This window comes from Caballeronia sp. SBC1 (assembly GCF_011493005.1).
GTDB lineage: Bacteria > Pseudomonadota > Gammaproteobacteria > Burkholderiales > Burkholderiaceae > Caballeronia.
In genome coordinates this window covers 57,672-173,014 of record NZ_CP049157.1, presented here as the reverse complement: position 1 = coordinate 173,014, position 115,343 = coordinate 57,672, and the positions used below count along the sequence as shown (strand labels likewise).

99 protein-coding genes, 1 pseudogene and 1 other annotated feature (2 of these 101 cut by a window edge) are annotated in these 115,343 nt (G+C 59.9%); of the genes and pseudogenes, 50 read left to right on the top strand and 50 right to left on the bottom strand.

Translation table 11 applies throughout. From position 1 onward, the window contains the following. Positions 1-748 carry the 3' portion of an FAD-binding oxidoreductase gene (locus tag SBC1_RS18685; protein ID WP_243830306.1) on the top strand. Its footprint begins 455 nt before the window's first position, so only the last 748 of its 1,203 coding nucleotides appear in the window; its start codon lies off the left edge, out of view; it ends in the stop codon at positions 746-748. Then, positions 745-1,164, top strand: coding sequence for a helix-turn-helix domain-containing protein (locus tag SBC1_RS18680; RefSeq protein ID WP_165099659.1), 420 nt, complete (start codon positions 745-747; stop codon positions 1,162-1,164). The genes SBC1_RS18685 and SBC1_RS18680 overlap by 4 nt, the downstream gene beginning before the upstream one ends. A gap of 240 nt (positions 1,165-1,404) precedes the next feature. Here SBC1_RS18680 and proX (SBC1_RS18675) read toward each other — a convergent pair whose 3' ends face one another. The 5 genes from proX (SBC1_RS18675) to SBC1_RS18655 all read right to left on the bottom strand — a co-directional run bounded on the left by proX (SBC1_RS18675) (position 1,405) and on the right by SBC1_RS18655 (position 5,394). Further along, the gene (proX, locus tag SBC1_RS18675) at positions 1,405-2,433 is read right to left on the bottom strand and encodes a glycine betaine/L-proline ABC transporter substrate-binding protein ProX (RefSeq protein WP_165099663.1); all 1,029 of its coding nucleotides are present in this window, start codon (positions 2,431-2,433) and stop codon (positions 1,405-1,407) included. Positions 2,434-2,895: 462 nt separating this feature from the next. Beyond that, positions 2,896-3,366 carry an Lrp/AsnC family transcriptional regulator gene (locus SBC1_RS18670; protein ID WP_165099667.1) on the bottom strand — a complete coding sequence of 157 codons (471 nt, stop codon included), beginning with the start codon at positions 3,364-3,366 and terminating at the stop codon, positions 2,896-2,898. Between the two features lie 2 nt (positions 3,367-3,368). Further along, a complete protein-coding gene (locus tag SBC1_RS18665; RefSeq protein ID WP_165099670.1) occupies positions 3,369-3,527 on the bottom strand; it encodes a hypothetical protein in 159 nt (52 codons plus the stop codon). Between the two features lie 22 nt (positions 3,528-3,549). Then, positions 3,550-4,494 carry a glyoxylate/hydroxypyruvate reductase A gene (locus tag SBC1_RS18660; protein WP_165099673.1) on the bottom strand — a complete coding sequence of 315 codons (945 nt, stop codon included), beginning with the start codon at positions 4,492-4,494 and terminating at the stop codon, positions 3,550-3,552. A gap of 309 nt (positions 4,495-4,803) precedes the next feature. Then, on the bottom strand, positions 4,804-5,394 hold the full coding sequence (locus SBC1_RS18655) for an amino acid synthesis family protein (RefSeq protein ID WP_165099677.1): 591 nt from the start codon (positions 5,392-5,394) through the stop codon (positions 4,804-4,806). 158 nt (positions 5,395-5,552) lie between these two features. Here SBC1_RS18655 and SBC1_RS18650 point away from each other — a divergent pair, with 158 nt between their 5' ends. The 9 genes from SBC1_RS18650 (at position 5,553) to proX (SBC1_RS18610) (ending at position 15,624) form a co-directional block, all read left to right on the top strand. Beyond that, entirely contained in the window at positions 5,553-7,382 is a 1,830-nt protein-coding gene (locus tag SBC1_RS18650; RefSeq protein ID WP_165099681.1) for a helix-turn-helix domain-containing protein, read from the top strand. A 92-nt stretch (positions 7,383-7,474) separates the two neighbouring features. Further along, positions 7,475-8,467 carry a flavin reductase gene (locus tag SBC1_RS18645; protein WP_165099691.1) on the top strand — a complete coding sequence of 331 codons (993 nt, stop codon included), beginning with the start codon at positions 7,475-7,477 and terminating at the stop codon, positions 8,465-8,467. A gap of 16 nt (positions 8,468-8,483) precedes the next feature. Continuing rightward, a complete protein-coding gene (locus SBC1_RS18640) occupies positions 8,484-9,995 on the top strand; it encodes an aldehyde dehydrogenase (RefSeq protein ID WP_165101541.1) in 1,512 nt (503 codons plus the stop codon). 41 nt (positions 9,996-10,036) lie between these two features. Next, positions 10,037-11,137: an LLM class flavin-dependent oxidoreductase gene (locus SBC1_RS18635; protein WP_165099697.1), complete on the top strand. Its 1,101-nt coding sequence runs from the start codon at positions 10,037-10,039 to the stop codon at positions 11,135-11,137. Positions 11,138-11,140: 3 nt separating this feature from the next. After that, positions 11,141-11,998 carry an alpha/beta fold hydrolase gene (locus SBC1_RS18630; RefSeq protein ID WP_165099699.1) on the top strand — a complete coding sequence of 286 codons (858 nt, stop codon included), beginning with the start codon at positions 11,141-11,143 and terminating at the stop codon, positions 11,996-11,998. Beyond that, the gene (locus SBC1_RS18625; RefSeq protein WP_165099705.1) at positions 11,995-12,351 is read left to right on the top strand and encodes an NIPSNAP family protein; all 357 of its coding nucleotides are present in this window, start codon (positions 11,995-11,997) and stop codon (positions 12,349-12,351) included. The genes SBC1_RS18630 and SBC1_RS18625 overlap by 4 nt, the downstream gene beginning before the upstream one ends. Continuing rightward, positions 12,348-13,532: a glycine betaine/L-proline ABC transporter ATP-binding protein gene (locus tag SBC1_RS18620; protein WP_165099709.1), complete on the top strand. Its 1,185-nt coding sequence runs from the start codon at positions 12,348-12,350 to the stop codon at positions 13,530-13,532. The genes SBC1_RS18625 and SBC1_RS18620 overlap by 4 nt, the downstream gene beginning before the upstream one ends. Next, on the top strand, positions 13,522-14,472 hold the full coding sequence (locus tag SBC1_RS18615; RefSeq protein ID WP_165099712.1) for a proline/glycine betaine ABC transporter permease: 951 nt from the start codon (positions 13,522-13,524) through the stop codon (positions 14,470-14,472). Before SBC1_RS18620 ends, SBC1_RS18615 begins: the two co-directional genes overlap by 11 nt. A 105-nt stretch (positions 14,473-14,577) precedes the next feature. Next, on the top strand, positions 14,578-15,624 hold the full coding sequence (gene proX, locus SBC1_RS18610; RefSeq protein ID WP_165099722.1) for a glycine betaine/L-proline ABC transporter substrate-binding protein ProX: 1,047 nt from the start codon (positions 14,578-14,580) through the stop codon (positions 15,622-15,624). Between the two features lie 141 nt (positions 15,625-15,765). Here the strand turns inward: proX (SBC1_RS18610) and SBC1_RS18605 are convergent, their stop codons facing one another. Beyond that, positions 15,766-17,352: an inorganic phosphate transporter gene (locus SBC1_RS18605; protein WP_165099727.1), complete on the bottom strand. Its 1,587-nt coding sequence runs from the start codon at positions 17,350-17,352 to the stop codon at positions 15,766-15,768. 335 nt (positions 17,353-17,687) lie between these two features. Between SBC1_RS18605 and SBC1_RS18600 the strand changes: the two genes are divergently transcribed. Together SBC1_RS18600 and SBC1_RS18595 are read left to right on the top strand one after the other, a co-directional pair. Continuing rightward, positions 17,688-18,203, top strand: a complete 516-nt coding sequence (locus tag SBC1_RS18600; protein ID WP_371826759.1) for a TetR/AcrR family transcriptional regulator — start codon at positions 17,688-17,690, stop codon at positions 18,201-18,203. Between the two features lie 325 nt (positions 18,204-18,528). Then, entirely contained in the window at positions 18,529-18,930 is a 402-nt protein-coding gene (locus tag SBC1_RS18595; protein ID WP_165099739.1) for a VOC family protein, read from the top strand. Between the two features lie 352 nt (positions 18,931-19,282). On the opposite strand, the gene SBC1_RS18590 is transcribed toward SBC1_RS18595, so the two are convergent. Both SBC1_RS18590 and SBC1_RS18585 read right to left on the bottom strand, forming a co-directional pair. Continuing rightward, positions 19,283-20,326: a rod shape-determining protein gene (locus tag SBC1_RS18590; protein ID WP_165099746.1), complete on the bottom strand. Its 1,044-nt coding sequence runs from the start codon at positions 20,324-20,326 to the stop codon at positions 19,283-19,285. 241 nt (positions 20,327-20,567) lie between these two features. Next, positions 20,568-21,371: a hypothetical protein gene (locus SBC1_RS18585; protein WP_165099751.1), complete on the bottom strand. Its 804-nt coding sequence runs from the start codon at positions 21,369-21,371 to the stop codon at positions 20,568-20,570. 466 nt (positions 21,372-21,837) lie between these two features. Here SBC1_RS18585 and SBC1_RS18580 point away from each other — a divergent pair, with 466 nt between their 5' ends. Continuing rightward, positions 21,838-23,397, top strand: coding sequence for an FAD-dependent monooxygenase (locus tag SBC1_RS18580; RefSeq protein ID WP_165099756.1), 1,560 nt, complete (start codon positions 21,838-21,840; stop codon positions 23,395-23,397). A 221-nt stretch (positions 23,398-23,618) separates the two neighbouring features. Here the strand turns inward: SBC1_RS18580 and SBC1_RS18575 are convergent, their stop codons facing one another. From SBC1_RS18575 to SBC1_RS18550, 6 genes are all read right to left on the bottom strand, one after another. Continuing rightward, positions 23,619-24,479 (bottom strand): class I SAM-dependent methyltransferase, encoded by an 861-nt coding sequence (locus tag SBC1_RS18575; protein ID WP_165099763.1) that lies wholly within the window; start codon positions 24,477-24,479, stop codon positions 23,619-23,621. Between the two features lie 94 nt (positions 24,480-24,573). After that, complete coding sequence (locus SBC1_RS18570) at positions 24,574-24,969, bottom strand: polyketide cyclase (RefSeq protein ID WP_165099784.1); 396 nt, start codon at positions 24,967-24,969, stop codon at positions 24,574-24,576. 55 nt (positions 24,970-25,024) lie between these two features. Beyond that, positions 25,025-25,534 carry a DUF1697 domain-containing protein gene (locus tag SBC1_RS18565; protein ID WP_165099789.1) on the bottom strand — a complete coding sequence of 170 codons (510 nt, stop codon included), beginning with the start codon at positions 25,532-25,534 and terminating at the stop codon, positions 25,025-25,027. An 86-nt stretch (positions 25,535-25,620) separates the two neighbouring features. Continuing rightward, positions 25,621-26,016, bottom strand: a complete 396-nt coding sequence (locus SBC1_RS18560) for a GFA family protein (RefSeq protein ID WP_165099793.1) — start codon at positions 26,014-26,016, stop codon at positions 25,621-25,623. Positions 26,017-26,122: 106 nt separating this feature from the next. Continuing rightward, positions 26,123-27,319, bottom strand: a complete 1,197-nt coding sequence (locus tag SBC1_RS18555) for a YbfB/YjiJ family MFS transporter (RefSeq protein WP_206366081.1) — start codon at positions 27,317-27,319, stop codon at positions 26,123-26,125. Then, positions 27,316-28,224 carry a LysR family transcriptional regulator gene (locus SBC1_RS18550; protein WP_165099797.1) on the bottom strand — a complete coding sequence of 303 codons (909 nt, stop codon included), beginning with the start codon at positions 28,222-28,224 and terminating at the stop codon, positions 27,316-27,318. Before SBC1_RS18550 ends, SBC1_RS18555 begins: the two co-directional genes overlap by 4 nt. 146 nt (positions 28,225-28,370) lie before the next feature. Here SBC1_RS18550 and SBC1_RS18545 point away from each other — a divergent pair, with 146 nt between their 5' ends. Further along, on the top strand, positions 28,371-29,636 hold the full coding sequence (locus SBC1_RS18545; RefSeq protein ID WP_165099802.1) for an MFS transporter: 1,266 nt from the start codon (positions 28,371-28,373) through the stop codon (positions 29,634-29,636). Between the two features lie 58 nt (positions 29,637-29,694). Here the strand turns inward: SBC1_RS18545 and SBC1_RS18540 are convergent, their stop codons facing one another. Both SBC1_RS18540 and gcvA read right to left on the bottom strand, forming a co-directional pair. After that, on the bottom strand, positions 29,695-30,351 hold the full coding sequence (locus SBC1_RS18540; RefSeq protein WP_165099805.1) for a LysE family translocator: 657 nt from the start codon (positions 30,349-30,351) through the stop codon (positions 29,695-29,697). Between the two features lie 136 nt (positions 30,352-30,487). Beyond that, complete coding sequence (gene gcvA / locus SBC1_RS18535) at positions 30,488-31,420, bottom strand: transcriptional regulator GcvA (RefSeq protein ID WP_165099808.1); 933 nt, start codon at positions 31,418-31,420, stop codon at positions 30,488-30,490. Positions 31,421-31,593: 173 nt separating this feature from the next. Here gcvA and SBC1_RS18530 point away from each other — a divergent pair, with 173 nt between their 5' ends. From SBC1_RS18530 to SBC1_RS18515, 4 genes and pseudogenes are all read left to right on the top strand, one after another. Then, entirely contained in the window at positions 31,594-32,367 is a 774-nt protein-coding gene (locus tag SBC1_RS18530) for an SDR family NAD(P)-dependent oxidoreductase (RefSeq protein WP_165099866.1), read from the top strand. Positions 32,368-32,497: 130 nt separating this feature from the next. Next, positions 32,498-33,165: pseudogene (locus SBC1_RS18525) on the top strand (O-methyltransferase). Positions 33,166-34,309: 1,144 nt separating this feature from the next. Beyond that, positions 34,310-35,188: a formylglycine-generating enzyme family protein gene (locus SBC1_RS18520; RefSeq protein WP_165099869.1), complete on the top strand. Its 879-nt coding sequence runs from the start codon at positions 34,310-34,312 to the stop codon at positions 35,186-35,188. A gap of 883 nt (positions 35,189-36,071) precedes the next feature. Continuing rightward, entirely contained in the window at positions 36,072-38,105 is a 2,034-nt protein-coding gene (locus tag SBC1_RS18515; RefSeq protein WP_165099876.1) for a hypothetical protein, read from the top strand. Here SBC1_RS18515 and SBC1_RS18510 read toward each other — a convergent pair. Both SBC1_RS18510 and SBC1_RS18505 read right to left on the bottom strand, forming a co-directional pair. Then, positions 38,097-39,328, bottom strand: a protein-coding gene (locus SBC1_RS18510) for an IS3 family transposase (RefSeq protein ID WP_370469656.1) whose coding sequence is annotated in 2 segments (ribosomal slippage) — positions 38,097-39,037 and positions 39,037-39,328 — 1,233 coding nt in all. Because the reading frame shifts where the segments join, the coding sequence is not laid out codon by codon here. The two genes, SBC1_RS18515 and SBC1_RS18510, sit on opposite strands and share 9 nt — an antisense overlap. Then, positions 38,934-39,050, bottom strand: a sequence feature (AL1L pseudoknot). (Overlaps the previous gene by 117 nt.) A gap of 23 nt (positions 39,329-39,351) precedes the next feature. Further along, a complete protein-coding gene (locus tag SBC1_RS18505) occupies positions 39,352-40,575 on the bottom strand; it encodes an IS110 family transposase (RefSeq protein WP_165086648.1) in 1,224 nt (407 codons plus the stop codon). 331 nt (positions 40,576-40,906) lie between these two features. Between SBC1_RS18505 and SBC1_RS18500 the strand changes: the two genes are divergently transcribed. The 8 genes from SBC1_RS18500 (at position 40,907) to SBC1_RS39945 (ending at position 50,178) form a co-directional block, all read left to right on the top strand. Continuing rightward, the gene (locus SBC1_RS18500) at positions 40,907-43,369 is read left to right on the top strand and encodes a matrixin family metalloprotease (protein WP_165099903.1); all 2,463 of its coding nucleotides are present in this window, start codon (positions 40,907-40,909) and stop codon (positions 43,367-43,369) included. A 128-nt stretch (positions 43,370-43,497) separates the two neighbouring features. Continuing rightward, positions 43,498-44,313, top strand: a complete 816-nt coding sequence (locus tag SBC1_RS18495) for a sulfotransferase (protein WP_165099907.1) — start codon at positions 43,498-43,500, stop codon at positions 44,311-44,313. 9 nt (positions 44,314-44,322) lie between these two features. Beyond that, positions 44,323-44,871 carry an adenylyl-sulfate kinase gene (gene cysC, locus SBC1_RS18490; RefSeq protein WP_165099913.1) on the top strand — a complete coding sequence of 183 codons (549 nt, stop codon included), beginning with the start codon at positions 44,323-44,325 and terminating at the stop codon, positions 44,869-44,871. Beyond that, positions 44,861-46,987, top strand: coding sequence for a type I secretion system permease/ATPase (locus tag SBC1_RS18485; protein WP_165099918.1), 2,127 nt, complete (start codon positions 44,861-44,863; stop codon positions 46,985-46,987). The genes cysC and SBC1_RS18485 overlap by 11 nt, the downstream gene beginning before the upstream one ends. A 64-nt stretch (positions 46,988-47,051) precedes the next feature. Beyond that, positions 47,052-48,419 carry an HlyD family type I secretion periplasmic adaptor subunit gene (locus tag SBC1_RS18480; protein WP_241202162.1) on the top strand — a complete coding sequence of 456 codons (1,368 nt, stop codon included), beginning with the start codon at positions 47,052-47,054 and terminating at the stop codon, positions 48,417-48,419. Then, complete coding sequence (locus SBC1_RS18475; protein WP_165099924.1) at positions 48,409-49,842, top strand: TolC family protein; 1,434 nt, start codon at positions 48,409-48,411, stop codon at positions 49,840-49,842. Before SBC1_RS18480 ends, SBC1_RS18475 begins: the two co-directional genes overlap by 11 nt. Before the next feature lie 68 nt (positions 49,843-49,910). Then, on the top strand, positions 49,911-50,087 hold the full coding sequence (locus SBC1_RS39950) for a hypothetical protein (protein ID WP_241202292.1): 177 nt from the start codon (positions 49,911-49,913) through the stop codon (positions 50,085-50,087). After that, positions 50,029-50,178 carry a BrnA antitoxin family protein gene (locus tag SBC1_RS39945; protein WP_241202163.1) on the top strand — a complete coding sequence of 50 codons (150 nt, stop codon included), beginning with the start codon at positions 50,029-50,031 and terminating at the stop codon, positions 50,176-50,178. The genes SBC1_RS39950 and SBC1_RS39945 overlap by 59 nt, the downstream gene beginning before the upstream one ends. Before the next feature lie 233 nt (positions 50,179-50,411). Here SBC1_RS39945 and SBC1_RS18465 read toward each other — a convergent pair whose 3' ends face one another. After that, entirely contained in the window at positions 50,412-51,260 is an 849-nt protein-coding gene (locus SBC1_RS18465; protein WP_241202164.1) for an IclR family transcriptional regulator, read from the bottom strand. Between the two features lie 140 nt (positions 51,261-51,400). Between SBC1_RS18465 and SBC1_RS18460 the strand changes: the two genes are divergently transcribed. The 3 genes from SBC1_RS18460 (at position 51,401) to SBC1_RS18450 (ending at position 56,331) form a co-directional block, all read left to right on the top strand. After that, positions 51,401-52,630 carry an acyl-CoA dehydrogenase family protein gene (locus SBC1_RS18460; protein ID WP_165099927.1) on the top strand — a complete coding sequence of 410 codons (1,230 nt, stop codon included), beginning with the start codon at positions 51,401-51,403 and terminating at the stop codon, positions 52,628-52,630. An 8-nt stretch (positions 52,631-52,638) separates the two neighbouring features. Continuing rightward, positions 52,639-54,852, top strand: a complete 2,214-nt coding sequence (locus tag SBC1_RS18455; RefSeq protein WP_165099930.1) for an acetate--CoA ligase family protein — start codon at positions 52,639-52,641, stop codon at positions 54,850-54,852. Positions 54,853-54,942: 90 nt separating this feature from the next. Continuing rightward, on the top strand, positions 54,943-56,331 hold the full coding sequence (locus tag SBC1_RS18450; RefSeq protein ID WP_165099933.1) for an MFS transporter: 1,389 nt from the start codon (positions 54,943-54,945) through the stop codon (positions 56,329-56,331). A 40-nt stretch (positions 56,332-56,371) separates the two neighbouring features. On the opposite strand, the gene SBC1_RS18445 is transcribed toward SBC1_RS18450, so the two are convergent. From SBC1_RS18445 to SBC1_RS18425, 5 genes are all read right to left on the bottom strand, one after another. Continuing rightward, positions 56,372-57,898: an efflux transporter outer membrane subunit gene (locus tag SBC1_RS18445; protein ID WP_165099938.1), complete on the bottom strand. Its 1,527-nt coding sequence runs from the start codon at positions 57,896-57,898 to the stop codon at positions 56,372-56,374. Beyond that, complete coding sequence (locus SBC1_RS18440; protein WP_165099943.1) at positions 57,895-61,242, bottom strand: efflux RND transporter permease subunit; 3,348 nt, start codon at positions 61,240-61,242, stop codon at positions 57,895-57,897. Before SBC1_RS18440 ends, SBC1_RS18445 begins: the two co-directional genes overlap by 4 nt. After that, a complete protein-coding gene (locus tag SBC1_RS18435; RefSeq protein ID WP_241202165.1) occupies positions 61,239-64,379 on the bottom strand; it encodes an efflux RND transporter permease subunit in 3,141 nt (1,046 codons plus the stop codon). Before SBC1_RS18435 ends, SBC1_RS18440 begins: the two co-directional genes overlap by 4 nt. 18 nt (positions 64,380-64,397) lie before the next feature. Further along, positions 64,398-65,681 carry an efflux RND transporter periplasmic adaptor subunit gene (locus SBC1_RS18430; RefSeq protein ID WP_165101562.1) on the bottom strand — a complete coding sequence of 428 codons (1,284 nt, stop codon included), beginning with the start codon at positions 65,679-65,681 and terminating at the stop codon, positions 64,398-64,400. A gap of 680 nt (positions 65,682-66,361) precedes the next feature. Next, positions 66,362-67,384, bottom strand: coding sequence for a LacI family DNA-binding transcriptional regulator (locus tag SBC1_RS18425; protein WP_165099951.1), 1,023 nt, complete (start codon positions 67,382-67,384; stop codon positions 66,362-66,364). 201 nt (positions 67,385-67,585) lie between these two features. Between SBC1_RS18425 and SBC1_RS18420 the strand changes: the two genes are divergently transcribed. From SBC1_RS18420 to SBC1_RS18400, 5 genes are all read left to right on the top strand, one after another. Continuing rightward, positions 67,586-68,725 (top strand): ABC transporter ATP-binding protein, encoded by a 1,140-nt coding sequence (locus SBC1_RS18420; protein WP_165099954.1) that lies wholly within the window; start codon positions 67,586-67,588, stop codon positions 68,723-68,725. A 100-nt stretch (positions 68,726-68,825) separates the two neighbouring features. Beyond that, the gene (locus tag SBC1_RS18415; protein WP_165099957.1) at positions 68,826-70,079 is read left to right on the top strand and encodes an ABC transporter substrate-binding protein; all 1,254 of its coding nucleotides are present in this window, start codon (positions 68,826-68,828) and stop codon (positions 70,077-70,079) included. A gap of 72 nt (positions 70,080-70,151) precedes the next feature. After that, positions 70,152-71,057: a carbohydrate ABC transporter permease gene (locus SBC1_RS18410; protein WP_165099960.1), complete on the top strand. Its 906-nt coding sequence runs from the start codon at positions 70,152-70,154 to the stop codon at positions 71,055-71,057. Positions 71,058-71,076: 19 nt separating this feature from the next. Continuing rightward, entirely contained in the window at positions 71,077-71,928 is an 852-nt protein-coding gene (locus tag SBC1_RS18405) for a carbohydrate ABC transporter permease (protein WP_165099963.1), read from the top strand. A 37-nt stretch (positions 71,929-71,965) separates the two neighbouring features. Beyond that, complete coding sequence (locus SBC1_RS18400; RefSeq protein ID WP_165099966.1) at positions 71,966-73,939, top strand: beta-galactosidase; 1,974 nt, start codon at positions 71,966-71,968, stop codon at positions 73,937-73,939. Between the two features lie 61 nt (positions 73,940-74,000). Here SBC1_RS18400 and SBC1_RS18395 read toward each other — a convergent pair whose 3' ends face one another. The 4 genes from SBC1_RS18395 to SBC1_RS18380 all read right to left on the bottom strand — a co-directional run bounded on the left by SBC1_RS18395 (position 74,001) and on the right by SBC1_RS18380 (position 76,695). Continuing rightward, positions 74,001-74,513 (bottom strand): nuclear transport factor 2 family protein, encoded by a 513-nt coding sequence (locus SBC1_RS18395; protein ID WP_165099969.1) that lies wholly within the window; start codon positions 74,511-74,513, stop codon positions 74,001-74,003. Between the two features lie 104 nt (positions 74,514-74,617). Then, positions 74,618-75,079, bottom strand: coding sequence for a MarR family winged helix-turn-helix transcriptional regulator (locus SBC1_RS18390; RefSeq protein WP_165099972.1), 462 nt, complete (start codon positions 75,077-75,079; stop codon positions 74,618-74,620). A gap of 210 nt (positions 75,080-75,289) precedes the next feature. Continuing rightward, positions 75,290-76,294, bottom strand: a complete 1,005-nt coding sequence (locus tag SBC1_RS18385; RefSeq protein WP_165099975.1) for an aldo/keto reductase — start codon at positions 76,292-76,294, stop codon at positions 75,290-75,292. Positions 76,295-76,356: 62 nt separating this feature from the next. Next, positions 76,357-76,695, bottom strand: a complete 339-nt coding sequence (locus SBC1_RS18380) for a carboxymuconolactone decarboxylase family protein (RefSeq protein WP_165099979.1) — start codon at positions 76,693-76,695, stop codon at positions 76,357-76,359. A 242-nt stretch (positions 76,696-76,937) separates the two neighbouring features. Here SBC1_RS18380 and SBC1_RS18375 point away from each other — a divergent pair, with 242 nt between their 5' ends. From SBC1_RS18375 to SBC1_RS18360, 4 genes are all read left to right on the top strand, one after another. Next, positions 76,938-77,360 carry a helix-turn-helix transcriptional regulator gene (locus SBC1_RS18375; RefSeq protein WP_165099982.1) on the top strand — a complete coding sequence of 141 codons (423 nt, stop codon included), beginning with the start codon at positions 76,938-76,940 and terminating at the stop codon, positions 77,358-77,360. A 5-nt stretch (positions 77,361-77,365) separates the two neighbouring features. Beyond that, on the top strand, positions 77,366-77,701 hold the full coding sequence (locus SBC1_RS18370; RefSeq protein WP_370469644.1) for an SRPBCC domain-containing protein: 336 nt from the start codon (positions 77,366-77,368) through the stop codon (positions 77,699-77,701). Between the two features lie 21 nt (positions 77,702-77,722). Continuing rightward, positions 77,723-78,514, top strand: coding sequence for a thioredoxin family protein (locus SBC1_RS18365; RefSeq protein ID WP_165099994.1), 792 nt, complete (start codon positions 77,723-77,725; stop codon positions 78,512-78,514). Positions 78,515-78,604: 90 nt separating this feature from the next. After that, complete coding sequence (locus SBC1_RS18360; RefSeq protein ID WP_165100006.1) at positions 78,605-79,615, top strand: LysR family transcriptional regulator; 1,011 nt, start codon at positions 78,605-78,607, stop codon at positions 79,613-79,615. 23 nt (positions 79,616-79,638) lie between these two features. Here the strand turns inward: SBC1_RS18360 and SBC1_RS40615 are convergent, their stop codons facing one another. Then, positions 79,639-80,400, bottom strand: a complete 762-nt coding sequence (locus tag SBC1_RS40615; RefSeq protein ID WP_207958445.1) for a hypothetical protein — start codon at positions 80,398-80,400, stop codon at positions 79,639-79,641. Between the two features lie 203 nt (positions 80,401-80,603). Between SBC1_RS40615 and SBC1_RS18350 the strand changes: the two genes are divergently transcribed. Continuing rightward, positions 80,604-81,005 (top strand): GFA family protein, encoded by a 402-nt coding sequence (locus SBC1_RS18350; protein WP_165101565.1) that lies wholly within the window; start codon positions 80,604-80,606, stop codon positions 81,003-81,005. A gap of 127 nt (positions 81,006-81,132) precedes the next feature. Here the strand turns inward: SBC1_RS18350 and arsB are convergent, their stop codons facing one another. From arsB to SBC1_RS18325, 5 genes are all read right to left on the bottom strand, one after another. Continuing rightward, positions 81,133-82,218, bottom strand: a complete 1,086-nt coding sequence (gene arsB / locus SBC1_RS18345; RefSeq protein WP_165100009.1) for an ACR3 family arsenite efflux transporter — start codon at positions 82,216-82,218, stop codon at positions 81,133-81,135. Continuing rightward, positions 82,205-82,726, bottom strand: coding sequence for an arsenate reductase ArsC (locus tag SBC1_RS18340; protein WP_165100013.1), 522 nt, complete (start codon positions 82,724-82,726; stop codon positions 82,205-82,207). The genes arsB and SBC1_RS18340 overlap by 14 nt, the downstream gene beginning before the upstream one ends. Continuing rightward, positions 82,723-83,178: an ArsI/CadI family heavy metal resistance metalloenzyme gene (locus SBC1_RS18335; RefSeq protein WP_165100017.1), complete on the bottom strand. Its 456-nt coding sequence runs from the start codon at positions 83,176-83,178 to the stop codon at positions 82,723-82,725. Before SBC1_RS18335 ends, SBC1_RS18340 begins: the two co-directional genes overlap by 4 nt. Continuing rightward, positions 83,175-83,507: a helix-turn-helix transcriptional regulator gene (locus SBC1_RS18330; protein ID WP_165100022.1), complete on the bottom strand. Its 333-nt coding sequence runs from the start codon at positions 83,505-83,507 to the stop codon at positions 83,175-83,177. The genes SBC1_RS18335 and SBC1_RS18330 overlap by 4 nt, the downstream gene beginning before the upstream one ends. 271 nt (positions 83,508-83,778) lie before the next feature. Beyond that, the gene (locus SBC1_RS18325) at positions 83,779-84,909 is read right to left on the bottom strand and encodes an MBL fold metallo-hydrolase (RefSeq protein ID WP_165100027.1); all 1,131 of its coding nucleotides are present in this window, start codon (positions 84,907-84,909) and stop codon (positions 83,779-83,781) included. Between the two features lie 376 nt (positions 84,910-85,285). On the opposite strand from SBC1_RS18325, the gene SBC1_RS18320 reads away from it, so the two are divergent. After that, positions 85,286-86,656, top strand: coding sequence for an MFS transporter (locus SBC1_RS18320; protein WP_165100030.1), 1,371 nt, complete (start codon positions 85,286-85,288; stop codon positions 86,654-86,656). Positions 86,657-86,712: 56 nt separating this feature from the next. Here SBC1_RS18320 and SBC1_RS18315 read toward each other — a convergent pair whose 3' ends face one another. From SBC1_RS18315 to SBC1_RS18295, 5 genes are all read right to left on the bottom strand, one after another. Continuing rightward, positions 86,713-87,513 (bottom strand): PhzF family phenazine biosynthesis protein, encoded by an 801-nt coding sequence (locus SBC1_RS18315; RefSeq protein ID WP_165100034.1) that lies wholly within the window; start codon positions 87,511-87,513, stop codon positions 86,713-86,715. A 270-nt stretch (positions 87,514-87,783) separates the two neighbouring features. Next, the gene (locus SBC1_RS18310; protein WP_243830305.1) at positions 87,784-88,479 is read right to left on the bottom strand and encodes a DUF2894 domain-containing protein; all 696 of its coding nucleotides are present in this window, start codon (positions 88,477-88,479) and stop codon (positions 87,784-87,786) included. Next, positions 88,472-89,119 (bottom strand): OmpA family protein, encoded by a 648-nt coding sequence (locus SBC1_RS18305; protein ID WP_165100037.1) that lies wholly within the window; start codon positions 89,117-89,119, stop codon positions 88,472-88,474. Before SBC1_RS18305 ends, SBC1_RS18310 begins: the two co-directional genes overlap by 8 nt. Further along, positions 89,116-91,470 carry a DUF802 domain-containing protein gene (locus SBC1_RS18300; protein WP_165100041.1) on the bottom strand — a complete coding sequence of 785 codons (2,355 nt, stop codon included), beginning with the start codon at positions 91,468-91,470 and terminating at the stop codon, positions 89,116-89,118. The genes SBC1_RS18305 and SBC1_RS18300 overlap by 4 nt, the downstream gene beginning before the upstream one ends. 10 nt (positions 91,471-91,480) lie before the next feature. Continuing rightward, positions 91,481-92,248: a DUF3348 domain-containing protein gene (locus tag SBC1_RS18295; protein WP_165100046.1), complete on the bottom strand. Its 768-nt coding sequence runs from the start codon at positions 92,246-92,248 to the stop codon at positions 91,481-91,483. Between the two features lie 254 nt (positions 92,249-92,502). Here SBC1_RS18295 and SBC1_RS18290 point away from each other — a divergent pair, with 254 nt between their 5' ends. Then, on the top strand, positions 92,503-92,811 hold the full coding sequence (locus tag SBC1_RS18290; protein WP_165100049.1) for a putative quinol monooxygenase: 309 nt from the start codon (positions 92,503-92,505) through the stop codon (positions 92,809-92,811). 116 nt (positions 92,812-92,927) lie between these two features. Here the strand turns inward: SBC1_RS18290 and SBC1_RS18285 are convergent, their stop codons facing one another. The 6 genes from SBC1_RS18285 to SBC1_RS18260 form a co-directional block, all read right to left on the bottom strand. Then, the gene (locus tag SBC1_RS18285) at positions 92,928-94,055 is read right to left on the bottom strand and encodes a zinc-dependent alcohol dehydrogenase family protein (RefSeq protein WP_165100052.1); all 1,128 of its coding nucleotides are present in this window, start codon (positions 94,053-94,055) and stop codon (positions 92,928-92,930) included. After that, entirely contained in the window at positions 94,052-95,716 is a 1,665-nt protein-coding gene (locus tag SBC1_RS18280) for an acetolactate synthase large subunit (RefSeq protein WP_165100055.1), read from the bottom strand. Before SBC1_RS18280 ends, SBC1_RS18285 begins: the two co-directional genes overlap by 4 nt. A 102-nt stretch (positions 95,717-95,818) precedes the next feature. Continuing rightward, the gene (locus SBC1_RS18275) at positions 95,819-97,795 is read right to left on the bottom strand and encodes an acyl CoA:acetate/3-ketoacid CoA transferase (protein ID WP_165100058.1); all 1,977 of its coding nucleotides are present in this window, start codon (positions 97,793-97,795) and stop codon (positions 95,819-95,821) included. Positions 97,796-97,963: 168 nt separating this feature from the next. Next, positions 97,964-98,737 carry a class I SAM-dependent methyltransferase gene (locus SBC1_RS18270; protein ID WP_165100062.1) on the bottom strand — a complete coding sequence of 258 codons (774 nt, stop codon included), beginning with the start codon at positions 98,735-98,737 and terminating at the stop codon, positions 97,964-97,966. Between the two features lie 122 nt (positions 98,738-98,859). Continuing rightward, the gene (locus tag SBC1_RS18265; RefSeq protein WP_241202167.1) at positions 98,860-99,351 is read right to left on the bottom strand and encodes a polyhydroxyalkanoate granule-associated phasin; all 492 of its coding nucleotides are present in this window, start codon (positions 99,349-99,351) and stop codon (positions 98,860-98,862) included. Between the two features lie 337 nt (positions 99,352-99,688). Next, a complete protein-coding gene (locus SBC1_RS18260) occupies positions 99,689-100,639 on the bottom strand; it encodes a LysR family transcriptional regulator (RefSeq protein ID WP_165100066.1) in 951 nt (316 codons plus the stop codon). Between the two features lie 109 nt (positions 100,640-100,748). On the opposite strand from SBC1_RS18260, the gene SBC1_RS18255 reads away from it, so the two are divergent. The 6 genes from SBC1_RS18255 (at position 100,749) to SBC1_RS18230 (ending at position 107,876) form a co-directional block, all read left to right on the top strand. Beyond that, positions 100,749-102,191, top strand: coding sequence for an aldehyde dehydrogenase family protein (locus SBC1_RS18255; protein WP_165101576.1), 1,443 nt, complete (start codon positions 100,749-100,751; stop codon positions 102,189-102,191). A gap of 23 nt (positions 102,192-102,214) precedes the next feature. Next, the gene (locus SBC1_RS18250) at positions 102,215-103,255 is read left to right on the top strand and encodes a dipeptidase (protein ID WP_165101579.1); all 1,041 of its coding nucleotides are present in this window, start codon (positions 102,215-102,217) and stop codon (positions 103,253-103,255) included. Between the two features lie 108 nt (positions 103,256-103,363). Continuing rightward, positions 103,364-104,920, top strand: a complete 1,557-nt coding sequence (locus tag SBC1_RS18245) for a BCCT family transporter (protein WP_165100069.1) — start codon at positions 103,364-103,366, stop codon at positions 104,918-104,920. After that, on the top strand, positions 104,920-106,689 hold the full coding sequence (locus tag SBC1_RS18240) for a hypothetical protein (protein WP_165100072.1): 1,770 nt from the start codon (positions 104,920-104,922) through the stop codon (positions 106,687-106,689). Before SBC1_RS18245 ends, SBC1_RS18240 begins: the two co-directional genes overlap by 1 nt. Position 106,690: 1 nt before the next feature. Beyond that, the gene (locus SBC1_RS18235; protein WP_165988967.1) at positions 106,691-107,431 is read left to right on the top strand and encodes a DUF3726 domain-containing protein; all 741 of its coding nucleotides are present in this window, start codon (positions 106,691-106,693) and stop codon (positions 107,429-107,431) included. After that, on the top strand, positions 107,421-107,876 hold the full coding sequence (locus tag SBC1_RS18230) for a RidA family protein (RefSeq protein WP_165100078.1): 456 nt from the start codon (positions 107,421-107,423) through the stop codon (positions 107,874-107,876). Before SBC1_RS18235 ends, SBC1_RS18230 begins: the two co-directional genes overlap by 11 nt. Positions 107,877-108,047: 171 nt before the next feature. Here the strand turns inward: SBC1_RS18230 and SBC1_RS18225 are convergent, their stop codons facing one another. From SBC1_RS18225 to SBC1_RS18205, 5 genes are all read right to left on the bottom strand, one after another. Beyond that, positions 108,048-109,601 (bottom strand): TolC family protein, encoded by a 1,554-nt coding sequence (locus tag SBC1_RS18225; RefSeq protein ID WP_165100081.1) that lies wholly within the window; start codon positions 109,599-109,601, stop codon positions 108,048-108,050. Beyond that, on the bottom strand, positions 109,588-111,867 hold the full coding sequence (locus SBC1_RS18220; RefSeq protein ID WP_165988964.1) for an FUSC family protein: 2,280 nt from the start codon (positions 111,865-111,867) through the stop codon (positions 109,588-109,590). The genes SBC1_RS18225 and SBC1_RS18220 overlap by 14 nt, the downstream gene beginning before the upstream one ends. Then, on the bottom strand, positions 111,848-112,909 hold the full coding sequence (gene mdtN / locus SBC1_RS18215) for a multidrug transporter subunit MdtN (RefSeq protein WP_165100088.1): 1,062 nt from the start codon (positions 112,907-112,909) through the stop codon (positions 111,848-111,850). The genes SBC1_RS18220 and mdtN overlap by 20 nt, the downstream gene beginning before the upstream one ends. Then, the gene (locus SBC1_RS18210; protein ID WP_165100091.1) at positions 112,906-113,226 is read right to left on the bottom strand and encodes a hypothetical protein; all 321 of its coding nucleotides are present in this window, start codon (positions 113,224-113,226) and stop codon (positions 112,906-112,908) included. Before SBC1_RS18210 ends, mdtN begins: the two co-directional genes overlap by 4 nt. Before the next feature lie 313 nt (positions 113,227-113,539). After that, entirely contained in the window at positions 113,540-113,998 is a 459-nt protein-coding gene (locus tag SBC1_RS18205) for a hypothetical protein (RefSeq protein WP_241202168.1), read from the bottom strand. 462 nt (positions 113,999-114,460) lie between these two features. Between SBC1_RS18205 and SBC1_RS18200 the strand changes: the two genes are divergently transcribed. Beyond that, a complete protein-coding gene (locus SBC1_RS18200) occupies positions 114,461-114,787 on the top strand; it encodes a PadR family transcriptional regulator (protein WP_165100094.1) in 327 nt (108 codons plus the stop codon). After that, positions 114,784-115,343: the 5' portion of a GIN domain-containing protein gene (locus SBC1_RS40610; RefSeq protein WP_165100099.1), read on the top strand. 850 nt of this gene lie beyond the right edge of the window; 560 of the gene's 1,410 nt are visible here — the first part of the coding sequence; the start codon lies at positions 114,784-114,786; its stop codon lies off the right edge, out of view. The genes SBC1_RS18200 and SBC1_RS40610 overlap by 4 nt, the downstream gene beginning before the upstream one ends.

The window sequence follows — 115,343 nt, the reverse complement described above, 5'->3', positions numbered from 1 at the left end:
GCCGCTCGACGGCCATGCGAACCCGCGCCTCGCCGCGCCGGCCTTCGGCCGCGCGGCGGCGCGTCTTGGCGCGCAGGTGGTGGAGAACACGGAGATCGCGCATGTGGAGAAGGACGGCGATGGTTTTCGCGTCGAGACTGCGGCAGGCGTAGTGTATCGGGCCGCGCAGCTCGTCATTTGCGCGGGCGCGTGGGCCAGCCGGCTCACTGAGCAGTTTGGCGAGCCGGTGCCGCTGCGCGCAAGCGGACCGCAAATGTCCGTCACTGAACCCGTACCGTATGTCTTCAAGTCGTCGATAGGTGTGTTCACATCGATCAAGCAGGAGGGCATCTACTTCCGCCAGATTCCACGCGGCAACATCATCATAGGTGGCGGCCCGCCCGGTCCCGCCGATGCCCTCACGCGACGCGCCTCCGTGCTGCCGATCAACACCGTGCGTCAGATCGCGCAACTGCGCCGCCTGGTCCCCGCGATGGCTCCGCTGCACGTGATCCGCGTCTGGAGCGGTGTGGAGGGCTACCTGCCCGACGGGGAGCCGGTGATCGGTCGCAGCTCGACAACCGACGGTCTGTTTTATGCGTTCGGCTTCAGCGGCTCGGGGTTCCAGATTGGCCCCGGCGTGGGCGAGACGCTTGCCGAGCTGATCGATACTGGTAGTACACCAATTCCGCTTGATCCGTTTTCGGTCAGCCGGTTCGCGGCGTTCGCCTCTTCATCGCAAGCTCAACCCGTGACGGCGGTCTCATGAAACAAGCCATGCCGCTGACCGAAGCGCGGGCGTTCATTGAGGCGCACTTCGATGAACCCGTGACGCTTGCGCAACTTGCCGAGTTGTCGGCGCTTAGCGTGTCGCGATTCGCGACTGCGTTCCGGCAGCAATTTGGTTCTTCACCGTACCGGTATTTATGCGGGCTGCGGATTGAGCGTGCGCAAGCGTTGTTGCTGGCGGGCGTGCCGGGATCGGTGGTTGCGGCTGAAGTCGGGTTCTTCGACCAGAGCCATTTTGCACGGCATTTCAAACGCTTCTGCGGCATGACACCGAGCATGTATCTCAAGCGGTCGCGCGCCCGTTGTTCATTGCAGGGAAGCAGCGGGTTGTTACGTGGTGCGGGTACTGGAATTGAATCAGCGGACCAGCGAGCGCTTTGTGGGGAAACGGCTTGAATGAGCGGTTAAGTAAAATTACTCAAAGAATCGCAACGGCAGCCAAGTGGACTGCAAGCGCAAACCTCGCGCGAATCGATACCGCCTGAACGGTTCACACGAGCTTCGCGTCGTTCGACCGCGAAGCATGGACGTCTGCAATTGAAGGTCGCAAAAGCCGTTCGACAGAAAGATGCGGGAACGGCTCGGCCGCATCGCGACCACCGTCCTGCACGATGGCCGCCACTCCTTCAGCGCGCTTCAGTGCGCACTACGGGCCGTATCAAGCCAGCCGTCGAACTGCGTTTTGTTCGCGGCTAACCACTGATCCGCCAGTGTCGAAACGACCGTCGTAGCGCCGTTGCCCTTGCTGATTGCAAGTTCCCAGGCTGACCATGTCGCCGATGGAAAACGGATCTGCTCGACGAGTTTCTTGACGACCGGATTGGCCGCGATAAATTGCTTGTTCGCGACCGCACCGTAATTCCAGGATGCCATGGCCATGCGGCACGGATTGGCGCCGCCCGCACACCCTTCAACACCATTCACGAGCGCTGAGCCCCGGTTCGGCACGTTCGGCGGCAATGCGTCGGCGGGCGTTGGCAGCCACACGACGTCTTTGCCCGGAACCAGCACGTTGGTCGTCCATGACGGACTCCACGCGTAAAAGAACGCAGGCTTGCCTTCCTTGACGCGAGTCACGACGTCCGCCATCAGTGCCTCGTATTTGCCACTCACGGGATGCACTGTTTGACGGAGTCCGAATTTGTCCAACTGATAGTTGACGACGTCACCGCAACTCCAGCCGGGATCGCAACTGATCAGTTGTGCTTTGTTATCGTCCCCGAACAGCCCCGCGATCTTCGGGTCCTTCATCTGTTCGAGACTGGTGATGTTGTGCGCCAACGCGGTTTTCTTGTCGATCAGATAGCCATTGATACCACCGCCAATGATCTCACCGGCGCCGACCATTTCCGCCTGGCTCTGGACCACGCGGAAATCAGGCTCGCTCTGCGGAAAATTGACGTCGGTCTCCATGTCGACGTCGCCTTGCGCGACCGCCTGAAAGAACAGCACCGTTCCCATCGTGCTCAAATTTACCTCGTAGCCCAGCGACGTGAGCGCCTTCTTCACAATCTGCACCGCGACGTAATTCGCGCCCAGGCTGTCGGTCTGCGCATAGTGAATCGTCTTGCCCGCGCCTGGCAGCGCCTGCGGGGATGCGGCCATAGCAGGCATTGCCAGTGCTACGCACGCCGCGACTGTTGCCGCTCGCATCATTGCTTTCATGAACGTTGTCTCCCTATGTGATGTTGAGGTTTGGTGTACTACCGCTGCGGCGACTCATCGAAGTGATGATCGGTTTTGCCGTCGTGCAGATGCGATACAAGTTACTTGACGCCAAAAAATGCGTCTTCCGCCGAAAGGAAGGACGGTGGTGACAAGATGGCCTACCGTTCAATGGACGGTGCTGGCCCGACGGCTTCGTTGCGGGCAGTGGGGCAATGCGGTGAGGGCGCAGCAGGTGATAGCTACGGCTCCAATGCAGCGAAGCGATGGCTTGGTTGGCTCGGATGAGTTGGGGATCCGCGGAGTGACGTGCGATCTGCGGGACGCTCTATTGCGTTTCCAGAGCGCGCATTCGTTGGCTTCTTGGGAGGGTGGGGGACATCATCGGTGTGGTGAGGATAGGGATGCGCCCGATTGCGCCCGATGGTCATTCTTCTTCCCGACACCACCCCGAAGTGTTCTTCAATCCCACTCGGGCACGCTGTCAGGCATGCTCTTCACGACCTTGGTAACAATATAAGTAAAGTAGCGTTCGATGCCGATTTCACCTATCAGCAAGGAGTCGATGAAGCGCTGGTAGTGATAGATATCGCGTGACACCACATGCAGTACATAATCCACACCGCCGCCCGTTGCATAGCACTGCGTCACTTCCGGCGCGGCCTGCATGGCCTCCTCAAAGCGCCGCATGTCTCGCTCTGTATGCCGCGCCAGCGTGACTTCCACCACGATCCGGCTCGCGTTGACGCTTCCGACCCAGTCGAGTTCCGCACGATAACCCTTGATGACGCCGCTCTCCTCGAGCTTGCGCACGCGTTCCCATGTGGGTGAAATCGACAGGTTCACCTCTTCGGCAAGCTTTGATTTCGTGATGCGGCCATCGCGCGCGAGAACGCGCAGGATGGCGATGTCGTAGCGGTCGAGCTTGATCACCGTTAGACGGCCACCGGGCTATCGCGCTCGATCGCGTTATTCGCGCCGGGCGTCAAGGCGTGTTTCGATGACACGATCAGGCGTTCGCGTTCGTGGCCGCCATTGGGATCGAGATCGTGGCCGATGAGTGCCACGGCCGGCGCAACGGGTGATGCACGCATTACTACTCCTTCACGAACAACGTTAGTAACCGAGCATGAGGTCCACGCTGCCAGGCACAGCTCCGTCTTCCCGGTAAGCGTTAATGTTCGCCGCGATAACCGCTGCCGCGGTTTCGAAATCGGTGGGTGCGGAGATATGAGGAAGCACGCTTACCTGCGGATGTTGCCATAGGCGAGAATGGGATGGTAGCGGTTCTTCATCGAAGACATCGAGGACCGCATGTGACAGATGCCCGCTGTCGAGCGCATCGAGCAGATCGTCCGTCACAACAACGGGTCCTCGAGCGAAATTGATGAGACTCGCTCCCGGTTTCATAAGGGCAAGCAGGCCGGCATGCAGCAAGCCTCGCGTCTGGGCCGTCAGCGGCACGAGACAAACGACAATATCGCTCATGCGCAGCATGGTGATAAGCCCGTCGTCGTTTGAAAACGTCTGTACGCCGGGGATCTGTTTTGCCGACCGGCTCCAGCCGGCGACTTTGAAGCCTGCTTCTCTGAGGCGAGCGGCTGCCGCCGTCCCGAGCGAACCGAGCCCGAGTATTCCGGCGGTCAGGCTCGAAGGCTTGCGATACGCATGCTGGTGCCAGAGCCCCTGCCTCTGTTGGCGCTTGTAGGCCGGCATGTCGCGCTGCAAATAGTACGTCCACGCAAGCACCGCTTCCGCCATTGTCCTGGACATTTCGGGGTCGATCATGCGCACGATCGGTGGTCCGTCGGCCGGCAGTCGGGTAACGAGCTGCTCCACGCCTGCCCATAAGCTTTGCACCCAGACCAGATTGGGCAACGCGGTTACGTCGGCCGGATCGGGGTTCGCGACTATCGCGATCTGAACCCGCGCGCGCTGGTCTGCGCTCATCTGGCGAAACAGGAAGATTTTTTCAGCAGGCATGGCAGAAGCAAGCGCTGACAGATAGCTTGCTTCGTAATCGGAACGTATGTTGCTGATCAGAGCGATCGGGTCAGACATGAAAACTCCAACGGCATGCAGGTGAAGTTCGAATTCAGCGTGAAGAGCCCATGCAAAGCCGTCGCGTGCGAGAGCAGTAAGCGATCTCTTTACGCGACAATGTGGAGCATAGCTACGAGCTGACGAAGACGGCACTTGCCGCCTGAGTAGCGGCAAGTGCCCAGGCCGTTCGCTCCTGTGGTCCGGCGAAGCCTGACGCCGCAGCAACGCCAGGCACCTTTGCCGCAGCAAGCGGACTTGGTCCGGCTCAGTCAAGCGTCGGGTCGGATCAAGCCGGTCCAAGTCATGGCCGGCAGCACATCCTGCTGGTCAAGCGCCCGCTTTTTCAGCCTCCATCTCCGCCATGTCCTGAAAGCGATCGGCAATGCGCGGATGAGCGCGGCCGCCATCTGCCGCAGCGATCGCGATCAGGATTTCATCCGGGCCGGGAGCATCCGCTACCTGGAACGTCGCCGTGATGAAGTGCGACCGCTTGCCCGTTTCGGACTTATGGATCATTGGGACAGAGATGAGTGCGCCGGGACCGGAGCGTGTGTTCGTGAAGCTGAGAAATGCGGTGCCGTTGACCGCCTCGCGGAACATGTTGCCAAAGCGAAGCGTATGAATCAGTGCCGAGCCGTGCTCGATTTCACCGTTGACACCTACGGTAGCTGCCTTGCCATACGCCTCGACGCGATCGGCGGGCATGATGGCCACAAGCCGGCGTGTCAACTCGGCGCCCAGCACAGGGGCAATTCGCAGGATCTCCGGCCGGAGGTCTTCCACGAAGCCCCGACCTGCCCACGGGTTCCGAACAATTGCTGCAACGACCACCGTCGTAATGGGCCGCTCTGCTGCCCGGCCACCTTCAATAACGGTCTCTTCAATAAACGTCGCGATCTTGCGAATCCCAGTTTCCATTTGCGCACTCCATTGGTTAGCGTGGTTAGCGGTTCGTCGTCCTATACCGAATGCTAACGATGTGAATGGGGTGAGTCCTCCGCGCCTTCGGCGGATGAATCTTTTATTTTTTGCTACGTTATGTCGTATATTGAAATAAGACTTTTGGATGCTCTGATATGCCAGATCAACTGTCGCGAATCGTGTCGCTACGTGATGTCGCGAGCCAAATCAACTCAGACGGCGACCTTGATACATTGCTGCGGGATCTTATCCAGGCAGCATGCAGGCATGGCTCGTGGGACCTGGGCTCGATCATGACCGTGGACCTGGCGCACGGTTTCGCGATGGTCACCGCGCGTTACGAGACCAACGCCATGCTGCGCCGCCCGCTAGGAGATCGCTGGGAACTGGCGACCAGTCCTGCGCTTGTTGCCCTGCAGCGCTTCGAGCCTGTGTACATCCGCGACGCGCGTGAGTCCGTGGAATTCCCCGGATATCGGCTTGAAGCACATGAGCGCGGCTATTGCACCGTACTCATCTATCCCATGGCGAGCGTTGATGTAGAAGGGCGGCCCATGGTCATGTCCGTCACGTCGCGCAAAGTGGTGGACGTGTCCGCGGATGACCTCGCATTCATGGGGATCATTGTGCATCTGGGGGCAATTGCGATTGAACGCGCGCATCGCCATCGCGCGCAGATTGCTGCAGCCGAGCAATTGCGCCACGTGCTCGGCGCTCAGGGTTCGCTGTTGCAGGAAGTGCTGGCCGGTGGTTCCACAGAAACCCTCACCGCTATGCTCGGCGATCTTCTTAAGGCGCCTGTGCTCGTTCTGGATTTCTTCGCGAGCAGCCTGCTTGCATCCGCATCGCCGGTGCCGGGCGTTCATGACGATGCCGCATGGCGGCTCATGCTCGAGGGCGCGACCGGGCGTCAGATTCTCGGCGAAGTCCGCGACGCTGTCACCACCCGGCGCGCCGAGACAATCACGCTGCACCTCGGCGACAGGCTCTCGCTCGACGCCCGCATAGAATCGCTGATGGTCGACGACGAAGCGGTCGGCGCGCTGCTGACCTTCGACAAGTCCGACGCGAACGATCTTCAGAAACTCCTCATCGAAAGTGCGAAGTTTGCGCTGAGCGTGCAGTTGATGCGCAGCGTCATACGCTTTCGCTTCGAGACGCGAACGCTCACCGAATTGTTCTTCGAAATCGTCGAGCGGCGCTGGCGCGACGAGCAGGATATGCTGCGCCGCGCCCGCCGCCTCGGGCTATCACTCGCGTCCCCCATGCGCATGCTCGTGACCGATTTTCCGGATCGAACGAACGCGTCTGCGGATCTTTCTGTCGATGGTCATCGCGCGGTCGAACTGCTTGCTGCGCAGCAACATATTGCGGTCCACATCGTGACGGTCGGTGGGGCGCTGGTGTGTCTCGTGCCGCAGGAAGAGGGCATGGAGATGGACCGGGTCGCACGATTGGCGCAGCGCGTCTCCGAGACCTTGTTCCGTTCGTTTGGCAGTGAACCCATAGTGGTGGTTGGCGATACGTGCGAAGGGCTCGAATCGATCGCGAAAGAATGGGAACGCTGCTGGCGCATGATCCGGGTTGCCCGCACATTCGGCAGACGGGGCGCGATGACGGTTCCCGACTTCGGACCGTTGCCCATGCTGATCGGCGCAGCCGACTCCGCCGATGTGCGCAGCTTTATCGACGGCGCCATAGGCCGGGTAGTGGAACACGACAAGAAGCACAAGTCGGCTTACCTCGAAACCCTGGCTGCCTATGTCCGCTCGGGTTGTCGCAGTCAGCATTGCGCCGATGCGATGGACCTTCACGTGACGACCTTGCGGTATCGCCTGTCGCGCATCTCGGACCTGTTTGGCATCCAGGTCGAAACGCCGGAGCAGCGTTTCGCGATCGAACTTGCGTTGCAACTGCACAGCTTGGTCGAGAGCAGCATACCGTCCGCGAAGCACTCAAAGTCGATACCTCGAATGAGAGGTTAATTAGCCTCGAATGTCCTTCGGTCCAGCGGAAGAAATCGTTTTTTGCATGACTTAACTTAGACCTCAACGTAACGACGTTCGAGGTGAAGTACATGCAAGCCGAAGTTTCAGATAAACCCGTCGCCGTTGATCCGGTAGCCTTGCGCCGCGCGTTCGGCACCTTCGTGACGGGGGTGACGGTCATCACGACCCGCGACGCCGAAGGCCGCCCGCGCGGGATGACGGCAAACTCGTTCACGTCGGTGTCGCTCGATCCGCCGCTTCTCCTCGTATGCGTAGGAAAGGGCGCCTCGAGTTTTCCTGTCTTTCAGGACACCGATCACTTCGCTGTCAATCTGCTGCACGAAGCGCAGACCGACGTCTCCAATCTGTTCGCCTCCAAATCCGCCGATAAATTCGCGGCCGTCAGCCACGACGGCGTCCACACCGGCGCCCCGGTGCTGACGGAATGCCTGACGTGGTTCGACTGCACGGTCCATGACCGGGTGGATGCAGGGGACCACACGATTCTCATCGGCCGGGTCCAGGCCTTTGGAACCAGTCCCTCTGCGCCGCTAGGCTTTTGCCGCGGCCGCTACGCGCAGGTCAAGAATCCGTTGCCGCCTGGCTGGCTCTCATCGCACAACATGATTGTCGGCTATCTCATCGAGGCAGAAGGGTCGCTGCTGCTGGCAAGCGATGGCAAGAACGGCTGGACGTTACCCAACGCGCCACATCGGCTCGTCAATGGCCGGCTTCCTATTGCAGGAGGAGGCGATCTGGAATTGCTGCCCGACGACACATTCCTCTATTCCGTCTTCGACGCAGCCGGCAGCGACTCCGGTTACCTGATCTACCGCGCCCGGCTCGCGTTGCCGCGTGCGGCCTGCGAGATCCCCGGGAACTTCCGTTTCTTCCCGCTCGACCAGCTTCCGTACGACGACATTCCGACGATGGAAATTCGCGGAATGCTGCGGCGCTATGTGACCGAGAGCGCAGGAGGACGGTTCGGCATTTACATGGATTCACACGACGGCGGCCGTGTCGCGATGGTGAGCGCAGCACAGCCACACATGCACACGCAGATGCAGCATCCGCAACCTTGAATTTGGAAAGGACATGATGAAAACGACAGTCGAAAGTTTGCAAGGGTCGAGACAGAATCTATTCATCCATGGAGAGTTCACACCTCCACGCAGCGGCCAGTATGTATCGAGTTATGACCCCACGACGGGCGAGCCCTGGTATGAGTTTGCGCAGGCGAATGCCGAGGACGTGGACGCCGCCGTGCGTTCGGCGCAAGCGGCGCTGAAGAATCCGGCGTGGCGTCGGATCACGCAAACCGATCGCGGCAAACTGGTGCGCCGTCTCGCAGATCTCGTCCTCGCAAATGCGGACGAACTGGCGCTGATCGAATGCCGCGACAACGGCAAGCTCATCAAGGAAATGCGTGCCCAGATGCGGGCTATCCCTGACTCGTATCTGTACTTCGCCGGGATGGCCGACAAGCTTCAGGGCGACACGATTCCCGTCAACAAGCTCGACACGCTGAATTTCAATTTGCGTGAACCGATAGGCGTGGTGGGGATGATCATCCCGTGGAATTCGCCGCTGATGATGCTGACGGGTACGCTCGCGCCGTGTCTCGCGATAGGCAATACAGTAGTCGTAAAGCCTTCGGAACACGCGACGGCTTCGACGCTCGCGCTCGCTGAACTGGCGATCGAGGCGGGGTTTCCGCCGGGCGTGTTCAACGTGGTCACCGGCGACGGTATGACCACCGGCGATGCGCTCACGCGCCATCCTGGCATCGCCAAATTCGTCTTCACCGGCAGCACGGTGACCGGTCGCAAGATCGCCGGCAACGCGGCAGAAAATCTTGTCCCCTGCCAGATGGAACTGGGAGGCAAGTCGCCGCACGTTGTGTTCTCGGATGTCGATGTGGAGCGCGCGGTCAACGGCGTGGTGTCGGGCATCTTCGCGGCGGCCGGGCAAACCTGTGTGGCGGGTTCCCGCTGTTTCGTCGAAGCACCAGTCTATGAGCGCTTTGTTGAGGCGTTGGTCGAGCGTACGCGTCGTGTCAAGGTAGGGCATCCAATGGCCGACGACACGGATATCGGGCCGCTCGCCCTCGCCAGTCAACTCGATAAGGTAGTGGGTTACGTTGCGTCCGGTGTGAACGAGGGCGCGAAGATCGCGATAGGCGGGGGCCAGCCGAAGGACTCGGCGCTATCGCGTGGCTGGTACTTCGAGCCGACCGTGATGACGCAGGCTCGCAATGAGATGCGCTTCATGCAGGAGGAGATTTTCGGACCGGTTGTGGGCGTGGTTCCGTTCGACACGGAAGAGGAACTCATCGCGCTCGCGAACGATACCGAATACGGCTTGGCCGCGGGCATCTGGACCCAGAACATCGACCGCGCGCTGCGCTTTGCACGCGACATTGAAGCGGGCACGGTCTGGGTCAACACGTATCGCTCGGCGGCTTATATGTCCGCGAACGGCGGCACCAAGCGAAGCGGTTACGGGCGTCGTGGCGGCTTCGAAGTGATGCGTGAATTCTCGCGCCTGAAGAACGTCGTGATCGACTACTCGGGCGCCATGCAAGACCCGTTCGTTATTCGTTTGCGCTAAGCCACGCGCCTCGCCAAAAAAACCAAGCCAAGAGACCCATTATGAAATTTGCCATCTCAATCAGCATGGAGCGGTTTTCGCCGACGGATTCAATGTCGACCGCCATGTCCAATATGCTTGCGCTGGCGCGCATAGCCGATGAAGGCGGGTTCGAGACGCTCTGGACCGCCGAGCATCACACCATTGAATGCACCGTTTCGCCTAATCCGTTCGCTATCCTGACTTGGCTGTCTCAGCACACGCAGCGCATCAGACTCGGAACGGCGACGCTGGTTGCGCCGTACTGGTCCCCTATCCGGCTCGCAGGCGAAGCCGCCATGTGCGATCACCTGACCGGTGGACGCCTCGAATTCGGGATTGCGCGCGGTGCGTACCAGTACGAGTTCGATCGCATGGCCGGCGGCATTCCTCAGCAGGAGGGCGTAGGGTATATGAAGGAGCTCGTGCCGGCCGTGCAGAAGCTCTGGGCCGGCGATTATGCGCATGATGGCCACTACTGGAAATTTCCGCTTGCGACGTCCGTGCCCAAGCCATTGCAGCAGCCGCATCCGCCTATTTGGGTTGCCACGCGTGACCCCGGCAGTTTCGACTGGGCCGTGGGTATTGGTGCGAACATCTTGTCTACACCGTTGTCCGCGCCACCGGCTGAAGTCGTGGTGCTCGGCGAAAAATTCCGCAAGGCGGTGGCCGACCATCCCGAGCGTGCGCGCCCGCGCTTCATGATGCAGCGGCGCACCTGCGTATACGATCGCCCTGATGACTGGCAAACCGCTGTGCGACACAGCGTGGATTACGGCCGCACCTTCGAGAACCTGATGCAGAACATTGGCACCGTCACCGACGGTTTCCCTGAGCCCGTGCCTTACGAAACAGTGGCAAATCGCGCCAACTACGACCCCGTCAACATTCGCGACAACCTGATGTTCGGCACGCCGGACGAAGTGATCAGGAAGCTGCAGATTTACGAGGACCAGGGCGTCGATCAATACTGCCTGGGCCTCTCGTTCAATCTGCCGTTCGAGCTGCAGGTCAAGACGCTGCGCCTCTTTATCGATGAAGTGATGCCGCATTTTGCCGCCCGCGATGCTGAACTCAAACGGGATTCGCAGGGCGAGCCGAGCGCCGCGGCTGCGGGGTACTGAGCCATGGACGCCGCCAGGACTTCAACGACGCAAATGGTGGGTGACCGCACGTTCACCAGCCGTGGCGTGGTGCTGAATTATCGGCTTCAGGGGGAGGGTTCGCGCTCACTGGTCTGCATTCACGGCGTGGGTTCGAGCCTCGAAGCGTGGGAAGGCGTTGCCGCAAAACTTGGCGACATTTTCCGCATCCTGACGCTGGATCTGCGTGGTCATGGGCGCTCATCGCTGATCAAGGGGCGCTACGAGATCGATGATTTCGTCGGTGACGTGCTGGCGCTCGCTGACCATGTCGGCTTTGCGCAATTCGATCTCGCCGGTTTCTCGCTCGGTGGCCTGATTGCGCAGCGGCTGGCGCTCACGCACGCACAGCGCCTTCGGAAGCTCGTGTTGCTGGCCACGGTAGCTGGCCGTACGTCCGAGGAGCGTGAGCGGGTCGCAGCGCGGCTTGCTGCGCTGCAAGCCGGCGACCGGGGCTCGCACTACGATGCGTCGTTGTCGCGGTGGCTTACCGAAGGGTTTCAGGAGCGTAATCCGGAGCTGGTCGCGCGCATGCGCCAGCGCAACGCCGAGAACGATCCCGACTGCTACGCGTCCGCCTATCGCGTGCTGGCACAAACGGACTTCGGCGGTCTTATCGATCAGATCAGCGTACCGACCCTGATCGCGACCGGAGAGGAGGATCAGGGTTCCAATCCGCGCATGGCTAACTTCATGCACCAATGCATCCCCGGTTCGCAACTAGAGATCCTGCCCGCCCTGCGGCATTCGATCCTGATCGAAGCGCCGGATCTCGTCGCGACAATGATGCGTCGCTTTCTGGCGGGTGAAGATAAGCAGATGCGTGAGGAGACGGGCCGATGATTGTCGAAGAGCGGATCTATCGGATCAAGAACGGCCGCATGGGCCGTTATCTTCAACTTGTGCGCGAGGAAGGGTTGGCGATCCAGCAGCCCATCCTTGGTGGTCTCGTAGGGTATTTCACGACCGATATCGGCCCCTTGAGCCAGGTGACGCATTTGTGGGCTTACGCAGACCTTCAGGACCGGGCGCGCCGCCGTCAGCAACTGGCGGACGATCCAAGATGGCAGGCTTTCCTGCCCAAGCTGTCAGAGAACATCGAGCAGGCGGAAAACAGGATTCTCGTGCCCACGGACTTTTCACCGTTGCAGCATCTGTCCCGTTCCGCCGGCTCTCAAGAGGAGAAGAGGCTATGACCGAGCGCTTGAAGATCGAGCACTTGTACAAGGTGTTCACGGACAAGCCGGAGAGGGCGTTGGCAATGCTGAACGCCGGGAAAACCAAGTCGGAGGTGCAGGAGACGCTGGGCCAGGTCGTCGGTCTCGACGACGTTTCCCTGAGTGTGCCGTCGGGTGCGATGTACATGATCATGGGACTGTCGGGTTCGGGCAAGTCCACGCTGGCACGCTGCATTAATCGGCTCAACGAACCGAGCGCCGGGAAGATCCTGCTGGACGACGAGGACATCTGCACGCTCGACGAAGCCGGTTTGCGTGATGTGCGGCGCAATCGGATCTCCATGGTCTTTCAGCATTTCGCGTTGCTGCCGAACAGACGGGTTATCGAAAACGTCGAGTTCGGGTTGAAGCTGCGCGGCATGTCGGCCCCCGAGCGGCGCAAGCGCGCCGAGGAAGTGCTGAGCGTTGTCGGCCTCGCGCGCTGGGGATACCACATGCCGCATGAACTGAGCGGCGGGATGCGTCAACGCGTTGGCCTGGCGCGTGCGCTTGCCACCGATGCCGACATCCTCATCATGGACGAAGCGTTCAGCGCGCTGGACCCGCTGATCCGCACCGAGATGCAGGACGAGTTGTTGCGCCTGCAGCGCACGTTAAGCAAGACCATCCTGTTCATCACACATGACTTCCAGGAAGCGCTCAAGCTCGGCTCGCGCATTGCCATCATGTCGGAGGGACGGCTTGTGCGTGAAGGCACGCCGCAATCGATCGTGCTTGAACCGGGCAGTGATTACGTCGCTGCGTTCACCCGTGAAGTCGACCGCGGAAGACTGTTCGATGCAGGTTCGGTGATGACGTCGCTCGTGACCATCCTGCGCGGCCCGGCCGGGATCGTGCTGGGCGACGCTTCCGGCGAACCGGGACCGGGTTTCATGCTCGACGCCGATGAGCGCATCCTCGGCACCGTGACGGCGTCCGGGATCGAACTGGCACGCGGCGGCTCGATGCCCCGGCCGGACACCCGCTTCACCTGCGTACCCGCTCATACCAAGCTTGTCGACGTCGCCGGCAGTTATCGCGCCGGTGGAACGATCGGCGTCATAGACGACACCGGCCGGCTGATAGGCCGTCTGGAAGCCGGGCAGATTCTTGCCGGCATTGGCGCTCCGAGCGCCGCGGGAGTACGCCATGTTAATTAAAGCCGATGATCTTGCAGTGCTGCCGGTCGGCGATTGGATTCAGCACGGTGTGCAATGGATCGCGCTCAACCTGCGCCCGTTTTTTCTGCTCATCAAATGGCCCGTCGAACGGCTATTGCACTTCAACGACAGCGTGCTTCACGCGATCCCGTTCCCGCTCATGTTGTTGTTGATGTTCCTGCTCGCGTGGCGGTTGGCGAGCCTTGGGGTCGCTGCGTTCACCGTAGTGGGGCTGATCGTGATTGCGATGCTGGGCGTCTGGGCTCAAGCCATCACAACGCTCTCGCTGATCGCAACCGCAATTGTGTTCTGCGCGGTGATCGGCATTCCGATCGGCATTTGGTGTGCGCGCAGCGACCGCGTCTGGCGGATCGTCCGTCCGGTGCTGGACATCATGCAGACCACACCGACGTTTGTGTATCTCGTGCCGGTGGTGATGCTCTTTGGCGTGGGTACGGTACCGGGCGAGGTCGCGGTCGTCATCACGGCCATGCCGCCGCTCATCCGCTTCACTCACCTCGGGATTCGCATGGTCGACCATGAGATTGTTGAAGCGGGTCTCGCTTTCGGAGCAGACAAGCGTCAGCTTCTTTGGGAGGTGCAGTTGCCGCTGGCAATCCCGACCATCCTTGGCGGTCTCAACCAGACCGTGCTCACCGCCATGGTGATGTCCGTAGTGATCGCGATGATCGGTGCCGAGGGCCTTGGCCTGGTGGTGCTTCAAGGGCTGGGACGTCTCGATGTCGGCCAGGCGGCCATAGGCGGTATCGCTATTGTGCTCCTCGCAATGATGCTTGACCGGATCACCCAGAAGTTGGCCCAGTCGAAGGGCGGAACCCGCAGCGCGCTTCTGCCGGTGCTGGCGAGGTTTATCCGGGGTGGACGAATTCCACGGGGCACGGCGCCAGACACGGCCCGCGATGCGGAAAAAGCCCTGTAATGACGTATCGGAAATCGGGTGATATTAGTAAAACTAAGTAAACATACACAAAGCGCGTCTGGTTTGAAAACCAGACGATCGAACGATCACGAAAGAGGAGCATTGATGAGATCATTTGTCCGGGCAGTAAGCGCACTCGCAGCTGTCGCAGTTGTCGGCCTGACATCGGCGAGGGTGGTTGCAGCCACGCAGACCACGCCAACGCTGCCCGGCGATGGCAAGACGATTCACTACGCGCAAGGCGACAGCCTTGGCGGGAATTATGTCGCGGCACAGATCGTGATGAAAGCAATGAAGGCGCTCGGCTACGACGTGAAGCTGAGCACGATGAACACCACGCTGTTCTTCCAGGCTGCGGCGCAGGGGGACGAGGATCTGGCGACCGATGTAAATTTCCCGCAGCGCGAGCCAGGTTTTCAAGCTGTTGAGAAGCAGGCGCAAATAGTCGGCAGCGGCATGATTGTAGGCGGCGGCATCAATGGCTATGTCATCGACAGGAAGACTGCGCTTGCGTACAACATCACTAGTCTTGAGCAGTTGAAGGATCCCAAGATAGCGGGGCTGTTCGGCAGCGACGGGCGTGCGGAACTGATCAGTTGCGACCCGGGCTGGAGTTGCGGTGACGTAGTGGACTACCAACTCGATAAATTCGGGCTCAAGCAAACCGTCCATGCCGTGCGCGGCAAATACGAGGCGTTGATGGTAGATGCAGTTACGCGCGTGAAGGAAGGCAAGCCCGCGTTTTTCTACGCCTGGAGTCCGTCCTGGGCAACGAACGCACTGGTTCCGGGAAAGGACGTGGTATGGCTGCCTACGCCCGCGGATGCCTTGCCGCCCAATGTGCCCAACAAGGGAACGGCCCTTGTGAAAGGAGTGGAAGGCTGTGCTGGCGGTGCTGACCCCTGCCGCATGGCGATGTCGTCATGGAACTTCGATTCCGTGGCGAACAAGGAGTTCATCGCCGCCAATCCCGCAATCAAGTTGCTGATCGAACAGATCAAATTCCCTGTCGCAACGTGGTCGCAATGGGAGTATGCAATCAGTAAGAACGGTGGTTCGTCTACGCAGATCACGAAGCTCGCCGACGATTGGCTCGCGGGCAACAAACCGCAATTTGAACAGTGGGTTGCAACGGCGAGCAAGGCGCGATAACACGGTAGTGTCGATGCCGTCCGGTGCGTCGTTCGGTTCAGTTCAGCGCATGCACCATGGCACATACAGCAAAGACTCGACGGCCCAAGCCCGCGTGCGTCGCCACCGGGAATGAATGGAAACGTGCGCGGCCTATGTGCTTCAGGCGATCGCCCGAAAAATCCAATAGAGCGCCCCGGCCAACGCAATGGACGCCGGCAGCGTCAGCACCCAGGCCAGCACCAGGCTTCTCAGGGTGTTCCATTGGAGGCCCGATCCATTCGCTGCCATCGTGCCCGCGACGCCCGACGTCAGTATGTGCGTGGTCGATACCGGGAGTCCGTATAGATCCGCGGCTCCGATGGTCAGCATTGCGACCACCTCTGCCGATGCGCCCTGACCATAGGTCAAGTGCTGCTTGCCGATTTTTTCGCCGACCGTCACGACAATCCGCTTCCAGCCGACCATCGTGCCGAGTCCCAGTGCAATGGCAACCGCGACCTTGACCCATGTGGGGATGAATTTGGTCGCGTGATTAAGTTGCAGGTTGTAGGCATTGATAGTGGTCAGGTCGTCGGCCGTGAAGGCAGGCTGCTTTGACGCTTCCATCAGACGAATTGCTTCCGACACCACATACATGCTGTTGCGGACATTGTCGACCAGGCTTGGCGGAACGGTGCTGATCGACCCCGCTGTTGTGACCTGCTGGGCCACGGTGTCGGTCAGTTGTTTTATCGCCGGCAGCGTTGCCTGCGTCATCTGACGGGTCCGCACATATGTTTCGACATCCGCGCGAGGGTTCGCGGAAGTGGCGGAGCTCGGAGCGTACTTGCCGAACACGGCGGATGCCTGGTGTGCAGCGTTCACGAAAGTCTGCGTTTGCGCGGGAGTGACTGCTTTGTTCAGAGCATAAGCTGTCGGCACCGTGCCAATGAGGATCAGCATGATCAGGCCCATACCCTTCTGCCCATCGTTCGATCCATGGGCGAAGGAGACTCCTGTACAGGTCAGGATCAGCACGCCGCGAATCCAGAGCGGAGGTGGCTTGTTCCCGACTGGTTCCGCATAGAGCGCGGGGACGCGCACCACGGCCTTGAGTATCAGCAGAAGCAGCCCCGCGAGCAAAAAACCGACAATCGGCGAAAACAGCAGTGACTTTCCGACACCGACCGCCTGCGCCCAGTCGACCCCGCTGGTGCCGGAGGGACCGCGCATCAGCTGATTCATCAGGCCGACGCCTATGATCGAACCAATCAAGGTATGCGAACTGGAGGAGGGGAGTCCGAAATACCAGGTTGCCAGGTTCCAGACGATCGCCGCAATTAATAGCGCAAACACCATGGCGAAACCCGCGTGCCCGCCCACCTGCAAAATCAGTTCGACGGGGAGCAACTGCACAATCCCGAACGCTACCGCGCCGCTGGAAACCATGACGCCCGCAAAATTCCACGCGCCCGACCAAAGCACGGCGAGATTCGGTGTTAGCGAGTGAGTGTAGATAACGGTGGCCACGGCATTCGCTGTGTCGTGAAAACCATTGACGAACTCGAAGCCAAGCGCGATCAGCAGCGCGAACCCGAGCAGGACGTAAGGGAATGCAGAGCTTTGTTGAACCGGCTCGAGATCTATGACCAGATGAACGGCGACGTAAGCGACGCCAATGGCGATGATCAGCAGGAAGATTGCCAGACTCGCGCTACGAGCACGCTCGCTGACCGCACTTGTCTGAGGAAACATGAGATCTGGCATGATCATTTCCCGTGACTGCAGGACTGCTATCGTACAACTAGCCTTCAAATGGCTCAGTGAAGGATTTATTGCATTTATATTTCGGATACCTGTCTATTGTTTTTAAACATGCTGCTAACTAACCGGCCGTGTCCCTTGCTGATGGGGTAAACATTCATCCGTTCCGCTGTAGAATCCGAGCTAATACTCGCTTTCTAACAGGTCGGATCGTGACGACGAATAAGCGTCAATCATTAAAGCCGCGAAAGATTCCACAGCAATCCCGTGCCGAACAAACCGTTGCCACGATTCTGGAGGCAGCGGCCCGCGTGCTCGAAACGAAGGGGATGGACGGGATGAATACCAATCTCGTCGCGCAGCGCGCGGGCGTTGGCGTCGGCTCGCTGTATCAATACTTTCCCAACAAGGACGCGCTTATTGTTGCCCTTAGCAAGAGGGAAGGGGCCGTGTTCTTTGCAGAGGCTGCAGGCGCATTGAGCGAACCCACGGGTCAGGGGGCATTGAGGCACCTGATTACCGTCTCGGTCCACCAGCAACTGCGTCGTCCTGCGCTTGCACGCGCACTCGACTTCGAGGAAAACCGTCCCGCCATTGCCAATGAACTGGCGACATCGAAGGCTGCTTTCCGCGAGGTGATTCGGCAGATTCTGACCCGTGAGGACATTCCAGCGCAGCTAAACATGGAGACCGCGGCTGACGACCTTATCGTGGTCGTTCGCGCCATGGTGGACGCAGCGGGAGAGCGCGGTGAAACGGATCGACGAGATCTGGAAAGCCGTGTCAGCCGTGCCTTATTCGGATACTTGGGGATTGTGGATCGTCAACCCGGAAAGGCGCGAGCCCGCAAATAGGCGCCTTTCCGGGCTGCGGAAGAACGTCTTCAGGAGTCGTCGAGTCACCACCGCGTGCATCCTGGTTCCGAGATAGCGAGAGCTGTTCGGGCGGCTTTGGAAATGCGAGCAATCGTTCATACGTTGCTGTGGCACATGCCTAAAACCCCCGTCATTTCTGGGCTGTGGGCCAAGGCGGGTGCACGGTCTAATGCGAGTTTTAAAGTCGAGCAATTACTCGCAAAATAGACCCTGTGGAACATCGCACGATCGGCACAACCGCATAGCGGTCCGATCGGTGACCGTTCCCTCTACGGCGCATTTCAACCTTTCCGCGAGATCGATCATGAATCTTCATAAAGAAGCAAAGCTGAACCACCTGAGCTTTCCCACTACCAACGTAGCCGAAACGGCTGCATTTTTCGAGAAATACCTCGGCTGCGAGATCGTCGCCGCTGGAGAGAGCTGCCTGCTCAAACGGGATGGTTTTGACATCGTTCTGGACCACGTCACGGAGGAGGTGCCAGTTTGGCCCAAAAACTTCCACTTCGGCCTGGAGCTCGAGAGCCTGGATGATGTCCATACCCTGTATAAGGAATTTCTGGAGGGCGGCGTTCGCATGGAAACGGAGGTCTTTAACAACTCGCGTGGCTCGCGGTTCTTTTGCCGCTCGCCTGGTGGCGTCCTGATCGAGGTCAACACCCGCGCAGATATGCACAAACAGGATCAATGGCAAAAGCTGTTCTAAAAGGAGATGTGAATAGCATCCGAAACATATGCCTCCATCAAGTGGAGCTCAACACTCCGGCTTTGGCGTATCAATGCCGCCATAGGCGCTTTATCGACCATAGCCGACGATCGCGCGGTCAAGCTGAATAGTTTGTTCGGCACCAAAACGCGATGACTCTGATAATGGCGATCAAAAGATGTAGGAACTCAAAAAGATAAGGATTACATAACATGATCTGCAAGCCTCGCGAGCGACGAGATCAACGGTCAGATCGTCAAGGTGAACGGTGACGGGAACTGATCGACCGCTGGAGGCGCAATCGCTTGAAGATTCGCAAGCAGTAGTTGTAAGAGCGACTGCTCCTCCACCTTCATTCGTACGAGAAGACGCTGCCGAATTTGTCCATGCGTTCGAGCGCCATGCCCGAGCCACGCACGACGCACGTCAGGGGGGCTTCAGCGACGAGCACCGGCAAGCCGGTCTCTTCAGCCAGCAGGCGGTCGAGATCTCGCAGCAGTGCACCGCCGCCCGCGAGCATGATGCCGCGCTCGGCAATGTCGGCGCCAAGTTCCGGTGGCGTGTTTTCGAGCGCGATTTTGACTGCCGAGACTATCTGGTTCAGCGGATCGGAGAGGGCTTCGAGGATCTCATTGCTGGATACCGTGAAGCTACGCGGTATACCTTCGGACATGTTGCGGCCCCTCACTTCCATTTCCAGGACTTCCGAGCCGGGGAACGCGGAGCCTATCTGCTTCTTGATCGCTTCAGCGGTCTGCTCACCAATCAGCATGCCGTAGTTGCGGCGGATATAGTTGACGATCGCGTCATCGAATTTGTCGCCGCCAACGCGCACGGAACCCTTGTACACAATGCCGCCAAGTGCAATGACGCCGACTTCGGTGGTGCCACCGCCGATGTCGACCACCATGGAGCCGGTCGCCTCGGACACAGGCAGACCGGCACCGGTTGCGGCCGCCATGGGTTCTTCGATCAGGTAGACCTGCGAGGCTCCGGCGCTATGCGCGGCCTCCTTGATTGCACGTCGCTCGACCTGGGTGGATCCGCAGGGCACGCATACAACAATCCGCGGCGATGGTGCCAACATGCGGGGTTCGTGGGCCATCCGGATAAAGCGTTTGATCATTTGCTCGGTAATGCTGAAGTCGGCGATCACGCCGTCCTTCATCGGGCGGATGGCTTCAATGTTGCCGGGCACCTTGCCGAGCATTTGCTTGGCTTCCTTGCCCACGGCCAGAATGGTTTTTTTGGCATTCGGGCCGCCTTCCTGACGAATTGACACGACCGAGGGTTCGTCAAGGACGATACCCTTGCCACGCATGTAGATCAGCGTATTCGAGGTGCCGAGATCGATCGCCAGGTCGTTGGAAAAATAACTGCGCAGAAAACCGAACATTCAAAATCCTGTGTTGCTTGACGCCAAGCGCTTGGCTCCGCCACGTGCGACCAAGCTGCGGTCGGGAACGGACAGGGTAACAGTTTCGGGGGAACGGAGCCGCAGCGTAGCACGCACGGTATTGTCGACCACGACCTGCATGCCTGGAGATGGCGGGGCTGGCCGTAGATGAGATCCGGCCATCCAGCATAGCCGCGCTGCAACGGATCGGCCGTCTGTCAGCAATGGCTGGCTCCAGCGATCAGGGCTTCGCATCCTCTTGCCTGGAGCCCATGGCTGCGGCAAGGCGGCTTTGCGCCGCGACGAGCTGGTCATCCGTAGTTGCCACCAGCCACAGGCGTGCGTGCTGCGCGATCAGGCGGTTGTGGTCCTTCAATGGGCCCATCGCCGAGGCGGCCTTCCAGACCACCGGGCCGATCCGGCTTTTTCTGCCCGATACCGCGCCTACCAGCAGGCAGTAAGGTCCCAACGGAAGCGATACAAACGGAAGTCCCGGAGTGGCGCGCACGCGCCAGTCGATGAAGGGCGTCTCGCTGATCAGCAGCGGCGTGGGCAAGCCGTAAAGCACGCTGAAATCGTACAGCGCCAGTTGCTCCCGCATGCCGGTGTAAATACGCCGGATGTCTTCTACAACCGCCGCGCGGATCTCGTCGTCGAACATGGCCTCCTGCGCATAGCGGGCCAATGCCTCCCGAGCCTCCAGTTGATAGGCGCTAAACAGGCCGAGCTCCACGCAATCCTGCACCGCGCGCTGAACTTCCGCTACAGAACCGGCTTCCTCTGGCGTGCCTAATTGCGCCGCCCGCAAAAACCGGGCAAGACCCGCGTCCTGGATCGAAGGACCATCCGCGGATGGATCGTCTTTAGCGTCTTTATCAAGAGCTACATAGATATAGTTCTCGGCTGCGAAATGCGATTTCTTGCCTTCATCGAACTTGATTTCGCCATCGACGCAGTCGAGATAGCGGGTCCCAATCCGACCATGCTCCCAAATCCAATTTTTCAGGAGCGGACGTAGTGGATGTAGTCGGTCATGATCTGCCATTGAACCCTCCAAGTGCCTCAGTATAGTTCCAAGTAGACGATTGTCCTCTGGAGGGCTTGGCGATCGCTGAAACCTATGGATCGGCCGTTTCGAATCACGCCGGGTGACGTGTTGCTGGCTCAGAGGGGCCCCGCGCGATCGGCCGGCATCAATCCGTTTGAACCCGTTTGACCCTGTCAGCCTCCCCGCACTTCAAGTTCAGGTGTCAGGTTGATGGGGCGGTCTATGCCTGTTGGACCGTCGCTGCTTGTTGCGGCCTCATGATCAGAATGTTATAAAGCTGCGTCGGAAAAGGCAGACTTGGTTTGGTAAGCCCAAGTCCTTTCGGTAACGAAAGCTCTGGTCTTTGGCTTCGTGCATAAGATCCCCACGACGAACATGTGACGCCCCCAGGCGTCCGAACGTTCGTCCGTGTGGTTCTCATTCTGAAGAACGCTCCGGTCGGACATCGACATAGGAGTAGTTCATGCACAAGCATCATCAAGATATCTATGACGTTGTAATTGCCGGAGGCGGCCCCGTCGGCCTGTTTCTCGCCTGCGAGCTGCGCCTGTTGGACTTATCGGTCCTGGTGCTGGAGCAATCCGAAGACCCACACTCCCCCTTGAAGCGCCTTCCATTTGGAATGCGCGGTCTTTCAACGCCCACAATTGAAGCGCTCTACCGTCGTGGGTTGCTTGACGAGATAGTCGCGGCTCAGCGTGCGAATGATGCCGAAGACAAGGGTAAGAAGACCGCACACTGGATGCAACAGCCGCGCCGGCCAGCCGGCCATTTTGCGGGCATCCAGTTCTATCACGACGACATCGACACCTCGAAGTGGCCGTATCGCTTGCCAAGCCCGGCCGACACCAGCATGGCAGTCGCATTGGAGACGCTCGAAACAGTCCTGGGCCGCCGAGCGTGCGCGATGGGGGCCGACATTCGGCGTGGCTTCAGCGCTGACGAATTTCACGCGTCAGACGAAGATGTGACCGTTCTCGCTGGCGGGGAGACTTTTCGCGGACGCTGGCTCGTCGGTTGCGACGGTGGCCGAAGTGCGATTCGCAAGGCGGGCGGATTCGATTTCGTCGGCACCGATCCTGAGTTCACCGGCTATTCCGTCGAAGTCGAGATCGCCGACCCGGAAGCGCTCCGCGCCGGCCGGCACTATACGTCGAGCGGCATGTACACCTACGCGAAGCCCGGCACGATCGCGATGGTGGAATTCGACGGCGGCGCTTTTCACCGGATCCAGCCGATCACGCTGGAGCGTGTGCAGGCGGTCTTGCGCCGCGTGTCCGGCACAGAAATCACCCTGAAAAACCTTCGGCTCGCTACCACCTGGACAGATCGCGCCTACCAGGTGACAACGTATCGCAAAGGGCGTGTGCTGCTCGCGGGCGATGCCGCGCACATCCATTCTCCTTTGGGCGGTCAAGGACTCAACCTCGGGCTCGGAGACGCGATGAACCTAGGCTGGAAGCTGGCATCCACGATCCGTGGCGTCGCGCCGGCCGGTCTACTCGACAGCTATCAGCTGGAGCGACAACCCGTAGGAGCACGCGTTCTCGACTGGTCGCGCGCGCAAGTCGCACTCATGCGACCAACCCAAAGCACGCGCGCGCTCGAAGCCATCATGCGGGATCTAATCGAGACCCGCGATGGCGCGACGTATTTCGCTGAGCGCGTGTGGGGTATTTCGCTGCGCTACGATCTTGGCAGCAGTCATCCCTTGGCGGGCCGCAGCGTGCCTGATTTCGAACTGGTCGACGGAACGAAGGTTGGCAGCCTTCTGCGCGAAGGGAAAGGCCTCTTCCTGGACTTCGATACAGGCGCATCGCTTCAGGCGCTTGCGAGCCGTTGGCGAGGCCGGGTCAGCTATGTCGCAGGCGACGTCAGGGACCGGCTGGGTTTGCGCGCTGTACTGGTGCGTCCTGACGGGTTCGTCGCCTGGGCGAGTGAAGCCGCCCCTGACGACAAGGAGACTGCCCAGGCCTTATCGCGATGGTTCGGCGCACCTGAGGATGCGGGTGAATCCGCCTAATGCCTGGTTGATAACAACATAGGAAGGGCCGCTTTCCGGGCGAAAACGTCAATCAGTTGACGAACTGCGAGTGTTGGCGAGCGGTCGTAGGTGGCCGGCCTTTGCCTGTCAGCGATCGGCACAAGCTCGATCCTGAACCGCGCTTCGACCCGGGATGACTTCTATTGCAGCTTTCAAAATGAAACGCTCATGCGCGCGGTCATGCCAACACGTGCGGACTGCTACGTATTTGCTACCAGCAGCTCTTCCGCGTTATTTGGCGGACGCAGACCGTCTGTCCTGCCCGCGAAGTAGCGCCCGGAAAGATCGGTCGCCGAGACGTGCCGCGCTTCTCTAAAGCCAGCTTCGCGGGCAAGTGTCAGGATCTCCTGCGGCGTGAAAAAGCTGAGGAACGGTGTCCCGCTTGCTCGCGCTCCCTTCGCCGCCATCTCAAGCCCGGGACGTATCTCGGGGTCTGCCATCTCCAGCGGGAGCAGGAATGTCATCGCGAGCGTCGATCCTCGCGCGAGGGCCGCGACCTGGCGCAGCGTAGCCATGTTCGCCTCTTTGGTGAGATACATGCTGACGCCTGTGGAGACCACGATTGCCGGCTTGCTTTCATCGAAGCCGGCGGTCGCGAGCTTTTCCGCCCAAGCCTCTCCTGCCTCGAAATCGACTGGCACGAAGCGCAGCCACTCCGGGACGCCGAAGCCGAGCTCGATCAGACGTTGACGCTTCCACGCCTGAGGCCCTGGCTGATCAATCTCGAACACCCGGAGGCGGGATGCGACCTCTGGCCTGCGCTGTGCGAAGCTGTCGAGGCCGGCGCCGAGGATCACATACTGACCAAGCCCGTGGCCGGCCTGTTCCACGACCAGATCCTCAATGAAGCGGGCACGAGCCACTATTGAGGCGCGAAAGGGGCGAGTGAACTGCGGGTCCATGTCTCCGCGGCTGCGCCAGTCCTTGTCCGGGGCCAGCAGCTTCAGGCCGATTTCGTCTTCCAGCACGTGCGGCGGCAGGTCGGCCTCAAGATGCAGAGCGCGCCACAAGGCGACTCTCGCTGCTGTGCTGTCGGGCGCTGCATCTGGCTTGTCGTTCATGACTTTCCATCTCGTTGGTTCGTCTTCGTCTGAAGCCGCGAGCTGCACGTTACTGATCGGACCCTGACGCCGCCATTTAATCGGAAGCTGGCAATCAGGAAGAAAACTGCGCACAAAGCGCGGCCAGATCGCGTCGCACCCAGGCCGCGTCTGCTTCGAATTTTTCAGCCGACATACCCGGTTGCCGAAACAACGTGAACGCTACCTCGGCTCCGGCGCCATTTTGAAATACGCGCAGCGGCACGTAGATTTCCTCGCCGGTGCTCAGGCGAACGTAATGATCCATTACGCCAAACGGATTGTGCCCGGTGAATCGAATGGTCACGCTTCCTTCCGGGCCGTGCGCTTTCCAGTGATCGCCGCACTCTTCGAGCGTCGAATCGGCCAGTCCCGACGCCCAACTCTGGAACGCTTCAGGACGCCATATCGCGTTGTACAGGTCTTGCCAATCGCGATCGATAGAGACGCTTATGGTTATTGCTTCCAGCATTGATTCACTCCGCGAAACACGCCGGGATTCTGTAATCCAAGCCATGACAACCCATCTACGCTGCCGTCCATTCGACAAGCGTGGCCACGGTATTCATGTTGCGAGCGGTTCCAGTCCCGGCGACCGGGATTTTAAGTTTTGAACGGGCTATTCCGTCTTTGTAGTGCACGTAAATCTCGCGTGTCCCGAGTGCGATTTCTTCTGTTCGCTGACCACTCACACTATCCAGCACATCTGCGGGAGGCGGTGCGTCGAGAAAGATTGCGACGGTTTGATTCGGCGCCGCTGAGCTGAAGGGATTGTTGGCAAGAACTGCCGCTAGCTCAGCGCCCGAACGGATCAGAATCCCTACCGGCTTGCCGGCATAAGTCTCAAGACAACGCTCCAGCTTCGATTTCACGGATACTTCCGAAAGCTTGCTTTCGAACACAACGTTGCCGCTGGCAATATACGTGCGCACATTGGAAAAACCAACGGAGGCGCACATCGCGCGAAGTTCGGACATGGGGAGCTTGCCGGTGCCGCCAACGTTCACGGCCCGCAAGAGAGCGGCGTAAGTAGTCATCCAACTATTCTATTGCCATTTCATCTACATGGCTCTGTACCGTAAGCCGACTAAACCGGATGGTATCGGTCGGCGTCTCCCGCTTACTATGCGGTCGGCCATTCGGAATACCTTGGTATGTCGCTGTTTTCAGTCGTCCAGGGTTGGTCGTGTGAAGTCCAGATATGCATGGCGGGCGTTACGCCAGGATCTTCGTCGAGCGTGGGAATCCGCAGAATGATGTGAGCTTGTTCCGGCCGCTCAGCAATAAGTTGGGTGCCGCAGACGGAACAGAAATGACGGAGCTTGCCCGGAGAAGACTCGAAGCTGCGCAACAAACTTGCGCCCGACGTCCAGCGAAAGTCTTTCCGCAACACTCGCGCCGTTGTTGCGTACGCGCTGGCGTGAGCCTTCTGGCACGTTTGGCAATGGCAGTGCGAGATGGGCGACGAAAGTGCCGCCGCCTCATAGCGAATCGCTCCACACAAACAGCTTCCCTTCATGGTTACCTGTCCCAGTCAACGTTGCGGTATTGAAGCAGAACGAATCTCTTCGGAGACTCCAGGATTGGATTTTTGCAGACATCCGGCGAGCACACCAGTGCTAATGCTAGTGCTGGACAATCGCCGACCCCTGCCCAAACCTGCCCAGACGGATGCAAAGCAGCGCCGCCACACTCAGCGCGGCCGCAGCCGTCTCCAATGATCCCGAAAACGAATGATGCGGTGCGTACATCGCATTGGCGACGAGCGGTCCCACGATCTGCCCGATGCCAAAGCATGCGGTCATCACGGCGAGAATGCTCATGCGCATCGTGTGTGCTACCCGGCGGCCCGCGAGCATCGAAATTGTCGTGGTGCCCATGAATGTACCGCCAACGATCAATGCGCTGCCGAGGTACCCGGCCGGGTTGGGCGACACCACCGGCAAGATGACGCCGATCGCTTGCAGCGCGAGATTCAGGAACAGCGCGCGCCGCGTGCCAAGGCGCATATGGACCGCGTGCCAGATGAAGCACGACGGAACCGCGCCCAGGCCGAACAACGCCCAGATCTGGATAGGATTGATTGAACCCAGTGCGTTCCGGACGAAGAACGGCAGATAGGTCGCGGTGATGATGTAGCCGAAGCCCGCCAGCCCGTAGAGCACGATCAGCCGTCCCGCACCCAGCGCAGGGAAGGACTCGTGTCCGTGCACGGTTGCACGCGTGCCGGAGGCGTCAACCGGCCGTGCATCGAGACTCGGCAGCGCAATTGCGGCAAGGATCAATGCGCCTGCTGCCAATACCCACCAAAGCCCGGCGCTATGGAGGTTGAACGCACGTCCCGCGACCAGCATTTCCGACGACAGCACAATGCCCATGCCAACACCTGCATATAACAACGGGGCACCGCCCGCGTGGCCGCGATGTTGCAGCAGCCAGAGCGAAGCCGCCACCATGGTGACCGCGCTGACGGCGCCCGTGATGCCGCGCATCGCGATGATCAGACAGGGCGCATTCAACAGCGCCGTCACTCCGAGACACACCACGATGCCCGCGAGCGCAAGCATGCACAGCCTGCGCGAGTGTCGCGGATGCACTGCAGCAGTCAGCAGCGCTCCGGCCAGATAACCCGCATAGTTCGCCGATGCGGCGAGCGTGCCCTGGTGCACGGTCAGCACGGCATCGCTGACCATGACCGGGTAAATGCCCGTGAACGCAAAGCGTCCGAACCCGATGCCGACCGCCATGACGAGCGCGGCGATCAGCGCTGCCATGCCTTGGCTGGCTGTCGATGAAGCCTTTCGAATCGTGCTCGTGCTCATGATGATTTTCTCCTTGCTGCGTGATGCTTCGACACGAACGGTGTAAGTGCTTCGCGCAGTGCGTTCAACGCCGCGGTCTCGTATCCGTTTCGATGGATGAGCCAGGTATCTACCTTCGCCACAACATGGGTTCGGAAGTCGGGCGGTTCACGTAGCAACTCGAGCACGCTGCGCGGCACGAGGGACACGCAACCGCCTGCCGCAACGCACGCCAGCATGCTGTGATAGGACCCGACCTCCTGAATGTCGAGCGGTGACCTGTCCTGGCCAAACCACTCTTCGGCTAGCAGGCGGTAGCTGCAGCCTTCTGCAAACGCGGCAAGCGAACGCACGGTGATATCCGCGCCCTGACGAACGGCGGCATGTCCGGGCGGCAGCACGAGCAGAATTTCCTCGCGAAAGACTGGTTCGCCGTGAAGCCCGGCCGCTTCGAGATCGGATGCCGATGCCATCTCGCCACAGGGCGGGAGCGCAGCGAACGCGCAATCCAGCAGACCAGTGCGAACCTGTTCGATCATTTGTCGCGATGGCGCCGTCGAAATCCTGAGCTGGACGTCGGGGTACTGCACATGAAGGGCGGCAAGCGGTGCAGGAAGACGAGCCGCGGCCGTACTTTCCATGGTGCCGATTCTGAGCGTGCCCGAGGGCGCTTGCGGGCTCAGCACTTGTCGCGCTTCGTCAGCCAGCGCGAGCATTCGGTTCGCGTACCCGAGAAAACGTTCGCCTTCCGCGCTCAGCGTAAGACGATTGCCGTCGCGCCGAAACAGTGCCACCCCCAGTTCCTCCTCGAGTTGCTGGATTCGCGTGGTTACGTTCGACTGCACGCGGCCGAGCCGCTTGGCCGCCCGGGTCACGCTGAGTTCGGCGGCGACGACGCGAAAAATGTCGAGACTGGTGTGATCCATAAAAATCTCAATTAGAGAACGATGTAAACATCATATTCCCAAATTGAGATAATATGCAAGCGGTCTACTTCTTTGCGATGGTGACCCGGATTGATGTACTTGCTTCCGGCCGTCGCTCAATGTCGGATAGAACGCTCGAGGCACTCATGAATCCGCAAGCAACCAGTTCTCTCATGCCGATGGACGGACATGTCCAGAGGCTCAGCTATGCCGAACGCAACGCGCCATACTGGCGGCGCAATCTATTTGTCTGCGTATTCGGGTCTTTTACAACGCTGCTCAGTCTCAGCATGCTGCTGCCGTTCCTGCCGCTGTATGTGCAGCAGTTGGGCGTGAGTTCTCCGGCGGCGGTCGTGCAGTGGTCGGGTGTCGCATTCGGGGCAACGTTCTTCGGCACTGCGATTACCGCGCCACTCTGGGGACGCCTGGCGGACCGTTATGGCCGCAAGCCCATGCTGATCCGTGCGGCGGTTGGCATGGCGATCGTGATGTCGTTGATCGGACTCGCGCATAACCTGACGGAGCTGGTCGTATTGCGGCTGATCGCGGGGCTGATCGGCGGTTATGCCTCCGCTTCGATCGTCATGGTCGGCACGCAGGCGCCACGTGAGCGCGCAGGCTGGGCGCTGGGCGTGCTGTCGACGGGTGCGTTCGCGGGCAATCTCGTGGGGCCGCTGGTCGGCGGTTTCCTGCCGACATACGTCGGCATCCGCGGCACGTTCTTCGTGGGCGGCGCGATCATCGCCGTGGCTGCGTTGCTGACCATTGTGGTTGTGCGCGAAGACTTCGATCGTACGACCGACGTGAAGAAGCGTACCGACGCCGGCGCGGCCTTGCCTCCCACAATCAACCGGGCGGTGATCCTCGCGCTGCTGGTGACGGCAATGATGGTGTTGCTCGCCAACATGTCGATCGAGCCGATCATCACTGTTTATATCGGGCAACTCGGCGTGCCGGGCGACCATCTCGCGCGCACGGCCGGGATCGTGATGGCGGCATCGGCATTCGGCAGCATGTTGACGGCCGCGCGTTTTGGCGCGCTCGCTGATCGCATCGGAAGCTCGAAGGTCATCATCGGGTGTTTGATTGCTACCAGCTTGGTAATGGTCCCGCAGGCGTTCGTCACCGAATGGTGGCAGTTGGCCATTCTTCGCGGCTTGATGGGGATGACACTCGCAGGACTGCTTCCATCGATAGCCAAGGAGATCCGGCACGCAGTCGCCGATCACAATTCCGGCAAGACGCTCGGCTATCTGCAATCGGCGCAGTTCAGCGGGCAGGTTATAGGCCCGTTGATTGGCGGCCAGATCGGTGCGCACGTCGGCTTGCGCGCGGTGTTCTTCGTGACGGCTTCGTTGTTGCTTGTTTGCGCTGGATTGAATCGATGGGCGAGAACCCAGCCGGTGAGGTGAGGGGCGTCTTCCCCGACGGACGTTCGCGGTAACTGTACGAACCGCGCGGACCGCATCGTCAAGCTTGCCTTGCCGTTAAAAGCTTGATACCTAAGCCGAAGAAGACAAGGCCGCTGCAACGCTTGAGGGCTTCAATCCACCGGCTTGTGCCAAGCCCGTTATGAATCCGGCGCACTCCGAACGAGTAGACGGTGTGAACCAGCGCCACGGTGCAAGCCACTGTCAGATACATAACGATGAACTGCGCCGGCAGCGGCTGGTCGTGCGTGATGAACTGCGGCATGAACGCAGACAGGAAGATCAGCGTCTTGGGATTGCTTCCCGAAACCAATAACGCTTCCCGAAAAATTTTGCGCTTGTCGAGAGAGGGCGTGGGCAGTGCATTGACGGATGCGGTTGCCCCAAGTTTCCCGCTTTTGTTCACGCTTCTCTTCCCGCTCCTCAACTGCTTTACGCCCAGGAACATGAGATAAACCGCACCCAAGATCTTCATGGCGAGAAACAACGGCGGCATGGCTGCGAGCACCGCGCCCACACCCAATGCCACAAGCAGCACCACGACCAACTGAGCCAGCAGATTTCCGGCAATGGTCGCAGCCGTGCCGCGGCCGCCGAATCGAACCGTGTTGCGGATGACGAGCAGGACGTTGGGTCCGGGCGAAATAGTGGTGACCAGATACGCTATTGCGAAAAGAAACCAGGTATGAAAGGACATTCGCGGGCTCGCTGAAGCGCTTCGGGTGGGGACAACCGTAGACGAATAATGCCATCGATTAAAAGGTGGCATCAATGGGTGGACCGGAAGAACCAATAGACGGGAGCGTCGTCACGATCGTGCCCGGCAATAACGCTTATTTTTCGGTGCCTTGCTGCATGATCAGCGACTCCGACTGCAGCCAGTCGCGAAACGCTGACAGCCGCGGCAGCACCGCGCACTCAGGCCGATAGACCACGTAATACGCGAGCTGCGACGGACAGGTCGTGCGGCTGAAGAGCCGGACAAGGCGCCCGGCCGCCAGGTCGTCGTGCACCATGACACTCCGGCCAAGGGCAACGCCGTGTCCGTCGATGGCGGCTTGCACCACGGCAGCCGAGTTATTGATGCGAAGTCCGCGATTCGAAGCGACACCAGGGATACCAGCCATCTCCAGCCATGTGCGCCAGGTCGGGAAACCGGAACTGCTTTCCATCGAGAGATCGTGAATCAGTGTGCATCCCTTGAGTCCGGACAGGGTTCGAATTCCACCATTCTTGCGCCGGAATTCAGGTGAGCAGACGGGATAGATTTCTTCGTCAAACAGCTTCTCGGCAGTGAAACCGGGCCACGAGCCTGCGCCATATCGCACGCCAATGTCTATACCCTGAGCTGCGAAATCAAGCAACTTGAGGCTTGTGTCAAGACGCAGATCGGTCTCCGGATGGGCCTGCTGGAAGCGGTCGATTCGCGGAAGCAACCACTTCGCGGCGAACGCCGGGCTCGTTGTCACGGTCAGCACACCGTTTGTCGACGCTTCCTGCAGGCGCGCAAGTCCCAGGGTCAGCCGGTCGAAGCCCGCGCGGATATCCGGTAGCGCGCGCTGCGCGGTATCGGTCGGGACGAGGCGGATGGTGCCGCTGGCGCTGCGGTGAAAGAGTGGAACTCCCAACCACTCTTCAAGGCCGCGGACCAGTTGCCCTACAGCCGCCGACGTAACGTTCAGCTCCGTTGCCGCAGCCGAGAAACTCTGATGTCGTGCGCTCGCTTCGAATGCCCGAAGCGCGTTCAAGTGAACCGGATATTTCATGAGATACAAAGATTTTCTTTAACGTCCGGGAAGATTAACTGATTTGTCGGCACGACGCAGGGTTTCTAAACTAGCTCCATGCGTTGAGGACATACCGGTTCGTGGTGGAATGTCCGAAACACCGGGCGCGAGCATTTCGCGTAAAGAATCGTTGTTAAAAATAGGTGACGGTAATGAATAGTTTTTCTTTAAAGGTAGCAATAGTAACGGGTGGCGGTTCTGGAATTGGCAAAGAAGTGGCGAAGCAGCTCGTTGCGGCGGGCGCATCTGTTGTTATAGGCGGGCGCGACGTGTCGAAGCTTGAGCAGGCAGCGAAGGAGATTGATCCGAGCGGCATGAAGGTGCGTTACCACGCCGGAGACATTGCTCTGCCTGCAACGGCTGCCGCGCTGGTCGAACTGGCAACGCAGGCGTTTGGCGGTGTCGATATCCTGATCAATAACGCAGGCGTTTTTAGTCCCAAGCCGTTTCTGGAAGTGGATGAGAAGGAGTACGACTGGTTTATCGACACCATCCTGAAAGGCAAGTTCTTCATGGCCCAGGCTGCGGCACGTGCGATGAAGCTGCGCGGAGGCGGCGCGATCGTGCAGACCGGTTCGTTGTGGGCACTGCAGGCGATCGGCGCTACGCCGTCAGCCGCGTACTCCGCCGCGAATGCGGGCGTGCATGCACTGACCCGCAATCTCGCGATCGAACTCGCGCCCTTGAACATCCGGATCAATACGGTCGCACCTGCCGTTGTTGAGACCCCTGTCTACAACACGTTCATGACCGACGATCAAGTGAAGGAAACGCTGCCGTCGTTCAACGCGTTCCATCCGCTCGGCCGGAACGGCCAGCCCGCAGATGTCGCGTCGGCCATGCTCTTTCTTGCGTCCGCTGAGGCATCGTGGATTACCGGCACGGTGCTGCCGGTCGATGGCGGCGTAACCGCTGGCCGGATCTGAGGGGGAGGCGAAGGTGATGAAGGACTGGAATGGCTACCGTGAGACATGCGCCTTCATCACGCCCCTGCTTGCGCGCGACTGCATGGCGATGACATAGAATGATTTCGCCCAGTCAACTTCGGACGAAACCATGGATCCGCAGCAATGGGATTTACTCGATACCTATTTTGTTGTCAACTGGTGCCGGCGGACGAAGCACTGGAAGCGGCGTTGCGGTGTAGCGCCGAAGCGGGTTTGCCGTCAATCAACGTCGCGCGCAATCAAGGCAAATTTCTTCAGTTGCTGGCACGCATACGCGGAGCCCGGCGGATTCTTGAAATCGGAACACTCGGCGGATATAGCTCGATCTGGCTGGCACGCGGGCTTTCATCCGGTGGCACGCTGGTCACGCTGGAAGCCAACCCCGATTACGCGGCGGTGGCGACGAAGAACATTGCGTTCGCGGGGTTCTCGGAGACGGTGTCGGTGATGGTGGGTCCGGCGATGCAGACGCTGGCGCAACTGATCGATGAAAAGGCGGAACCGTTCGACATGGTGTTTATCGACGCCGATAAGAAAACGTACCCCGACTATCTGCAGTTGTCGCTTGAACTGTGTCGTCCCGGCGCCATCATCGTCGGTGACAACGTCATCAGAAAGGGCAGGATGACCGACTTTGCCAGCACGGACCCTGATGTGATCGGTTTGCGGAAGTACTTTGACTTGCTGGGCAAGCATCCGAAACTTGACTCTACGGCGGTGCAAACGGCCGGCTCGAAGGGATGGGACGGTTTCTCGATTTCCATCTTGTCGGCGTAGCGAGATTGAAAAGACGACGTTTGGCTGAAGGCCAGGCACCAAAACGGATCGCAGTTTTCCTCAAATCGGTAGGCGGATGGTCTTCTACGATCGGCGCTCAACTCCGAAGACGTGCTAACAAAACGGCTGTTGCAGTTTCCGCCAAACGAGCATTCGGCACTCCGGCGAAAAGATTTCCATGCAGGCGATCCGGAAACCTGCCTCTTGCCAGTCGCGCAGCCTCCGCCAGCAAGTCATCACGCCCGCACCGCTGCCACCTCCCTCGGCGGCATCCCACAGGGATGCGCGTGCGCACCACAAATCAAATGCTGACCAACACGACGCGACTGTCTAACCGATTGCGACCTATGTGCCTTGGCCGGCGCGCCTTCGGCGGGAGCGGTGGATAAGGGCCCGCGATTCGTCGTCGACTATCAGAATAGCGACGTCCTCCCTACGGGAGCAATAAGCAAAAGGAGGACAGAACACCGCGCGAGTTAACCGCCTTGTTTGCTGATTCGCTAATTGGGCGGCGTTCCTTGATAGGTAGGCTTAATTGCGGTATCGAACAAGGCATTCCAGAGGCTGGTCAGGCATCTGGTCGCGCAACCCTTCTTGTTGGCGTCCGCGCGTTGGGTTCCAAGCTCGCGGTTCGGCCGATGGTTACCGGATTAGCGGAACGTCATGTATCGATCAAAGTGCGTGCTATTCGCTCGCCCTGAATCCGATCATCTAGTGCAAGGCATCGATTGGCTAGGATTAGTCTTATTAAAATAAGAACAATCCGAGTAAATGAATTGATAATGAAAGATTGTAATCGGTCCGTTATTAAAAGTAACAACTTTTGACACCCAACATCCGTTATTAAGTTCATATTTAATACATTGATGGGTCCACGCAGGAAGAGGGAATCACAATGCCTGTAATTGCCGAATGTATCTAGGATTGTGATTGCGCACTGACGTGTTGGGTCGAGTTTCGCTTGGCAATGTTGCCGTATTTCTAATCGAATTATTGAAGCCAATTCTTGAGTTTGTCGTTCCTTGGCTTGCTCTGATTGATGTAAGCGGTGATAAAAATGTTTTTAAGAATTCGAATAAACTTAATTGTAAGCCTTTTGCTCGTAGTGGCTAATTTTACATCTACGTCGTTATATGCGAAGCCCGTGAGAGACGCATTTACGCACTTCCGTGATTGTGATGTCTGTTCGGAGATGGTTTTCTTACCAGCCGGTGAGTATCTAATGGGCGCTACGGAAGAAGAGTTCAAGGGCGAGGATCAATATAGATTTATGTACTTGGGAGAGACGCCGCGTCATAAGGTAAATATTAAATCTTTTGAAATCGCAAAATTCTCGGTAACGCGGAAACAGTTCGGGATGTTTGCCAGTGAAACAGGATTTGATGGAAAAGGGTGCAAAATATTCAATGGGCGGAAATGGATATTAGATAGCAATGCGAGCTGGAAAAATCCGGGGTTTAAACAGACAGATCAAGACCCTGCTGTTTGCATTTCATGGGACGACGCGCAGAAATTCATTGCGTGGATTGATTTAAAAATTTCGAACAATACAGGCGAACATTTTCGTTTGCCGACCGAGGAAGAATGGGAATATGCGGCGAGAGCCGGAACCGCGACGTCATCTTACTGGGGCGGTAATTCGTTCGAGCAGTGTAAATACGAGAATGCTAGAGATTCGACCGCAAGGTTGCTTGATCCTAGCGTGCCCTTTGTCGAATGTAACGATGGATATATTACAACGGCTCCAGTGGGGTCATTTAGACCCAACCCGTGGGGGTTGTTTGACATGTTAGGTAATGCATATCAATGGATCTCAGATTGTTCATCTTTGGGGTACTCAGATGGTTCCATTGCCGTGGCACGCGAAGGCGTAAAGATGTACGGCTGCTCTTCAAGAGTTCTGCGAGGTGCGAGTTGGGCGTCTATACCAATCGCTGTTCGTTCAGCCAACAGAGGGGGGGCGCGGCCAAATATGCGTAGTAGTACGATCGGCTTCCGTCTTGCAGCTGATATATCGAATTAACGTAAAGTGAAGGTCAAATATGTCTCGATTAAATGTGCTTGAAGTGACCGATAACGCCTTTAACTTATCGTACGTAGCTTCATCGATCGGAAGTAGCGTGAGTCGGTCGGGTGCGCGATTCCTTAGACATCGCCGTCGCGTCGACGATCAAGTGCCTCAAACCTGATGCCTTGATCACGGCTGTGTGTCTGGCTGCCTCAATCCGCTTACGCGCGAGATTGATTTTGTCAACGCGTAATTTTGACAATCTGTATAGATTTATGTTCTGTTTTAGCTAGACAGCATCGCTATTTATAACAACCACAGGTAGTTGTTTCGGCATGAAATTTCGCGGCATTAATTTAGGATTGAACTTGCCTGGACGTCAAAATCCATGGGCATTATTTCTCTTATTATTCTCAATTGTGTCGTTGTTTCAAGGCGTCACGACGACCCATTGGATGGCAAGTCTTAGAGGAGAGGATTCAATTATTCCGCATAAGGACGATTTGACTCGAATCGGGCCGTTTTTAATGAGTAAGATCATAACCAGGAATTCAATCCTTGTCGGATTTGCGAGACCAACTGAGGTGATCACATACAAAGAAGACACCTATGGCTTCGATGTTGCGCCTAGTGTCATCGAAGATCTAATCAGTGAATATTCAGGCCAACCAATTGCATATCTTTCAGTAAGTAAAAATCGTTCGTTGCACGAGATATGGGGGTGCGAGGTAAATGGAATCGAAGTTTTGACTTATGAAAAATCGGTTTCAAATTACAAAAGTAGGGATTATTCACGGTATTCGTGGTTTTTGTCGTCTATCGCATGTGCGATTTGGTTTTTAATATCAATAATTGATTTTAGGGGTATTTACTAAATAGGCTGACAAGGAGAATATCTATGGCCTCTGTGAACGCAGTTTCGGCATCCGGTTTGAGTCAGATCAATCAATGGCTAGCGGCATTAGGAGGCGGCGAGAATGCTAGTAACGTAGCCAATCCGGATTCGTCAACCCTATCTACTACTGGGAACGGTATCCAGATAGGCGCACTCGCGGCTAATGCCCTTCATGTGGTTTCGGACACGGTCGGCGGAATAACGGGGCTTGTTGGAGGCGCTGCCATTTTTCAAGCCGATATTCAACAAGCTATAAAAGATTACGAAACGACCGGCGGTATATCCGGTACTACTACTAAAGCTCTGGTCAGCGATGTTGCGGGTTTGGTATCTGGGGGGCTACTGGTTGCTGTAGCCGCTGCGCAAGCGGCGGGGGCATCTAGCGTTGTCCTTGCAGGGATTGGAACCATTGCCTTGCCCGAGGCATTAGCGTTAGCGGCTGCTACCGGAGTAGCAGCCGTAATCTTAGGGGGTGTTGGTTTGTTACCGAATGACGTCAGCTCAAATATAAGCGGCTCCTCAAATGTGTATTCGGGTTTAAATTTATCTGATCAAACATCCGACCTTACTCTTCCAGCGGTAGTCGTTACTGGCTCATCGCAACCCGATATGACTATCGTTTCAGAAAATGGCATGGTAGTCACCCAAACTTGGCGGAGCGCTGATGACTCGTACACTGAATCAACCACATATACGAGCGTCTCAAGAACCAATATAGCTTCGGAAGTTACTACTGATGTAAATGGCGAGAATGGTCTTAAAACTGTTACGACAATTAACTATAATCCTGGCGGCTCGGAATGCACATTTAATCAAAGCGTCACTTCATCGGTTAATCCTAATGATTTGATTGGCGGTGCAGGTGGCACTGAAACGCAAAGCGGTACAGTGCAGACACTCAGCATAAGCGGTACCGGTTTTAACGCAACACTGTCTGGCGCGGCGATTAATATTTCGGCCGGTGCAAGCGCCGCAATAAGCGGGCACAACAACACAATCACCCAAAACGCCGGCTCTACGGTCACGCTCGATTCTTCTGATAGCAACACAGTTGAGAACGCGGTCACTGGACAGCAGTTCACCATCTCGGACGGTACCATCAGCGCCTCTGGTAACAACGGTCCTTTTGGCGGTGGCGCGACAGACAGTTTTACTACCAACAACGACGGCTCAATGAGCCTTTCTATAAGCAATGCAAGCGGCGCGCTAAGCGACACCGACACTTTCGGTTCAACTGGTGAACTCACGCAAGATCGACAGTTTACCAACGGCTATCTGGCCGACGTAATCAACTATACGAATGGCGTTGAGTCAGGCGAGGATTTCTACAATACGGCGAGCCAGGAAACAGAGGCCCTTTCCGATTTCACCAACGGCACTTCGCAGGTTACCTTTTACACGGGATTGCCGAGCAACGAAACATCGGAAACGGACGCCTTCAGCGGTGCGAACGGAACCGGTACGCGCACTGGGGCTCTGTTCAATCTGACTAACGGGACTTCGCAAGAATACTCGTTCACTGGGTTACCCAGCGGAGAATCGTCCGTCGATCAGTTCTTCAGTGGCACTAATGCTAGTGGAACACAGACCGAGAGCCTTTACGATTTCACCAACGGCACTTCACAGGCGCAATATTTCACGGGCCTGAGCAGTGGAGTGTCGGAACTGATCGAAAACTATATGGGGGCTGACGGCGCCGGCACCGAAACTTCGCAGATCACCGACTTCAGTGCGGGTAATTCACAGGTGAGCACTTACACTGGGTTGGCGAGTAACGAAACATCCGAAACGCAGGCCTTCACTGGCGCCAACGGAACCGGCACCCAGACTGCCGCGCTTTTCAACCTTACCAACGGGACTTCACAAGAGTATTCGTTTACCGGCTTGTCGAGCGGGGAGTCGTCGGTCGACCAATTCTTCAGCGGGACGAACGCCAGCGGCACGCAGACCGAGAGTCTTTACGATTTCACCAACGGGACGTCGCAGGCACAATATGAACCGCCCCGGGAATCGTGGAGGCTGCTTGGTTTAAGTTAATACGGGTTCAACGGCGGATGTTTCAAGTTGCCGGTAGTAGTTTGCCTCAGCTTCAGCGGGCGGGATATAGCCAAGCGGTTCCATCAGCCGATGGTGATTGAACCAGGCCACCCATTCCAGCGTTGCCAACTCGACGGACTCACGTGTTTTCCAGGTGCGGCGATGAATCAGTTCAGCCTTGTACAAGCCGTTGATCGTTTCAGCGAGGGCATTATCGTAGCTATCGCCCCGACTGCCGACCGACGGTTCGATGCCCGCTTCGGCGAGCCGCTCGCTATAGCGAACGCTGACGTATTGCGAACCTCTGTCGGAGTGGTGTATCAGCATTCCGTCGCCGCCTGGTCGCCGTGCGTAAAGTGCCTGTTCAAGCGCATCCAGAACGAAGTCCGTGGTCATCGACGTGCTGACGCGCCAACCAACGATCCGCCGAGCGAACACGTCGATCACGAACGCGACGTACAACCAGCCCTGCCACGTCGAGACGTAGGTGAAGTCCGAGACCCAAAGCTGGTTTGGCCGCGAAGCGTTGAACTGGCGATTGACCCGATCCAGCGGGCGCGGGGCGCAGGCATTGGGGACGGTCGTGCGAACACGCTTGCCTCGCATCACGCCACGCAAACCCAGTCGCCTCATCAATCGTTCAACGGTGCAGCGAGCCACCTCGATGCGCTCCCGGTTCATCTGCTTCCAGACCTTATCCGCGCCGTACACTTGCATGTTGGCCTGCCAGACACGCTTGATCTCGGGTTGCAGAAGTTCATCGCGTATCGCGCGAGCACAGCGCCGCGACGGATCGCGAAGTTGCGCGGCATGACGCCGATAGCCCGACGGGGCAATCCGCAAGACCTTGCAGATCGACTCGACCCCGAAGGTGTCGCGATGCTGATCGACGAAGGCCTTCAGGACTTCAGACGGCGGTCGAGCTCCGCCTGGGCGAAAAACGCGCTCGCCAACTTCAGAATCTCGTTGGCGCGGCGCAGTTCCTTGTTCTCACGTTCCAGCGTCTTGAGGCGTTCACGCTCCGACGTGGTCACGCCTTCGCGCTCGCCGCTGTCGATCTGCTCACGCTTGACCCAGCCCAATAGGGTCTGGCTCGAACAACCGATCATCGGCGCAATGGTTTCAACAGCTGCCCACAGTGACGGGTGCTCGCCACGCTGCTCGCGCACCAGACGAACGGCGCGCTCTCGGACTTCAGGGGAAAATTGGCTTGGCTTGCTCATGGCTCCATTCTGGTAAGAAGCCGTTATGACGGGGAAGCTGGCTGCACCGGATATCCAAGATCCGTGAGGCGTTTTAGTAATCGCTTAACGGTGCTCTGCATGTCGTGCCGGGTGAAATAGTCTGCACCGAGATCTGCGTATTCCACGCCATTGCGAAGCATGTGCCACGCTGCGGTGAGCATCGACGCAGCCACTGCGATGATTGCTTTCTTTGAACCGCGCCGCGCCTTGACGCGAGTGAACTGGGCGAACAGGTAGCTGTTCTTCGTACGTACTGCGGCCCATGCGGCAGTCACGAGTGCCGTCTTGAGCCATGTGCCGCTCTTGCGGACACGCGTACTGCGGCGCTTACCGGCGCTCTCATCATTGCGGGGACACAGTCCGGCCCACGATATGAGGTGAGCGGAATCGGGAAAGCGCGTCATGTCGACCCCAATCTCGGCCACCAGGACCCGCGCGGTCAGGTCACCGACGCCGGGAATGGTTCTTAGCAGTTGAACGTGCTGCCGGATTGGCGTCAGAGCAAGTCCCACGGCGGCATCCAGTTCAGTCAGCGCGTGCTCAAGGGCGTCGATGAGCTGCAAATGCAGCGCGAGCATCGTACGGTGATGTGAAGTTATGCGGCCGCGCAATGCTTCGCGTAGTTCACTCGTCTTCTTGCGCGCGTGACCTTGCGCCAGTGCCGCGAGCAGCACCGGATCGTTCTCGCCCGAGATGATGGCCTTCAGAATCGCGCGTCCGCTGCCGCCAAGTACGTCAGAAAGGACACTGCCCAGTTTGAGATTGGCATCCTCGAGCACCTTCTGGACACGCAGACAATGCTGGGCGATCTCGCGCGTCAGCTGTTTGCGTGTGCGTGTCAGATCACGTAACTCCTGGATCGCGGCCGGCGGGACGAAGCTGGAGCGGATCAGCCCGTGTGCGAGCAGGTCTGCGATCCACGTCGCATCGTTCACATCGGTTTTGCGGCCAGGCACGTTCCGAATATGCGCAGCGTTGCCCAGCACGAGTTCGAAGGAGCCCTCGAGAACGTGCCACACTGGCTTCCAGTAAACGCCGGTGGCTTCCATTGCCACGTGGGAACAGCCATGGACGGCCAGCCAGTCCGACAGCGCCAGCAATCCCTTAGTGGTACTGCAAAATCTCTGCACTTCACGGTGCTCCGGCGCAGACACACAACGGACGCAGGCGACGATGATGTCCTTATGTATGTCCAGCCCGGCACAGCGCGGATAGAGTACCTGCATGCTGCCCTCCTGCAAGATAGAGAATGGCAGCGGCGACAACCCTCGTTATCGGATTCTGGTAAGCGTGCTCCGGCAGGGCGACATTTGCCCTCGGTCACAATTCGGGGTGCTCGCAGGGTTGCGGGTCCAACTCTCAAACGGGCTCAGTGCACCAGATAATGGGCCGACCTCGACCACCGCTGCCTCGTAATCGTATTCCTTCCCAGATCCGCCTGCAGCAGTCGTGCGCTTCATCCTTCGGGGTCGGGAAAAACCCGATGAATCACTCTCAAGAGTTGGAGCCTCCACCAAATCCGGGGCGGTTCAATATTTCACAGGCCTAAGCAGTGGAGTGTCGGAACTGATCGAGAACTATATGGGGGCTGACGGCGCTGGCGCCGAAACGTCGCAGATCACCGACTTCAGTGCGGGTAATTCACAGGTGAGCACTTACACTGGGTTGGCGAGTAACGAAACATCCGAAACGCAGGCCTTCACTGGCGCCAACGGAACCGGCACCCAGACCGCAGCGCTTTTCAATCTCACCAACGGGACTTCGCAAGAGTACTCGTTCACGGGGCTGTCCAGCGGAGAGTCGTCGCTCGACCAATTCTTCAGCGGGACGAACGCCAGCGGAACGCAGACCGAGGGCCTTTACGATTTCACTAACGGCACTTCGCAGGCGCAATACTTCACTGGCTTGGGCAGTGGGATCTCGGAATTGGTCGAGAACTATATGGCGACCAACGGCACCGGAACCGAATCTTCGCAGATCACTGACTTCAGTGCGGGTAACTCGCAGGTGACAACGTTCACCGGCTTGGCGAGTAACGAAACATCAGAAACTCAGGCCTTCACTGGCGCCAACGGAACCGGCACCCAGACCGCAGCGCTTTTCGACCTCACCAACGGGACATCGCAGGAATACTCGTTCACTGGTTTGTCCAGTGGGGAGTCGTCCGTGGACCAATTCTTCAGTGGAGCAAACGCGAGTGGAACGGAGACCGAAGACCTCTACGATTTCACTAACGGCACGTCGCAGGCGCAATTCTTTACTGGCCTCGGCAGCGGGGTTTCGGAACTGGTCGATAACTATAAGGCGGCCAATGGAACCGGCGCTGAATCTTCGCAGATTGTAGATTTCAGTGCGGGTAACTCGCAGGTGAGCACTTTCACCGGACTGCCGAGTGGCGAGACATCGGAAACGCAAGCCTTTACCGGCGCGAACGGAACCGGCACCCAGACCGCGGCTCTCTTCAATCTCTCCAATGGGACATCGCAGGAGCTCCTCTACACTGGGCTGTCCAGCGGGCAATCCGTGGAAGATGTTTTCTACAGCGGGACGAACGCTAGCGGAACGCAGACCGAGGACCTGTTCGACTTCGTCAATGGCACGTCGCAGGCGAATCTGTTCTCTGCGGGGGGTAAGTACGCGGGAACGCAGATTTACTACGGTGCGAATGGAACAGAGAGCTATCAGGCAAGCTTTAACACGGGAACAGGTCAGGAAACCCAAGAGGACATTTTTGGTGGTGGAACGACAGAGACCGAGCGGCTGCTCTTTAATGCAGGCGATCAGAATGCGGCCTACGCGCTGTATTTCAGCGGCAACAACGTAATCCAGGACATCAGCTACAACACGGTAGGCCAGGAGATGGAGAGCGTTCTCTATGGCACGAATGGAGTGGAAACTGAAGCTGACCTATTCAATCCAGGAGCGCAATACGCTTACGAGAAAGTATTATTCAGCGGCGGAGACTACGCGTCGCAGGTCGATATGTTTAACCAGAGCACCGGTACAGAGACCTCAGCTTCTATGTTCAATTCCTTGACCGGTTCGGAAACGGGATATTACATTGGCGGTGACAATAACTCCGATCGTATGCTGGCGGATTCAGAAGGATGGGGAGCCACAATTGTCAGTGGCGGCTATGGCTTTTACGGCGGCTACGGCTTCGCCGGCAGCGCGAGCACGGTCCAGGCGGCGGTAGGCAGCAACATCGGTTCAATCGCCCAAGCGGATCTGGCGAAAGGTGATCAGGCGGGTGCAACTGCAGCCGAATCCGGTCTCCATCAAGCCTACGAAACGGCGATGTCCACACCCACCGCCGGAACCGGCATGTCGATGCTCGAAGGGGCGAAGTGGGATAGCAATGTCATCACCTGGAGCCTCGCCGGCACACCGGGCGCAAGTAACTCGCAAGCGGGTGCTGCAGCAGACAGCGCCTACGAGACCGATCTCCAGCAGGCATTCGCCACATGGTCGGCTGCGTCTGGCATCACGTTCGAGGAGGTTTCGGGTTCGGCCCAATCGGACATCAGCGTTGGCTTCGGCGAGCTCAATACCGCGAGCACGGGCGTGGTGGGCTACACCGCCTACCAGGCCAAGAACGGACAAATGGCTGGGGCCAACATCGAACTGGAAGATCCGAACCAGGACGCGTTGGTCGCAGGCGCCAGCGGTCAACTCACGTACTCCGGAACCGACGCAACGCTCGAGCAGGTCATGCTGCACGAGATCGGGCATGCATTCGGGTTGGCCGACAACGCCGACCAGAACTCGATCATGTACTACGACCTGGGTTCGAATAACCGGACGCTCGACAGTACGGATATTGCTGGCATCCAGTCGACGTACAGCCCGGGATTGTCCTCGAGCGCCGCCGCATCTACCGCGTCCAACACGTCGGGAAGTCAGATCGACCAGTTGATCCAGGCGATGGCGTCGTACGCTCCCATGCCGGCCGGTATCACGAGCCTTGCGGCCATCCAGCAACTGAACGCACAGCCCATGCTCGCTGCATCCGTGCACTAGGCTTGATCTAGCGACACTGAATTACCCTGATGTCCTCGCAAGCACAAGCGCGCGATGACATCAGGATAACTAATTGTATTTATAGAATATTTCTCGTGGTGAACGCTGCGGGAATTACCGGATCTTCTGTGGTCAACAAGCTTCATCTCATTTCGGGTCTGCCCCGTTCCGGATCGACTCTGCTGTGTGCTTTGCTGCGCCAGAATCCGCGTTTCACGGCGGCGATGACCAGTCCCGTCGCCTCTCTGTGCGGAACGATGCATAAAAAAATGTGTGGGGGCGAGTTTGCCGTGTTCTTTGACGACGCAAAGCGCGCCGCCATGCTGCGTGGCGTTTTCGACAGCTACTACGCAGGCATTCAGCCGAGCGAGGTCGTGTTCGATACCAATCGAATCTGGACGGGAAGTGCGGCGCTGCTGAAGGCGCTATATCCCGAATCCCGCATTATTTGCTGCGTGCGCGACATCGGTTGGATTATTGACAGCGTAGAGCGAATGCTGGCGAAGAATCCCCTTCAACTGTCCCGCATGTTCAATTTCCAGCCGGGTTCTTCTGTTTATGCCCGCGTGGAAACGCTCATGAATTCGGAGAACGGTTTGATCGGCTTGCCATGGAGCAATCTGCGCGAAGGGTGGTTCGGTGACGAGGCGAAACGGCTGATCGTCGTGCCGTACGATCATCTGGTGCGTGCGCCGGAGCAGACCCTGCGTGGACTCTATGACGAACTTGGCGAACCCTGGTTCAGTCACGACCTGGACCACGTGGCATATGACGAGCCTGACTACGACGCACTGCTGGGTATGCCCGGATTGCACAAGGTCAGGGCGAAGGTCGAGCATCGGGCACGCAAGCCATCTATTCCACCTGATCTTTTCGCGAAGTACGCGCATACCCACTTCTGGGAAAAGCCGGAACTCAATGTGCATCGCGTCCGGATACTGTAGGACGTGAATATGCATACGCACAACGCACAAATAGGCTGCTGCTACTGGCTCACCGGATTGTCAGGCGCAGGAAAGTCGACGATTGCGACGCACGCCGCACGCAACCTGCGAGCGCACGGATACCGCGTGTCCGTGCTGGACGGAGACGAACTGCGCACGGGACTCAACCGTGACCTTGGCTTTGCGAGGGAGGACCGCGCCGAGAACGTGAGGCGCATCGGCGAAGTGGCGCGATTGATGGTCGACACGGGCCTCATCGTTCTGGTCAGCGCGATTTCTCCATACCAGGCCGACCGGCAAGTCGCGCGCCGACGGATTGGTGACCACCGTTGCTTCCCAGTCCTCATCGATACGCCTCTGCAAACGTGTATCGAACGCGACCCCAAGGGACTGTACGCACGCGCGAGGGCTGGCGAGATCAAGGGGCTGACCGGGTGGGACGATCCATATGAACCGCCTTGCGCGCCAGACATTTCGATCGCGACCAAAAGCGTGTCCGCCGAAGCGGCGGCACTGCAGATTGAACAACACTACCGGCAATTGAACCATGGGTATTGAAGAGCAACCGGCACAGATGGAAGATGCTGGCCTGTTGGCACTGGTGCTCATTGCACGCTTTCATGGCATAGCCACCGACCCGTCGCAACTCAAGCATGCCGCGGCAGTCACAAGCGATGCATTTTCCGAAGCGCAACTTGTGTTGTCCGCACGCGGTATCGGGCTTAAGGCGCGCGCCGTTGCATTAATGCCAGAACGCCTCGCGCAAACACCGTTCCCGGCACTTGTATTGGATCGCACGGGCAGACACTTTATTCTGGCTGGTTCAGACGGCAAGACAGCGCTGGTATTGGAACCCGGCATGCAGTCGCCCGCTGTGCGACCAATCGACGAGGTCATTGAGCGTTCCAGTGGCCGGGTCCTACTGTTCACATCAAGGGCGTCGCTGGCGGGCGAACTGGCCCGTTTCGACTTCTCCTGGTTCATTCCTGCCGTCGTCAAGTATCGGCGGCTGCTTCTCGAAGTCCTCGGTGTTTCGCTCGTCTTGCAACTCTTTGGACTGGTATCGCCGCTGATGTTCCAGGTGGTGATGGACAAGGTTCTCGTCAACCGGACGTACAGCACACTCAACGTAGTGTGTGTGGCGCTGCTGGTGAGTTCGGTATTCGAGGTACTGCTTACCGGGCTGCGCAATTACGTGTTCGCGCACACCACAAACCGCATCGACGTCGAGTTAGGGGCTCGGCTTTTCCGTCACCTCGTCGCGTTGCCGCTGGCTTACTTCGGAGCGCGCCGAGTGGGCGATACGGTTGCCCGCGTCCGTGAGCTCGAGAACATCCGGAACTTCCTGACCGGACAGGCGCTGACCGCACTTATCGACCTGACGTTCTCGTTCATCTTCCTCGCCGTGATGTGTCTTTACAGCGTCTGGTTGACATTGGTCGTCGCTATCTCGCTGCCGGTCTACGGGGCGATCTCGGCGGGTCTGACGCCAGTTCTCCGCAGTCGCCTGAACGAGAAGTTTTCCCGTGGGGCGGACAACCAGTCCTTCCTTGTCGAGGCGGTCTCGGGCATCGAGACGGTCAAGGCGATGGCCGTGGAACCGCAGTTCATCAAGCGCTGGGAGACGCAGTTGGCCGCGTATGTCAGTGCGGGCTTTCGGGTGAGTTCGCTGGGCAATGTGGGGCAGCAACTCATCCAGTTGGTCGGCAAGCTAGTGACGCTGAGCACCTTGTTTCTGGGCGCGAAGCTGGTTATAGACGGCAAGCTGACCGTTGGAGAACTGATTGCCTTCAACATGATGTCGCAACGGGTGAGTGCGCCGGTACTCAGGTTGGCGCAGCTCTGGCAGGATTTCCAGCAAGTTGGCATTTCGATGAGTCGCCTGGGCGACATTCTGAATTCCCGCACAGAACTGCCGCAAAGCCGTCAGGCGCTTCCTGCCCTCAAGGGCGATATCAGCTTCGACAATATCCGTTTCCGTTATCGCCCGGACGGGCCACCGATTCTTGACAGCGTCGGACTGAATATAGCCGCGGGGCAGGTAATCGGTATCGTGGGTCGCTCTGGGTCTGGCAAAAGCACGCTGACGAAGCTGCTGCAACGACTGTACATCCCGGAGCAGGGCACCGTTCGAATCGACGGTATCGATCTGGCCCTGGCCGATCCCGCGTGGTTACGTCGCCAGATCGGCGTCGTGCTGCAGGAGAACCTGCTCTTCAACCGTTCGATCCGGGACAACATCGCGTTGACCGATCCCGGGGCACCGCTCGCCGCGGTGATCGCAGCCGCGAAATTTGCCGGTGCGCACGACTTTATCTGTGAGCTGCCGGAAGCCTACGACACGATGGTCGGTGAGCACGGTTCGAACCTGTCCGGTGGCCAGCGGCAGCGTCTGGCAATCGCACGCGCGCTCCTGACCAATCCGCGCATCCTGGTCTTTGACGAAGCAACGAGTGCGCTGGACTTTGAAACTGAGCGAGTGATCCAGAACAACATGAAGGCAATGTGCGCAGGACGCACGGTGATCATCATTGCCCACCGGCTGACGGCGGTGCGGCATGCTGACCAGATCGTAGCGATGGATAAAGGCCAGATCGTCGAGCAGGGAAACCACGAAGCATTGCTGCGGCTCGGCGGCTACTACGCGCACCTCGTATCGCTGCAGGACGGCTGACCATGAAATTCTTGCGATTGCAGGCGTTGAGCGATTTATTCGACCGCTATGCCGCTATGCCGCTGTGTTCCGCAGTGCCTGGACTGTACGCGATCAGTTTGACTCTGCCGCCCGTGCTGAGCATGAGCTTGCGTTCCTCCCCGCACAGCTTGAACTGGTTGAAACACCGGTGCATCCGGCGCCACGCTGGGCGATGCGCAGTATTGTGATTTTCACGGTACTGGTTCTGCTGATTGGTATCGTTGGCAGACTGGATATCGTCGTGTCGGCATCGGGCAAATTTGTACCTGATGCGCGCATCAAGGTGATCCAGCCGGCCATGACGGGCGTGGTCCGCGAGATTCTGGTCCACGACGGCGAGCGCGTGACTGCGGGCCAGTTGCTCATGAAACTCGACACGACGCAGGCGGCGGCCGACGCCGACAAAGCACAGTCATCGAAACTCGATGCCCAACTCGGAGCTGCCCGCGCGAATGCGCTTCTCGCTGCGTTACATGACAATCGGCCACCAGTGGTTAAGCACGTCGAAGGCGCTACCGATGACCGGATGCAAGAAGCGCAGCGCCTGGCTGAAGGCGCATTCCTCGAATACCAGGACAAAGTCGACAGCGCTCGCGCTGAGCTGCTCAAGCGGGAGGCGGAACTCGACAGCACCCGTCAGGAGGTCGCGAAACTCCAGGCAACGGCGCCTCTTGCCCGTCAGCAGGCGAACGAATACAAATCGCTCGCGGGGGATAAATATGTTGCGCAGACTGACTATCTCGACAAGGAGCAGACGGCACTCGGTCAGGAGCACGAACTACCCGCACAACAGAGTCACGCGCGCGAACTGGCTGCGGGTATTGCGGAGCAGCGTGCGGAGATCGAATCTGCCTCGTCGAAATTCCGCAGAGACCAACTTGATGAACTGGAAAAGGACACGCAGCAGGTCGCTCAAAACCGGGATGACGAGACCAAGGCGCAAACCCGTCAGGCGTTGTTAAGCCTGAGCGCACCGGTTTCAGGGACCGTTCAGCAACTGGCTGCGCATACCCTCGGCGGCGTTGTGACGACGGCTCAATCCCTGATGGAGATCGTGCCGGACGACACGCTGGAAGTGGAGGCTCAACTCCAGAACAAGGATATAGGCTTCGTGGATGCCGGCCAGGCTGTCGCTGTCAAGGTCGAAGCGTTTCCCTATACGCGCTACGGGTTTATCACGGGGACGGTCGTGTCGGTGTCGAACGATGCAGTCCAGGACAAGAAGCTTGGCCTGACTTTCCCGGTTCGAATCCGGCTGTCGACCAACCGGATTCGCGTGGAGAAAAAATGGATCAGACTCACCCCCGGCATGGAAGTCACAGCCGATATCAAGACCGGCAAACGCAGCGTGGCAGGGTACTTCCTTGGTCCATTGATGGAAAGCGCCCAGGAGAGCATGCGTGAGCGCTAAGCAACTGCTGGTGACTATGGTGGCGACGGGGCTGTTTATGGCGACATCGAGCGCGGAGGCTTTCGATGTGCTTCGCACTGAAGTGGGGATCTCGCCGACCCCCGCCGGTGCAATGGTGCCGGATGCGGTTGGATGCCAATTCGGCTTGCTATCCAGGCCACTTCTATTGACGGAAGCGATTGAGCGCGCGTTGTGCGGCAATCCTAAAACGCGGGAAGCTTGGGCAGACGTGAAGATTCAGGCGGCAGGCCTCGGCGTCGCACGCTCGGCGTATTTGCCCACTATTTCCGGCAACGGACAGGTCATGCGCGACAATGCTGTCACTGACGTCACAGGCCATCCGACACTGAGCTCGGCAACACTCGCGACCATCAATACCGAAAGCGTGTCGTTGAACTGGACACTCTATGACTTTGGCGCTCGCGCAGCGGCCGTTCGCAACGCGTCAGCACTGCTCGCCGCAGCCCGGTCGACCGAGAATGCGACGCTCCAAAGTCTCTTTGTGGCAGTTGCGAAGGATTATTACGCTGCACAGGCCGCCGCGGGTGCGCTCGCCGTCGCGTTGGATATTGAACGCATGGCTGGCGACAGCGCGAAGGCCGCGTCTGCACGTGTCGACAGAGGTATAGCGCCCATCTCGGACGCACTGCAGGCGCAGACGGCCTATACACAGGCCGTGCTGAGCCGTAACAAGGCTCAAGGGACATGGCAAGCGGCTGCAGGAACGCTCGCCTCCGATATGGATCTCTTGCCAGACGTACCCGTTGTCCTGCCGGTCGTAACAGATGGCGTGCAGCCTGACGCGGCTTTCACGCAATCGGTGGGCGAACTGATTGAGGATGCCCGCCGCGACCACCCCACGGTCCTGGCGGCGCTGGCACAAGCGGATGCGGCGGCCGCAAAAGTAGACCAGACTCGCGCGCAGGGCCTGCCGAACCTCAGCCTCGTGTCGAAATACAGCCGGGACAATCAGCCGGCCAGTCTGGGATTGGGCATTCCGGAATACCCTGCAAGCGGACACGAGTGGTATGTGGGTGTACAGGTGACAATTCCATTCTTCGAAGGCTTCAATCGCACGTATCAGGTCCGGCAGACGCAGGCGCAGCTCGAACAGCAGCAGGACGCGCTCGATGACGCGCGCCAGCAGGTCGGGTTGGAGGTCTGGAACAGCTACCAAGCCGTGCAGACTTCGACAGACAGCGTAAAGGACAGCGCAACGCTGCTTGATATTGCGCAACGATCGTTTGTTGCGGCTCAGCATCGATATCAGGCCGGCGTAGGCAATATTCTTGAATTGCTGAATGCGCAGACAGCGCTGGCGAACGCGCAGCAGCAGCGTGTACAGGCGCTTGCAGACTGGCGCGCTGCGCGGTTGAGGCTTGCCGGGAGTCTTGGACGACTCGATACCGCTGACATGCGATGACCCGTTCCGGGATGAATCCATGCGCGTTATCAGCCTGCCCAAAGCGAACGCTAGAGAGGTGAGAGACTATGAGTAAGCGTGAAAAAACCACTGTGGAAATCGAGCATGAATTTGATTCTGCCGAAGTGCCGAGCGCCAACATCAAGGCAATGCGGCCGTTTTCGGAATTGCTGGAAAAAAAAACGCATGGGCCGTCCACCCAAGGACAGCCCGAAAGTGCTTGTGACAAGCCGCTACGACGCTGACATCATTGAGCGGTTAAGGGCTAAGGGTGACGGGTGGCAAACACGCATGAACGATGCACTACGTACGTACCTGATGGAGCACGAGCTATAACGTGGACTTATTCGACCGGTTCTCTCGTGTCTTTTGTTCGGGCGAGCGGATCGGTTGAATAGATGGCACTATGGTGAGTGGAAAAAAGCGCCTTCGTGAGCGACTATTACGCCGCTTATGTCATCGACCCTGACGGGTACCGAATCGAGGCTTATTGCGGACGACCTGTTTCGTAGCGTCAGGGATTACCAATGGAACTGTCTGGGCTTTAATCGCCTCTCCAGCCCGTCACCCTAATAAATCCCCATCGCTCCTTCCACACTTCGCACCATGGACAACAAGCGCGGCCCGACATCGCGCTCCAACTGTCCGTCCTTGAGCAGGTAAGAAGGCACGCCGCAGTTGAACACTAGAATCTCGCCGTCGGCCGATGGCCTCATCGGCACGGCCACGGCGTGCACTTCGCGTCGCAGATCGCCGTACGACACGCAAAAGCCGCGTTCATGAAAATAGTCGATGCTCTGCAGCACCCGGTCCCGGAAGGTGTTCCATTCGTCGGGCGTCTTGACTGAGATCTCATTTAATAGCGCCTCGCGCCGTTCGCCCGGCAGCGCCGCGAGAAGGGCGCGGCCCATGGCGGTGCGAACAATCGGATAGCTCAAGCCGATGTCCGCGGGCAAGCCGAGCGGCGTGCTGCTGCGGCTGCTTTCAAGGTACACCACGTTCAGCCGGTCGCGCATGCCAAGCGACACCGAACCGCGGATGTGGTCCGCCAGCTCCTTCATCGACGGTCGCGCGATCTGCCGCACGGCGAGACTCGCGAGCAACGGATAGCCGAGCGACAGCACGGCCGAGCCGAGCTGGAACTTGTTGTTCATCCGGTTCACGCGCAAGTAGCCGAGCCTCGTCAGCGTGTACGTGAACCGCGAGATCGTGGCCTTGGTCATGCCGGTGCGCGCCGCAAGTTCAGCGTTGCCAAGCTGCGAATCGCGCGGCGTGAACGTATGGAGTATGTCAAGGCCGCGCGCCAGCGTGGTGGCGAATTGCCGGTCGCCGTCGAATTCATCGGGAACATAGCGCGCCTTCGAATCCAGATAATCGCTCGCGATCGGTGCCGTTTCCGGCGTCTTATTGCGGTCCATGGTGCCTCCTCCAATTGCCTCATTTTGCTCCGCGTGTTCTGCATATTCAAACTCTGTTCAGCATAGTCGAACACCGAGCGCCTTTTTGTTCGGAAAGTTCGATAGTGAAGCCATAAGCCGAACACATGACGGAGACAGCAATGGGCAGACAAATTCTTGAATTCGACGCTGAGGTCGATACGTTCAATTCACTACTCGCCGATATAACGCGTTTCGTGCGAGAAGAGGCGATTTCGCGCGAAAACGAGATCGAGCAGGCGGATCAGGTCCCCGCGGATCTCGTCGAGCGGATGCGCGAACTCGGCTACTTCGGCTGGAGCATCCCGCGCGATTTCGGCGGTGCAGGCCTTTCGACGGAACAACTTGTTCGCGGTGCGTTCGCGCTTTCGCAAGCGTCGGTCGCGTTTCGAGCGCGCGTGGGGACGAACACGGGCATCGGCTCCGAGGCACTCGTCGCGGACGGCACGGACGACCAGAAGCAGCGTTACCTGCCGCTACTTGCATCGGGGTTGATGACCGGCGCGTTCGCGCTGACCGAGCCGGATGCCGGGTCCGACGCGACCGCGCTACAGACAACCGCCCGGCGCGACGGCGACCACTATGTGCTCGACGGCAACAAGTGTTTCATCACGAATGCGCCCATTGCTGATCTCTTCACGGTCATGGCCCGCACCGATCCGTCAATCCCGGGGGCAGGCGGCATTTCCGCGTTCCTGGTTGAGCGTGGCACGGCCGGCCTTTCGACGAGCGAGCCGTATCAGAAGATGGGACAGGCGGGTTCTCCCGTCGGCGATGTGCATTTCAAAGCGTGCCGCGTGCCGGCGGCGAACCTGATTGGTGGAATTGAAGGGCAGGGATTTCGCACGACGATGAAGGTGCTGAACAAGCAGCGCATCCACCTTGCCGCGCTGTGCACAGGTCCCGCTATCCGCATGCTCGACGAAGCGGTTGCTTATACGTCCACTCGCGAGCAGTTCGGCAAGCCAGTCTCCGACTTCCAGCTCGTGCAGGCGCTGATAGCCGAATGCCAGACGGAGATCTATGCGGCCCGCTCGATGATTCTCGACACCGCGCGCAAACGCGATGCCGGCGAGGACGTCGCGCTGGAAGCATCAATGTGCAAGATGTTCGCCTCTGAGATGTGCGGGCGGGTTGCGGACCGGGCCGTGCAGATGCTCGGCGGACGCGGTTATCTCGCGGGCAATGCAGTGGAACGGTTCTATCGCGATGTCCGCGCATTTCGCATCTATGAAGGCACCACGCAGATCCATCAATTGAACATCGCGAAGATTACGCTGCGGCGCGCGGCAGAGGCTAAGGAAGCGCAGGCGAAGGACAGCGTCGGCACGACTGCTGCGCGTGCCGCATGAGCGCCGCCATGCAACCATCAATGACGCTGCCACACGCGCTCGACATAGAGCGGCTGGTCAGTCCACGTTCGATCGCGATCATCGGTGCGTCGAACGATCCTAAATCGATCAGCGGCCAGCCGATGCGCTTTCTCATGCAGCACAGCTATCAAGGCGTGCTGTATCCGGTGAACCCCAAATACGCTGACATTGCGGGGGTTGCGTGCTACGCAAGCATTGAGAGCCTGCCCACAACGCCCGATCTCGCGTTGATCCTCGTCGCCGCGCGGCGCGTGCCAGACATGTTGCGCGAGTGCGGCAAGAAAGGCATCCGCTACGCGATTGTCTACAGCTCGGGCTTCGCCGAAGCGGGCGTTGCCGGGGCCGCGCTGCAACGTGAATGCACGTCGATTGCGAAGGCTTTTGGCCTTCGCATCATCGGACCGAATTGCCAGGGTCTCGTCAGCACGGACACTGGCGTCTACGCAGGTTTCGGCGCGCCATTTGGCGTCGATTATCGGCCCGGGGGCCTCTCGCTGATTTCGCAGAGCGGCGGGTTCGGCTGCGCGCTGTTGCTCATGGCCGACGAACTCGGCATCGGCTTGCGGCATTTCATCACGACCGGCAACGAAGCTGATGTGAGTCTGCTCGACCTTGTCGACGCTTGCATCGACGATACAAAAACGTCGCTGATTGCTACGTACATCGAAGGATTGAAGGATGCGGGGCGGCTCGTTGAAGTCGCAACCCGCGCCCTCGATGCTGGCAAGCCGCTCCTCGCGTGGAAGGTCGGCAATACCACAGATGGCGCGAAGGCGGCCGCTTCGCATACGTCGAATCTCGGCGGTGCGTCAACGTTATATCGCACGGCGTTCCGTCAGACGGGCGTGATCGAAGTCACGGACGTGGCCGATCTCGGCGACTACGCGAAGGCGTTCGAAGCGGGACGCCTGCCGGGCGGCAACCGGATCGCCGTCGTGACGCTCTCGGGCGGCGCCGGCATTCTCATCACCGATGCATGCAGCGAACGGGGCATGACGCTTCCGCCTTTGTCTCCGCAGACGCTCGCCGCGCTCGAGCCCATCGTGCCGTCGTTTGCGTCGCTGAATAATCCCGTTGACCTGACCGCGGGCATCCTCGCCGAGCCAAAGATATTTGCCGATGCCCTGCAGATCATCGCCGACGATCCCGGCATCGACTCGATCGCGATCATGGCGGCGGCTGCGAGCGGCGAGGTCGCGCTCGCGATGGCCGAGGCGATCGTGCGTGTCTACCGCGCGACCAACAAGCCGATGATGCTCGCCTGGAATGCGCGCCGCGACATGGCGAGCGAAGCGTACGACGTGATCGAGCAGAGCGGCGTGCCGCTCTATGCAACGCCCGTGCGCTGCGGGCGCGCTTTCGCGGTGCTGTCGAACTATGCGCAGGCACGCCGCGCCCAGGCGGCGGCACGACTCGCGCCGGCACCTGTGCGCCGTCATGTCAGGGAAGCGCACGCGTTGCTCGCCGAGAGTCCGGGCTACCTGACGGAGCACGCGGCGCAGGCGCTCCTTTCGCACTATGGGATCGACACACCCAAGGGCGCGCTCGCTCGCAACCAGGACGAAGCGCGGTCGATCGCGCGGTCGATCGGTTTTCCACTTGTCATCAAGGTCCAGTCGCCCGATATCCCGCACAAGACCGAAGCTGGCGCGGTGCGCGTCGGCATTCGCGACGAGGCGATGCTCGCGGACGCGTTCGATGAAATTGTCGCGAACGCACGGCACCATGTTTGCGGCGCGCGGATCGACGGTGTGCTCGTGCAGGAAGAGATTCGCGATGCGGTGGAGATGATCGTCGGCATAGAGAATGATCCGTCGTTCGGACCTGCTGTGATGTGCGGACTCGGCGGGATCTACGCCGAGGTGCTGAAGGACGTGGCGTGGCGCCTCGCTCCGGTCTCACGCGCTGACGCGCACGCGATGATCCGCGAACTCCGTGCATACGCAATACTCAACGGCGCGCGCGGCAAGCCACCGGGTGATATCGATGCACTGGCCGACGCAATTGTTGCAATGTCCGCGATGGCACTCGACCTCGCACCGGGTCTGAAGGAGTTCGACATCAACCCGCTGTTTGTTCTGCCTGCAGGCAAGGGCGTACGCGCGGGCGATGCGCTTGCGCGTTGCCTGCCGCCACCCACGGCCGCTGGCAGCGAGGCACATGAAAGCGAGCATTGCGCCCAGGCTGTTATCGACGGATAGTGTTCCCGAGTTCTCCCGGCCGCTTTGAAACCGGGCGTCGCCGAGACACCGCGACGCTCAACGTCAGTTCGCATTCTTCGCGAGACCATCATGCACAGCCAACCGCAAACCGGCGCAGCGACCTCCGGCGACACTACGGCCGACGAAGTCGAGCGTACCTATCGCAAGGTGTTTTTCCGGCTGATTCCGCTACTGTTTCTCTGCTACGTGATCAGCTATATCGACCGTGTGAACATCAGCTTCGCCAAGCTGCAGTTCATGCACGACCTCGGCTTTTCCGAGTCGACGTACGGCCTGGGCGCGGGCCTGTTCTTTATCGGCTACGTGCTCTTCGAGGTGCCGAGCAATCTCTGGATGCAACGCGTCGGCGCGCGCCGCACGCTCCTGCGCATCATGTTCGCGTGGGGGCTCGCGTCGAGCCTGATGATGTTCGTTCGCACACCGACACAGTTCTACGCCATGCGGTTTTTGCTGGGTGTCACCGAAGCGGGCTTTTTCCCCGGGATCATCTTCTATCTGAGCTGCTGGTTTCCGGGTGCCCGGCGCGCACGCGTCACCGCATTCCTGATGATGGCCACCGCTGTGGCGGGGATCATTGGTGGCCCGATGTCGGGGTTCATCATGACGCGACTGGCAGGGGTGGGCGGTTTGCCCGGCTGGCAGTGGCTCTTCCTTCTGGAAGGCGTGCCCGCTGTCACGCTCGGCATCTTCGCTTTTTTCTATCTCGGCGATTCGCCCGCGGAGGTTCGATGGCTCAGCGACGGCGAGAAGGCGTTGATATCGCGTGAACTCCTTGCCGACGAACAGTCGAAGCGCTCCGGCCATCTCGACGGACTGCGTGGCGCGCTCGCCAATCCGCGTGTCTATCTTGCGGCGCTCGTCTATTTCGCCGTGATGATGCCGTTCAATGCAATCGGCTTCTGGGCGCCGACGATTATTCGCGATTTGGGCGTCGCGAACGTGCTCAATGTCGGCTTGCTGTCGGCCCTCGTGTTCATTGCGGCAGCGATCGGGACTTACGTTGTTGGAGCGAGTTCCGACCGGATGATGGACCGCCGCTGGCACGTGGCGGGCAGCGCGGCCGTGACGGCACTCGCGTTTGCGCTGCTGCCCATAGCGGGCCACAACGTGACGATCGGCGTGTGTCTGCTCGCATTGGCGGCAGCGGCGTCGTATGGCTGTTTCGTCGTGTTCTGGACGATACCGCAGACATTCTTGCCGCGCTCATCGGCGGCTGGCGGCATCGCGATGATCACGAGTCTCGGTGGCACGGGCGGGTTCGTGAGCCCGGCATTCGTGGGCTGGACCAAGATGCATACGGGAAGCGCGGAGGTTGGGTTGATCGGGCTTGCCGTTGTATTGATGGCGGGCGTCGTGTTGATGCTGATCGCCTTCCCCGCCTCGGGGAGCAAGCTCGCGACGGGGCAGCCCGCCGGCAATGCGCCGGCGCAACCGGGCTTTGGAACCACGCAGCGGTAGGAAGCGTCGCCAATGAACCCGCGTGAACAATCTCTTCGACTTACTGAGTCGCTTGAGTCGCTTGAGTCGCAGCACTAGCAGCGCTGGCGGCATCCGCGGCACTCGCCGCACTGTCCGGATTCCGTGGATCGTGCAGCGCGCTATCCGACCAGCCCCCGCCGAGGTCGCCAATCAGGGAAGCGGCATCGAGCAGCCGCGACTCCTGCACGTTCAACGCGGTTTGCTGATTGCTCAACTGGGTCGCTTGCGCGGTCGCCACGGTGGTGTAGTCCACCGTGCCGGCCTGATATTCGTTGAAGGCAATTTCAGCGCCGCGGGTTGCATCGCGCACGGCGGCATCGAGCGCGTCAGACTGCTCGGCGAGAATCCGCAAGCCGGACAGATCATTCTCGACATCTTGAAACGCGGTCAGCACGGTGCCGCGGTAATTCGCGACGGCTGCCTGATAAGCCGCCTTGGCCTTCGCGACTTCACCGCTGCGCTCGCCGCCGTCGAAAATAGTCTCGGTGGCGCTGCCGCCCAGTGACCAAACGTAATTGGCTATATGCAGCAAGCCGCCCAACGGCGACTGCGTGAAGCCGTCCAGCGCGGACAGCGATACCGTCGGGTAATACGCCGCCACCGCGACTCCGATCGCGGCATTCTCGGACGCCATCTGGCGCTCGGCCGTCGCTATATCAGGCCGGCGTTGCAGCAGGGTTGAAGGAACGCCAACCGGAATTGCCGGCAAAGTGGGCATCGCGGTGCTGTGCGGGATGACCAGGTCCTCGGGGTTCTTGCCGACCAGCACCGCAATGGCATGCTCGTATTGGGCGCGTGCCACGCCGAGCGCGATCAGGTTTGACTGCGCGGTTTCGAGTTGAGTGCGCGCGGTGATCACGTCGGAAGGCGCGATGGTGCCGAACTTGTCCTGGTCAGCCACTACGTTCAGATAGTGCTGGTACGCTTTGACCGTCTGCTGCAGCAAGTCAATATTGGCGTCGCTGGTCCGCAAATCAATCACGGCGGTCGCGAGTGCAATCTGTTCGGAGAGCGTTGCATTCGCGAGCGTCGCTTCACTGGCTTGCGCGGTCGCGGCATTCTGTTCAATCGTACGGCGCACCGAGCCCCACAGGTCGGGCGCCCAACTGACATTGCCTTCGAGCGAGCCCGAGTTATTCACGGTTTGCAGGTTGGCGAAGCTGCGGCTCGCGCTGGTGGTTGTCGTGCCGGTCGCGCTGCGTTGCCGGGTGGCCGAACCAGTCACGCCAATGACTGGAAACAGGCCGGCGCGCGCAACCTTCACGTCGGCGAGCGCCTCCTGATAGTTGGCGTAGTCCTGGGCCACGGTCTGGTTGGAGACCTTCACCAGCGGTTCGAGCTGGTCAAGGAGAGGATCGTTGAAACCGGTCCACCACGCGCCCTTGGGCCCGTCAGCGTTTGGCTCGGCTTGGGTCCAGCCGGGCAATTCGCGGAAGGTCGCGGGGACGCTGACCTGCGGCCGGTGGTAGTCAGGACCGACCATACAGCCGCCGAGCAGCAGGGCCGCCACGGCGGCCAGGGGTTTGGAGGAAATCTTCATCTTCATGCCTTCGTATCCGTTTGCCCCGATTGCTCCGGCGGCCCCATTTGTTCATCTTGCCGGTTCCATGGCAGTCGGGAAGACCACTTGACGAGCTTGAAGCGCAACCGGTCCAGGTACAGGTAGATCACCGGTGTGGTGTACAGCGTAAAGACCTGGCTCAGGATCAGGCCGCCCATCACGGTAATACCCAGCGGCTGGCGCAGCGACGCGCCCTGGCCAATACCGATCGCGAGCGGCACCGCACCGAGCACGGCGGCGAACGTGGTCATCATGATCGGCCGCAGACGCACGACGGCGGCGGCGTGAATGGCCTCCTTGGCCGGCATGCCTTCGTTGCGCTGCAACTGGATCGCCACGTCCACCATCATGATGCCGTTCTTCTTGACAATACCAATCAGCAAGATAATGCCGATCAACGCGATCACGGAGAACGGCGTGCCGAAAATCAGCAGCGCGAGGGTGGCGCCAATACCGGCCGAGGGCAGCGTCGACAAGATTGTGAGCGGGTGAATCGAACTCTCATAGAGTACCCCCAGCACGATGTAGACCACACCGAGAGCCGCGAGGATCAGCAGCGGGATGGTGCCCATCGACTGCGCGTAGGCTTGCGCCGCGCCCGCGAACGCACCGTGGATGCTGGCCGGCATGCCAATTTCGCGCTCCGCATTCTCAAGGTCGACCTGGGCCTTGCTGAGCGACCCGCCGGCGGGGAGGTTGAAGGAGATGGTTGCGGCCACCAGCCCGCTTTGATGGTTCACCTGGGTCGACGTATGGTTGCTGACGTAGCTGGCGAGTGCCGGCAGCGGCACCATCGTCTCGGCCGAGGTGCTGTCCGCGCTGCCGCTCGAACTGCCGCCCTTGCTATTGGAAATGCTGTTGTTGGTCGCGTTAGCTTGCGCGTTCGAGTTCAGCGAGTTGGTGCTCGAAGACGCACTCGACCCAGTGCTGACTGCGCTCGCGGCCGTCACGCCGGTGACCGTTGAACCCGGCATTTGCGTCTGCTGCGAGCCGGTCGGATTGCCCGCCGCCGTGCTCATGAAAATCTGGTTGAGCGTCTGGGGATACTGCCAGTACTGCGGCGCCACCTCCATCACCACGAAGTACTGGTTAAGCGCGTTGTAGATGGTCGATACGGTCCGCTGGCCGAACGCGTCATAGAGCACGTTGTCAATCTGGTTCGGCGCGAAGCCGTAGCGAGCCGCCGTGGCGCGGTTGAAGTTGACGTAGGTCTGCAGACCATTTTGCTGGAGGTCCGAGTTGACGTCGAGCAGCTGGTCGTGGTCCTTGTTGAGCGCGGTCACTAGCTTGGGCGTCCACGCGAACAGCGCGGCGGAATCATCGCTTGTCAGCGTGTACTGGTATTCGGCGGCCGACTGCCGTCCACCGATTCGAAGATCCTGCTGCGCCTGCAGGAAAAGCCGCGCGCCGGAGACCTGGTTCAGCTTGGGCCGCAAGCGGTTGACCACTTCGGTGGCGGTCGCATGGCGCTGGGCCAGCGGCTTGAGTTCAATAAACACGTTTGCGGTGTTCAGCGCGCGGCCGCCGGTAAAGCCGGCCACCGATTGAACCGCCGGATCCTTCTGCACGATCGACTGCAACTGGGCGAGCTTCTTTTCCATCGCCGTGAAGGAGATGCTCTGATCGGCGATGATCTGCCCGCCCAGGATGCCCGTGTCCTGCTCCGGGAAGAAGGTGGCCGGCAGCAGCTTGAACAGGAAGACGTTGCCCACCAGCAGCGCGATCAGCAACAGGATGACCAGCAGCGAATGGTCCAGTACGGCGGTGAGCGAACGCGCGTAGCCGTTCTTGAAACGCTCGAATTGCGCTTCGATCCAGACCGCCCAGCGAGCCCTTGAATGTCCGGCGTGCTCGCGGCTCAGCACGTACGCGCACATGGCCGGTGTGACCGTGAGCGAGATCAGGAGCGAGATCAGGATCGCAATGGACAGCGTCACTGCGAACTCGTGGAACAGCAGGCCGACAATGCCCGGCATCAGCAGAATGGGCAGGAACACCGCGATCAGCGAGAGGCTCATCGAGATCACCGTGAAGCCCACTTCGCCACTGCCTTTCAGCGCAGCTTCTTTCGGACTTAAACCCATTTCGAGGTGGCGCGTGATGTTTTCCAGCACCACCACCGCATCGTCCACCACGAAGCCGGTGCCGATTGTGAGCGCCATCAGCGAGAGGTTGTCAATGCTGTAGCCGAGCAGGTACATCGGCCCGAAGGTACCCACGATTGACAGCGGCAACGCCACCGCCGGCACCAGCGTGGCGCGCGGCGACTGCAGAAAGATGAACACCACGCCGACCACCAGCAGCACGGCGATGAACAGCGTGCGCTCGGTATCGGCCACCGAGGCCCGGACCGACTCCGAGCGGTCGATGGCAACGCCCACATGGACGCTGCTCGGCAGCGTCGCCTCAATGGCCGGCAGGACGTTCCTGATCTGCGAGACGGTGCTCACGACGTTACTGCCGGGCATTGGATAGACGATCACCAGCACGGCCGACTTGCCGTTATAGAGTCCGGCGTTGCGGATATTTTCGTTGGAGTCCCTGACCTGGGCGACATCGCGCAGCAGCACGGGCGCGCCGTTGCGGTAGGCAACGACCAGGTCGCGGTAGGGCGCCGCCTTGTTGATCTGGTCGTTGGACAAGACCACGTAGCGCTGGTCGCCCTGGTCGAGGTGTCCCTTCGCGCTGTTGGCATTGGCGGCACTGATAGCCGCGCGGACGTCCTCGAGGCCGAGGCCGTAGCTATTCAGTTTGCCCGGCTGCAACTCGACGCGCACCGAGGGCAACGCGCCGCCGCCCAGCGTGATCTGGCCCACGCCGTTGACCTGCGAGAGTTGCTGCTGGATTACGGAATCCGCGGAGTCGTAGAGCTGCGCCTTGGTGAGCGTGTCCGAGGTCAGCGCAAGCACCATGATGGGCGAATCCGCCGGGTTGTACTGGCGATAGGTCGGATTGCTGCGCAGGGTGGTCGGCAAGTCTGCGCGCGCCGCCTGGATGGCCGCCTCGACGTCGCGGGCGGCGCCGTTGATATCGCGGTTCAAACCGAACTCGACCACGATCATCGACGAGCCGACATAGCTGATCGAAGTCAGCTCTTCCACGTTGGCAATCGTGCCGAGCCGCCGCTCAAGCGGTTCGGCCACGGTCGCCGCCATGATGTCCGGGCTCGCGCCAGCCATGTTGGCCTGCACCACGATCACCGGAAAGGCGATATTCGGCAGCGGCGCGACAGGAAGCTGGAAATAAGCCAGAGCGCCCGAGATCAGGATTGCGATCGCCAGAAGGGTGGTCGCGACCGGGCGCCGGATGAATAACGCCGATATGTTCACGGCGCACCCTCCTCCGGAACGGCCGGCGCTTCAGGCTTGCCTTGGTCACCCCCGCGATTGCGCCAGCGCCTCGTGCGCTCCGCCATCCGATCAAAGAACAGATAGATGACTGGCGTGGTGAAGAGCGTGAGCATCTGGCTCAAGGTCAGCCCGCCGATGATCGCCAGCCCCAGCGGACGACGCAACTCCGAACCCGTGCCGCTGCCAAGCAGCATAGGCAGGGCGCCGAGCATGGCGGCGAGTGTTGTCATCAGGATCGGCCTGAAACGCAGCAGCGACGCCTGGAAGATTGCCTCGCGCGGCGCCTTGCCGTGGTTGCGTTCGGCGTCGAGCGCGAAGTCCACCATCATGATGGCGTTCTTCTTGACAATACCAATCAGCAGCACGATGCCGATAATGCCGATCACGTCGAGGTCGCTGCCGGCGATCATCAGCGCGAGCAGTGCGCCAATCCCCGCCGAAGGCAGCGTGGAGAGGATGGTTACCGGATGGATGAAGCTCTCATACAGCACGCCCAGCACGATATACACCGCCACCAGCGCGGCGATCAGCAGGTACACCTCGCTCGATAACGAATCCTGGAATGCCTGCGCCGCGCCCTGCAGCGAGGAGGTGATCGACGGCGGCAGATTGACCGCCTGTTCGGCTGCGTGGACGTCTTTGACCGCCGTGCTCAGCGACGCATCCTTCGCGAGGTTGAACGAGATGGTGACGGCCGGGAACTGCGCCAGGTGGCTGATCACGAGCGGCGATTTGACGATCTGGATCTTGGCGATCCCGGAGAGCGGCACCTGGCCGGTGCTGCTCGTCTGGCTTGGCAGATAGATATTGCCGATCGACTCCACGTTGGGCAGCGACTCGGGCTTGGCGACGAGGATCACCCGGTACTGGTCCGACTGCTGGAAGATGGTCGAGACAATACGCTGGCCCAGCGTGTCATAAAGGGCGTTGTCAATCGTGGCCGGGGTGATGCCGAAACGCGCGGCCAGTTGCCGGTTGACTTCAACATTCACGCTCAGGCCGTCGGTGTTCATGTCGCTTTGTACATCGGCAAGCGATGGGATCGCCTTCAGGCGCGCAACCAGCTCCGGCACGTACTTCTGGAACGCCTGCTGGTTCGGCCCACGCAACACGAAGCTGTACTGGTTCGGCGAGACCGTGGTGTCGAGCGTCAGATCCTGCTCCGGCTGCATATAGAGCTTGATCCCGGACACATTGGAAACTTCATCCTGCAGGCGCCGGGCGATCTCCTGTGCTGTATCCGAGCGCTTGTCGTGGTCGCGCAGGTTGATCAGGAAGCGGCCGTTGTTCAGCGTGGAGTTGGTGCCGTCGATCCCCACGTAGGAGGTGAGCGAGACGACATCGGGATCTTTCATGATCGCATCGGCGAGCGCCCGCTGGCGCGTCACCATCGCCTTGTAGGAGACCGAGTTGTCAGCCACGCTGATACCCTCGATCACGCCGACGTCCTGCACCGGGAACAACCCCTTCGGGATCACGACATACAGGACGCCCGTCAGCACCACGGTGCCGACTGCGACCATCAGGGTCAGCAACTGGTGATCGAGCACCCAGATCAAGCCCCGTTCGTAGGCGGCGAGCGTCTTGTCGAAGAGGCCCTCGCTGATGCGCTCGAAGCGGCTCGGATGGCGTTCCTTCCGAGCCTTCAGGAGGCGCGCGCAGAGCATGGGAACCACGGTCAGCGAGACCACGGCAGACAGCACGATAGTGACCGCGAGCGTCACCGCGAATTCGCTGAAGAGGCGCCCGATCACGCCGCCCATGAAGAGCAGCGGGATCAGTACGGCAATCAGCGAGATGGTCAGCGAAAGAATAGTAAAGCCAATCTGCCCGGCGCCTTCGAGCGCGGCCTCGAGCGGCGTCTTGCCTTCCTCAAGATAACGCACGATGTTCTCGATCATCACGATCGAGTCGTCGACCACGAAGCCGGTGGCAATGATCAGCGCCATCAGCGAGAGGTTGTCGATGGAGTAGTTCAACTGGTACATCACGGCCAGCGTGCCGATCAGTGACACCGGCACCGAGATGCTCGGAATGATGGTGGCCGGGACGTTGCGCAGGAACACGAAGATCACCGCGACCACCAGCACGATCGCGAGCCCGAGTTCGAGCGCCGCGTCGGAGACCGACGAGCGGATCACGCCCGTGCTGTCCGTGACGACAGTGACTTTCATGCCGGCCGGCAGCGTTGATTCAAGCTGCGGCAGCTGCTTCATGATCTGGTTGACGGTCGCGATCACGTTCGCGCCCGGTTGCCGCTGGACGTTCAGCACGATGGCCGGCGTGCCGTTGTACCAGGCGCCGCGCTCGACGTCCTGAGGCGCCTGGCTCACGTTGGCGACGTCTTTCATGAACACGGGCGCGCCGTTCTGATAAGCAATTACCGTGTTCAGGTAATCCTTCGGGTCGCTGATCTGGTCGTTGCCGTTGATGGTGTAGTCGAGGTCCGGACCGTCGAAGTTGCCTTTCGGCTGGCTGACGTTGACGTAACTGAGCAGCGTGCGCAGATCGTCGATATTCAGGCCGTAACCGGCCAGCTTGTGCGGGTCCGCTTCAACGCGGATGGCGGGTACATTGCCGCCGCTGGTGGTCACCACGCCCACGCCCGAGACTTCCGAAATCTTCGTCCCAAGGCGGTTATTGGCCGCGTCTTCCAACTGCGTGAGCGACATCGACGTCGAGGTGACGGCCAGCGTCAGGATCGGCTGGTCGGCCGGATTCACCTTCGCATAGGTCGGCGGCGCGGGCAGGCCGGTCGGCAGGAAACTGTTGGCGGCGTTGATGGCCTGCTGGACATTCTGCTCGGCGATATCGAGGTTCAGCGACAGGTCGAACTGCAACGTGATGACCGAGGCGCCGTCCGAACTGTACGAGGTCATCTGTTGCAAGCCGGGAATCTCGCCCAGTTGCACTTCGAGCGGCGCAGTCACCGTGGTGGCCATCACGTCCGGGCTCGCGCCCGGATAGAAGGTCTGCACCTGGATGGTCGGATAGTCGACGTTGGGCAGCGAGGAGACCGGCAGGACGCGCACCGCGACGAGGCCCACCAATACGAGGGCGATCATCAGCAGCAGCGTGGCTACCGGTCTGAGAATAAACAGGCGGGAGATATTCATCGGGGGCGGGTTTGGCTTCTACGAGGCTGCGTTGGCCGTGGCCGTGGCCGCAGCCGCACCCGAGGCGCCGCCGTGGGCGTGCTTATGCTGGCCCTGAGCGCCGCTCGCCGCGCTCGCTCCGGACGCCGGGGTTGCGGCAGCAGCGCCGCCCGATGCGGGTTTCGCCGCAGCCGCCTGGATCTTCGCGCCGTCGCTCAGGCGGTCAGTGCCGTCGGTCACCACGATGTTGCCCGCCGCAAGCCCGGACGTGATGACCGTGTTCTTGCCGTCGCTCGGGCCGAGGGTGACCTTGTGCACGGACACGGTGTTGTTCGTGTTCACGAGGTAGACATAGTCGCCCGGTGCGCCTGTTTGCACCGCTGGCGTAGGCACCAGTACGGCGTTTTGCAGCGTATCGACGAGCAGCTTGACGTTGACGAACTCGCTCGGGAACAGCGTCTCGTCGTCGTTGGGGAAAGTGGCCCGAAGGGTTATCGTGCCGGTGCTCGTCGCCATCTGGTTGCTGACCGCGTACAGCGTGCCGGTGCCGATCTCCTTGGAGTTGTCGCTGCTGTAGGCGGTGACCGGCAGGCTTGCGCCCCCGTTCATGCGCTGCAGCACGCTCGCGAGCGAGTCTTGCGGCACCGTGAATTGCACGGTGGTGGGCTTCATCGTGGTGATGACCACAATGCCCGGCGACGACGAAGCGGTCACGTAGTTGCCCGGATCGACCAGGCGCAAACCTACCCGGCCGGCCACCGGCGCTGTGATATGGCAATAAGCGATGTCGAGGTCAAACTGCGCGATGTTGGCCAGGTCGACCTTCACTGCGGCCTCGTCCTGCTGCACGAGGAACTGCTGGTCGGCAAAGGTCTGCTCGGCAATGGACTTTCGCTCGTTCAACTGCGTGTAGCGGGCGAGGTCGGCGCGCGCCTGCGCGAGTGAAGCCCGGTCCTTGGCGAGTGTCGCCTCGGCCTGCTGCTTGTCGATTTCATATTGACGTGGATCGATCTGGGCGAGGAATTGCCCCTTCTGGACGTCCTGGCCTTCGCGATAGCCGACCGCTGTCAGGTATCCGCTCAGTTGTGGCAGCACGGTCACGGTGGCGGTAGGGGTCACCGTGCCCAGTTCATTCAGGATTTCCGGCATTGAGCCAAGCGTCGCGGTGGCGACCGTCACTACTTGCGGTGCGGCCGCGCGCTGCGGCTTCTTGGCCCGCAGCAAATGCACGACCACGACTCCTATTAGCACCAGCACCACCAACAACAGCAAGACACGCCAGCGCTTCGAGCGCTTTACCTGCGTGGAACCGGTGTCGCTCATACCGCTCATACCTACGCCCTCCGAAAACAAACTCTGCCCTGGATAACCGGGTGGCCCAATAAAGAACCTGGCCCGGCGAGTGCCACATGTCTCTCATCTCCGGCTCAGCCGGATATGACGGAAACTCCGTCATGATCCGCAAAAAAGCTCGCTGAGTCAGCCGGGCATTCCTGCGGTCTTATTCTCTTATTTCGTTAGCGAAGCATTTGGGCAAGATCCAGCGACGACGTAGGGTGCTTTTGAATTCGCGTTGTGTTGGCTTCTTCAGGTCTCATTCGCCCGGAAGCGGTCACGACGCGGTATTAAAAGCATGGAGTCCCTTGTGATCGAACGAGTGCATACAAGTTCACCGGGTGGGATGCAATGACGCCCTGCAACGAACGACGAATAAGACCGTACCGCAGTGTAGCGAACCGGAGGCTGATATTTGAACGATCGTGTGGGTCAAAGCATTCCGAATCATTACGATAAGAGCGTGCGTAACATCATGTAATGCGACCGCGAACTTTCTTAAGAAAGTACCGCAAATATCATTGATATGGGGTGCTATCAGCCATTGTCAGTTTATAGAAAGCATATAGAAAGAAATTGTGCGATGTGAATTGACTATTATTACAAATAGCCTGTGTATTCCTAACTAAATGGTCTTGTGATGCACTATTGATGCTACCGCTAGTGTTTCAGGTTGATTCCGCTCGCCGGCGGCCCGTCGATGCACGCACAACGAGTGTTGGCGGTGGGGCGATGACCATGGACGGTTGCACCTCGGGCGCCTGAATCAGCTGGATAAGCCGATCGACCGACAACTCCGCAATGGCCGCGGTCTGGATCGCGACGGTCGTCAAAGCGGGATGTACCTGATGCGCAAGTTGGATGTCTGTGATGCCGATCACCGATACGTCATCCGGCACCTTGCGGCCAAGCGTGATCAACGCCTGCGCCGCGCCGATCGCAAGCAGATCGTTGGTCGCGAAGATGGCGGTGAGGCGCGGCCGGTTCGCCATCAACTGCATGCAGGCGGCATAACCTGCGTCGATCGAATCACGGATCTGCAGCACGGCCGCGGAGTCTGCCTCAATCCCGGCTTCGTGCATGGCGGCGCGAAACCCGTTGGAACGGGCATCCTGCAAGCCGCCGCAACCATCGCCGATCAGCAGGCCGATCTCGCGGTGGCCGAGTTCGAGCAGATGCCCGGCGGCCAGCGTGCCCGCCAGGGCAAAATCCACGGCAATGCAGGGCAGGGCGGGCGGCGTCTCGGGATGCTCCCACATGGCCAGCAGAATTGGCGCGCTGTGCATGGCCGACGCGCACAGGTCGTTAATGGCAATGTCCGTATTCATCACGAGTACGCCATCGGCCAGCGTCCCCGCGATCTGATTCAGGTAGGCGCGGCCAATCTCAGCGTCGTCGTCGGTATTGCACACCATCAGGAAGTGACCTGCCTTGCGGGCCGCGCGCTCGGCTGCCAGGACGAACTCGGGATAGAACGGGTTCGAGATATTGGAGAGCATCAAGGCTAACGTCGACGAGCGGCCTTCAGCCAGCGCACGAGCGTTGAGGTTGGGCCGATAGCCGAGATCGGCAATCGCTTTCAGCACGCGGTCAGCCGTTTCCGGACGGACTTTTTCGCGATTGCGCAGCACGTTGGACACGGTTGCCGCCGTGACATGCGCGCGCTTCGCAACTTCGGACAGGGTGACCATATTTTATTTATCCCACATTCAGGGAATGCGATTCAAATGTTGCAAGCGATTGGCGACGTTGATAACTTCTGGAAAACACAACGGAGACACCCATCATGACTTCTTCCATCGTACCCGAATTTAAGCGGTTAAATACACGCTGCACAAGGATGTGCCGCTTATTTTACGCAAAAATTTAAGCGGTTAAATCCGGGAGATAGCATGGCAACGATCCGTCTTGAGAACGTGCAGAAGTCGTACGGTGATCATCCGCCGGTGATCCGGCGCGTGAACCTCGATATTGCACAACACGAGTTCTGCGTTTTTCTGGGGCCATCGGGTTGCGGTAAGTCCACGCTGCTGAGAATGATCGCCGGTCTCGAAGACCTGAGCGAAGGCGAGCTGCATATTGGCGGACGTCTCATGAACGATGTTCCTGCTGCGGCGCGCGGCGTTGCGATGGTGTTCCAGAGCTACGCGCTGTTTCCGCACATGACCGTGTTCGAGAACATGGCGTTCGGCCTGAAACTCGCGAAGCAGCCCAAGGACGTGATCGACCGGAAGGTCCGCGAAGCGGCGCGCATCCTGCAGCTGGACAGCTACCTCGACCGGTTTCCCAAAGCACTTTCCGGTGGCCAACGGCAGCGCGTCGCGATTGGCCGCGCCATCGTGCGTGAACCCGGCGTGTTCCTGTTCGATGAACCCCTGTCGAATCTCGATGCTGCGCTGCGGGGCCAGACACGTGTGGAAATCGCCCGGCTGCATCAGCGCTTTGCAAACGCGAGCGTGGTCTATGTGACCCACGACCAGGTCGAGGCGATGACACTCGCCGACAGGATCGTACTGCTGCACGCAGGCGCCGACGCGGAGCGGTTCGGCAGCGTCGCGCAGACCGGTGCGCCGCTTGATCTGTATCACCATCCGAAGTCGCGCTTCGTGGCGGGTTTCATCGGCTCGCCGAGAATGAATTTCATTGATGCCGTTGTGGAGTCGATCGGCAAGGGCAGTGTGACGGTCACGCTGGCGCAAAGCGGTGAATGCTTAGTTATCCATGTCGATGGCCAGCGCTTGCAACGCGGTCAGCCGGTCACGGTCGGCGTGCGTCCGGAACACCTGCGGCTCGATGGCGACGAGCAGTCCATTCAGTGCGTCACGGTGCTCTCGGAGGAGCTTGGTGAGCACAGCTACATTCACGCCGATCACGCGGCCGGCACGCTCGTCGCGAAAGCACCCGGCGACACATCGATTGGTCCAGGCGAGCGCCTCCATATTCACGTTCCGGCTTCGGCATGCCATCTGTTCGACGCCGATGGACTGGCGCTCCGGCGCAGCACGCTCGAGCCTGAACGAATCGCCGCTTAAAGCACAAGCGCATAGATTCAAACCCTATTCCGCCACAGAGCGGGTTACATCGTCTGGCAGTTGATTGCTGTCAGCCAACAAGGTAGTCAAGGAGACAAAGATGATTGCTCATCGCCTTCGCAGTCTGGCTCATGCATCAGTCGCGGTCGCGCTGGTGGCAGGCGTACTCTGCTGCACCGTGGCGGAAGCCGCCACACTGACGGTCAATGTATCGGCGCGCGGTAACCAGCGCTCGACCTGGCAGGACGCATTCGACAAATTCAAGAAAGCCAATCCCGACGTCGACCTCAAGGTGACCTATATCACCGAAGAGGCGTACAAGGTCCAGATGGGCGGCTGGCTCGCCACCGATCCACCGGATGTAGTCTCGTGGCACGACGGCGAGCGCATGGCGTATTACGCACAACGCGGCCTGCTGGAAGACTTGTCGCCGGACTGGAGCAAGAACGGCTGGTCGCAGCAATACGCGTCGGTCAAGGAGGCGTCCACGTATAAGGGCAAGCAATACGCGGCGCCACTTGGCTACGACGCTTACGGGTTCTTCTATCGGAAGGATCTGTTCGAGAAGGCCGGCATCAAGGGTGAGCCGAAAACCTGGGACGAATTCCTCGATGCCTGCAAGAAGCTGAAGGCGAGCGGCGTTGCGCCAATAGCCGTTGCCGCGCGCGATAGCTGGACGCTTGCCGCATGGTTCGACTATCTCGATCTGCGCATTAACGGCAACGCGTTTCATCAGCAATTGATGGCGGGCGAAATTCCGTATACCGATGCACGCGTGAAGAAGGTTTATATCGCGTGGAAAACGCTGATCGATGACCACTACTTCATTGACGACGCGCTGTCCTACGATCTCGATTCCATCGCGCCATTTCTCGCGAACGGCAAGGCTTCGATGATGCTGATGGGCACGTTCTTCTCGGCAAGCATTCCGGCCTCCATCCGGCCGCAAACTGGCTTCTTTCGTTTCCCTGTGATCGACCCGAATGTGCCGATGGCCGAAGACGGACCGGTCAACGTCCTGCTGATTCCGGCGAAGGCAAAAAACAAGGCTGATGCCCGCAAGCTGCTGGCCTTCATGGAACAGCCGCAGATCAACGCCGATCTCGCGAAGGGCTGGGGACAACTGCCGTCGAACAGCCAGTCTGCTGAACCCGAAGACGAAATTTCGAAGGTTGGTTTCCAGACGCTCGCGAATACGAAGGGCGGCATTGCGCAGTTCTACGACCGCGACATGACAAAGGAAATGGCCGACGAAGGGATGAAGGCGATGCAGCAGTTCTATAGCGATCCGTCGCAGCTCGACGCCGTGCTCGTTCGCCTTGAAGCGACCCGCAAGCGTATCTACAAGAAGTAAGCCCGCAGCGCCAGCGGTTGCATGTTGCATCAGCAGCTGGCGCTCGCCAACGATCCCTGACGAGACCCGATCATGTCTGATTCCGTAGCGCGCCGCTTACCCGCGGCTCGGCGCCGGCACGTCTCTACTACACGCCGTCATCAACACCGCGCCGCATTTTTCTTCCTGCTGCCGGGCTGTGCGTTGTTTTGCCTGTGCGTGGTGTACCCGATCATCAGCAGCATTCATCTCAGCTTTTATAACTGGGACGGGATGACGCCGAAGACATTCGCCGGCTTCGATAACTACATCGAGCTGTTCCACTCGGACACGTTCTATACGGCACTCAAGAACAATCTGATCTGGCTCGGTCTGTTCCTGCTTGCGCCGCCGCTCGGGCTGCTGTTCGCGTTGTATCTGAACCAGCATGTCCGTGGCATGCGCGTCGTGAAGTCGCTGTTCTTCGCGCCGTTCGTGCTGTCAGGCGTGGTGGTGGGGCTCGTGTTCAGCTGGTTTTATGACCCTGGCTTTGGTTTGCTAAGGCTGATTGTCGGCCACGGCATTCCTGTGCTCGGCGATCCACACACGGTGACGTTCGGCATCATCTTCGCCGCGCTTTGGCCGCAGACGCCGTTCTGCATGGTGCTGTACCTCACCGGTCTGACGGCCATCAATCCAGAGGTGGTCGAGGCGGCGCGCATGGAAGGCGCGAAGGGCGTGGCGCTGCTATGGCACGTGATTCTTCCGCAACTGCGGCCCGCTACTTTCATGGCCGTGGTGCTCACTGTGATCGGTGCGCTACGCAGCTTCGATCTGATCGCGGTGATGAGCGGCGGAGGGCCGTTCGACAGTTCCACCGTGCTCGCCTATTACATGTACGACCAGGCGATCAAGTATTACCGCGAAGGCTATTCCGCGGCGATTGCAGTCGTGCTGTTCGCCATCATGCTCGTCTACATCGTGTTCCATCTGCGCCGCATGCTGCGCGAAGAACGCTGATTTCCAGGAGTCACGTGTCATGTATCCGCTTCCCGTCGAACGCTGGAAACCGCTTAACCGCAGGCTGTACAAAGCCTCGCTGCCGCTTGCGCTTCTGATATGGCTTCTGCCTATGCTGGCCGTGCTCGTCACCTCCATACGTTCTTCGGATGAACTCGCGCATGGCGACTATTGGGGCTGGCCGAAGCATTTCGCGCTGATCGAAAACTACGGCACGGCGCTCACGCAAACGCCGATGCTGCATTACTTCGCCAATAGCGTGCTGATCACGGTGCCGTCGGTGATCGGTGCGATCGTGCTGGCTTCAATGGCGGGTTTTGCGTTGGCTACCTACAAGTTCCCGGGCAATACCGCCGTGCTGTTTGCGTTTGTTGCCGGCAACTTCGTGCCGATCCAGATCCTGATGATCCCCGTACGCGACATGGCGCTGAAAGTAGGGCTGTTCAATACGGTGTGGGCGCTGGTGATTTTCCACGTGTCATTCCAGACCGGCTTTTGCACGCTGTTTTTGCGCAACTTCATCAAGCAGTTGCCGTTCGAGTTGATCGAGGCGGCGCGCGTGGAAGGGGCGAGCGAATGGACCATCTACCTGCGCATCGTGCTGCCGCTGATCCGGCCCGCGCTCGCCGCGCTCGGCATTCTCGTGTTCACGTTCGTCTGGAACGACTACTTCTGGGCGTTATGCCTCACGCAGGGCGATGAGGCCGCGCCGATCACCGTAGGCGTCGCCGCACTCAAAGGGCAATGGACGACGGCGTGGAACCTCGTCGCTGCGGGTTCGGTGCTGGCCGCGTTGCCGTCCGTGCTGATGTTCTTCGCGATGCAAAAGCATTTCGTCGCCGGTCTGACTTTTGGTGCAAGCAAGGGCTGAACGCCTGTTTGCCGTTATCTACTAGCGAGACTTTCTCATGCAACTTGGTGTGTGTTATTACCCGGAACAATGGCCCCGTTCAATGTGGGCCGACGACGCAAAACGTATGGCCGAACTCGGCATCACGCATGTGCGGATCGCGGAATTTGCGTGGAGCCGGATGGAGTCGCGCGCCGGCGAATTCGCCTGGGCATGGCTTGACGAAGCCATCGAGACGCTGGCGGCTACGGGGCTGAAAATCGTGCTGGGTACACCGACCGCGTCGCCACCCAAGTGGCTGATCGACGCGCATCCGGAGGTGCTGCCAGTGCGGGCGGATGGCGTGCGCTGGAACTTCGGCTCGCGTCGCCACTACGATATTTCCAGCGAGGTCTATCGGCGTGAGTGCGTGCGTTTTGTCACAGCAATGGCAGAGCGCTATGGGCGACATCCCGCTATTGTCGCCTGGCAGACCGATAACGAACTCGGCTGTCACGATACTGTGCCGAGTTATTCACCCGCCGCACAGAAGCGCTTTCAGGCGTGGCTTCAGTTTCGCTATGAGAGCATTAATGCACTCAATGAAGCATGGGGCAATGTGTTCTGGAGCATGGAGTACCCGTCATTCGATGCGATCGGTTTGCCAAACCTGACCCCCACCGATGCCAATCCGATCCATCTGCTCGACTTCCGCCGCTTCATGTCCGACGAGGTAGCGAGTTTTCATCGGGAGCAGATCGAGGTGCTACGGCAGCATGCGCCTACGGCTGACCTGCTGCATAACTTCATGGGCTTTTTCACGACCTTCGATCATTACCGCTTTGCTGACGATAACGCGATCGACGTGGCTGCGTGGGACAGCTATCCGATCGCACGCACTGAGTCGATCGCGCTGCCGGAGGAGCAGAAGGCGCGTTACGCAAGGACTGCGCATCCCGACGTCTCCGCGTTCGATCACGATCGTTATCGGGCGATCGGCGGTGGACGTTTCTGGGTGATGGAGCAGCAGGCGGGACCCGTGAATTGGGCGTCGTGGAATCCGGTGCCGGCCAAGGGCATGGTCCGGCTTTGGGCTTACGAGGCTTTTGCGCATGGGGCGGAACTGGTGTCGTATTTCCGCTGGCGCCAGTGTCCGTTTGCGCAGGAACAAATGCACTCCGGGCTTAATCTGCCTAACAACGAACTGTCGCCCGGCGGCCTTGAAGTGCAGCAAGCGGCCCGCGAGATCGCGGCATCGGCGGCGCTGTCAGAACTCGGCGCGCCGACGCGCGCGGCCACCGCGATTGTGTTCGACTACGAGACGCAATGGATGTTCGAGATTCAGCGTCACGGCAAAACCTTCGACTACCAGATGTTGGTGTTCGACTACTACGAGGCACTGCGTGAACTCGGCCTGGACGTCGATATTGTTTCGAGTAGGGCCGATCTGTCGCCGTACCGGTTGGTGGTCGTTCCAAGTATTGCTGTGATCGATGAAACGCTCGTCGGGCAGATAAAAAAGAGTTCCGCCCGATGGGTATTCGGTCCGAGAAGCGGCTCGAAGACGACTGCATTTGCAATCCCCTCCGGCCTCCCGCCCGGCGCGCTGCAACAGGTATTGCCGATGCAGGTGCTGGAAGTCGAAACGCTGCGCCCGACGCTCACGCCACCGCTTTCTTTCGGCGAGCAGCAGGGTCATGCGATGCATTGGCGCGAGCATGTCCGCGCCAATGGCGACACGCGTGTCGATGCGCAGTTCGATGATGCATGGCCGGCGGTTCTGAGCCACGCCAATGTCCAATATCTAGCGGCATGGTTGTCCCACGATCTACACCGCGCACTGCTGGAGCGGACGGCGAAGGAGGCCGGCATTAAGACTCAACTGCTTGCAGAGGGCTTGCGCATTCGCAGGCGAGGCGATCTGACCTTCGCGTTCAACTTCGGTACAGGGCAAGTGCAAGCCCCCGCACCGGTCAATGCGACGTTTGTGCTCGGGCAGCGGCAGCTCGCAACCGGCGATGTCTGCGCGTGGAAGGACGTCCAGACCGGCTGAGCTGGCAACGGTCGGCGTTCGCAGCCGGTCACTCCCTAACAAGATCAACGAAAAAATGGGCTTACTGGGCCTGCGCAGCCAGAGGCACGATCGCCGCAATGCGCCAGCCTTCGGCGGTCCGCACCGCAACCTCATAGACGAGGTAGGGGGCGGCCTTGCTCGGCACGTCCAAGGGTCCGCCCGTGATCTGCGTCTCTGCATACAACTGGGCAACATCCGCAGTCAGGGGGATGATCTTTATGCTATCGACGTTCGGATTGAACTTCCACACGCCTTTGAATGTTTCCTTGAAGTGCGCGATCAGCGCCGGCTTTCCCCAGAAGCGGTACGGGCGGGCGACTAACACGACGGGGTCGGGTTGACCGGCCGGCGCCGACGCGAATACGCCCTCGAACGCCACTATGTCATGTGCGGTGGCGGCAGCTGCCTGACGGAGAAAAACATCCTTGACCTCTTGCCTGTCCTTGTCGGTGAATTCATGCGTGGCTGCGGCGTGGGCCGGCAGATGAGCAGCGCTCAGGATCACGGCGGCGATGAGCGAAGCGAGGGTTTTCTGACTGCGCTGAATATTCATGGAGATAGTCTCATATGCCCGTATCAGGGATTTTTTTGCGGCGAGAGAACGGGTATCTTTCGCCGCATGCCACGGGTGATCGTGTCGGTATTGCGCTCGCGCTATCAAGAAGTTGCTTCCTCGGCGTCGAGTTCCAGTTGCGTGATTCGAACCATCATTCGCCGCATAGCTAACGCATCCTGTTTGCCGAATTCTTTTTCAAAGCTTGCTTGCGCCTTCAGCCAATAGGGCTTGCTTTGTGCCTCGATGCTGGCGCCTACGGTAGACAACCCCACTTCACGCTCTCGGCGGTCCTCGCTTCCGACCCGAATTGTTACCAGTCCGTCGCGCTCGAGCGGGCGCAGGTTGTGCCCCATGGTCGCCCGATCCATCGACAACAGGTCGGCAAGCGCGGCCATGGTAGTAGGGCCGCGGTTCGCGAGCAGGCTCAGGATAGTGTATTGCGTGGCGCGCAAACCGGTGTCCGCCATGCAGGCATCGTAGAAACGGGTCAAGCGTCGCGCGGCTTTACGCAGCGCAGTGTTGTTGCAGATGCCCGGATTGATTGGCAGGCGAGACGCAGTCATCTTGGATCAAACGACAAGGATATATATGCCCATTATTGTGGGCATATAAGACTATTGCCAAGCGGATCAGGGCGGGTGGTTAGCGGCTCGGTGCTTGCTTGGCGAGCGTCTTGCGGACACAGGCGAGCGGCGGCATTACACCCGGCTTGCAGTCATGCGATGCAAGCCGTGGCGTCGCGCTCAAGCAATCTCCGGCCTATAAGTTATAAGTCAGCCGACTCGCCGCCCTTCGACCGGGTATCCAGGATCGGTATACCCAGGTGTCGACGCATGCCCTGGCGCAACGAGGTTATCGACAAGCTTTTCGTCCTCGGGTCCGAGCTCCAACTTGAGCGCTTCGACGTAGCTGTCCCACTGCGCTTCGGTACGCGGACCCGCTATGGTGCTGCTGACAATGCGGTTCTTGAGCACCCATGCGAGAGCGAAGGCTATGGAAGTCGTTCCACATTTCGCAGCATGATCCGCGATAGTTTGTGCGATCCTGAGCGATTCCGGGCGCCACTCGGTCTGCTGGATTCGCTTGTCGCCGCGGCCTGCGCGCGAGTCGGCCGGCGGTGTGGCATCCACTGCATATTTGCCGCTGAGGACGCCACGCGCGAGCGGACTGTACGAAACGACACCCAGACCGTAGTGCGCTGCTGCCGGCAGTTGCTCGACTTCCGCGGTACGGTCCACAATGTTGTAGAGCGGTTCGCTCGCGACGGGCCGGTCAATTCCCATCTGGTCGGCGAGACGTGCGATTTCGGCAATGCGCCAGCCACGGAAATTGGACAAGCCGAAGTAACGGATCTTGCCCTGGCGAATCAGATCGCCGATCGCACGCACGCCCTCTTCCAGCGGTGCGTCAACGAGCGCCCGATGAAAGTACAGGATGTCGATATAGTCCGTGCCCAGACGCTTCAGGCTCGCTTCAACAGACTGAATGATCCACTTGCGCGACTGACCCTGTTCGTTCGGACCTTGCGTGGTCGGATAGCCGAACTTGGTGGCAACCACCCAGTTGTCCCGACGATCAGCGATGGCTCGCCCAACGATTTCTTCCGAACGACCCGCGTGATAAACGTCAGCGGTGTCGATGAAATTAACGCCTTGATCGAACGCTTTGTCGACGATGCGCTTTGAGGTTGCCTCGTCAGTTTCGCCACCGAACATCATTGCGCCCAGACACAAGGGCGAGACCTTGAGGGCGCTACGGCCCAGATACCGATAATCCATTCTGTATGCTCCGTTCAGGCTAAGCCTGCGACAAGAAAGTGCAAAAAGTTTGATTCGGTTAACTAAGCTTCGCGACTTTCGAAGACGCGCCTGGCGATGGGCAGGGCCGTCATTGCCGTCGGCCAGCCAGAATAGAAAGCAAGGTGAGTGATCAGCTCGATCAGTTCGTCGCGAGTCACTCCATTGTCCAGTGCTCGGCCGATGTGAAACGGAAGCTCGTTGGTGCGGTAAAGAGCGACGAGGCTCGCGACCGTGATCAGGCTGCGATCACGCGGGGAAAGGCCCGGGCGTTCCCAGACGTCGCCGAACAGGACCTTGTCGGTGTAACCCGCGAGCGCGGGTGCGAGGTCGCCGAACGCGTTGCGTGCAGCGGTGGGTACGTCAGTGGGTACGTTAGTCATCAAGTCATCTCCAACTCTAGTTCCGGGCCACGGTCCATCGCACGGGCACTTCGCGCTTGGCCGGTTCGATTGCCTGCAGCACTAAATTTACCGGCTGTATCAGCGTGTGACTAGACAGCGGAATCGGCAAGCGCATATGAGCAAGATTCATGAATGAACTGAGGAAAAAACTGCCCGCACGACTCTAAAAAAACTTTTGCGACCTGCTTGACATCGCGTTATGAGTCTCTATAGTTAACTCCATGGTTAAGTTTCAGGAAAACGCATTGGACCGTACGTTCGCCGCATTGGCTGACCCAACGCGGCGTGCGCTCCTTGCACGTTTGTCCGCGCATGCGGACCTGTCCGTCAGCGAACTTGCGCAGCCGTTCGAGATGTCGCTGCCGGCTGTTATGAAGCATCTGGATGTGTTGTCGGATGCCGGTCTGATCACGCGCGCCAAGACCGGCCGCACCGTCGCGTGTCGGCTTGCCGCCGGACCGATGGAGGAAGCAATGGAATGGCTCACTCGCTATCAGCGCTTCTGGACCGATACCCTTGATCGCCTTGCAGTCTTTGTGGAGGAAGACCCATGCCCGCCCAACCCAGCCTCACGCTCCAGCGCCGAATCAACGCAAAGCCCGCCAAAATCTACGCCGCCTGGACGGAACCGTCGCAAATCGTGAAGTGGATGCATCCCAACAATAATGAGGTGATCCTCGCGGAGATGGACGTACGGGTTGGCGGACGCTTCCGGATCATGTTCCGCACACCTGAAGGCGAGGAGCACGACGTAAGCGGCATCTACCAGGAGGTCGTTCCAGACGAAAAACTCGTCTACACGTGGGCATGGCGCAGCACGCCGGAGCGGGAATCGCGCGTGACGTTCACGCTGCGCGGCGAGGATGACGGCGAGCGCACGTTGCTCACGCTGAAGCATGAGCAGTTCGCCGATGTCGCAGCACGGGATGCTCACGAGGTTGGCTGGAGCCATATCCTCGATGAACTTGCACAGCAATTTTCCTGACCACTGCAGGAGGATGGAAACATGGAATTGCATCGGATTGTTTCGAGGGAAGAATGGCTGGCGGCGCACAAGGCGCATCTGGCCGAGGAAAAAGCGTTGACGCATGCGCGGGACGCGCTCGCCGAAAAACGTCGCGCGTTGCCCTGGGTGAAGGTCGACACGACTTATACGTTCGATACTCCGCATGGCCGCAAGACGCTGGCGGAACTGTTCAACGGACGCAGCCAGTTGATCGTCTATCACTTCATGTTAGGGCCGGACTGGGAGGAGGGGTGCCCGGGTTGCTCGTTTGTGTCCGATCATATCGACGGTGCGTTGCAGCATGTCGAGCAGCGCGATGTCGCGTATGTCGCGGTGTCGCGTGCACCGCTTGAGAAAATCGAAGCGTTCAGAAAGCGCATGGGTTGGCACTTCCGCTGGGTGTCGTCGTTCGGCAGCGACTTCAACTACGACTACCATGTGTCGTTCACGTCTGAGCAGCGTGAAAAAGGTAAGGTGTACTACAACTTCGAGATGAACGACGTCACGACAGGCGGCTTCGGCAGCGACGAGCTGCCCGGACTCAGCGTGTTCTACAAGGATGATGCCGGCGATGTATTCCATACGTTCTCGGCATATGGACGCGGCGGCGAGCCGCTCATCGGCACCTACAGCTTGCTCGATCTCACGCCAAAAGGCCGAGACGAAGAGCACAACATGATGGACTGGTTGCGTCATCACGATCGTTATGACGAGGTTCGTGGCGGTGCGGATACCGGGGCGGCTGCGACCAACGCGGCTTCGCAGCGCGAAGCCGGGCGCACTTGCCACTAGCCGAACGCGGCGGCCAAACACTGCGAGCAGGCTTGGGCGCCGCGCGACATCCGTGCACGCGGTGCCTCTAAATCCATAGGAGAAACGCCCGTGATGGACCGCATCATGGCGATGCGGACATTCGTGCGCATTGTCGACACCAACAGTTTTACCCGCGCAGCGAGCTCGCTCGGAATTCCGCGCGCGACTGCGACAACGCTATTGCAGAGCCTGGAGGAAATGCTTGGCATCCAGTTGCTCGTGCGGACCACGCGCCGGCTCAATCTGACCTCCGAGGGGGCCGCGTATTACGAGCGTTGTGTACAGATTCTCGCCGACATTGACGACATCGAGGCGAGCCTGCAGCATACCGACAACCGGCCGCGCGGGCGGCTGCGCGTCGAGCTGCCGGCGGCAGTCGCCAATGCGATCGTGCTTCCCGCGCTCGATGACTTTCACACGCGCTACGAGGATATCGTGCTCGCGTTTGGCGTCAGCAACCGGCAGCTCGACCTGGTCGGCGAAGCGATCGATTGCTGCATCCTGATTGGAGCGTTGCCGGATTCGGGACTCTCGGGCCTGTCTGTGCGGCGACTCGGCGCGCTTGAGCATGTGACCTGTGCGAGCCCGCTCTATCTTGCTCGTCAGGGCATGCCGCTAGAGCTTGAGGAACTGACCCATCACGTCGCGGTGAATTGCCTGTGCGTGCAGACCGGGCGCCCGGCGGACTTCGGTTTTCAGGTCGATGGAGACACGGTCAATGTGCCGCTTGGGGGCTTCGTGCAGGTCAGTGACGAGCACGCGTATCTGGAGTGTGGGTTGCGAGGGCTGGGGCTGATCCAGCCGCCGCGGGCGCTCGCACAGCCGTATCTCGACTCTGGGCGGCTGCGTGAAGTGTTGCCGCACTACCGGCCCGCAGCCATGCCGGTATCTGTTGCGTATCTGCGTCATCGTCTCGTTCCGCCGCGCGTGCGTGCGTTCGTCAACTGGCTCGCCGAACTGTTCCAGACGGCGCGGCACGTGAGTCATGATCTGCCGCATCAGTCGCCGCATCAGGTGTCAAACGGGCCGTCAAGCATGCGCCCGATTCTGCGTGGAATGGAGGCGGACGAGCCGGCCTGAGGGAGGGGACTTCCCGGCTTGGTTTACTCCGAGTCCAGCCAGGAATCGAGACCCACGCGAAACGCGACGGCCACAATCACTGGAACGGTCAGCATCATGACTATGCCGAAGTTCTCGATCATGTCGCCGTACATGATCGGTTTGTACAGAACAATGCCAGAGACAATGACGAAGGCGATAAAACCGACGACCACCATCAAGATGCTGCGGAGCGCACTGGACGGCTGCCAGCGTCGGCGCTTTCGCGGGGCGACACTGACCCGCTCCGGATTCGATGGAGTCTCGGCTTCAGATTTTTGTTTATTTTCTGGCATGGGCGCAGCGAGGTGAGGGGCTGCCGAATGCGTAAAACGACGCGTAAGAAGACGCGCTACATTCGGGATTTTCAACTGGAACGGGTCATGGCGGCAGCAGATGGCAATCGTGAGAAAGCGATGAGCAAACCGACATGCGGCGATTGTGGCACAGGCAGAGTACCCTGAGCAGAAGACCTCTGGCACATGCCCGCGGAACGCGACTTTTTGCCATTGGTGAAGGTCGCTGTCGATCCAGTTGCGGCCATCGGCCAGCGCTTTCATTTTCCATTCGAACGTCGGCTCCTCTGCGATCCCAATGATCCGCAGCTCCGGCCAAACGTTCTTCGCGTTGCGCGCCTTGACCGGATCGTTTGTTCTGGCACGGTCGTGCGCTGCTTGGCGATGGCGAACAGTTGCTGGCGCAGTTGGGCAGTGACGTGGTTGACGAACGGACGGTGATGTCGGGTCGATCTTCGGACTCGCGGGCACTATTTCCGCTAGCTGCCGAAACAGGTGTTCGCTCTAGCCGCCAGGTGGGTGGGCTCTCGATAAACATCGTGAAAAAGGCACTAAAATGATAGCCGACTAACAGATCTCTAATGTGAGCGCAGGTTAGTGCAGGTTAGTGCAATCCACCGAATCAGAACTTGATTATCCAGTTCGTTGGCGTGATTTCTTTCATAGAGGAAAACGTGAATTTGTTGCTTGCAGGCCGATGCCTTTGCGGCGCAGTCCACTACGAAGTGAAGGACGAGTTCGTCTATGCATTGAACTGCCACTGTTCAAAGTGCCGGCGCGCGACGGGTTCAGCGTTCAAGTCATTCGCGGGGATCGAGCGCAACAAGTTAGGCATCACCCAGGGGCAAGGCGACCTGTTGATTTTCGGTGACGAGAACGCGGCTCACGATGTCCATTGCAAGATCTGCGGAAGCCTTATGTTTTCGGTGGTTCGCGAGGGCGAGTTCGTTCACGTCACTTTAGGTACGCTTAGCGACACTCCGGCTATTCGCCCAACCGCACACATTTTTGTCGGATCGAAGGCACCGTGGTATTCCATAACCGACCAACTGCCGCAGCACGATGAATTTGGATAACCGGGCCAAGTCAATGAGGGACGTCCCGCGCCAGCGGGGTTTTTGGGTATTCGACGATGACCGGCTCAATGCCGGCATAGCGTATTGCGCGATGTGCCGCAGCCCGGGGTGTGATCGATCGTGACGCTCATACGCGTTGTCGTTTGATGCTGTGTTTTGTTTCGTACCAGTGCTGAGAGCGGTTGACGACGCCGACGACCAGCAGCATCACCGGAACCTCGATCAGCACACCGACCACGGTGGCCAGCGCCGCGCCTGAATGGAAGCCGAAGAGACTAATTGCCGTGGCCACCGCCAGCTCGAAGAAATTGCTGGCACCGATCAGACTGGACGGACCCGCTACGCAATGTGCGACACCGAGCCGGCGATTTAACAAGTAGGCGAGACCGGAATTGAAAAACACCTGAATGAGGATCGGCACTGCGAGCATTGCAATGACGAGTGGTTCCTTGATGATCGCCTGCCCTTGGAAGGCGAAGAGGAGCACCAACGTGGCAAGCAGCGCGCAGATCGAATAGGGGCCGAGGCGCGCGACGACATTCCGAAAATGCGACTCGCCCTTCGCCATCAGCATTCGGCGCAGCAGTTGAGCGATGATGACCGGGATGATGATGTAGAGGCCAACCGAGATAATCAGCGTATCCCACGGTACCGTAATGGCCGACAAACCAAGCAGCAAGGCGACGAGCGGCGCGAAGGCCACGATCATGATGGAGTCGTTCAGCGCCACTTGCGATAACGTGAAATACGGATCACCCTTGCAGAGCTGCGACCAGACAAACACCATTGCTGTGCAAGGGGCCGCAGCCAGAAGGATCAAGCCGGCGATGTAGCTGTCGAGTTGATCAGCGGGAAGCCACGGCGCGAACACATGGCGGATGAAGATCCAGCCGAGCAACGCCATGGAGAATGGCTTGACGAACCAGTTCACAAATAGCGTGACGCCAATACCACGCCACTGACTTTTGACCTGAGTCATCGCGGCAAAATCAATCTTGACCAGCATCGGGATGATCATTACCCAGATGAGCACGCCCACAGGAAGATTGACCTGCGCGACTTCCATGTGGCCAATCGCCTGAAAGAGCTGGGGAAGCGTCTGCCCGAGAAAGATGCCGCTCAGGATACAAAGGGCGACCCAGGCCGTCAGGTAGCGTTCGAAAAACCCGATCGCCGGTCGTGCGCCGCCAACCTCCGTGTCAGTGCTGCTCATTGGATTCCTCTGCAGGCTTTTGACCGATCAAGCGCATTTCGTGCTGAATCGCGTTGCTGTCAAGCACATGGAGCGGCAGGATTACGAACTGGCTCACGCGGCTCAGGATCTGCCGATAAACCTTGCTAAAGATCTTGCGCTTGTCTTCATCGCTGCCCTCGAACGCGGCCGGATCTTCAAAGCCCCAATGCGCCGTTATCGGTTTTCCCGGCCAGATAGGGCAGACTTCGCCCGCCGCCTGGTCGCAGACCGTGATCACGAAATCCATGTGCGGAGCGTCGGGTGTCGCGAACTCATCCCAGCTCTTGCTACGCAGTCCAGACGTGTCGTAGCCGAGAGCTTCGCATCGTTCAATGGCGAATGGATTGACCGTGCCGGAAGGATGGCTGCCGGCGCTGTACGCTAGGAATTTGCCTTTCCCCAAGACGTTGAACAGCGCCTCGGCCATGATGCTGCGTGCGCTATTGCCCGTGCAGAGGATCAGAATCGAGTAAAGTTTATCGCTCACGTGCGGCTCCGGATAACTACAAGGGACTCAGCAGGCGAGCAGCATGCGGCCGTTGATTGCGGTTGATCGTGGGACTCGCCGTAGACCGGTCCAGCTTCGAGGGTTCTGAACGTCTCCCACGCGACGCCCTGCGGATCGATCGTCCACGCCTTGTCCGACTTGGCGTAGCAACAGGTCGTTCCTGTTTGCGCTTGTACCGGCAGCTTCGCTACGGCAAAGCGCGCATTCATCTCGGCCAGCTCCGCATCGCTTTCAACCTGGATGCCAATATGGTCGATGCCTGGTTTCGCGCCGCGCTGCGAGATTGCGAAATTGACGGCCGGATCGGTCAGCTCCCATTTGCAGTAATCGCTCTTGAGAACCGTGGGCGCCATGTTGCCGAACATGGCGCTGTAGAACCGGATGCTGTCGTTGAGGTCTTCGACCGCGACGTGGATGTGCATGCGCTTCATGGTGTATCTCCGCGGCAGTTGGGAAGATCGCTCGCGGCACAGGTCGCGCCACCGCAGCAGTTCTCCGTCAGGAAGCCGATCAGGCCTGTCATCGCGTCAAAATTCGCGGTGTAGATGACGAAGCGGCCTTCTTGCCGTTGCTTCACGAGCTCTGCATGGGACAGATCCTTGAGGTGAAATGACAGGCTTGAAGGGGACAGCCCGAGTTGCTGCGCGATTTCACCGGCAGCCATACCGTCAGGCCCCGCGACGACCAGCATGCGGAAGATCGCAAGGCGGGATTCATGGGCAAGCGCGCTCAGGGCGCGTACAGCGAGATTGGAGTCCATAAGCCTAACAATACGTGTATTGATTCGATATTTCAAGTATTATCGAAACGACGATTCTTATTGTAGTTGTTGCGTTCGATGACGTCCGCGAGAAGAGGCGTTTTTAGCGACTGCAATCAATTGAACAGTTGGCGCTATTGACCAGCCTCATCATCGTCGTCGCGGCAATCGAGTGTCCTGGTTGAGCCCTCCCCGGACACCTGCCGTCGAGCACTGCGAACGGCGTCCGAAATGCCCATTGATTTCGTCTCGGGGAGGGCTACTCGAGCTATCAGGCGCCGAATGTGAAGCGCGTGCCAGTTGATGACCAAAGGACTTTTCCTGGCATTGCCTGAGTCACCATCGCGTAGAACGCTTCGCCAGAACAATGCATCGGGATCACGTAGTCTGGATTGATCTCCTTGAGCATGTTCACCGTGGCCTGCTGATACTCCGGTGGTTGCGGCGCAAGATGAAAGCCGCCTACGATCGCGTGTACCCGGGTAACACCCGACACTTTCATCGCTGTCTTGACGGTATTGAGAACACCGCGGTGCGCGCACGATGTCAGTACCACGAGCCCTCGATCCTTCACCAGATAAACCGTGCTCTGTTCATGTTGAAAATCGTCGGGAATCGACGTCGCACTTTGTTTGTCCAGCGGCAATTTGTCGGCGGCACAGCCCATGCCATTGAGTACGCCGACGGTCATGGTGCTGGGATTGAGCGGCTTCTCGAACGTAGTCTGGGGAATCCAACCCGTGGTGAACGCGTGACCCGCCACCACGGCGGGACGTTCCGCGAAGACGATGTTCAGGTTGGCGTCACGCATTGCCTGCCGGTCGAGCGAGCCGAACTGGCGAACGCCAATCTCGCGTGTGCAAAAACACTCCTCGCCACCAAGATAAATTGGCAGCCGCGTTTTCAACTTGTCGCGGTTGGCCTGGAGGAAGCCAACCATGCCGCCAAAGTGGTCGTAGTGCCCGTGTGTGAGCAGTAGCGCGTCGAGTTGCGCCGGGTCGATTTTCAGAAGGCCAATGTTATTGTTCAACGTCTCGGGCGTATAGCCGAAGTCGATCAATATCTGCCTGCTCTGCGCTCCTTGCGAGGACTCGGCATGCAGGGAGAGGCCCCATTCGTTCTCGATCGAGAGGCGCGGGCTCTGATCTTGTGAGAGGGGCAAGCCGAAGCGCTGCACGTCAACGTCGCCAACGCGACGACTACTTTCCAGAGCCGAATAAGACGAATCGGTGATGACCCGAATCGATACTTTATCGACGACAGGTACGGGCCCGGTCAGGGGCTCGGCGAACGCAACGCGCGACTCGCCGAGCAGCGCACCTGAAAGTACACCTAGCGCACTCAACCCTCCAGCGCGCAGTACGCGGCGACGCGACCAGCTACCCAAATATCTTTCGTCCATTGCCTAACCTCCGTCGGTCTTATCAAAGTGAATGCAGCCAACGCCTGCTCATCCCAAGAAGCAATCAATTGATTACCAGGGATAGCGGCGCGGTTACGGGAAAGCACTTCAGATTGACACCCGCTCACGAGTGCAGTCATAAACGGTGAGACGGAGTGCTTATGGATGGTAGGCGAATGCGTCCTGAAGCAAGCGGGAAGGTTGAAGCGAATGCGCGATCGCGCACATTCATTGAACGGTAAATGTAATTATAAAAATGGCTTACTGTTATATTTATCGCTGCGTATTCTTGCCGGTTGCACCTTGCACCACCGGAACCTCTCATCGGGTAACTTGTCTATGTTTGATATCGCCCTTTTTCTCAGGGAGGTTCCAAATGGCTGCCACGCAATCAGGGGCAATACCCCTCTCCGATGAGGAGGCGCGGCGGCAGCTGCGCCGCGCCGTCATCGCAAGCACGATCGGCACCACGATCGAATGGTACGACTTCTTCCTCTACAGTACGGTCACCGGCCTGGTTTTCGCGAAGCTGTATTTTCCAGGGTCCGCACCGCTCGTCGGCACATTGCAGGCTTTTCTGATCTATGCCGTCGGCTTTGTAGCACGGCCAGTTGGCGCGGCCATTTTCGGCCATTACGGCGATCGTATCGGACGCAAGGCCACGCTGGTCGTAACGCTATTGCTGATGGGGCTCGCTACGTTTGCCGTGGCCTTTGTGCCCACCTTCGCAACGATAGGCATCTGGGGCGCCGTCGCGCTCACGGTGCTGCGCTTCATTCAGGGAGTGGGTGTCGGCGGTGAATGGGGTGGATCGGTCTTGATGTCGATGGAATGGGCACGCACCAACGCGCATCGCGGCTTCGTCGCCTCCTGGCCGCAGTTCGGGGTGCCGGCGGGGCTATTCCTGGCCAATCTGGCAGTGCTCGCCATGAGTCAGATTTCCGGCAGCGCTTTCCTCACGTGGGGTTGGCGAGTGCCTTTCTTCCTGAGTATCGTCTTGGTCGGGATCGGTCTCTACATCCGCTTGAATATCCTCGAAACGCCGATCTTCGCGCGGCTCCTGGCTGAACGGAAGATCGAGAAGACGCCGATGCTCGAAGTACTGCGCCGCCAGCCGAAGGACATCCTTCTCTCGGCGTTTGCACGCATGGCCGAACAGGCGCCTTTTTATATTTTTACGGCCTTTGTCTTCACCTACGGCATCTCGACCCTGGGGGCGACACGCAACCTGTTGCTGACGGCAGTGCTGGTGGCTTCAGTGCTGGAATTCGTTACGATCCCTCTCTTCGGTCACGTGTCCGATCTGATAGGGCGGCGGCGGATGTACATGATCGGCGCCGCCGTTGTCGGCGTATTCGGCTTCCTCTATTTTGCGATGATCGACACCAAGGATCCTATGTGGATCTTCGCGGCCATTGTGCTCTCGCTGGTACCGCATTCCATGTTGTATGGACCCCAGGCCGCGTTGATCGCTGAATCCTTCACGGGGCGGTTGCGTTACAGCGGCGCGTCGTTGGGCTACCAGCTGGCTTCGCTCATTGCCGGCGGCCCTGCGCCGCTGATTGCGACCGCGCTCTTCGCTTACTACCATTCGGGCTATGCAATCGCCGCTTATATCCTTGTGTGCGCGGTGGTCAGCCTGATTGCCGCTTCGCGGCTAGGCGATTACACGAACAAGGACATCTCGCGGGAATACGACGACGCGTGGAAGAAGGGCGACCGCGGACACGCCACCCCAGCCACGTGATTAATCAGCTTGCCGCGGCTTGCATCAATATGCCGAGGTAAAGGGGACTTTATTGCTTACGCTTCCGGGACGTCGATCGTCCCTTCAAGATATTGAACAGCCTGACCGGAGATATACACCCGGTCGGCTTGTACGCGGCAATGAAGCAATCCGGTGCGGCGTGACACCTGCATGGCCACGAGTTCGGCCTTGCCCAAACGCTCGGACCAGAATGGCGCAAGCGCCGCGTGAATGGATCCGGTCACCGGATCTTCATCGCCGCCGTTGGCAGGCCAGAAGTAGCGGGACACAAAATCGTGTTCGTTGCCGCGCGCCGTCACGACGACATCGAGTGGACCGAGTGTGGACAGCAGATTGAGTTCGGGTACGACGGATCGTACCTCGCGTTCTGTTTCGTAGATGACGACGTAGGCTTGCTGGTTTATCAGCACTTCTTGAGGCCGTATGGAAAGCCCCAACATCAGGTTTGCGGGTATCTCGTTCAGTCTTTCAGGCCGGCGCTGTGGGAAGCTCATTTCGATCAGGCCGTCATGCATACGGCTAACAGTAAGCCGACCGACCGCTTTCGCGAAAAACTCGATGACTTCCAGATCATCACGTTGCTTGAAGATCACATAGGCACTTGCCAGCGTCGCGTGTCCGCAAAAGGCGATTTCGGTGAGCGGCGAAAACCAGCGGATGTCGAACGCGCCGTCAGCATTTCGCATAAAGAATGCTGTTTCAGACAGATTATTCTCGGTAGCAATCGCCTGCATCAAGCTGTCGGGCAGCCAGCGTTCGAGCGGCACCACCGCAGCGTAGTTGCCCTTGAAGACCTTGTCCGAAAATGCGTCAATCTGATAGATCGGCAGTTTCACGAGATGCTCCTGTTCCAAGCGGTAGGTTAGTCGGCAACCAGCAGGCCAGTTCGTTGAATACAATATCAGCCCGTTAATCCGGTGAACATGTACAGTTGCGATGCCGGGCACGGGTGTCTGTGCGCGGGGCGCCACGGTGGATTGCGTGGTGCGGTAAATGCCGCAGGCATCCCGGCTCAGTGTCGTAGCACGAACCCGGGCCAACGGGATCAATGATCCCGCTGAAACTGGATTCAACCAATGAACGGCAGTCTCTGGACGTACGCGGCGCTAGCGAGGTTTGCCTCGCGTACTTTTCCGAGGGCTCCCGGAGCGGGGCGCATCTTTATCCGGCAACGCGCCGCCGCCGTTCATCTGCTCCATCCACGACAAGGCGTCGATGTACGACAAGAACTGCTGCAGGTACCCGGGCGACAACTCGCGCATCAGCGAAAGCGAACGATGCACGAGGCTGCTCGAATTGAGCGGACCGGCATTCCCGGGCACTTGCGCAAGTGACTGCCGAAACTGTTTCTCGGCACTGACCTTGGTCCAGGTTTTCCTGAAGTAATCGAGCACCTCCATTTCCGGATAGGAGGAGGGGCGAGGCAAGGCGTGGCTAGCGGTGGAGCCGTGGTTATTCACCGGCGCACGGTGGCTCATGTACTCGATCAGCCCGGCAAGCGCACCGTGGGCGGACTCGCCGGCATGGGCAGTTTGCGACGCGGCGTTCTCGAGATCGTTGGCGTAATCATTGGCGTAATCATTGGCGTAATCATTGGCATAAGCCACGATCAGTTTGGATAGCTTATCATCCAGGATACGTCGTGCCTCGCCGCTGTGGCTGGCCGCTCGCCGATCCAGCGCTTCAATAAAATGAAATCGAATGGGATCCAGCCGATCGGCGCCGCGCTCGCGCCATGCATCGAGCGTCGAGCGGACGCCGCTCGTTCCACCGCTTGCTATACCGTCAACGTCGCTATTCACCGGACTTCACCGTTGCGCTCGACGGCCTTGGGACAGGCGCTATTTCCACTCGCCGATTCTTCGCCCGTCCTTCGTTGTCGGCATTGGAGCTCACGGGCTGCTGTGAGCCGAACGCGGCCGCGAATACCGAGGAGGAGGGGATGCCCGCATCAATCAACGCACGAGTTACCGTCAACGCGCGCTGGGCCGACAGTTCCCAGTTGTCGGCAAAGCGGCGGTTGCTCTCCCGCAACTGCCGGTCATCGGTAAAACCGCTCACCATCAGGATCTGGTCGTTGGCCTGGAGATAAGCGGTCAGCGGCCCGGCCAGGCTCTTCAATACGTCGCGGCCTTCGGGCTGCAATTGATCGGAGTTGAGCGCGAACAACACGCTGCCGTTAATGCCAATACGCCCGTTGACCAGCGTCACCCGGCCTGCTGCCAATGGCCCGGCCAGCGCCTGCTCCAGGGTCTTGCGGCGCTGCGTTTCCATCTGCCGCTGCCTGACCTCATGTTCAAGCTTGGAAGACAGCTCCAGTTGCACGCCGATGACCCCCACCATGATCAGCATGAAGGCGCCCAGCAGCACCGACATCAAGTCGGCAAAGACGGGCCATATCGGCGCGGTCGTCTCCATGCCGCCGTCGATATCCTCGCTCATGCGGCTTCAGCTCCGGCAGACGCGCGCCGCCCGGCGAGCTGTTGCAGGTCTTCGACAATCTGCTTCTGCGACATCATGCTCAGGTCGATGACTTCCCGAGCCTGCGCCACGTAATAGGCAAGCTGTTCGTCACTGCGCGCGAGTGATTTGTCCAGCGCGGTTTCAATACGCTGGAGGTGAGTCACCAGCTTTTCATTCGAATCGCCGAACAACTGTACGGCCATGCCGAATGCTTCGCCCAGGCTCGCCACCTCGACCGCGCTGCCTGTGACCTGTGCGGCAACGGCGCCAAGCTTCCCGGTTTCGGTTTCAACCTTGTCGGCGAACTGCGTGCCCACACGCTCCAGCAGACCCGCCGACGTCGCGACCAGCGCATCAACGGCTGAGCGTTGCTCGGTGGACGCATGGTTCACGGCATCGAGCAAGGTTTCGAGCGTTGCCAGCAGACGGCTGCGCTCCTCGAGCATGGCGGTATCGCGGACCATGCTGTCGGACAGCTTCTGGCGCAGTTCGGCAACGACTTCGGCAGCAGCCTTGGGCGCTTCCGATGCCGCTTGAACGAGCCCGGAGATTTCGGCGATCGTGTTGCTGGCGTGCGCCTGCGTCTGAGCCGATATGTCTCGCGCGGTTAGCTCCAGCATGTCGCAAATTTCCTGCTGGCGGCTCGCGGTGCGCGTACCTGCCTGTTCCCACTCGCGGCTGAGCGTAGCGGCCATTGAACCAAGCGTTTCGGTCCAGGCCGCCAGACGCTGCTGGTCCCGCGATGCCAATTCCGCCTGCAGGTTCGCCGCGGCCTTGGGGGCTTCGGACGCAGCTTGTACGAGCCGGTCGATTTCGGCGATCGTGTTGCTGGCGTGCGCCTGCGTCTGGGCAGATATGTCGCGTGCGGTTTGTGCCAGCGTGTCGCACATCTCCTGCTGGCGGCTCGCGGTGCGCGTGCCCGCCTGCTCCCAGTCGCGGCTCAACGTAGCCGCCATCGAACCGAGCGTCTCGGTCCAGACCGCGAGCCGTTGCTCGTCCCGCGATGCCAATTCGCCCTGCAAGTCCGCCTGCGACTGGCCCACGGTATGCAGCAGCGACGCCGAATGCTGCTCGAAGATCGCTGCGGCCTCGGTCAAGGCCTGCTGATTGTGACTCGCCAGCTTCTCGCCGGCGCTTTCTTGCCGTGACAGCGCTTCGTTCCACGCCGCGGACACACTGCCGGCCGTGGCGTCCAGGCGAGCGGCGACGCCCTCCAACAAGCCCGCCGAACGTTGCTCGAAGGTTTCGGTGAATCGATCCAGTGAGGTGCGCAGATGCTGGACCAGCGCCTCGCTCGATCGCTGGTGTCCCGCCAGTGCCTCGTTCCAGATACTGGCCACGGTGGTGGTGCTTGCCTCAAAACCGCTCGACAGCCCGTCGAGTTGCCGCTGCACGGCCTGCGTGACGGTGGCGTGCAAGGAAGCAGTCTCGCGGGCAAGGCCCGCCATCGTGGCCTCCATGACCGGCTGCAGCGCCGCGCCGGCGGCGCGGGTGCTGTCGGCAACGCTTTCCTTCAACGACCGCTCCACCGATGCAGCGAGCCGGGCGTAAGTTGCCTCGGCCTTGCCGTGGAAGGCCTCCTGGCTTGCCATCTGCTGCGCGTTGACGGCGAGGTTCTGTTGCTCGATGGCCGCCATCATCATCTGCAGCCGATCGACCAACTCAGGCATCCCCTCGGCCTGTCGTTGCAGGAGCTTGAAGGTTTCCTCGCGCTGATGGGTCTGCGAGTAGATGCGCAATGTGGTCGCGATCTTCACGTCGAGCATCTGCCCGGCCTGGATCCGCTCGCGCCGGCACAGCGCGGAAAGCAGCCCAAGCATGGCGGATGTGGCCACACCCGCAATCGAGGTGCCGAACGCAAATCCGAGCCCCTTCACCGGCGCGGCCAACGACGCCCGGATAGCCTCGATGTCGGTCGCGCTGTCCAGCGCCAGCCCTGTCCCCCTCAGGGTTGCCACCATGCCCAGGAGCGTGCCCAGCATGCCCAGCAACACGAGCAAGCCGACCAGATAAGACGCAAGCGGCGGGCCGGGCAGGGCCACACGCTCGCCCTCGATGCGCAGGCGCACCGAATTGCGCAGGCTGGGATGCAATCGGTCGAGCCAGGCGCCCAGGCCGGGCGGTGGTCCGGACAGGTCCGCTGCCGCACGCGCCAGGGTGGACGTGGCTTGGCTGTAGCGTTGCAACTCGAGCGCGCCGGCCAGATAGCAGGCGGCAATCAACATAGTGACGGCCAGCGCCAGCGCGTTCGAGCCGACGTAGCCGGCACCGATCCAGCAAACAGCGGCCAGACCTACCAAAAAAACGACAAGATTCAGATATCTGGACATAGCGTCCCAGTTAGCGGGTGCGAAGGGCCGCGAGCAACCCTTCGACCGGTTGAAAACGAAGATCCAGTTCGGCCAGCAACACGCTCTGCATATCCTTGCGGAACACGTTCAGCCAAGCGCCCGGCGCGATCGTAGGGGCGTCCTCTGGCGCCTGGGCATCGGCATCGGCGTCGGCGTCGGCCAGCGTCTCCCGCCCGGCCTTGCGCAACCTCTCGAAGTGCCCGCCGAGCAACCCGGGCACGGTGGCCAGCAGACTCCGCTCGCGCGGGCTCAGCGCACGCTCCATGACGGCATCCACCTCCGCGAGCCGGCTCATAGCGGGCGTCCTGGCGGCCAGCTTCGCCCGCAGACGGCCACGCAGGTTGCCGATGCCCGTTTCCATCGTCTGCTGCATAGACAGATAGATCTGACGAAAAGCCGGGTAGTCGACGGCAGCGTTCATGGAGGCTCCATGAGATGCCGTTTGCGCCGACCCGTGCCGCTTGTCGGCGGCAGACGCACCACCGCCGACAATGGCATTAACCAACGTGCTGCGCACGCGGGCGCACTCGGTCTCCTCCGCGCTGCCAACGGCTTGCGCGCCGTAGCCGGAGGGTACGCCAGGCGGATTGCCGTTGAGCGCCGTGGACAGCGCGATGGCGTCTGTCCAGTGGATCCATTGGCTCAGCCTGTCCGAAAGCGATTGCCTCGATTCGGTAACTTCGACATCTGCCAGGCGAGCCAGGAGGCGAATGAGCGTCGGGCCGCTGAAAGCTGTGCGCTGAGGGGCTTGCACCATACCACCAGAGTCAAAAAGTCCGCTAGTTTACACGCGGACGCGATGACCGCCTTCGTGTCCTGAAAAGCGGGGCGCGCGAGTGTGGAATTTCAGGGTGCTCGACATGCCGCTAACGATGACGGAATTTCGCGCTCGTTCCTGGCCATCGGCAGTGTTGGTCAGCGTGGTAATGGGGCGCTGCCAGCATGCCTAACCGGACGCGGCTATGATTATGAGCGGCAATCCATGCCAAATCACGAAAGGAGAATGTCCGGATGATTCACGTCATTGCCACGATCACTGCACTGCCCGGTTCACGCGACGCGGTGCTTGAACTATTCAGCAAGAATCGTCCAGCGGTGCTGGCGGAAAATGGCTGCATCAGCTACGAAGCGGTGGTCGACGTACCTGGCTTCGGAGCGATTCAGACGCCGCTTGGCAATGACACATTTGCGGTGATCGAACGCTGGGAAAGCGCCGAAGCGTTAAAGGCGCATGGCGCCTCCGCGCATATGGCCGAATACGCGCGCAACACCAAGCCGTTGCTCGCCAGCCGCGTCATCAATGTGCTGCAAGCCTGCTAAGGCGCCGGCTTGCATCGGCTACGCCGGGCGCAGCGTAGATGGCCGCCGAGCCCATGAATGATCAGCGAGACGGTGAAGGTCCTGCATCCGGTGCGCCGTGCGAGATCCGCCCGGCGTCATTCAAATACCACCACCTGGCGAATCGCTTTACCTTCGTGTAGCAGGTCAAAACCAAGATTGATCTCATCGAGCTTAAGGCGCCCCGTGAGCAGCTTGTTCACCGGCAGACGCCCCTGCAAATACAGATCGATGTAGCGCGGGATGTCGCGCGAAGGCACGCATGTGCCTATATAGCTGCCCTTGAGGGTGCGTTCTTCTGCTACAAGGCTGACCGCGGGAAGTGGCCAAAGCGCGGTTGACGGGGGCAGCCCGGCTGTGACGGTCGAACCGCCCCGGCGCGTAATGCGATAAGCCAGGTCCAGCGCGTTGATCGAGCCGGCGAACTCAAAGGCGAACTCGACGCCACCGGAACTGAGCGCGCGGACGTGATCGATCGCATCGGCCCGACCGGCGTTCACCGTGTGCGTGGCGCCCAGCGCGCGCGCCTGCTCGAGCTTGGCGTCGGACAAGTCGATTGCGACGATCTGCCGGGCGCCCGCTGCCTGCGCGCCAATAAGCGCCGCCAGGCCAACACCGCCGAGGCCGACTACCGCAACCGATGCGCCGACCCTGACCTGCGCGGTGTTGACAACCGCGCCGACACCTGTAAGCACGGCGCACCCGAACAGCGCGGCTTCGTCCAGCGGAACGGCGGGATTTATCTTGACGACAGAGCGGCGCGACACGGTCGCGTACTCGGCAAACACCGAACATCCGAGATGATGATTCAAGGGCTCACCACCGCGTGTGAGACGGCGCGCACCGGACAGCAACGTGCCGGCACCGTTTGCCGCGGCGCCCGGCTCGCACAAGGCCGGGCGGCCTTCGGCACAAGGCGCACAGTGGCCACAGCTCGGCACGAACACCACGACAACATGGTCGCCAACCTGGAGGTCGGTCACGCCTGCCCCCAGTTCCTCGACAACACCCGCGGCTTCGTGACCGAGCGCCATAGGCATTGGACGTGGCCGGTCTCCGTTGATCACGGACAGGTCGGAGTGACACAGGCCGGCGGCGGCGATCTTGATCAGCACTTCATCGGCGCCAGGCGGTGCCAGGTCAATCTCTTCGATATGCAAAGGGCGGGAGACGGCGTAGGGCGGTGTTGCGCCCATCGCCTGCAGGACTGCTACCTTGATCTTCATTGTGCGACCTCCATCACCCGGTTTTTGAGTTCCTCGACGAGTACGCGGGTGTTCTCCGAGTAGTCGACCGGAACGATGACCAACTGCACGCCGCCTTCGCGGAACGCCGCTTCCAGCGTTGGCGCCAGTGCTTCGGCCGACTCAACGCGCCGTCCTTTAGCGCCATAGGCATCCGCGTACTTGACGAAATCGGGGTTGCCGAAAGTGAGACCCCAGTCAGCGAAGTTGTCGACGGCCTGTTTCCATCGGATCATTCCGTAGGCATCGTCCTGAATGATCAGGACAACGAGGTTGAGCTTAAGCCGCACGGCGGTCTCGAGTTCTTGCGAGTTCATCATGAAGCCACCGTCGCCGCATACCGCCATCACGCGCCGGGCAGGATAGAGCAGCGCCGCCATCATGGCCGACGGCAAGCCCGCCCCCATGGTCGCCAATGCGTTGTCGAGCAGCAGCGTGTTGGCGCTGCGGGTCCTGTAACACCGCGCGAACCAGATCTTGTACATGCCGTTATCGAGTGCCACGATGCCGTCGGCCGGCATGATCTCGCGCACGTCGTGGACAATACGTTGCGGGGTCAGCGGAAAGCGTGATTCCTGTGCCCGGTCCATCGTGCGCCGCAAGATGCCTTCGCGCAGCGGCGCCAGCGCAGCCGCGTTCGGAAGCTTGCCTTGAACCTGATCAGCGAGCCGCGCGAGACTCAGGCCCAGGTCGCCCACCACTTCGGCATGCGGGAAAAACACCTGTTCGACATGCGCCGGCGTGTAACCCACGTGAATGACCTTCGGTCCCTTGGGCCCCATGATGAACGGCGGCTTTTCGACGGTGTCATGGCCGATCGCGAGGATCAGGTCGGCGCGGTCGATCGCCTCGTGCAAGTAGTCGCGCGCGCTCAGCGCGGCCGTTCCCATCCAGAGCTCGCTGGCCTCGTTTTGGCCGACGGCGGCAACGGTGCCCTTGCCCATCTGGGTGTTGAAGAACGGGATGCCAGTGCGCCGGATGAACTCGGTCAATTGACCCACGAGCCGCGGCCGGTTGCTGGCGGCACCGAACATGACCAGCGGACGCTCGGCGTTCATCAGCAAAGCCGCAGCCCGTTCGATGGCAGCCTCCTGAGCCACCGGGAGCTCCACAGGATGCAGCGGAACGAGCGCCACCTCGTCGCTTACTTCAACGGCGGCCACGTCTTCAGGCAGCTCGAGATGGACCGGGCCGGGCCGCTCCTCCGCGGCCAGCCGGAACGCTTCGCGCACCACGGTGGGAATACTGCTCCCGCTGACTATTTGCCGGGACGCCTTGGTCAGCGGCTTCATCGTGGCGACAATGTCGACTATCTGGAACCGCGCCTGGTGCGCCGTCATGATGGGTTTCTGTCCGGTAATCAGCACCATTGGCATGGCGCCAAGATGCGCGTAGGCGGCGCCGGTGACCAGATTTAGCGCGCCCGGACCGAGCGTAGCCATGCAGACGCCCGGCCTTCCCGTCAGGCGGCCGTGGGTCGCCGCCATGAAGGCTGCAGACTGTTCATGGCGGGTCAGGATCAACTCGATGCTGGAGCGCCGCAGCGACTCGACGACGTCGAGATTTTCTTCGCCCGGCACGGCGAAAATCCGATCGACGCCTTCATTTTCCAGTGCCTTGACGAACAGGTCGGATGCTTTCATGGATAGTCACCTTGTTTCTTTAAACCACAGCTAAATCGTGGGTCGAATGAATGGAAGTGCCGGGTTCTTGCCATTGCGGCGTGAGCGTGAATCGGCCGGGTGTCACGTGCCGGCGCCGGGTTCGCCGATCGGGCCGTGCGCAATGTCCTCAAGTTGGCGCGTCGCATGAGCGGCTGCTTGCGCATGTGTTTCGCAAACATGCGATGCGGAATCGAGCTCGCTGAATGCAGCGTCAAGCTTCATGCGCATGAATGCACTGGTAGTGAAGCGAGTCGCCGAGCTGTAGTACTTGAGTTGCAACTGCCTGACCATCTCGAAGTACGCATCGGCCTCCGACTCATCCAGCCGAAATCCGTCATAGTTGACCATTAGCGAAACCTTGTGGCCGATGCGTTCGCAGAATGCCTCAAGCACACGCCGAACGCTTTCGATGTCGCTGTTCGAGCGGATCGCCATACCTTCGAAGTTCGCGAACATGGTGTTGCGCCCGGCGTCGTAGCTGAGCCTGTCGCTCATCTGCAGATCGAGTAGCATCGTTGCCAGACCCATGATCTGTGGCAAGAAAATTCGAGGGTCCATCAATCGCACATTGCGCACGATGGGAGCGAAGTCCATGTGGGCAAGAATGTCGCGGTCAATATCGATGCCGGGTGCAATTTCCGTCAGTTCGAGTCCTTCAGGCACGCGCCGGAAGACGCACCGCTCGGTCACATACAGCACGGACTGACCGCGTTGCGCAGCAAGCGATCCATTAAATGTGATCTGCTCGACAGACTCGACGAGCTTCTTCTTCGAACCCTCCGAGAGAATACGCAGACGTCCGTCCTCGACCACTACATCGAGGCCGCCGGCCGTGAACGTTCCCGCAAATATCACGCTACGGGCGTTCTGGCTGATGTTGATAAACCCGCCGGCACCGGCTAGTCGCGGCCCGAAGCGGCTGACATTCACGTTTCCGCATCGATCGATCTCCGCCATGCCGAGACAAGCAAGGTCCAGCCCTCCACCATCGTAGAAGTCGAACTGCTGGTTCTGATGAAGCAGGGCATCAATGTTGATGGCGGCGCCGAAGTTCAAGCCGCCCTGCGGGGTGCCGCCGATAACGCCAGGTTCAGCGGTTAACGTCAGGTGGCTGAGCAGCTGTTCTTCCGCGGCCACGGCAGCGACAACTTCAGGAACCCCGATACCAAGATTGATTACGCCGCCGAGCGGTAGCTCGAAGGCACATCGACGTGCGATCACTTTTCGCTCGTCGAGCAACGGGCTTTCCATGGTTCCCGACGGGACCTTCATTTCGCCGGAGAACGCAGGGTTATACGCAGTCCCGTACGTTTGGGCGTGAGTATCAGGGCGGGCAACTACAACACGGTCAACAAAGATTCCCGGTACTACCACGGCCCGCGGATCGAGCGTCCCGCTCGCGGCGATCCGTTCCACCTGGACGATCACCAGCCCGTTCGAATTATGGGCGGCCATGGCGGCCTCCATGGCGTCGAGCACGAGCGCCTCGCGTTCCATCGTGACGTTGCCTTCGGGGTCGGCCGTGGTGCCGCGAATCAGGGTCACGTTAAGCGGAAAGACCTTGTAGAAGAGCCAGGTCTTGCCGTCGATGGCAATTGTGCTCACCAGGTCTTCGGTCGTGCTGGCGTTGATTTTTCCGCCTCCGTGACGCGGATCGACAAAGGTGCCCAATCCGACCTGCGTGAGCGTACCGGGCCTGTGCGCCGCGATGTCCCGATACAGATGCGACATCGTCCCCAACGGAAGGTTGTACGCCTCGATCAGATTATCGGTCGCCATGCGAGCGAGCTTCGGCAACAGCGCCCAATGTCCACCGATCGCACGTTTGACCAGTCCCGGCAGTGCCAGGCGGTTGAGCCCCCGGTCCCGGCCGTCACCGGGTGCGGCGGCGAACACCAGGGTCAGATTGCGCGGTTCACCAGCGCCAGTGAAGCGCCGCTCCAGCGCCATGATCAGTTCGTCTGGGGTACCGATGCCAACAAAGCCCGAGCAGCAGACGCTGTCGCCGTCACGAATCAGCGCGACCGCTTCGTCAGCGGTGACAATCTTGTCTTTCATGGCGCAGCTCGAAGAAGAGGTGAATATGCGATCGCTACTGCTACCGATGCCGCTTTCAAAAAAGAGGGTCGGCATCCTCTCTTCGGCAACCCTTCGGCAACCATTATCAGCTTGCGTGATTGCCGCAACATTCATTCCGGGGCAGCCTAACCGCCAATCCAGACGCGGTCAGTGATGTCGAACTTCGGCATGGACCAGGCAAGGTAAATGGCCTCTTGTTAGCGGATTCATACGGAAAAGGTCCTCCGTTATCTTTGGCCAACCACGGGGGACGCGGTACTCAAGCACGCTCAATGCAGCAATGGCCGACGACCAACCGCGCAGGCGCGCCGCTATTTCATCGCTATTGATACCCCAGGGCATAGGCGGCAGTCGATAGTGTGGCGTCTGCATGACACCCCACAGGGTGAGCTGGGAAAACCACCGCGGAATGATGTCGAACGCGATCTCTGCGCCTGGAAAATGCTCCGTGATCTTGATAAACAAGCGTCTCACCGCTTCAGGCTCCAGATACATGAAGAGGCCTTGGACAACGATGAATAGATCGGGGCCTGGTTCAATCTCTTCAATCCAACCCGGCTCGAACACACTCGCGGCAACGTGGCGGAAGCGTTCGGACGAAGGGAGAAAGTGCTGACGCAGTTCGATTGCAGCCGGCAGATCGACTGTGACCCATCGCATCTGGCCGTTGTCCACGCGGTGAGCCTGCGTTTCGAGGCCTTCGCCAAGGGATACGATCAGGCCATTCGGATGGCGTTCGAGCCATTGTTTCAACAGTTGGTCGATCTTTACCGCTCGCGCAGCAAACGAACCGACGGGTTCTCCAAAATGACGCTGGAAGTCGTAGTCGATAGCATTGCAGATGCGCACGCTGTGGGGGTCGGCGAGAATGCCGTCAGGCCGACGCGCTTCGCACGCACGATCGTAAAGCGTCCACAGCATGGTTTCTGACACACCGTCCAGTTTGCACGGAATCAACGAGCAACTGTCGACGCTGTGAGGGCGCGCTTGTTGATGCTCCGTTTGTTGCTCATTACGAAGCGGCGGCCCTGAGACGGCGGGTGTCAAAGCCCATCCAGACGTTTGGCATTGGCTGTTGCACGCTCGTGAATAGGTGCGAGGCTTTCCCGGACTACACGGGCCGTCGAACTGGCCAATTGCAAAGGATCGGCCGGAGATGTTGCAGCGATCTTCAAGAGCGCAGCCTGGCATTCAATCCATTGCGCGGCGGATCGACTTGACGCCAGGGCCGACGCCGCTTCCGACGTAGCCCAGATGTGTTTGCTAGTGTCCCTTGCCAGTGTCATGCCCAAGCTCACGAATCCTGAACCCATTGCCTGAATCGATTCGGACGCTGCTTCGCTCTTTTCCCGGCTCATCAGACTGAATTCAACCCGGTCCCGCTCAGTGGGCAGCGGGCCAGCCATCGCCATGCGAGTGGTGCGGACTTTAACGACGCGGGTGGTCGCGCTGAGCATTTCGCAGGTGTCAGTGAAAAGGCGTAACCAGTTCGTCGAGAGCTCACCGAGAGACGGCGAGAAAGTGCAGGAATTCATGAAGTGCTCCAGGATTAAGCTATCTGATACGGATACCTAATAAAAATATCAATCGTAATGAAAGGAACATCGCGACTGGTCAACTGATATGTCAGAAATGTGTCTGTTGCAGAAAAGACTGTCGCTAAACCTTAGTTGTTTCGCAGTGGCAAACAAGAATAAGAGCGTTAAACCAGTAGCGGATTCCTTAGAGCATAGGCCCATAAATGCTGCGTTGCAACAATTTATTTGAGCATAGGGCCAAGCTCTTGGCAGGAAGCTGATCATGATCGGAGAATACTTAAAGCCCAGAACCTGAGGTCTTTCAACCGAAGGCGTCTGATCGCTCACTCGCCTCTCACTTGCCCGTTTTCGCGCTCAGCGAAGACTCATCCGAAAGCAACCGTCGCACGAGTTCCGGAAACTGAGTTTCGTCGATGTCTTCAACGAAACTCGCTCGCAGTGCATCCGAAGCCGGGCTGAGCGATCTCCCGGCAAGCTCCACGAATCCCACCGTGCGTTCAATTCGCGGTGCATCAATTGGAATGAACCGCAGCGTGTCGCGGTAACGCTGCTTCGCGAGATAGGGCAGCACGGTGAGTCCCACGCCGCCCTCGACCGCGGCGAGCAGCGTAGTTGTATTGGCGATGAAGATTTCGTCCTGTACGGCCGCCGCTTCGCACACCTCGGGAGGCAAAGCACGAAGTGTGCCGTTGCCTATCAGCCGGTATGCCGAGAGGTCACTCCATTCAACGTGCCGTTGCCTGAAAAGCGCGTGTCCGGTATTCACGACCACGCACATGACGTCGGCAATCAGCGGCGTAAAACTAAGCTCGGATTCCTGTTCCGGCTCGCCCGCGATGCCGAAATCGATCGCGCCTGAACGTACCCGTTCGTGGATATACGCAGCAGTACCGTCCTCCACATGAAGCTGGATACCCGGATAACGCGCAGCGAACCGGCTGATCGCGCGTGGCAATATTTCGTGCGCGATCGACGGCACAGCGGCGACCCGAACGCTGCCGCCGCGCACCCGCGCGACATCGATGGCCGCCGAGAGCGTGCGTTCGTAATGCTCGACGAGCTTCCTGGCTTCGCCATAAAACGTGGCCCCGAAGGGCGTTGGCGTCGCATGGCTGCCCTTTTCGAACAGCGGGGCGCCGAGCGCGGTTTCCAGTTCCTTCATTGACAGCGACAACGCCGGCTGGCTCCGAAACACAGCTTTCGCGGCAGCCTTGAAGCCTCCGTGCTCGATCACGGACACGAAATGCCGCAACTGCGCGATCTTCACATCGGGGAAACGGTCCATGGTTTAACAGAGAATAAGTTTTGCAAATAATTTAATTAAAACAATTGGTTTTGATTATTTTACGCATGTTCCTAGAATCGGTCACATGTCAAACGCACTGAGACCGATGATGAATCCGCAAACCTTTTTGAACTGGATCGATGGCCGCTGGGTGGTGGGCGAGACCGTTGTCGAGAACCGCAGCCCGTCGGACACGAACGACCTGATTGGCCTTTATACGCAGGCAACGAACGCTCAGGTGCAGGCAGCCATTGCCGGCGCGGCCGTCGCGCAACCGGTTTGGGCCGCGACCGGACTCGAAAAGCGGCACGACGTGCTGCGGGCCGTTGGCGATGAACTGATCGCCCGAAGCCAGGAACTCGGCCGCCAACTGGCGAGGGAAGAGGGCAAGACACTTGCGGAAGGCGTTGGTGAAGTCTATCGCTCAGGACAGTTTTTTCACTACTTCGCGGCCGAAGTCCTTCGCCAGTTGGGCGGCAAAGCCGATTCGGTGCGTCCAGGTATCGAGATCGATATCCAGCGGGAAGCGCTCGGTGTTGTAGGCGTGATCACGCCCTGGAATTTCCCGATGGCAACCGCTAGCTGGAAAATCGCGCCTGCCCTTGCATTCGGTAATGCCGTCCTGTTCAAGCCCGCCAACCTGACCCCCGCCAGCGCGTGGGCGCTCACTGAAATCATCAGCCGCCAGGCATTGCCGGCAGGCACCTTCAACCTGTTGATGGGCGCGGGCGCATCGGTCGGCAACGAGTTGGCGGGATCGCGGTCAGTCAACGGAATTTCGTTTACCGGATCGGTAGATACCGGTCGGCGAATCGCGGCCGTCGCCGCGCCGAATCTCATCAAGCTGCAGATGGAAATGGGCAGCAAGAACGCGCTTCTGGTGCTCGATGATGCGGATATCGACCTCGCGGTTGAATGCGCGTTCCAGGGGGCTTATTCCGGCACGGGGCAAAAGTGCACGGCCTCGTCGCGGCTGGTCGTGACACACGCGGTGCACCGGCCGTTCGTCGAACGGCTGACTGCAAAACTGCGCAGCGTGAAGGTGGGACGCGCGCTGGATGACGGCGTGCAGATGGGCCCCGTTATTGATGGCCGCCAGCTCGAACAGAATCTTCGTTACATCGATATTGGCAAGCGTGAAGGCGCGCAGCTCGTGCTCGGTGGCGAACATCTCGCGCATCCGGAGCGCGCGTATTGCATGTCGCCGGCTCTGTTCGACGACGGCCACAACAACATGCAGCTCAATCGCGACGAGGTGTTCGGCCCGATTGCCTGCGTGATACCCGTGCGCGATTACGACGAGGCGCTGGCTGTTTCGAACGATACGCCGTTTGGTCTGACGGCGGGAATTGTCACTCAATCGCTCAAGCACGCCACGCATTTTCGCCGCCATGCCCAGGCCGGTTGCGTGATGGTGAACTTGCCGACCGCGGGAACCGACTATCACGTGCCGTTCGGCGGGCGCAAATCATCAAGTTACGGTCCGCGCGAGCAGGGCCCCAACGCAGCCGAGTTCTATACGACGCTGAAGACTTCTTACACGCGCGCCTGAACGGCCGGGGACACTTCATGACCATGCATACCTCCTTGCTTGTCGTTGACGGAACGCAGTACTCGAACTGGAACCGCCAGATCTTCGAAGAGATGCGCGCTGGCGGCGTTACCGCGGTCAACGCGACAATCGTCTACTGGGAGAATGCGCGCGAAACGCTGTCGCGCATTGCCGAGTGGAATGCGCTGTACGAACAACATAGCGACCTTGTGATGCCGGCGCGCACAATGGACGACGTGTTGCGTGCAAAGCGCAGCGGGAAGATTGCGATTCTGTACGGACTACAAAATTGTTCGCCGATCGAAGATGATATTGGCCTGGTCGAAGTCTTCCGCGATCTCGGCGTGCGCACCATGCAACTGACGTACAACAACCAGAGCCCGCTTGCGACAGGGTGCTATGAATCGTCCGACAGCGGCATCACGCGGTTTGGCCGCGTGGTGATCAAGGAAATGAATCGCGTCGGCATGGTCGTTGACATGTCGCACAGCGCCGAACGCTCGACCCTGGAAGCGATCGACGTTTCCGAGCAGCCGATCGTGATCAGTCACGCCAATCCGAGCTTCTTTCACGAAGCAAAACGCAACAAATCGGACGATGTATTGCGTGCTTTGGCGGCGCGCGGCGGCCTGGTTGGTTTCAGCCTTTATCCCTTCCATCTGAAGAACGGCAGCCGCTGCACGCGCGGCGAATTTACCGACATGGTGGCGCGCACAGTCGATCTGCTCGGCATCGATCACGTCGGCATTGGCAGCGATCTGTGCCAGGGGCAGCCGTACAGCGTACTTGAGTGGATGCGTAACGGCCGCTGGAGCAAGGAAACAGACTTCGGCGAAGGCAGCGCGAACAATGCCGCGTGGCCCGAACCGGTCAGCTGGTTCCGTTCCAGCGCCGACTTTCCGAACCTGACCGCCGCGCTGGACCATGCAGGTTTTGCCGAAGCCGACATCGCCAAGATCATGGGCGGCAACTGGATACGGATCCTGCGTGATGCAGAAAACATCCGTTTCCCAAAGGCAGCTGCGACACCCGATATGGCTGGCAGCGCGGCGGCGGTGGTTTAGTGCTTTAACGACTTCGCTGCGTGATCCTGAACAATTCAACCGGCGCCACCTTGAACCAACAACGTATTGGTATCGGTGCCTTAACAATTTAATCCTCCCGGAGGAGACATGGAAATTCCAACCACGCCGAGCATTGCAGCCAATGGCCATGCGTCGGAGCAGCGCAAAGGGGGCATCGACTGGGCCATTTTCTGGATCAGCGGCGGCTTCTTCCTGCTATTCCTGATCGCCGCGCTGGTCAATCTGCGCTGGCTATCCACTGCGGTCGATACCGCCTTCGGGTGGGCCACCAAAGGCTTCGGACTCTACTGGCAAGTGCTGATGCTCGCCACCTTCGCGGTCAGTCTCGGCATTGCGTTCTCGAAGCTGGGACGCGTGAAGCTGGGCGGCATTGGACAAGTACCATCCAATTCGACCTTCAACTGGGTGGTCATCATCATGTGCGCATTGCTGGCCGGTGGCGGCGCGTTTTGGGCGGCGGCCGAGCCCTTGATGCATTTCGTCAATCCGCCACCTTTCTATGGGGTGGAGGGCAGGACGTATGCGGCCGGCGTTGCGGCGCTTTCGCAATCGTTCCTGCATTGGGGCTTTCTCGCATGGGCGGTGTTGGGTAGTCTGCTGAGCATTGTGTTGATGCACCTGCACTACGACAAGGGCTTGCCGCTTGCGCCGCGCACCTTGCTGTATCCACTGTTCGGCGAACGCGCCCTCAAAGGACCGATAGCAGCGATTGCCGACGCAACGTCGATCATCGCGGTGGCCGCCGGCACGATCGGACCGATTGGTTTTCTCGGTCTTCAAATTGCCTATGTGCTCCATTCCGTCTGGAACGTGCCCGATACGATCACAACGCAGGCGCTCGTTATTCTCGCGGTCACGGCAATCTTTACGGCTGCCTGCATTGCCGGTCTCGAAGGCTTGCGCTTCGTTTGCAAGATTCACGTGTGGCTGATGCTCGGGCTGGCTGCATTCCTCTACCTGTTCGGGCCGACAGAATTTCTCACCACGGTTTTCTTCAAGGCATTCGCTACGCATATAGTCGATTTCGCGCAGACAGCGATGTATCGCGGTGACGGCAAGTGGCTCAATTCATGGACGCTCTTCTACTGGGGCTGGTTCATTGGCTACGCGCCAATCATGGCGATCTACGTCGCGAAAGTTTCGCGAGGCCGCACGATCCGAGAAGTGGTGGTGTTGCTGTCGATTGCCGCGCCGCTCATCACGATGCTGTGGTTCACGCTGGTTGGCGGAACGGGAATCGGCATTGAACTGCAGTCGCCGGGCGCGGTGATCGGTCATGGCACGCAACCCGAAGCATTGCTGCTGGGCGTTGCTCAGGCCATGCCGCTGCGCAACCTGGTTTCCGCGCTGTTCCTGTTTCTCAGCTTCTTTTCGGTGGTGACAAACGGCGGGTCGATGGCCTATACCATCGCGATGGCGGTGACCGGGGACCGCGGTGAGCCTGGCAACTGGCTGAAGATTTTCTGGGCCGTGGGCATGGGTCTGGTGGGCGCGGTGTTGATTACGATGGGCGCGGGTGGGGTGAGTGCGTTGCAGTCGTTTATTGTCATTACGGCGGTGCCTGTGTCGATCATCATTCTGCCTTCGCTGTGGGACGCGGTTCGCATAGCCCGCACGATGGCCGCAGAGCAAGGAGTGAAGTGATGGCAAGCGACGCGATCATGGACGAAAAACAAGAGAGCGTGCCTGGAGTCGGCGAGCCGGCTCGCATGGTGGCGTTTCCTTGCGAACCGCTACGCAGTCCAAACATTACGAACCGTACCGAACGGCTCGGCGCGATGCACGGTACACGGCTGAGCTTCGTGCGTTCGCTCGTGCGACGCATGGCGCATGACAACTGGCGCGTTCGTGTCACGAGCATGGACCTTGATGACAATGGCTTCGGGGTTTGCGTCTACACCATCGAAGCCTACGGCGAGCGCTACAGCCAGGTGATTTTCTCGCAATATCTCGACGACTCTGAGCGTACCGACCGCGTCATTGCACAGAAGTGGGATATCACGTCAGCGCTCATTTGCGGTGTTCCAAACGCCGCTGATATTGACTATCTGCGTGGCAACGTGCCGTTGCAGGAGGCGGGCCGGTTGCGTGCGAACGACCTGGTCTTGTGCCGCGCGAACAAGAGCGTGCGCAACTTCGGTTACGTGGCGGACTGCCTTGCCGCGGGCAGGCAACCGGACCCTGCTGCGTTCGAACGGGTCGGCTATCTGATCAGGACGACGGCCGTGTACGGCAACGGTAAGTTCGGCATTGCGGATTATCCGCGGCTGGTCGACAGCCACGCGTTCAACCGGGGTTTTTCGGCGCAGATGTGTGCCGTATTCGTACTGCGCGATTTCAGCATGCGGCTTGTTGAACACGTTGCGGCACGACGTAATCCACGCGCAGCGGTCAAGCTTGCGCACAGTTTCCGCCGCTATCTCGGCGTGGGCAATGCAACCGGTCTTGGCATGGCGCCGTTCCTCGTGCGCCATCCGGTCCAGGTCGATCAGTGGATACGGGCACGCGAGACTGCGCTGGCGCGCGTGCTGGCTGTTGAATTAGTTGACCGTGACGCATTCGAGCGCGCTATGGCATTGATCGCGCGTGCAGGGCGCCACGTTGCGCAGGTTTACACCGATCATCCGCCCGAAGCAGCGCGTAATGCGCTGATTCTCGACGAGTTGCCAAGGCTCGCGCGTGAACTGCAGATCAGTTACGAACAGAAGGGCACGTTCCGCTGGAGCAAGTTGCTTCCATGGGCCGATGGGCAGCTTTCCTGCGCGACGCAGGAAATTCTCGTTACCGTGTTGATCGAGCTGTATCCGCATCTGGTGGATTCGATCGAATGCGCGACGCCAGTTGATGACGCGCTGACGCTTGATCCGGACATGTCGGTTGGCGAGTTGCTCGGGCTCGTTGAACGCGATTACGGATGGGTGATGAAGCAGCCGGCCGCGCAACGGGACGATGACCACTTCTTCTGGTACCGGTCAGCCGAGAAGGAAGAGCCGAGGCTTGGTGTGCGCGCTGAAGAAGCTGGCGCTGAGCTGGAGCAGCCGCTGGATATCTCGCGTCAGGTATTGCGGCTGCATACGAAGTTGAAGGCGGAAGAGGACGGCGCGGGCACTGTCGCGGAGTTCGTCGCTGAGTGTCCCGAGTACCGCGCCATCGTGCGCCGAATCCAGACGCTTGCATCGCGCGCTTACGGTGAAATTCGTCACAACCTGCTCGCGCACGACATGCTGCCCATCGACCTGATGCGTGCCAAGCTGTCGATGTTCGGTGCGAGCAAGTTCGATCCGAAGTCGAATCTATGGGTCCGGGTCACGCTTTATCAGGGGGCACCGACGCTCGACGATCTATCGCCGGATATGGTCGACGACTGGGCGTTTCCGTGTGTGCCGGGCGGCAATGAACGAGGGGGTGCATGACATGAAGATGGCGATCAACGAATTGAATTCCCTGTGCCGCAGCGCGCTGGAAGGCAGCGGCTGGGCGCAAGGCGATTACGAAGATGCAGCCGACGCCGCCGTGTGGTTGCAGGCAATGGGGTTCGACGGCATGGAGGCGATCAACGGACTTCTCGGCGTCGCGCGCCCGGAGGAATACGTCGTCGAGCCGGTGCCTGGCAGCAAGCAAGGCGCACACGCGAAGCGCACAACTTCCTGTGCCGGACTCGCAGGTTGTCTGCTGGCGTTCGAGTTGGCGTGGGCGAGGGCGACGCAGGCGGGCACGGGTACCGTACGCGTATTGAATGCATTGTCGCCGCGCCTGGCACTGTACGGTCTGAAGGCAATGTCCGCGCGCGGTCGCCGTTTCGATCTTTCGTGGACCGACGGCCTGGGCCGGCATTTCGCCACCACGTCCGGGCACGACGAATATCCGGGCTACGTGGGTTTCAACGCGCATGCAGGCGCAACGTCATCGGAAATCATGGTGTGCTGCAGGGCGAACGGGGCCGTGTCGAACGTGACGCTTGCCGCGGATCAAGATCTCGCCGGAGCGATCGACGCGGCGGAACTGGATGCGCGTTATCGCGACGCCCTGTGGCGCGGCATCGAAGTAAATGCGGCGCATGTCGACCGGCTGATCGCGTGGAAGAGCAAGGTGCTGGTGCCGGCCACGCAAGCGTCGCGAGAACACGGCGCGGGAGGGGCGGACGATGGATTCTGAAATTTCAAATCTTTCTGGCGCGTGTGCCGATGCTGCTGGCAACGTTAAGGCCATCAAGACCGGCCTTCCGGAAAGTCCAACGCAGCTCTTCGAATGGGCGGTGCTCGGCAACGGCATGCTTTATACGGCGCAGATACCGATAGGTCCCGATGGTGCAGTTGTAGCGGGTGGTATCGAGGAGCAGGCAAGGCAGGTGTTTGAGAATCTGCAGCAGACACTTGCTGCGGCCGGAGCGTCAAGTCGCGATGTCGCGCAGATCCTGATCTATGTGATGGATCGGGCCTGGTTGCCGGCGGTCAACGCGGTGTATCGGCAGCATTTCTCAGCGCCGTTTCCGAACCGGGCATCGGTTGTTGTGGCCGGCCTTGCGCGGGAGGAGATGTTGATTGAGATCGTGGCGTATGCATGTCCGGTGCTTCAGGCTCACGAGAGGCTGCGAGCTTGAGTCGGGAGCGACTCACAGTCGTGATCTCATTTAGATGCATGGGAACGAATGCGGCGACCGCACGCGAATCAGCAAACAGGTCACCGCTCGACACTCTGGCTTGCTGGTCGAGATCCATGCGTGGAGATACAACGAAGTGGATAGTGCAGGCCTCAGGACGCTAAGCCCTCGTCACCAGCTAGTCTGCGTCGGGATCGAATCGACTGAGCCCGTCGCGAGCGCAAGCGTTGCTGCCGCCGATAGCGCCGCGCTGTAACTATCCGCGTCCGCGTTCTTCGCCGCGAGCAGTTGGTTCTGTGCGAGCAGCGCGTCGGTGACCGAGCCGACTCCTTGCCGATAAGCATCGAACGCGGCATCGTAGGTCGTCTGCGAGGCGGCGAGCAACTCTTTTGCGGCGGCGTGCGCGGCAATGCTCGACTGCAGCGTGTTCTGGGCCGTGACGATCTGCCGAACGGCTTCTTCGCGGCTACGGGTGAGACGGGTCGACGCACTGTCCGCATCGTTGCGTGCCTGCGCGAGCACCGCCGAGCGCAAGCCGCCGTCATAGAGCGGAATCGTTATGCCGACGATCACGCTGCCACCGTAACGGCCGCCGCTCAGGTTAACCGTCGGCAACTGCTGCCCGACGGCCGGAACGGCGGAAAGCGACGAACTGCTCGTGTTGTACGCGGCCGAAGCCGAGACAAACACCTTCGGCATGAATTCCGATTCGGCCGCCTTTACCTTCGCCAGATTGACCCGCTCGGCGGCATAGGCGCTCAACACATCCGGGCGCCGGGCGATCGCGGACGCGACGATCTTGTTAATTGAGTCGCTCATCGCGGGCGACAACATGTGTTCCGGCATCTCCGCGATAGTGGGTTTCGACAGCGGAGAAATTCCCATCGCGGAGATCAGCGCCAGATAGCTGTTGCTTTCAACGCCCTGTGCCTGAACCGCTGCGAGCTTGGCCTGCGCGCGGTTTTGCGTAGCCTGCGCCACCTCGATCACGGTGCCGATGCCATGCTTGTAGCGCGACTGGGCCGCAGCGAGAATCGCTTCGGCATTGTCGACGCCTTGCCGAGTCGTGGCAATACGGCTGCGCGCCGCCTGGTACCCGTAGAACGCGACGCTGACGTCGTAGATCACCTGCTGGTGGACCGCGGTGAAACTGATGTTCGCCATCACCGTTGCCTGCGACGCGGCTTCGACACGCGCGGCTCGTCCGCCGAAATCGAACAGCAGCCACTGCAGCGCGACGACCGGGGTCGCGCCATGCGACGACGCGCTGACTGACGAATCGTCGAGCACGGATGAATTCGAACCTTGGTCGCCTGCGTACCACCCCATCGCCGCGACCGACAGTTGCGGAAGATAGGCACTCCTTGCTATGCCGGCCGCGAGCGCGACATTGCGCGCGTCGTTCCACGCGATGCGGGTCAGCGGGTTCTCCGATTCCGCCAGATCGATCAGCTCGGGTAGTCCGTACGCATGCGCCTGTTCCAACGGCGGCGGAGGCGGCACGGCGGCGAGCGCGGGATTCGCGGGCAACTGGTAGCGGCGTGCTGATGCAACCGATGCAGCCAATGCCGGCGGCCCCGGCACGATAGCCCCGGCCGCATCCGTCTGTGGCTGCCACGGACGGTCGGGGCTGTCAGGCGCCATGTCCAGGGACGACGTGGCACATCCGGCCAACCCCGTCGCGGCGAGGATCGTCAGTGCGAATGCAAGATCAAGCCGGCGCATGAGTCGTGAGGTCCTTCGCGGCGTCGTTCGACGCGGCGTGTTCGAGTTGAGTAAGGCGTGCGTCGCCGAGGTTCAGCAACGCAGTGCGTGTGTCGTCGGACGCCGCATCCGGCAAAGTCGGGTTTGGCGCGACAGGCGAGACTGGGTTTTGCGTGTCAGGCAAAGCCGGCTTTGGTACGACCGGCATAGCTCGATCCGCCGATGCCGGCGCGCCGGTTTTGACCGGCGTTCGCGACCGCTCGCCCGTGAGCCGATTGAGCCGATTGAGCCGATTGAGCCGATTGAGCCGATTGAGCCGATTGAGCCAGCCGCCGATTGCCGCATCGCCCGGACGTCGTTCGGCGAGCAGGAACATCGGCCCTTCGAGCGCGCTGAGTCTGGCCAGCACGCCGCGACGTTCAGCGATCCACTGCGGTTCAGGGCGAACCCACGATGGCTCGTAATGCATCAGCCCGAGGTCTTGTTCCAGCGCACCGCACTGAGCCATTGCGCTCGCGGCGTGTGCCCGGCGCGTGCCGGCATGGGTCAGCACCGGCAGCCGCGCCCACTGCTGCTGCAGCGCGCTCAGCGCCGCGTCGACTCGCGCGGCAACGCTGACCGGCCATACGCGGGTGAAGACCAGATAGACGACTACGTTGCCGATCAGGATTCCGATCGTGCGATCCCGTGCGACCGTCAGGTCAAAGCCGGGCGCCGCGCCCTGGATCACGCACATGAAGAACACCAAGGCGATCTGGAAGCCAGCATAAGCAATACGAGGCGAACCGAACGCAACCCACGCCGACACCCATGCACCGAACAGCACCATCGCCATCAACCCGATGACCGACGTCAGCATGGGCGTCACGAACACGATCGCAGCAGTACCGAGGACCGCGCCCACGAGACACCCCGCGATCCGCAGTGTCATCTTCTCGACGGTCTCGGCGGTGGTGCCAAGCGACACCATGTAGACCGTGATGAAGCAGGTGTGGATACCCGGCCAGTCGAGTTGCGAATAAAGCAGATAGCAGAACATCGCCGCGGCAGTGGTCTTCAGCGCGTAGCGGACGTGGTCGGGGTTCGTGAATGCATCCGGCAGGAAGAACCCGCCGCGCTTGCCGGCGGTCGCCGGGGCTTCGGCTTCGGCTTCGGCTTCGGATGCGGCTTCGGCTTCGGCTTCGGCTTCCGCTTCGACCGCGACCTCGACTTCGACTTCGACTTTGGCTTTGGCTTTGGTTTCTGCTTCTGCTTCAACTGCGACTTCGTTTTTGGCTCTGGCTCCGGCTTCGGGTCCCGCTTCGACCTCGACCACGGCAAAGCCCGTGATCGCATCGCGCAGGTTCTCGGCAACGATTCGCGCGAGCGGCGTCAGTTCTGTCACGTCGGGCAGGCTGAGTTCGATATCGACCGGATAGCCGCCCGCCTCGAGCATGCGGGCCATGTTCTCCAGCGTGTCGGTAATCGGCCTGATGAACGATGCCGGCAGCCGGCCCGACGGTTCGCTTGCCGCCAGATCGGCCGCGACCAGGATCGCAAACGTCGACGACACGGCCTGCCGTAGCGCGGCAACGTCGGCCCTCACCGACGATCCTTCAGCAACGGAGAGCTTCAGCCACGTACCGATCTGCGCATCCCCTTCGCGCAGGCATGCGTCGCGTGCATAGCGTGCGTCATGCGTTCCTTCGGGCTCGGCCAGGCTGCGGGCCGCGATCCGCAGGCGCTTCGCCAGCTCGCGACCGGCGAGTTTCCGAGGCGATGGAGCCATCAACAGGTTGACGCAGATCGAGAGCGCGATCGGAATTGCGACAAACAGCCAGGCATAGAGCAGGGCGCGCGTCGCGACCTCGCCAAACGGCACGCTACCGAGCTCGTCGAGCGCAAACCCGACGATCATCGCGATGATCGCGCCCACGGGCCGAAGCTTGCTCGCCGACGTCACGAACAGCAGCCCGAACGAAAGCCCCGCGATACACGCAACGCGCCAGACCGGATTGTCGAGCGCGAACATGGCGACCACCATGACCAACCCGACGACCAGCGTGACCAGCACTAGCAATGCTGCTCCGAGTACCACGCTCGTCACCCGGTCGGGCCGGTTCAGGAAGAACACGACATAGGCTGAGATCGCCGCTTCCGGCGTGCCGGACGCGCTCGTCACGAACACGGTCAGCGCGCAAATCAGCGCGATGCGCGTCGCCATTGCCGCTCGTCCCGGATAGGGCGCAAGCAGCTTCAGGAGGTCGGCGGCGCCCGGTCGGGCAAGATCACCGGCAGGCTGCGCCATGCCGGACCTCGACTATCGCGCTCGCGCCAATCCGGACCAGCCGGGCGGCCGGCTCATCCAGACGCACGCGCACTGGGAAGCGCTGGGCGACTCGCACCCAGTTCACGGACTGCTGGACGATCGGCAACGCGCGCGGCAGATTGATGCGGTCCGAATCAGCAACGCCCGCGCCGATGCCGATCACTTTGCCGCGAATCGCCTGGCTTCGGTCGATCATGGAATAAACGGTCGCACAATCACCCGGCTGGATTCGCGAGAGTTCCCCTTCCCGGAAATTCGCGACTGCGAACCATTCGTCCGCGTGAACGAGCGTGAAGATCGACTGATGCGGCGCGACTGCCTCGCCCGCCAATATTGAAAGACCCGTGACAAAACCATTCTGCGGCGCACGTACGATGGTTTCGTTGAGGCTGTGCTGCGCGAGCGCGAGCGCAGCCTCGCGCGCATGCACCACGGCGACGGCCCCGGCTTCGTCACCGATCGTCTGTGCGCTTGCCTGCTTTTGCTCCTGCGCCTGCTTCAGCGACAACGCCGCGTCGCGCTGCGCGACCTGCGCCTGATCCAACTGCTGGACCGGCACGTAGCCCTTCGCCACGAGTGGCGTGAGGCGCTGCACAGTGCGCGACGCCAGTTCGTAGTTGTGTGCTGCCTTGCCGGTCTGATCACCGGCGATGACTGCATTCGCTCGCTCGCCGACAATCGTCCGGCGTCGTGTGTTTACCCCCGCGCGGGCCAGTTCGAGGTCGGCCTGGGTCTGTGCTACCAGGAGACGAAACGGAACAGGATCGATCTCGAAGAGCACATCGTCTTTGGCAACCCGCTGGTTCTCTTGCACCGCGAGCCGGACGATCCGGCCGCCGACCGGCGCCGCTACGTGCACGACGTCGGCGTCAATAGTCGCGTTATCCGTTGACGGAAACCGGGTCGTCCGGTCGTAGGCGTAATACCCCATTGCGAGCCCAAGTACGACGATCACGCACGCGATCACGCACGCGATCACGCGGCCTTTAAGAGAGGCCTTACGCAAGCCGGCAATTTTCATAGGAGCTGTCCTGTTCCAGAAAGCCAGAAGAACACCGCGACCATCAGCCCCATGGCCACGCAGACGAAGAGCTGGAACGGAACGAAACGCGCCCACCCCGTGGAGACGAATACCCGGTGGGCGATCAGCGTGCCGACGAGCCCGATTAACGCGGACAATAGCCAGAGCGGAAAATATGCGCCGAATATTTCATACGTCGGTGCACCGTGCTGCGCACACCCCTGCAATGACAGGGTCACGGCAGCGATGGCCAGAAGACATCGCGTGCGGAACGCGATCGAGTCGCAGGCGCTTCTTTGATTCGGTTTGAACGGCATTGCGGCTTGGCAAGGTTATTGGACGCGGTTGTTGTCGAACATTAACCGGTTCCGCCGCAATAAGGGGAGCTTGTATGCTGCAGGCTTTTACAAGAATGAATCGAACAACGATGAACGTGCTGAAACCTGAAATAGCGAACGCGTTGAGGCGCTTGCACGATCCGATCGAGTTTGACTTGGTGTCCCCCAGGAAGACTTCCTCCAACCAGCTCTAATCGTTAATTAGATAAGTCATCCTTATGATATTGCTTTTGTTTGTCCCGATTATTTTATCGCGACAAACCCAGCATCAATTCAGATAGCCCTGCGTTTTTTAATTTCCAGGGACATGTTGGCTGACGAAATCCGCAAACTTGTTTTGCGTCGAGGTCACTTTTTCGACGCACTCGTCATAGGAAGAGCCTTTTGAATTTTCTAGGCCGTACATGCCACGACACTGCGCGTAAAGGGTGATCGTCGCACCGCTGCCTTTCGGAACCCGCGTTGCCGAGAAACTGACACGGCCATTCCGGGTAGGCAAATCGGTATCAATAGCAACCGCGTCGGCGCGTACTACAGCTGTATCGGAGTGCTGCTGCACATAGGCCTGGGTAACCTTCCAAACCGCGTCGCATTGTGGCTGTCCGTCGCATTGAATCGTCGCACGGTGCTGGGCCACATCCAACGAGTTTTCCTTGCGAGAAAAACTCTGCTCACGTTCAGCCTGAGTTTGTGACGTTCCGCAACCAGTGAGTGCGAGGAAGGCGAGCATAGCCGGGAGAATCTGTTTCACTACTTGGGCTCCCAAGATTGGTTCATATGGACTGGAGAAGCATGATTGCGTGCGGATGCTGGTAACAGTACCTGACCAGTCGAGTCCCACGCGATTGTAACGTCGCTCAGGATCGCAGCCGGTCGATGCGAACAAGCATGATATTTCAAATGGTGCAATCTGAGCAGACGAACATATTGCTTGGCGGGTGGGACATTCGCACTGTTACGCGCTGTCATCCAAGGAAAGAAATTGAAAGGGGCCAATAGCTCCGTCGTCGCCCGATCGTTCGCGCGAGGCAAAAGCGCATCGCGACCGCACGAATCGCCTCTATCATTTTCGCCTACCTATCCCGCGCGCCCTTTAATTGCCGTTTGCGATTCACCCGCACATGCGGTCACCGCCTCATAAAAAATATCAATCCAGCTACCTTGCATAAACAGGTAGCGTGTTATATCTTTTACCTATCCACCGAATTCGACCATGACTGAATCGATCCAGGTTCAACTAAAGAAAGGCGCACTCGATCTCTGCGTGCTTGCCCTGTTGGCACGCGGGGAGAGCTACGGCTACGAGATTGCCAGCACGCTCGCCAGCGCAGTGGGAATGGGTGAGGGCACGATCTACCCGCTTATGCGGCGTATGCAAAACGACGGGCTGGTCGCCACGCGTCTGGTCGAATCGAGCAGCGGGCCCTCGCGCAAATACTATCGGCTCACGCCAATGGGCCAAGACGCGCTTGAGGCGCATCGGCGTGACTGGCGGGCGTTCGTAGCCGCAGTCGATCAACTTCTTGGAGCTCAGCCGTGAACAGTGAAGCATTCTTGCGCACTCTGCGCGCCGGGCTCGCCGGCCTGTCCAGGCAGGAGGTCGAGGAGATCATCGCTGACTACGCAGCGCATTTTGCCGAGGCGCGCGCGTCGGGTCGCAGCGAGGAGGAGGTCGCCGAAGCCCTCGGCGACCCCGCGCGGCTCGCCCGGGAACTACGTGCCGAAACAGGCCTGCGGCGTTTTGAAGCCCATCGCAGCATCGCCAATCTCGTCGCGGCCATGCTTGCGCTGGCGGGTCTCGCGGCGGTCGACATTTTGTTTCTCATGCCGCTGCTGCTCGTTGTGGCCGCCGTTGCGCTTGGCATTGGCATCGGCCTCGTGGCCCTCGGCGCTGTTGGAGCGCACATGATATTCGGCGCCGTGTTCTTTGGGCACGGCGGCTCGATCCTGGGCGCAGTGATCCGTTTCATGATCGGCATCGGGCTGATCGCGTGCCTTATCGCCGGTGGCTCGCTGCTCCTGCTGGGGCTCGGCGCGGGCGTGCGGATGCTCGGACACTATGTGCGGCTGCATTACCGCCTGCTCGAACCGGATCA

Coding starts and splice junctions, on each gene's coding strand:
- SBC1_RS18680 (WP_165099659.1), top strand. CDS start 745: ATGAAACAAGCCATGCCGCTGACCGAAGCGCGGGCGTTCATTGAGGCG.
- proX (WP_165099663.1), bottom strand. CDS start 2,433: ATGAAAGCAATGATGCGAGCGGCAACAGTCGCGGCGTGCGTAGCACTG.
- SBC1_RS18665 (WP_165099670.1), bottom strand. CDS start 3,527: ATGCGTGCATCACCCGTTGCGCCGGCCGTGGCACTCATCGGCCACGAT.
- SBC1_RS18660 (WP_165099673.1), bottom strand. CDS start 4,494: ATGTCTGACCCGATCGCTCTGATCAGCAACATACGTTCCGATTACGAA.
- SBC1_RS18655 (WP_165099677.1), bottom strand. CDS start 5,394: ATGGAAACTGGGATTCGCAAGATCGCGACGTTTATTGAAGAGACCGTT.
- SBC1_RS18650 (WP_165099681.1), top strand. CDS start 5,553: ATGCCAGATCAACTGTCGCGAATCGTGTCGCTACGTGATGTCGCGAGC.
- SBC1_RS18645 (WP_165099691.1), top strand. CDS start 7,475: ATGCAAGCCGAAGTTTCAGATAAACCCGTCGCCGTTGATCCGGTAGCC.
- SBC1_RS18640 (WP_165101541.1), top strand. CDS start 8,484: ATGAAAACGACAGTCGAAAGTTTGCAAGGGTCGAGACAGAATCTATTC.
- SBC1_RS18635 (WP_165099697.1), top strand. CDS start 10,037: ATGAAATTTGCCATCTCAATCAGCATGGAGCGGTTTTCGCCGACGGAT.
- SBC1_RS18630 (WP_165099699.1), top strand. CDS start 11,141: ATGGACGCCGCCAGGACTTCAACGACGCAAATGGTGGGTGACCGCACG.
- SBC1_RS18625 (WP_165099705.1), top strand. CDS start 11,995: ATGATTGTCGAAGAGCGGATCTATCGGATCAAGAACGGCCGCATGGGC.
- SBC1_RS18620 (WP_165099709.1), top strand. CDS start 12,348: ATGACCGAGCGCTTGAAGATCGAGCACTTGTACAAGGTGTTCACGGAC.
- SBC1_RS18615 (WP_165099712.1), top strand. CDS start 13,522: ATGTTAATTAAAGCCGATGATCTTGCAGTGCTGCCGGTCGGCGATTGG.
- proX (WP_165099722.1), top strand. CDS start 14,578: ATGAGATCATTTGTCCGGGCAGTAAGCGCACTCGCAGCTGTCGCAGTT.
- SBC1_RS18605 (WP_165099727.1), bottom strand. CDS start 17,352: ATGCCAGATCTCATGTTTCCTCAGACAAGTGCGGTCAGCGAGCGTGCT.
- SBC1_RS18600 (WP_371826759.1), top strand. CDS start 17,688: ATGAATACCAATCTCGTCGCGCAGCGCGCGGGCGTTGGCGTCGGCTCG.
- SBC1_RS18595 (WP_165099739.1), top strand. CDS start 18,529: ATGAATCTTCATAAAGAAGCAAAGCTGAACCACCTGAGCTTTCCCACT.
- SBC1_RS18590 (WP_165099746.1), bottom strand. CDS start 20,326: ATGTTCGGTTTTCTGCGCAGTTATTTTTCCAACGACCTGGCGATCGAT.
- SBC1_RS18585 (WP_165099751.1), bottom strand. CDS start 21,371: ATGGCAGATCATGACCGACTACATCCACTACGTCCGCTCCTGAAAAAT.
- SBC1_RS18580 (WP_165099756.1), top strand. CDS start 21,838: ATGCACAAGCATCATCAAGATATCTATGACGTTGTAATTGCCGGAGGC.
- SBC1_RS18575 (WP_165099763.1), bottom strand. CDS start 24,479: ATGAACGACAAGCCAGATGCAGCGCCCGACAGCACAGCAGCGAGAGTC.
- SBC1_RS18570 (WP_165099784.1), bottom strand. CDS start 24,969: ATGCTGGAAGCAATAACCATAAGCGTCTCTATCGATCGCGATTGGCAA.
- SBC1_RS18565 (WP_165099789.1), bottom strand. CDS start 25,534: ATGACTACTTACGCCGCTCTCTTGCGGGCCGTGAACGTTGGCGGCACC.
- SBC1_RS18560 (WP_165099793.1), bottom strand. CDS start 26,016: ATGAAGGGAAGCTGTTTGTGTGGAGCGATTCGCTATGAGGCGGCGGCA.
- SBC1_RS18555 (WP_206366081.1), bottom strand. CDS start 27,319: ATGAGCACGAGCACGATTCGAAAGGCTTCATCGACAGCCAGCCAAGGC.
- SBC1_RS18550 (WP_165099797.1), bottom strand. CDS start 28,224: ATGGATCACACCAGTCTCGACATTTTTCGCGTCGTCGCCGCCGAACTC.
- SBC1_RS18545 (WP_165099802.1), top strand. CDS start 28,371: ATGAATCCGCAAGCAACCAGTTCTCTCATGCCGATGGACGGACATGTC.
- SBC1_RS18540 (WP_165099805.1), bottom strand. CDS start 30,351: ATGTCCTTTCATACCTGGTTTCTTTTCGCAATAGCGTATCTGGTCACC.
- gcvA (WP_165099808.1), bottom strand. CDS start 31,420: ATGAAATATCCGGTTCACTTGAACGCGCTTCGGGCATTCGAAGCGAGC.
- SBC1_RS18530 (WP_165099866.1), top strand. CDS start 31,594: ATGAATAGTTTTTCTTTAAAGGTAGCAATAGTAACGGGTGGCGGTTCT.
- SBC1_RS18515 (WP_165099876.1), top strand. CDS start 36,072: ATGGCCTCTGTGAACGCAGTTTCGGCATCCGGTTTGAGTCAGATCAAT.
- SBC1_RS18505 (WP_165086648.1), bottom strand. CDS start 40,575: ATGCAGGTACTCTATCCGCGCTGTGCCGGGCTGGACATACATAAGGAC.
- cysC (WP_165099913.1), top strand. CDS start 44,323: ATGCATACGCACAACGCACAAATAGGCTGCTGCTACTGGCTCACCGGA.
- SBC1_RS18485 (WP_165099918.1), top strand. CDS start 44,861: ATGGGTATTGAAGAGCAACCGGCACAGATGGAAGATGCTGGCCTGTTG.
- SBC1_RS39950 (WP_241202292.1), top strand. CDS start 49,911: ATGAGTAAGCGTGAAAAAACCACTGTGGAAATCGAGCATGAATTTGAT.
- SBC1_RS39945 (WP_241202163.1), top strand. CDS start 50,029: ATGGGCCGTCCACCCAAGGACAGCCCGAAAGTGCTTGTGACAAGCCGC.
- SBC1_RS18465 (WP_241202164.1), bottom strand. CDS start 51,260: ATGGACCGCAATAAGACGCCGGAAACGGCACCGATCGCGAGCGATTAT.
- SBC1_RS18460 (WP_165099927.1), top strand. CDS start 51,401: ATGGGCAGACAAATTCTTGAATTCGACGCTGAGGTCGATACGTTCAAT.
- SBC1_RS18455 (WP_165099930.1), top strand. CDS start 52,639: ATGCAACCATCAATGACGCTGCCACACGCGCTCGACATAGAGCGGCTG.
- SBC1_RS18450 (WP_165099933.1), top strand. CDS start 54,943: ATGCACAGCCAACCGCAAACCGGCGCAGCGACCTCCGGCGACACTACG.
- SBC1_RS18445 (WP_165099938.1), bottom strand. CDS start 57,898: ATGAAGATGAAGATTTCCTCCAAACCCCTGGCCGCCGTGGCGGCCCTG.
- SBC1_RS18435 (WP_241202165.1), bottom strand. CDS start 64,379: ATGAATATCTCCCGCCTGTTTATTCTCAGACCGGTAGCCACGCTGCTG.
- SBC1_RS18430 (WP_165101562.1), bottom strand. CDS start 65,681: ATGAGCGACACCGGTTCCACGCAGGTAAAGCGCTCGAAGCGCTGGCGT.
- SBC1_RS18425 (WP_165099951.1), bottom strand. CDS start 67,384: ATGGTCACCCTGTCCGAAGTTGCGAAGCGCGCGCATGTCACGGCGGCA.
- SBC1_RS18420 (WP_165099954.1), top strand. CDS start 67,586: ATGGCAACGATCCGTCTTGAGAACGTGCAGAAGTCGTACGGTGATCAT.
- SBC1_RS18415 (WP_165099957.1), top strand. CDS start 68,826: ATGATTGCTCATCGCCTTCGCAGTCTGGCTCATGCATCAGTCGCGGTC.
- SBC1_RS18410 (WP_165099960.1), top strand. CDS start 70,152: ATGTCTGATTCCGTAGCGCGCCGCTTACCCGCGGCTCGGCGCCGGCAC.
- SBC1_RS18405 (WP_165099963.1), top strand. CDS start 71,077: ATGTATCCGCTTCCCGTCGAACGCTGGAAACCGCTTAACCGCAGGCTG.
- SBC1_RS18400 (WP_165099966.1), top strand. CDS start 71,966: ATGCAACTTGGTGTGTGTTATTACCCGGAACAATGGCCCCGTTCAATG.
- SBC1_RS18395 (WP_165099969.1), bottom strand. CDS start 74,513: ATGAATATTCAGCGCAGTCAGAAAACCCTCGCTTCGCTCATCGCCGCC.
- SBC1_RS18390 (WP_165099972.1), bottom strand. CDS start 75,079: ATGACTGCGTCTCGCCTGCCAATCAATCCGGGCATCTGCAACAACACT.
- SBC1_RS18385 (WP_165099975.1), bottom strand. CDS start 76,294: ATGGATTATCGGTATCTGGGCCGTAGCGCCCTCAAGGTCTCGCCCTTG.
- SBC1_RS18380 (WP_165099979.1), bottom strand. CDS start 76,695: ATGACTAACGTACCCACTGACGTACCCACCGCTGCACGCAACGCGTTC.
- SBC1_RS18375 (WP_165099982.1), top strand. CDS start 76,938: ATGGTTAAGTTTCAGGAAAACGCATTGGACCGTACGTTCGCCGCATTG.
- SBC1_RS18370 (WP_370469644.1), top strand. CDS start 77,366: ATGCATCCCAACAATAATGAGGTGATCCTCGCGGAGATGGACGTACGG.
- SBC1_RS18365 (WP_165099994.1), top strand. CDS start 77,723: ATGGAATTGCATCGGATTGTTTCGAGGGAAGAATGGCTGGCGGCGCAC.
- arsB (WP_165100009.1), bottom strand. CDS start 82,218: ATGAGCAGCACTGACACGGAGGTTGGCGGCGCACGACCGGCGATCGGG.
- SBC1_RS18335 (WP_165100017.1), bottom strand. CDS start 83,178: ATGAAGCGCATGCACATCCACGTCGCGGTCGAAGACCTCAACGACAGC.
- SBC1_RS18330 (WP_165100022.1), bottom strand. CDS start 83,507: ATGGACTCCAATCTCGCTGTACGCGCCCTGAGCGCGCTTGCCCATGAA.
- SBC1_RS18325 (WP_165100027.1), bottom strand. CDS start 84,909: ATGGACGAAAGATATTTGGGTAGCTGGTCGCGTCGCCGCGTACTGCGC.
- SBC1_RS18320 (WP_165100030.1), top strand. CDS start 85,286: ATGGCTGCCACGCAATCAGGGGCAATACCCCTCTCCGATGAGGAGGCG.
- SBC1_RS18305 (WP_165100037.1), bottom strand. CDS start 89,119: ATGAGCGAGGATATCGACGGCGGCATGGAGACGACCGCGCCGATATGG.
- SBC1_RS18300 (WP_165100041.1), bottom strand. CDS start 91,470: ATGTCCAGATATCTGAATCTTGTCGTTTTTTTGGTAGGTCTGGCCGCT.
- SBC1_RS18295 (WP_165100046.1), bottom strand. CDS start 92,248: ATGGTGCAAGCCCCTCAGCGCACAGCTTTCAGCGGCCCGACGCTCATT.
- SBC1_RS18290 (WP_165100049.1), top strand. CDS start 92,503: ATGATTCACGTCATTGCCACGATCACTGCACTGCCCGGTTCACGCGAC.
- SBC1_RS18285 (WP_165100052.1), bottom strand. CDS start 94,055: ATGAAGATCAAGGTAGCAGTCCTGCAGGCGATGGGCGCAACACCGCCC.
- SBC1_RS18280 (WP_165100055.1), bottom strand. CDS start 95,716: ATGAAAGCATCCGACCTGTTCGTCAAGGCACTGGAAAATGAAGGCGTC.
- SBC1_RS18275 (WP_165100058.1), bottom strand. CDS start 97,795: ATGAAAGACAAGATTGTCACCGCTGACGAAGCGGTCGCGCTGATTCGT.
- SBC1_RS18270 (WP_165100062.1), bottom strand. CDS start 98,737: ATGCTGTGGACGCTTTACGATCGTGCGTGCGAAGCGCGTCGGCCTGAC.
- SBC1_RS18265 (WP_241202167.1), bottom strand. CDS start 99,351: ATGAATTCCTGCACTTTCTCGCCGTCTCTCGGTGAGCTCTCGACGAAC.
- SBC1_RS18260 (WP_165100066.1), bottom strand. CDS start 100,639: ATGGACCGTTTCCCCGATGTGAAGATCGCGCAGTTGCGGCATTTCGTG.
- SBC1_RS18255 (WP_165101576.1), top strand. CDS start 100,749: ATGAATCCGCAAACCTTTTTGAACTGGATCGATGGCCGCTGGGTGGTG.
- SBC1_RS18250 (WP_165101579.1), top strand. CDS start 102,215: ATGCATACCTCCTTGCTTGTCGTTGACGGAACGCAGTACTCGAACTGG.
- SBC1_RS18245 (WP_165100069.1), top strand. CDS start 103,364: ATGGAAATTCCAACCACGCCGAGCATTGCAGCCAATGGCCATGCGTCG.
- SBC1_RS18240 (WP_165100072.1), top strand. CDS start 104,920: ATGGCAAGCGACGCGATCATGGACGAAAAACAAGAGAGCGTGCCTGGA.
- SBC1_RS18235 (WP_165988967.1), top strand. CDS start 106,691: ATGAAGATGGCGATCAACGAATTGAATTCCCTGTGCCGCAGCGCGCTG.
- SBC1_RS18230 (WP_165100078.1), top strand. CDS start 107,421: ATGGATTCTGAAATTTCAAATCTTTCTGGCGCGTGTGCCGATGCTGCT.
- SBC1_RS18225 (WP_165100081.1), bottom strand. CDS start 109,601: ATGCGCCGGCTTGATCTTGCATTCGCACTGACGATCCTCGCCGCGACG.
- SBC1_RS18220 (WP_165988964.1), bottom strand. CDS start 111,867: ATGGCGCAGCCTGCCGGTGATCTTGCCCGACCGGGCGCCGCCGACCTC.
- mdtN (WP_165100088.1), bottom strand. CDS start 112,909: ATGAAAATTGCCGGCTTGCGTAAGGCCTCTCTTAAAGGCCGCGTGATC.
- SBC1_RS18210 (WP_165100091.1), bottom strand. CDS start 113,226: ATGCCGTTCAAACCGAATCAAAGAAGCGCCTGCGACTCGATCGCGTTC.
- SBC1_RS18200 (WP_165100094.1), top strand. CDS start 114,461: ATGACTGAATCGATCCAGGTTCAACTAAAGAAAGGCGCACTCGATCTC.